General features: G+C 70.7%; 105 protein-coding genes (2 of these 105 cut by a window edge). 54 read left to right on the top strand and 51 right to left on the bottom strand.

What is annotated here, in order from left to right; genetic code table 11:
• The 5 genes from ACFCVM_RS17675 to ACFCVM_RS17695 form a co-directional block, all read right to left on the bottom strand.
• On the bottom strand, positions 1-936 hold the beginning of the coding sequence (locus ACFCVM_RS17675) for an MMPL family transporter (protein WP_375838038.1). Its footprint begins 1920 nt before the window's first position; the window shows 936 of its 2856 coding nt (coding positions 1-936); the start codon lies at positions 934-936; the stop codon falls past the left edge of the window.
• Positions 937-1091: 155 nt separating this feature from the next.
• Positions 1092-2306: an NEW3 domain-containing protein gene (locus tag ACFCVM_RS17680; protein WP_375838039.1), complete on the bottom strand. Its 1215-nt coding sequence runs from the start codon at positions 2304-2306 to the stop codon at positions 1092-1094.
• A 22-nt stretch (positions 2307-2328) separates the two neighbouring features.
• Positions 2329-3792 (bottom strand): Gfo/Idh/MocA family protein, encoded by a 1464-nt coding sequence (locus ACFCVM_RS17685; protein WP_375838040.1) that lies wholly within the window; start codon positions 3790-3792, stop codon positions 2329-2331.
• A 301-nt stretch (positions 3793-4093) separates the two neighbouring features.
• Positions 4094-4552, bottom strand: coding sequence for a Fe-S cluster assembly sulfur transfer protein SufU (sufU, locus tag ACFCVM_RS17690; RefSeq protein ID WP_375838041.1), 459 nt, complete (start codon positions 4550-4552; stop codon positions 4094-4096).
• Entirely contained in the window at positions 4549-5844 is a 1296-nt protein-coding gene (locus ACFCVM_RS17695; RefSeq protein ID WP_375838042.1) for a SufS family cysteine desulfurase, read from the bottom strand. Before ACFCVM_RS17695 ends, sufU begins: the two co-directional genes overlap by 4 nt.
• A 145-nt stretch (positions 5845-5989) precedes the next feature.
• Here ACFCVM_RS17695 and ACFCVM_RS17700 point away from each other — a divergent pair, with 145 nt between their 5' ends.
• The 3 genes from ACFCVM_RS17700 to ACFCVM_RS17710 all read left to right on the top strand — a co-directional run bounded on the left by ACFCVM_RS17700 (position 5990) and on the right by ACFCVM_RS17710 (position 8122).
• Positions 5990-6505, top strand: a complete 516-nt coding sequence (locus tag ACFCVM_RS17700; protein ID WP_375838043.1) for a MarR family winged helix-turn-helix transcriptional regulator — start codon at positions 5990-5992, stop codon at positions 6503-6505.
• Positions 6506-6556: 51 nt separating this feature from the next.
• A complete protein-coding gene (locus ACFCVM_RS17705) occupies positions 6557-7045 on the top strand; it encodes a GNAT family N-acetyltransferase (RefSeq protein ID WP_375838044.1) in 489 nt (162 codons plus the stop codon).
• A 63-nt stretch (positions 7046-7108) separates the two neighbouring features.
• Positions 7109-8122 (top strand): lysostaphin resistance A-like protein, encoded by a 1014-nt coding sequence (locus tag ACFCVM_RS17710; protein ID WP_375838045.1) that lies wholly within the window; start codon positions 7109-7111, stop codon positions 8120-8122.
• A gap of 3 nt (positions 8123-8125) precedes the next feature.
• On the opposite strand, the gene ACFCVM_RS17715 is transcribed toward ACFCVM_RS17710, so the two are convergent.
• Positions 8126-9052 (bottom strand): hypothetical protein, encoded by a 927-nt coding sequence (locus ACFCVM_RS17715; RefSeq protein WP_375838046.1) that lies wholly within the window; start codon positions 9050-9052, stop codon positions 8126-8128.
• Positions 9053-9136: 84 nt separating this feature from the next.
• Here ACFCVM_RS17715 and ACFCVM_RS17720 point away from each other — a divergent pair, with 84 nt between their 5' ends.
• Positions 9137-10549 carry a hypothetical protein gene (locus ACFCVM_RS17720; RefSeq protein WP_375838047.1) on the top strand — a complete coding sequence of 471 codons (1413 nt, stop codon included), beginning with the start codon at positions 9137-9139 and terminating at the stop codon, positions 10547-10549.
• On the opposite strand, the gene ACFCVM_RS17725 is transcribed toward ACFCVM_RS17720, so the two are convergent.
• From ACFCVM_RS17725 to ACFCVM_RS17745, 5 genes are read right to left on the bottom strand one after another with little or no spacing between them, the layout of a single operon-like run.
• Positions 10528-10824 carry a Dabb family protein gene (locus tag ACFCVM_RS17725; RefSeq protein ID WP_375838048.1) on the bottom strand — a complete coding sequence of 99 codons (297 nt, stop codon included), beginning with the start codon at positions 10822-10824 and terminating at the stop codon, positions 10528-10530. The two genes, ACFCVM_RS17720 and ACFCVM_RS17725, sit on opposite strands and share 22 nt — an antisense overlap.
• Positions 10821-11012, bottom strand: coding sequence for a hypothetical protein (locus tag ACFCVM_RS17730; RefSeq protein ID WP_375838049.1), 192 nt, complete (start codon positions 11010-11012; stop codon positions 10821-10823). Before ACFCVM_RS17730 ends, ACFCVM_RS17725 begins: the two co-directional genes overlap by 4 nt.
• Positions 11005-12345 (bottom strand): NtaA/DmoA family FMN-dependent monooxygenase, encoded by a 1341-nt coding sequence (locus ACFCVM_RS17735; protein ID WP_375838050.1) that lies wholly within the window; start codon positions 12343-12345, stop codon positions 11005-11007. The genes ACFCVM_RS17730 and ACFCVM_RS17735 overlap by 8 nt, the downstream gene beginning before the upstream one ends.
• Positions 12342-13670 (bottom strand): LLM class flavin-dependent oxidoreductase, encoded by a 1329-nt coding sequence (locus ACFCVM_RS17740; protein ID WP_375838051.1) that lies wholly within the window; start codon positions 13668-13670, stop codon positions 12342-12344. The genes ACFCVM_RS17735 and ACFCVM_RS17740 overlap by 4 nt, the downstream gene beginning before the upstream one ends.
• Complete coding sequence (locus tag ACFCVM_RS17745) at positions 13667-14686, bottom strand: LLM class flavin-dependent oxidoreductase (RefSeq protein WP_375838052.1); 1020 nt, start codon at positions 14684-14686, stop codon at positions 13667-13669. Before ACFCVM_RS17745 ends, ACFCVM_RS17740 begins: the two co-directional genes overlap by 4 nt.
• Positions 14687-14981: 295 nt before the next feature.
• Between ACFCVM_RS17745 and ACFCVM_RS17750 the strand changes: the two genes are divergently transcribed.
• The 7 genes from ACFCVM_RS17750 (at position 14982) to ACFCVM_RS17780 (ending at position 23708) form a co-directional block, all read left to right on the top strand.
• Complete coding sequence (locus ACFCVM_RS17750; protein WP_375838053.1) at positions 14982-15773, top strand: DUF427 domain-containing protein; 792 nt, start codon at positions 14982-14984, stop codon at positions 15771-15773.
• A 38-nt stretch (positions 15774-15811) separates the two neighbouring features.
• Complete coding sequence (locus tag ACFCVM_RS17755; protein WP_375838054.1) at positions 15812-17344, top strand: ABC transporter substrate-binding protein; 1533 nt, start codon at positions 15812-15814, stop codon at positions 17342-17344.
• Between the two features lies 1 nt (position 17345).
• A complete protein-coding gene (locus tag ACFCVM_RS17760; protein ID WP_375838055.1) occupies positions 17346-18395 on the top strand; it encodes an ABC transporter permease in 1050 nt (349 codons plus the stop codon).
• Positions 18395-19273, top strand: coding sequence for an ABC transporter permease (locus tag ACFCVM_RS17765; protein ID WP_375838056.1), 879 nt, complete (start codon positions 18395-18397; stop codon positions 19271-19273). Before ACFCVM_RS17760 ends, ACFCVM_RS17765 begins: the two co-directional genes overlap by 1 nt.
• A complete protein-coding gene (locus ACFCVM_RS17770) occupies positions 19270-20943 on the top strand; it encodes an ATP-binding cassette domain-containing protein (protein WP_375838057.1) in 1674 nt (557 codons plus the stop codon). The genes ACFCVM_RS17765 and ACFCVM_RS17770 overlap by 4 nt, the downstream gene beginning before the upstream one ends.
• Before the next feature lie 105 nt (positions 20944-21048).
• Entirely contained in the window at positions 21049-22389 is a 1341-nt protein-coding gene (locus ACFCVM_RS17775; protein WP_375838058.1) for an O-acetylhomoserine aminocarboxypropyltransferase/cysteine synthase family protein, read from the top strand.
• The gene (locus ACFCVM_RS17780) at positions 22386-23708 is read left to right on the top strand and encodes an LLM class flavin-dependent oxidoreductase (RefSeq protein ID WP_375838059.1); all 1323 of its coding nucleotides are present in this window, start codon (positions 22386-22388) and stop codon (positions 23706-23708) included. The genes ACFCVM_RS17775 and ACFCVM_RS17780 overlap by 4 nt, the downstream gene beginning before the upstream one ends.
• A gap of 94 nt (positions 23709-23802) precedes the next feature.
• Here ACFCVM_RS17780 and msuE read toward each other — a convergent pair whose 3' ends face one another.
• From msuE to ACFCVM_RS17800, 4 genes are all read right to left on the bottom strand, one after another.
• Positions 23803-24390, bottom strand: coding sequence for an FMN reductase (msuE, locus tag ACFCVM_RS17785; RefSeq protein WP_375838060.1), 588 nt, complete (start codon positions 24388-24390; stop codon positions 23803-23805).
• A 156-nt stretch (positions 24391-24546) separates the two neighbouring features.
• Positions 24547-25644, bottom strand: a complete 1098-nt coding sequence (locus tag ACFCVM_RS17790; protein ID WP_375838061.1) for a DNA glycosylase AlkZ-like family protein — start codon at positions 25642-25644, stop codon at positions 24547-24549.
• 32 nt (positions 25645-25676) lie between these two features.
• Complete coding sequence (locus tag ACFCVM_RS17795; RefSeq protein WP_375838062.1) at positions 25677-27032, bottom strand: FAD-binding oxidoreductase; 1356 nt, start codon at positions 27030-27032, stop codon at positions 25677-25679.
• A gap of 46 nt (positions 27033-27078) precedes the next feature.
• Positions 27079-27636: a TetR/AcrR family transcriptional regulator gene (locus ACFCVM_RS17800; protein ID WP_375838063.1), complete on the bottom strand. Its 558-nt coding sequence runs from the start codon at positions 27634-27636 to the stop codon at positions 27079-27081.
• Between the two features lie 119 nt (positions 27637-27755).
• Between ACFCVM_RS17800 and ACFCVM_RS17805 the strand changes: the two genes are divergently transcribed.
• On the top strand, positions 27756-30359 hold the full coding sequence (locus tag ACFCVM_RS17805) for an MMPL family transporter (protein ID WP_375838064.1): 2604 nt from the start codon (positions 27756-27758) through the stop codon (positions 30357-30359).
• Here ACFCVM_RS17805 and ACFCVM_RS17810 read toward each other — a convergent pair.
• Together ACFCVM_RS17810 and ACFCVM_RS17815 are read right to left on the bottom strand one after the other, a co-directional pair.
• Positions 30337-30912 carry a GNAT family N-acetyltransferase gene (locus ACFCVM_RS17810; protein WP_375838065.1) on the bottom strand — a complete coding sequence of 192 codons (576 nt, stop codon included), beginning with the start codon at positions 30910-30912 and terminating at the stop codon, positions 30337-30339. The two genes, ACFCVM_RS17805 and ACFCVM_RS17810, sit on opposite strands and share 23 nt — an antisense overlap.
• A 76-nt stretch (positions 30913-30988) precedes the next feature.
• Positions 30989-31501 carry a GNAT family N-acetyltransferase gene (locus ACFCVM_RS17815; RefSeq protein WP_375838066.1) on the bottom strand — a complete coding sequence of 171 codons (513 nt, stop codon included), beginning with the start codon at positions 31499-31501 and terminating at the stop codon, positions 30989-30991.
• 117 nt (positions 31502-31618) lie between these two features.
• Here ACFCVM_RS17815 and ACFCVM_RS17820 point away from each other — a divergent pair, with 117 nt between their 5' ends.
• The 3 genes from ACFCVM_RS17820 to ACFCVM_RS17830 are packed head-to-tail and all read left to right on the top strand — an operon-like array spanning position 31619 to position 33241.
• On the top strand, positions 31619-32017 hold the full coding sequence (locus tag ACFCVM_RS17820; protein WP_375838067.1) for an ArsR/SmtB family transcription factor: 399 nt from the start codon (positions 31619-31621) through the stop codon (positions 32015-32017).
• The gene (locus tag ACFCVM_RS17825; protein WP_375838068.1) at positions 32014-32460 is read left to right on the top strand and encodes an SRPBCC domain-containing protein; all 447 of its coding nucleotides are present in this window, start codon (positions 32014-32016) and stop codon (positions 32458-32460) included. Before ACFCVM_RS17820 ends, ACFCVM_RS17825 begins: the two co-directional genes overlap by 4 nt.
• Positions 32447-33241, top strand: coding sequence for an SDR family NAD(P)-dependent oxidoreductase (locus ACFCVM_RS17830; protein WP_375838069.1), 795 nt, complete (start codon positions 32447-32449; stop codon positions 33239-33241). Before ACFCVM_RS17825 ends, ACFCVM_RS17830 begins: the two co-directional genes overlap by 14 nt.
• Before the next feature lie 12 nt (positions 33242-33253).
• On the opposite strand, the gene ACFCVM_RS17835 is transcribed toward ACFCVM_RS17830, so the two are convergent.
• The 4 genes from ACFCVM_RS17835 to ACFCVM_RS17850 all read right to left on the bottom strand — a co-directional run bounded on the left by ACFCVM_RS17835 (position 33254) and on the right by ACFCVM_RS17850 (position 35882).
• Positions 33254-34129, bottom strand: a complete 876-nt coding sequence (locus ACFCVM_RS17835; protein ID WP_375838070.1) for a lysostaphin resistance A-like protein — start codon at positions 34127-34129, stop codon at positions 33254-33256.
• Positions 34130-34239: 110 nt separating this feature from the next.
• Complete coding sequence (locus ACFCVM_RS17840; protein WP_375838071.1) at positions 34240-34611, bottom strand: hypothetical protein; 372 nt, start codon at positions 34609-34611, stop codon at positions 34240-34242.
• A gap of 9 nt (positions 34612-34620) precedes the next feature.
• On the bottom strand, positions 34621-35067 hold the full coding sequence (locus ACFCVM_RS17845; RefSeq protein ID WP_375838072.1) for a DUF4345 domain-containing protein: 447 nt from the start codon (positions 35065-35067) through the stop codon (positions 34621-34623).
• Positions 35064-35882 (bottom strand): SDR family oxidoreductase, encoded by an 819-nt coding sequence (locus tag ACFCVM_RS17850; protein ID WP_375838073.1) that lies wholly within the window; start codon positions 35880-35882, stop codon positions 35064-35066. The genes ACFCVM_RS17845 and ACFCVM_RS17850 overlap by 4 nt, the downstream gene beginning before the upstream one ends.
• A 140-nt stretch (positions 35883-36022) precedes the next feature.
• Between ACFCVM_RS17850 and ACFCVM_RS17855 the strand changes: the two genes are divergently transcribed.
• Positions 36023-37015, top strand: coding sequence for a cupin domain-containing protein (locus ACFCVM_RS17855; protein ID WP_375838074.1), 993 nt, complete (start codon positions 36023-36025; stop codon positions 37013-37015).
• Positions 37016-37018: 3 nt separating this feature from the next.
• Here the strand turns inward: ACFCVM_RS17855 and ACFCVM_RS17860 are convergent, their stop codons facing one another.
• Positions 37019-37717: a TetR/AcrR family transcriptional regulator gene (locus tag ACFCVM_RS17860; RefSeq protein WP_375838075.1), complete on the bottom strand. Its 699-nt coding sequence runs from the start codon at positions 37715-37717 to the stop codon at positions 37019-37021.
• A gap of 189 nt (positions 37718-37906) precedes the next feature.
• Here ACFCVM_RS17860 and ACFCVM_RS17865 point away from each other — a divergent pair, with 189 nt between their 5' ends.
• Genes ACFCVM_RS17865 through ACFCVM_RS17890 form a run of 6 tightly spaced genes read left to right on the top strand, consistent with a single transcriptional unit; the run spans position 37907 to position 46130 of the window.
• Positions 37907-39565 (top strand): amidohydrolase, encoded by a 1659-nt coding sequence (locus ACFCVM_RS17865; RefSeq protein WP_375838076.1) that lies wholly within the window; start codon positions 37907-37909, stop codon positions 39563-39565.
• Between the two features lie 15 nt (positions 39566-39580).
• Complete coding sequence (locus ACFCVM_RS17870) at positions 39581-41239, top strand: ABC transporter substrate-binding protein (RefSeq protein ID WP_375838077.1); 1659 nt, start codon at positions 39581-39583, stop codon at positions 41237-41239.
• Between the two features lie 48 nt (positions 41240-41287).
• Entirely contained in the window at positions 41288-42244 is a 957-nt protein-coding gene (locus ACFCVM_RS17875) for an ABC transporter permease (protein WP_375838078.1), read from the top strand.
• Positions 42241-43101, top strand: a complete 861-nt coding sequence (locus tag ACFCVM_RS17880) for an ABC transporter permease (protein WP_375838079.1) — start codon at positions 42241-42243, stop codon at positions 43099-43101. The genes ACFCVM_RS17875 and ACFCVM_RS17880 overlap by 4 nt, the downstream gene beginning before the upstream one ends.
• Entirely contained in the window at positions 43098-44819 is a 1722-nt protein-coding gene (locus tag ACFCVM_RS17885; RefSeq protein ID WP_375838080.1) for a dipeptide ABC transporter ATP-binding protein, read from the top strand. The genes ACFCVM_RS17880 and ACFCVM_RS17885 overlap by 4 nt, the downstream gene beginning before the upstream one ends.
• Positions 44820-44864: 45 nt before the next feature.
• Positions 44865-46130, top strand: coding sequence for a flavin-dependent oxidoreductase (locus ACFCVM_RS17890; protein ID WP_375838081.1), 1266 nt, complete (start codon positions 44865-44867; stop codon positions 46128-46130).
• Between the two features lie 9 nt (positions 46131-46139).
• Here the strand turns inward: ACFCVM_RS17890 and ACFCVM_RS17895 are convergent, their stop codons facing one another.
• The 5 genes from ACFCVM_RS17895 to ACFCVM_RS17915 all read right to left on the bottom strand — a co-directional run bounded on the left by ACFCVM_RS17895 (position 46140) and on the right by ACFCVM_RS17915 (position 53145).
• Positions 46140-46781: a GntR family transcriptional regulator gene (locus tag ACFCVM_RS17895; RefSeq protein WP_375838082.1), complete on the bottom strand. Its 642-nt coding sequence runs from the start codon at positions 46779-46781 to the stop codon at positions 46140-46142.
• A 56-nt stretch (positions 46782-46837) separates the two neighbouring features.
• Positions 46838-47716, bottom strand: a complete 879-nt coding sequence (locus ACFCVM_RS17900) for a cytochrome c biogenesis CcdA family protein (protein WP_375838083.1) — start codon at positions 47714-47716, stop codon at positions 46838-46840.
• Positions 47713-48480 (bottom strand): DsbA family protein, encoded by a 768-nt coding sequence (locus tag ACFCVM_RS17905; protein WP_375838084.1) that lies wholly within the window; start codon positions 48478-48480, stop codon positions 47713-47715. Before ACFCVM_RS17905 ends, ACFCVM_RS17900 begins: the two co-directional genes overlap by 4 nt.
• 38 nt (positions 48481-48518) lie before the next feature.
• Positions 48519-49793, bottom strand: coding sequence for a diaminobutyrate--2-oxoglutarate transaminase (gene ectB / locus ACFCVM_RS17910; protein WP_375838085.1), 1275 nt, complete (start codon positions 49791-49793; stop codon positions 48519-48521).
• A 142-nt stretch (positions 49794-49935) separates the two neighbouring features.
• Entirely contained in the window at positions 49936-53145 is a 3210-nt protein-coding gene (locus tag ACFCVM_RS17915; RefSeq protein WP_375838086.1) for a putative Ig domain-containing protein, read from the bottom strand.
• Positions 53146-53303: 158 nt separating this feature from the next.
• Here ACFCVM_RS17915 and ACFCVM_RS17920 point away from each other — a divergent pair, with 158 nt between their 5' ends.
• Positions 53304-54425 carry an ROK family protein gene (locus tag ACFCVM_RS17920; protein WP_375838087.1) on the top strand — a complete coding sequence of 374 codons (1122 nt, stop codon included), beginning with the start codon at positions 53304-53306 and terminating at the stop codon, positions 54423-54425.
• A gap of 4 nt (positions 54426-54429) precedes the next feature.
• Here the strand turns inward: ACFCVM_RS17920 and ACFCVM_RS17925 are convergent, their stop codons facing one another.
• Both ACFCVM_RS17925 and ACFCVM_RS17930 read right to left on the bottom strand, forming a co-directional pair.
• Positions 54430-54939 carry a hypothetical protein gene (locus tag ACFCVM_RS17925; RefSeq protein WP_375838088.1) on the bottom strand — a complete coding sequence of 170 codons (510 nt, stop codon included), beginning with the start codon at positions 54937-54939 and terminating at the stop codon, positions 54430-54432.
• A gap of 110 nt (positions 54940-55049) precedes the next feature.
• Positions 55050-56102 (bottom strand): LacI family DNA-binding transcriptional regulator, encoded by a 1053-nt coding sequence (locus ACFCVM_RS17930; RefSeq protein WP_375838089.1) that lies wholly within the window; start codon positions 56100-56102, stop codon positions 55050-55052.
• Positions 56103-56262: 160 nt separating this feature from the next.
• On the opposite strand from ACFCVM_RS17930, the gene ACFCVM_RS17935 reads away from it, so the two are divergent.
• The 6 genes from ACFCVM_RS17935 to ACFCVM_RS17960 all read left to right on the top strand — a co-directional run bounded on the left by ACFCVM_RS17935 (position 56263) and on the right by ACFCVM_RS17960 (position 62622).
• On the top strand, positions 56263-57906 hold the full coding sequence (locus ACFCVM_RS17935; protein ID WP_375838090.1) for an ABC transporter substrate-binding protein: 1644 nt from the start codon (positions 56263-56265) through the stop codon (positions 57904-57906).
• Positions 57907-57934: 28 nt separating this feature from the next.
• The gene (locus ACFCVM_RS17940; protein WP_375838091.1) at positions 57935-58882 is read left to right on the top strand and encodes an ABC transporter permease; all 948 of its coding nucleotides are present in this window, start codon (positions 57935-57937) and stop codon (positions 58880-58882) included.
• The gene (locus ACFCVM_RS17945; protein WP_375838092.1) at positions 58879-59814 is read left to right on the top strand and encodes an ABC transporter permease; all 936 of its coding nucleotides are present in this window, start codon (positions 58879-58881) and stop codon (positions 59812-59814) included. Before ACFCVM_RS17940 ends, ACFCVM_RS17945 begins: the two co-directional genes overlap by 4 nt.
• Positions 59814-60644, top strand: a complete 831-nt coding sequence (locus ACFCVM_RS17950) for an ABC transporter ATP-binding protein (RefSeq protein WP_375838093.1) — start codon at positions 59814-59816, stop codon at positions 60642-60644. Before ACFCVM_RS17945 ends, ACFCVM_RS17950 begins: the two co-directional genes overlap by 1 nt.
• A complete protein-coding gene (locus ACFCVM_RS17955) occupies positions 60641-61468 on the top strand; it encodes an ABC transporter ATP-binding protein (RefSeq protein WP_375838094.1) in 828 nt (275 codons plus the stop codon). Before ACFCVM_RS17950 ends, ACFCVM_RS17955 begins: the two co-directional genes overlap by 4 nt.
• Positions 61469-61530: 62 nt before the next feature.
• A complete protein-coding gene (locus tag ACFCVM_RS17960; RefSeq protein ID WP_375838095.1) occupies positions 61531-62622 on the top strand; it encodes a C45 family autoproteolytic acyltransferase/hydolase in 1092 nt (363 codons plus the stop codon).
• Between the two features lie 7 nt (positions 62623-62629).
• On the opposite strand, the gene ACFCVM_RS17965 is transcribed toward ACFCVM_RS17960, so the two are convergent.
• Both ACFCVM_RS17965 and ACFCVM_RS17970 read right to left on the bottom strand, forming a co-directional pair.
• The gene (locus ACFCVM_RS17965) at positions 62630-63097 is read right to left on the bottom strand and encodes a VOC family protein (protein ID WP_375838096.1); all 468 of its coding nucleotides are present in this window, start codon (positions 63095-63097) and stop codon (positions 62630-62632) included.
• Positions 63098-63174: 77 nt separating this feature from the next.
• Positions 63175-63627, bottom strand: coding sequence for an Lrp/AsnC family transcriptional regulator (locus ACFCVM_RS17970; RefSeq protein ID WP_375838097.1), 453 nt, complete (start codon positions 63625-63627; stop codon positions 63175-63177).
• 102 nt (positions 63628-63729) lie between these two features.
• Here ACFCVM_RS17970 and ACFCVM_RS17975 point away from each other — a divergent pair, with 102 nt between their 5' ends.
• Positions 63730-64362 (top strand): LysE family translocator, encoded by a 633-nt coding sequence (locus ACFCVM_RS17975; RefSeq protein WP_375838098.1) that lies wholly within the window; start codon positions 63730-63732, stop codon positions 64360-64362.
• Positions 64363-64383: 21 nt separating this feature from the next.
• Here the strand turns inward: ACFCVM_RS17975 and ACFCVM_RS17980 are convergent, their stop codons facing one another.
• Positions 64384-65418, bottom strand: a complete 1035-nt coding sequence (locus tag ACFCVM_RS17980) for an NADPH:quinone reductase (protein WP_375838099.1) — start codon at positions 65416-65418, stop codon at positions 64384-64386.
• A gap of 87 nt (positions 65419-65505) precedes the next feature.
• Here ACFCVM_RS17980 and ACFCVM_RS17985 point away from each other — a divergent pair, with 87 nt between their 5' ends.
• Entirely contained in the window at positions 65506-66057 is a 552-nt protein-coding gene (locus tag ACFCVM_RS17985; RefSeq protein ID WP_375838100.1) for an AAA family ATPase, read from the top strand.
• Positions 66058-66061: 4 nt separating this feature from the next.
• Here the strand turns inward: ACFCVM_RS17985 and ACFCVM_RS17990 are convergent, their stop codons facing one another.
• Positions 66062-67327, bottom strand: a complete 1266-nt coding sequence (locus ACFCVM_RS17990; RefSeq protein ID WP_375838101.1) for a hypothetical protein — start codon at positions 67325-67327, stop codon at positions 66062-66064.
• Between the two features lie 241 nt (positions 67328-67568).
• Between ACFCVM_RS17990 and ACFCVM_RS17995 the strand changes: the two genes are divergently transcribed.
• On the top strand, positions 67569-69161 hold the full coding sequence (locus ACFCVM_RS17995) for an ABC-F family ATP-binding cassette domain-containing protein (RefSeq protein ID WP_375838102.1): 1593 nt from the start codon (positions 67569-67571) through the stop codon (positions 69159-69161).
• Positions 69162-69195: 34 nt separating this feature from the next.
• On the opposite strand, the gene ACFCVM_RS18000 is transcribed toward ACFCVM_RS17995, so the two are convergent.
• On the bottom strand, positions 69196-69885 hold the full coding sequence (locus tag ACFCVM_RS18000) for a TetR/AcrR family transcriptional regulator (RefSeq protein WP_375838103.1): 690 nt from the start codon (positions 69883-69885) through the stop codon (positions 69196-69198).
• Between the two features lie 101 nt (positions 69886-69986).
• Here ACFCVM_RS18000 and ACFCVM_RS18005 point away from each other — a divergent pair, with 101 nt between their 5' ends.
• Positions 69987-71042: an NAD(P)-dependent alcohol dehydrogenase gene (locus ACFCVM_RS18005; protein WP_375838104.1), complete on the top strand. Its 1056-nt coding sequence runs from the start codon at positions 69987-69989 to the stop codon at positions 71040-71042.
• 22 nt (positions 71043-71064) lie between these two features.
• On the opposite strand, the gene ACFCVM_RS18010 is transcribed toward ACFCVM_RS18005, so the two are convergent.
• The 3 genes from ACFCVM_RS18010 to ACFCVM_RS18020 are packed head-to-tail and all read right to left on the bottom strand — an operon-like array spanning position 71065 to position 76024.
• Positions 71065-73956: an FAD-binding and (Fe-S)-binding domain-containing protein gene (locus ACFCVM_RS18010; RefSeq protein WP_375838105.1), complete on the bottom strand. Its 2892-nt coding sequence runs from the start codon at positions 73954-73956 to the stop codon at positions 71065-71067.
• Positions 73953-75122 carry a sugar MFS transporter gene (locus ACFCVM_RS18015; protein WP_375838106.1) on the bottom strand — a complete coding sequence of 390 codons (1170 nt, stop codon included), beginning with the start codon at positions 75120-75122 and terminating at the stop codon, positions 73953-73955. The genes ACFCVM_RS18010 and ACFCVM_RS18015 overlap by 4 nt, the downstream gene beginning before the upstream one ends.
• Positions 75119-76024, bottom strand: coding sequence for a MurR/RpiR family transcriptional regulator (locus tag ACFCVM_RS18020; protein ID WP_375838107.1), 906 nt, complete (start codon positions 76022-76024; stop codon positions 75119-75121). The genes ACFCVM_RS18015 and ACFCVM_RS18020 overlap by 4 nt, the downstream gene beginning before the upstream one ends.
• A gap of 192 nt (positions 76025-76216) precedes the next feature.
• Between ACFCVM_RS18020 and ACFCVM_RS18025 the strand changes: the two genes are divergently transcribed.
• The 8 genes from ACFCVM_RS18025 to ACFCVM_RS18060 all read left to right on the top strand — a co-directional run bounded on the left by ACFCVM_RS18025 (position 76217) and on the right by ACFCVM_RS18060 (position 85042).
• Positions 76217-77767 carry an ABC transporter substrate-binding protein gene (locus ACFCVM_RS18025; protein ID WP_375838108.1) on the top strand — a complete coding sequence of 517 codons (1551 nt, stop codon included), beginning with the start codon at positions 76217-76219 and terminating at the stop codon, positions 77765-77767.
• A 63-nt stretch (positions 77768-77830) separates the two neighbouring features.
• Positions 77831-78802: an ABC transporter permease gene (locus tag ACFCVM_RS18030; RefSeq protein ID WP_375838109.1), complete on the top strand. Its 972-nt coding sequence runs from the start codon at positions 77831-77833 to the stop codon at positions 78800-78802.
• Complete coding sequence (locus ACFCVM_RS18035; protein WP_375838110.1) at positions 78799-79686, top strand: ABC transporter permease; 888 nt, start codon at positions 78799-78801, stop codon at positions 79684-79686. Before ACFCVM_RS18030 ends, ACFCVM_RS18035 begins: the two co-directional genes overlap by 4 nt.
• Entirely contained in the window at positions 79683-80594 is a 912-nt protein-coding gene (murQ, locus tag ACFCVM_RS18040; RefSeq protein ID WP_375838111.1) for an N-acetylmuramic acid 6-phosphate etherase, read from the top strand. The genes ACFCVM_RS18035 and murQ overlap by 4 nt, the downstream gene beginning before the upstream one ends.
• Positions 80591-81760 (top strand): anhydro-N-acetylmuramic acid kinase, encoded by a 1170-nt coding sequence (locus ACFCVM_RS18045; RefSeq protein ID WP_375838112.1) that lies wholly within the window; start codon positions 80591-80593, stop codon positions 81758-81760. The genes murQ and ACFCVM_RS18045 overlap by 4 nt, the downstream gene beginning before the upstream one ends.
• A 9-nt stretch (positions 81761-81769) precedes the next feature.
• Positions 81770-82267 carry a GNAT family N-acetyltransferase gene (locus tag ACFCVM_RS18050; RefSeq protein ID WP_375838113.1) on the top strand — a complete coding sequence of 166 codons (498 nt, stop codon included), beginning with the start codon at positions 81770-81772 and terminating at the stop codon, positions 82265-82267.
• A 37-nt stretch (positions 82268-82304) separates the two neighbouring features.
• Positions 82305-83402, top strand: coding sequence for a serine hydrolase domain-containing protein (locus ACFCVM_RS18055; protein WP_375838114.1), 1098 nt, complete (start codon positions 82305-82307; stop codon positions 83400-83402).
• An 8-nt stretch (positions 83403-83410) separates the two neighbouring features.
• A complete protein-coding gene (locus tag ACFCVM_RS18060; RefSeq protein WP_375838115.1) occupies positions 83411-85042 on the top strand; it encodes an ABC transporter ATP-binding protein in 1632 nt (543 codons plus the stop codon).
• 31 nt (positions 85043-85073) lie between these two features.
• Here ACFCVM_RS18060 and ACFCVM_RS18065 read toward each other — a convergent pair whose 3' ends face one another.
• Positions 85074-85691: a hypothetical protein gene (locus ACFCVM_RS18065; RefSeq protein ID WP_375838116.1), complete on the bottom strand. Its 618-nt coding sequence runs from the start codon at positions 85689-85691 to the stop codon at positions 85074-85076.
• Positions 85692-85804: 113 nt separating this feature from the next.
• Here ACFCVM_RS18065 and ACFCVM_RS18070 point away from each other — a divergent pair, with 113 nt between their 5' ends.
• The gene (locus tag ACFCVM_RS18070) at positions 85805-87175 is read left to right on the top strand and encodes an NAD(P)/FAD-dependent oxidoreductase (protein WP_375838117.1); all 1371 of its coding nucleotides are present in this window, start codon (positions 85805-85807) and stop codon (positions 87173-87175) included.
• Positions 87176-87191: 16 nt separating this feature from the next.
• On the opposite strand, the gene ACFCVM_RS18075 is transcribed toward ACFCVM_RS18070, so the two are convergent.
• Entirely contained in the window at positions 87192-87596 is a 405-nt protein-coding gene (locus ACFCVM_RS18075) for a DUF6855 family protein (protein ID WP_375838118.1), read from the bottom strand.
• A 187-nt stretch (positions 87597-87783) separates the two neighbouring features.
• Here ACFCVM_RS18075 and ACFCVM_RS18080 point away from each other — a divergent pair, with 187 nt between their 5' ends.
• Positions 87784-88011 (top strand): hypothetical protein, encoded by a 228-nt coding sequence (locus tag ACFCVM_RS18080; protein ID WP_375838119.1) that lies wholly within the window; start codon positions 87784-87786, stop codon positions 88009-88011.
• A gap of 47 nt (positions 88012-88058) precedes the next feature.
• On the top strand, positions 88059-88379 hold the full coding sequence (locus ACFCVM_RS18085; protein ID WP_375838120.1) for a hypothetical protein: 321 nt from the start codon (positions 88059-88061) through the stop codon (positions 88377-88379).
• A 21-nt stretch (positions 88380-88400) separates the two neighbouring features.
• Here ACFCVM_RS18085 and ACFCVM_RS18090 read toward each other — a convergent pair whose 3' ends face one another.
• Together ACFCVM_RS18090 and ACFCVM_RS18095 are read right to left on the bottom strand one after the other, a co-directional pair.
• The gene (locus ACFCVM_RS18090; RefSeq protein WP_375838121.1) at positions 88401-89930 is read right to left on the bottom strand and encodes a multicopper oxidase family protein; all 1530 of its coding nucleotides are present in this window, start codon (positions 89928-89930) and stop codon (positions 88401-88403) included.
• Positions 89914-90414 carry a hypothetical protein gene (locus ACFCVM_RS18095; protein WP_375838122.1) on the bottom strand — a complete coding sequence of 167 codons (501 nt, stop codon included), beginning with the start codon at positions 90412-90414 and terminating at the stop codon, positions 89914-89916. Before ACFCVM_RS18095 ends, ACFCVM_RS18090 begins: the two co-directional genes overlap by 17 nt.
• 197 nt (positions 90415-90611) lie before the next feature.
• Between ACFCVM_RS18095 and ACFCVM_RS18100 the strand changes: the two genes are divergently transcribed.
• Together ACFCVM_RS18100 and ACFCVM_RS18105 are read left to right on the top strand one after the other, a co-directional pair.
• Positions 90612-92747: a sensor histidine kinase gene (locus tag ACFCVM_RS18100; RefSeq protein WP_375838123.1), complete on the top strand. Its 2136-nt coding sequence runs from the start codon at positions 90612-90614 to the stop codon at positions 92745-92747.
• Complete coding sequence (locus ACFCVM_RS18105) at positions 92740-93441, top strand: response regulator (protein WP_375838124.1); 702 nt, start codon at positions 92740-92742, stop codon at positions 93439-93441. The genes ACFCVM_RS18100 and ACFCVM_RS18105 overlap by 8 nt, the downstream gene beginning before the upstream one ends.
• A 31-nt stretch (positions 93442-93472) precedes the next feature.
• Here ACFCVM_RS18105 and ACFCVM_RS18110 read toward each other — a convergent pair whose 3' ends face one another.
• On the bottom strand, positions 93473-94738 hold the full coding sequence (locus ACFCVM_RS18110; protein WP_375838125.1) for a glycosyltransferase: 1266 nt from the start codon (positions 94736-94738) through the stop codon (positions 93473-93475).
• 140 nt (positions 94739-94878) lie between these two features.
• Here ACFCVM_RS18110 and ACFCVM_RS18115 point away from each other — a divergent pair, with 140 nt between their 5' ends.
• Together ACFCVM_RS18115 and ACFCVM_RS18120 are read left to right on the top strand one after the other, a co-directional pair.
• Complete coding sequence (locus ACFCVM_RS18115; RefSeq protein ID WP_375838126.1) at positions 94879-95361, top strand: dehydrogenase; 483 nt, start codon at positions 94879-94881, stop codon at positions 95359-95361.
• 65 nt (positions 95362-95426) lie between these two features.
• The gene (locus tag ACFCVM_RS18120; protein ID WP_375838127.1) at positions 95427-97865 is read left to right on the top strand and encodes an HAD-IC family P-type ATPase; all 2439 of its coding nucleotides are present in this window, start codon (positions 95427-95429) and stop codon (positions 97863-97865) included.
• Here ACFCVM_RS18120 and ACFCVM_RS18125 read toward each other — a convergent pair.
• From ACFCVM_RS18125 to ACFCVM_RS18145, 5 genes are all read right to left on the bottom strand, one after another.
• On the bottom strand, positions 97798-98205 hold the full coding sequence (locus ACFCVM_RS18125; protein ID WP_375838128.1) for a hypothetical protein: 408 nt from the start codon (positions 98203-98205) through the stop codon (positions 97798-97800). The two genes, ACFCVM_RS18120 and ACFCVM_RS18125, sit on opposite strands and share 68 nt — an antisense overlap.
• Positions 98206-98225: 20 nt before the next feature.
• On the bottom strand, positions 98226-98636 hold the full coding sequence (locus ACFCVM_RS18130; RefSeq protein ID WP_375838129.1) for a hypothetical protein: 411 nt from the start codon (positions 98634-98636) through the stop codon (positions 98226-98228).
• A gap of 62 nt (positions 98637-98698) precedes the next feature.
• Positions 98699-99007 (bottom strand): hypothetical protein, encoded by a 309-nt coding sequence (locus ACFCVM_RS18135; protein ID WP_375838130.1) that lies wholly within the window; start codon positions 99005-99007, stop codon positions 98699-98701.
• A complete protein-coding gene (locus ACFCVM_RS18140) occupies positions 99004-99660 on the bottom strand; it encodes a CatA-like O-acetyltransferase (protein WP_375838131.1) in 657 nt (218 codons plus the stop codon). The genes ACFCVM_RS18135 and ACFCVM_RS18140 overlap by 4 nt, the downstream gene beginning before the upstream one ends.
• A gap of 53 nt (positions 99661-99713) precedes the next feature.
• A complete protein-coding gene (locus tag ACFCVM_RS18145) occupies positions 99714-100469 on the bottom strand; it encodes a MarR family transcriptional regulator (protein ID WP_375838132.1) in 756 nt (251 codons plus the stop codon).
• 208 nt (positions 100470-100677) lie between these two features.
• Between ACFCVM_RS18145 and ACFCVM_RS18150 the strand changes: the two genes are divergently transcribed.
• On the top strand, positions 100678-101349 hold the full coding sequence (locus tag ACFCVM_RS18150; RefSeq protein ID WP_375838133.1) for a DUF4097 family beta strand repeat-containing protein: 672 nt from the start codon (positions 100678-100680) through the stop codon (positions 101347-101349).
• 80 nt (positions 101350-101429) lie between these two features.
• Here the strand turns inward: ACFCVM_RS18150 and ACFCVM_RS18155 are convergent, their stop codons facing one another.
• The gene (locus ACFCVM_RS18155; RefSeq protein WP_375838134.1) at positions 101430-101852 is read right to left on the bottom strand and encodes an acyl-CoA thioesterase; all 423 of its coding nucleotides are present in this window, start codon (positions 101850-101852) and stop codon (positions 101430-101432) included.
• 118 nt (positions 101853-101970) lie between these two features.
• Here ACFCVM_RS18155 and ACFCVM_RS18160 point away from each other — a divergent pair, with 118 nt between their 5' ends.
• The 4 genes from ACFCVM_RS18160 (at position 101971) to ACFCVM_RS18175 (ending at position 105494) form a co-directional block, all read left to right on the top strand.
• Positions 101971-103041, top strand: a complete 1071-nt coding sequence (locus ACFCVM_RS18160) for a winged helix DNA-binding domain-containing protein (RefSeq protein ID WP_375838135.1) — start codon at positions 101971-101973, stop codon at positions 103039-103041.
• A gap of 42 nt (positions 103042-103083) precedes the next feature.
• A complete protein-coding gene (locus ACFCVM_RS18165) occupies positions 103084-103962 on the top strand; it encodes an alpha/beta fold hydrolase (protein ID WP_375838136.1) in 879 nt (292 codons plus the stop codon).
• Between the two features lie 32 nt (positions 103963-103994).
• Positions 103995-104528 carry a dihydrofolate reductase family protein gene (locus tag ACFCVM_RS18170; RefSeq protein ID WP_375838137.1) on the top strand — a complete coding sequence of 178 codons (534 nt, stop codon included), beginning with the start codon at positions 103995-103997 and terminating at the stop codon, positions 104526-104528.
• Positions 104529-104597: 69 nt separating this feature from the next.
• A complete protein-coding gene (locus ACFCVM_RS18175; protein WP_375838138.1) occupies positions 104598-105494 on the top strand; it encodes a TerC family protein in 897 nt (298 codons plus the stop codon).
• 4 nt (positions 105495-105498) lie between these two features.
• Here ACFCVM_RS18175 and ACFCVM_RS18180 read toward each other — a convergent pair whose 3' ends face one another.
• The 3 genes from ACFCVM_RS18180 to ACFCVM_RS18190 form a co-directional block, all read right to left on the bottom strand.
• Positions 105499-106674 (bottom strand): low temperature requirement protein A, encoded by a 1176-nt coding sequence (locus ACFCVM_RS18180; protein WP_375838139.1) that lies wholly within the window; start codon positions 106672-106674, stop codon positions 105499-105501.
• A 19-nt stretch (positions 106675-106693) separates the two neighbouring features.
• On the bottom strand, positions 106694-107266 hold the full coding sequence (locus ACFCVM_RS18185) for a dienelactone hydrolase family protein (protein WP_375838140.1): 573 nt from the start codon (positions 107264-107266) through the stop codon (positions 106694-106696).
• Between the two features lie 141 nt (positions 107267-107407).
• Positions 107408-109768 (bottom strand): beta-N-acetylglucosaminidase domain-containing protein, encoded by a 2361-nt coding sequence (locus ACFCVM_RS18190; RefSeq protein WP_375838141.1) that lies wholly within the window; start codon positions 109766-109768, stop codon positions 107408-107410.
• Between the two features lie 184 nt (positions 109769-109952).
• On the opposite strand from ACFCVM_RS18190, the gene ACFCVM_RS18195 reads away from it, so the two are divergent.
• A protein-coding gene (locus ACFCVM_RS18195) for an ROK family transcriptional regulator (RefSeq protein WP_375838142.1) crosses the window boundary here: on the top strand, positions 109953-111100 show its 5' portion. The gene runs 49 nt beyond the window's last position; only the first 1148 of its 1197 coding nucleotides appear in the window; its start codon is at positions 109953-109955; the stop codon falls past the right edge of the window.

A 111100-nucleotide genomic window follows, 5' to 3' on the forward strand; every position in this document is an offset into this window, starting at 1 on the left:
GGCTGCCACGCCCATCATCGTGAGGAAGGGGATGCCGGCGACCGCGAGGCCGAGCAGCGCGATGATCACCGTGATCGCCGCGAACACGACGGCGGAGCCCGCGGTCGCGACCGCGCGGGCGGCCGACTCGGCCGGGTCGTGCCCCTGCTTCAACTGGTCCTGGTGCCGGGAGATGATGAAGAGGGCGTAGTCGATGCCCACCGCGAGCCCGAGCATGAGGGCGAGGAGCGGGGTCGTCGACGTGATCGTCAGGAATCCGGTGCCGATGAACACGATCGCGAGCGACGCGCCGGCGCCGAGGAGCGCGGTGATGAGCGGCAGCCCGGCGGCCGCGAACGAGGCGAAGGTCACGAGCAGCACGACGAAGGCGATCGCGATGCCGATGAGCTCGGTGACGCTGATGCCGGTCGAGCTCTGCGAGAACAACTGGCCGCCGACGGCGACCTGGGAGCCGCCGGGGAGGGCGGCCTCGAGTGCCGCCCCCTCGGCCTGCAGTGCGTCGGCGGTCGAGGGGAGCACCGAGGTCGTGCCGACGGAGAGCTGGATCGGCACGAGCACTGCGGAGCCGTCGGCGCTGACGTTCGCGCTCGTCGCCGACGAGTAGGGCGAGGCCGCCGACGACACCTGCGGGATGGCGGCGAGCTCGGTGACGGCACTCTCCACGGCGGCCTCGAAATCGGCGTCGGTGACGTCGCCGCCCTCGGGCGCCACCGCGACGAGCTGCGCCGAGCTGCCGCTCACCTGGGGGAAGGTGCGGGCGAGCGCGTCGAGCGCCTCCTGGGACTCGGTGCCGGGGATGCGGTAGGTGTTGTCGGTGCCGACGCCGAGGAGGGCCGCGCCGGTGAACAGCACGGCGAGCACGATCAGCCAGAGCGCGAGGACCAGGCCCCGAGCCCCGTAGGCCCACCGACCGAGTGCGTAGAGCGCTGAGGACACCTGCGGATCGATTCCCTGCGGTCGCCGAGGAATCCTCAGGACGACTCGTGCTCCTCAACCTAGGGGGTGGCCCGCGACGGGCGCAAGCGACGCACGAACGGTTCGCGCCCGGCCGGCGGGTGCCGGTCGGGCGCGAACGGTTCAGCAAGAACGGGTCAGGGAGCGACCGCGATCGAGAAGATGTGCATCGAGCCGTTGGTCGGCAGTACGACGAAGTCGACCGTCTTGCCGGCAGTCAGCGGCACCGAGTGCGCGAACATGCGGTACTGGTAGGCGGCATCGCCGTATCCGCTCGGCCGGTTCCGGCCGTTCGTCGAGACGGCGAGTTCGGCGCCGTGCGCATTCTCGTCGTGGAACGACCAGTTCGGGAATCCGATCGCTCCCGAGCTCGTGGTGCCATCGGTGTAGAAGACGGTCGCCGTGCCGGTCGCACTGGTGCTGGAACCGGAGCCGAGGAAGACGAGGCGTTGCCCCTGCCCGCCGATGCGGAGCGCCTGCCCGGCAGCGGTGACGTTGTCGGCGGTTCCCGGCTGGGAGGCGGGCATCAGCAGCGTGGCACCGAGGGCCTCGATCGCCGCGCCCGGGCCGGCTCCGACCGCCGCGAGCTGCTCCGCCGAGAACGTATTGCCCTCGTTGTCGAAGCTTCCCGCCGTCGGCTGCGACGCGGTCGTGATGGCGACGCTGTTGAACAGGGCAGCGAGCGAATCCGTGGGCGGCGTGGTCGGCATCGCTCGCACTCCGGTCGCGCTGCCCGCTCCGTCGCCGCCCTTGTAGCTGACGGTCGCGGTGAAGACGCGGAGGGCGAACCCGGGGCGCTTCTCGGGGACGCGCACCTGGAAGGTCGCGGTCTGGTCGCGACCCGACTTGATCGCGTCGAGCTTCTGGCTCGACGGCACGACCTGCCAGCCGACCGGTCCGGCGAAGGAGACGACGACCGAACTCATCTTCGCCGCCGAGTCGTTCGACACGGTGACCTCGACCGTTGCGATCGCCGGGCCGTCGAGCCCGATCTCGGGGACGGCGACGGTGATCTCGGGTGCCGGCTCGGCCGGGTCGGATGCCTCGGGCGCGGCGTGGGGCGCCTTCGACGACTCCGGTGCGGGTGCCGTGGTCTCGGGCGCTGGTGCCTCGGGTGCCGGCGCCTCGCTGTCGGGCGCGCCACCCTCGGGCGCCTCGGAAGCCGGGGCATCCGTCGCCGGAGCCTCGGTCCCGGGAGCCTCGGTCCCGGGAGCCTCGGTGGACGCAGGCGACTGCGACGTGGCGGGCGACTCCTCGGCGAATGCGCCGTATGCGGCCGAAGTCGACCAGGTGGACGCGGCGAGCACGAACACGCCGGCGATCGCGGCCTTGCGAAGGAACTTCATGGACATGGTTTTCCTCTCAGCTGATCGGTCAGACGACGGCGGGCATGGCGGATCGTACGGAGTCGAGCCCGAGGCGCAGCTTCTTCCACTCGCCGCGCGTGAAGTCGGGCACCTCGACGGGCTTGCCGCCCTTCGCGAGCGACTTCACGCTGAGCGGCACGGGCGCGCACCAGGCGGCGGAGTCGTAGACGTCGATGTCGGGCACGAGGCCGGCGCGCATCTGCTGCACGATGCGCCACTGCAGGATGTAGTCCATGCCGCCGTGGCCGCCACCGGCGGCCGGACCTTCGAGGTCCTTCCAGAGCCAGTGGTCGAACTCCGTGCGCATCGCGCTCGCGCCGCGCCAGGTGTCACCGCCGTGGTACGGCTCCGCGTAGATGCGCGCGCCTGTCGAATCGGCGCCGACGTAGTCCTCGAAGATGCCGCGGCTGCCCTCGAGCGTGTTGATGCGGCTGTACGGGCGGGGCTGGCTCACGTTGTGCTCGGCGCGGATCGTGCGGCCGTTCGCCGTCGTGATCATGCACGTGACGAGGTCGCCGTTGATGTACTCCTCCTTCCACGAGCGGTGGTCGCGCGGCACGAAGCGCTCGCGGTAGTCGGCGAGCCCCCGCGCCGCCGTGGCCGTCGCCGTCAGCGTGTCGAGGCGGTCGCCCCGGTTGATGTCCATGGCCGCGGCGATGGGTGCGAGCCCGTGCATGGGGTAGAAGCTCGCGGTGCTGCGGGTGTGCCAGAGACGGCGCCAGTCATCGGTGTAGTAGCCGTCGGCGAACAGCAGGGAGCGGAGGTCGTGCAGGTAGCCGCCATGGCCGCTCGTCACGTCGCCGAAGACGCCCTCGTGCGCCATCTTGAGCATCGCCAGCTCGTTGCGTCCGTACGAGCAGTTCTCGGCGAGGAACAGGTGCTTGCGCGTGCGCTCCGAGGTGTCGACGAGGTCCCAGAGCTCGTCGAGCTCGGTCGCGATCGGCAGCTCGATCGCCGCATGGGCTCCGGCGAGCAGGGCCGCCTTGCCGTGCGCGTGATGGAACTCCCACGGCGTCGCGATGTAGACCAGGTCGAGCTCTTCGGTGTCGAGCATCTTCTGGAACGACTCGTCGCCGCCGCCGTATTCGCGCGGACGCGCCTTGCCCTTGGCGGCGACCCGATCGGCGGCTCGCTTCGCCCGGTCGGCCCTGATGTCGCACACCGCCGTGACGGCGGTGCCGGGCACGTCGACCCAGCCGTCGAGCATGCCCATGCCACGGTTGCCGAGGCCGATGAGGCCGATCTTGACGACGTCGACGGCTTCGAACGGCTGGTCGGCCATCGACGTGGCGCCGCCCTTGCGGGAGGGGATGATCGCCGCATTGGCGACGGATGGAACGACGGCGGTGACGGCGACGCCGGCGAGGATTCCGCCGAGGAGGTTTCGCCGGCTGAAGCCGAATGCCCCCGAGTCCCGATCAGCGGTGATCGGTTCCTCGGTAGGGCGAGGGATGGTGAGAAAACGCGTCATGACACTCTCCAGGTCGGTCAGGGAATGCTCGGTGATGCTCGGTATCCCATACCCTGCTGGCCTGATCGTGACGTGTCAAGAGTTGATTGAAGATTGGTGTTTTCAATCACAACTGATCAGAGTGACTGCTCGCGGCGGGAGAATGTCGCGGCACGCTACTGAGCGGATGCCGTGTAGCGGCGCGCGGAAATCACCGTTGATCTGCGGGAGAGTCGCTGGAGTCGGCACCGGTCTTCGAGGTGCCCCTGTGAGCGGATCCTGCTCGTTCGCCGTCGACGGTCGTGCCGTGGCGCCGGTCCGATCAGGAGCGCGCGGAGTCGGCGCTCGCCGCGGCGATGCACGCCTCGAGCGCGACCCACGCGAGCATCGCGCACTTCACCCGCATGACGTACTTCGAGACGCCGTGGAAGGCGATCGCGTCGCCGAGCAGCTCTTCATCGGCCTCGCCGGAGCCCTGCGAGCGCATCATCGTGCGGAATCCGTCGATGAGTTCGCGCACCCGGACGAGGTCGGCACCGGCCGCGAGCTCGGTGAGCGCGGAGGCCGAGGCCATCGAGATGCTGCAGCCGTCGCCGGTCCAGCCGATCGCTTCGAGCACGGTACCGGATGCGTCGAGGCGGATGCCCATCGTGATCTCGTCGCCGCACGTGGGGTTCAGCTCGTGGTGCGTCGCGTGCGGCTCGGCGAGTTCGCCGTCACCGAGGCGGCGACGCGAGTGGTCGAGGATGAGCTCCTGATACAGACCCGACAGATCGCTCATGCGTCGACCCCGAAGAAGCCGCGCACGTCGGCGAGCGCCGCAGCGAAGCGATGCACCTCATCGGCCGTCGTGTAGACGTAGGCGCTCGCCCGGGTGGTGGCGCGCAGTCCGAGCCGGCGGTGCAGCGGCTGGGCGCAGTGGTGGCCGACGCGCACGGCGATGCCCTGCGAGTCGAGGAACTGGCCGACGTCATGTGCGTGCACGCCGGGCACGTCGACGCTCGCGAGCGCCGCGCGCGGACTGCCCGGGGGAGGGCCGACGAGCCGCACGCCCGCGACTCGGGAGGTCTCCTCGACGAGGAGCTCGGCGAGCGCCGTCTCGTGGGCATGCACGTTCTGCATGCCGAGCCCTTCGAGGTAGCGAACGGCCTCGGCGAGGGCGACGGCCTGCGAGACCGGTTGCGTGCCGGCCTCGAAACGCTGGGGGGCGGGCAGGAACGACGCCGACTCCATCGTCACCATGGTGATCGTCGATCCGCCGGTGCGGGCGGGCGGCAGGGCGTCGAGCAGGTGCTCCCTGCCGTACAGCACGCCGATGCCGGTCGGGCCGAGCATCTTGTGGGCCGAGAAGGCCGCGAAGTCGACGCCGAGTTCGGCGAAGTCGACGGGCCGGTGCGGCACCGACTGGCAGGCGTCGAGCATGACGAGCGCGCCGTGGCGGTGGGCGAGTTCGACGACCTCCGCTGCGGGAGCGAGGAACCCGGTGACGTTCGACACGTGCCCGAATGCGACGAGCCGGGTACGGGGGCCGATGACGGTTGCCGCGTCGTCGACCGACCACGTGCCGTCGTCGTTCACGGGGATCCAGCGCAGCGTCGCGCCGGTCTTGGCCGCGAGGCGCTGCCACGGGATGAGGTCGGCGTGATGCTCAGCCTCGGTCACGACGATCTCGTCGCCCGACCCGAGCCGGAAGATCTCGGCGTCGGGTCCGCCGAGGCCGGCCGCGGCATCCGCCATGCCGAGGGCGACCATGTTGATCGCGTCGGTCGCGTTCGACGCCCACACGATCTCGCGACTGCCGGCGCCGACGAAGCGGGCGACCGTCTCGCGCGCCGATTCGAACGCGGTCGTCGAAGTGCCGACGAGGGTCGACGCGCCGCGGTGCACGGCGGCGTTCGCGTGCTCGAGGAAGGCGCGCTCGGCGTCGAGCACCGCGAGCGGCCGCTGCGCGGTCGCGCCGGAGTCGAGATAGGCGAGCGGATGCCCGTTCAGCTCCTGGTCGAGGTACGGGAAGTCGCGACGGAGGCCCGTCGGCAGCAGACCGTCGATGGTCGTCGTTCGATCGAGGGTCACTGTTCCTCCCAGCGGCCGGCGCGGGTGCGACTCGGCACCCTTCCAGTCTGACGCAGTTTCGATCGGTGATCGCCGTGAGACGGTGATCCGTCATCTGCCGAGGTCGAAATGTGCTCGACGTGCCATGTCGGGATACCGTTTCGGTATGCCACGGAGCGTGAGTGAGCGCGGCGACCGCGACGACGAGGTCGACCTGCTGATCGATGCCTGGTCGCATCGTCTGCCCGGCGTCGACCTCACCCCCCTCGACGTCATGTCGCGTCTGCGTCGCGTGGCGAACCGCCTCGGACGACTGCGGGCGGGGGCCTTCAGCGGCGCGGGGCTCGCGGTCTGGGAGTTCGACGTGCTGGCCGCACTCCGCCGCGAGGAGCCGCCGCACGAATTCAGCCCGGCGCAGCTCATCGAGGCGACCATGATCGGCAGCGCGGCCATGACGAACCGGCTCGACAACCTCACGCGCCGCGGCCTCGTCGAACGCCGGCCGAACCCGCGCGACGGCCGGAGCGTGCTCGTGCGACTCACCGACGAGGGCGCGACGCGCGTCGACGCCGCGATGCGCACTCTCGCCGAGCGCGAGGCCGAGGAGCTCCGCGGTCTCAGTCGCGAGGAGCAGGCGACCCTCGCCGCCCTCCTGCGGCGACTCGCGCAGGACGCGGAGTGACGGCAGCGGATGCCGCGGCATCCGCCCGCGCTCATGTGAGAGGTTGAGTGCATGCAGTTCGCGACCTTCGAAGCCGACGGATCCACGTTCGCACTCCGACGCGCCCGGCGAGTCGACCTCGCGGGGCTCGTCGCGCTGATCGCTGCCGACTCGCTCCGCGCTGCCGAGGAGACGCCCACGGGTGGTGGGCTCGAGCCCTACGAGCGCGCCTTCGAGGCGATCGACGCCGATGCAGCCCAGACGTTGACGGTGCTCGAGTCCGCCGACGGGCGAGTGGTCGGCACCATGCAGCTCTCGTCGATCCCGGGGCTCGCGCGGCGCGGGGCGACGCGCATGCAGATCGAGGCCGTACGCGTCTCGCGGGAGCTGCGCGGCCTGGGGCTCGGTTCGGCGATGATCGAGTGGGCGGTCGGCCACGCGCGCGACCAGGGCGCGGCGCTCGTGCAGCTGACCTCCGATGCGCGCCGCGTCGATGCGCACCGCTTCTACGAGCGACTCGGCTTCGAGGCATCCCACGTGGGGTTCAAGCTCTTCCTCTGACGGGTCCTGAACTCCGTCGCACGGGGGATCCGCGAGCCGATCGCCGTCGGTAGCGTCGATGTCGTGAGCGACGAACGTGCCGACCCGACCACCTCGACGACGTCCGACCCTGCGGTGCCCGCGGTGCCGCGCGAAACGCGCATCGACGCGACCCGCGTGCCGTGGGCGGCGGTCGTCGTCTTCGCGATCGTCTCGTGCGGGCTCGCCTGGGCCGTCGCCGCCCCGCTCTGGATGCGCGGTCTCGGCATGACCGACCCGCTCCTGCCGGTGATCGCCGCAGCCATGATGCTCACCCCCGCGATCGCGACGATCGCGGCGCTGCTCGTGGAGCGCGGCCAGCGCGGGCGGCGCGGCGCACGCGGCATCCTGCGCGATCTCGGCATGTGGCCGCTCCGGCCCTTCGGCCGCACGCTCGGAATGTCGGCGGCCGCCATCGTCGTGCTGCCGCTGCTCATCGCGGCGGGGCTGCTCGTCGTCGGCCTGCTCGGCCTCGCCCGCTTCGACCTGGTCGGCTTCTCGGGATTCGCCGAACAGCTCGACTCCCTGCTCCCTCCCGGCACGCCGGCGCCGCCGATCCTGCTGCTCGTGACCGTGCAGTTCGTGATGATCCCCATCGGCGCGATCATCAACGCACCGTTCGCATTCGGCGAGGAGGTCGGATGGCGCGGGTGGCTGCTGCCCGCGCTGCGGCCGCTCGGCGACTGGCCCGCGCTCCTCGTCTCCGGCGCGTTCTGGGGCTTCTGGCACTCGCCGCTGATCCTGCTCGGCTACAACTTCGGGCTCACCGACCTCACGGGCGTGCTGCTCATGATCTTCGCCTGCATGCTGCTCGGCGTGCTGCTCGGCTGGACCCGACTGCGCACGGGCTCGGTGTGGCCGGCGGTCTTCGGACACGGTGCGTTCAATGCTGCGGCCGGGCTCGGGGGACTCGTCATCGCGGCCGGTTCCCCGGTGCCGGCGGCGTGGATCGCCGGGCCGCTCGGGCTCGTCACGTGCGCGGTCTTCGCCGTGGTCATCGCAGTGCTCGTGTCCGCGGGCCAGTTCCGACGTGCGCGCCTCGACGCGCGCCTCGGCTGACGGCTACTCGACGTCGTACCAGCGCAGCACGCGAAGTGCTCGCAGCGTGTTCCACCGGCTCGGCTCACCCTCCGGGGCGTCGACCTCGAAGTGCACCCGGCCGTTCCACGGCGTGGCAGCGAGCCAGCGGCCGTCGGCGCCGCGTTGCGCGGTGACGAGCTCGATCGCGTCGGCGAGCCGGGGATCGGGCGCGTCGCCGGACCCGCGGAAGTAGTCGAGCGAGCGGAGCACGTCGTAGACCCAGTACGGCGGGAATCGGAACTCCGCATAGCGGGGGAGGACGATCTCCCCGGTCGTCCGTCGCCGGTACAGGCTGCGTTCCAGCAGGTACTCCTCGCCACGTCGACGGGATTCCGTGATCTCGGGCGGCGCATCGGGCACGGCCTGCTCGTAGGCGAGCAACCCCTCGAGCACGCAGAGCGTCGAGTCGAATGAGGAGCGCCCCGACTCCTCGCGCGGTTCGCAGTTCCAGCCGCCGTCGTCGAGCTGCTCGCCCAGCAAGCGGTCGATGATGCGGTCGCTGCCGGCTCCGAGCTCTCCGAAGTAGACGGCGAGTGCGAGCACGCCGCCGTTGACGCACTCCTCGACCTCGCCATGGAAGTAGGGGAGGTCCCCCCATTCCCTCCAGAAGACGCCGTCGCGAACCCGGGCGATCGCCGAACGGGTCTGCGGGGCATCCGGTTCGATGCCGAGGCGGCGCAGCAGGTGGAGCGTCCAGGTGGTGCTCCTCCGGTCGCCGTCGATGCCGTACTCGTCGCCGCCCCAGTAGCCGTCATCGGCCTGCAGGGCGAGCAGCCCGGCGCCCCAGCCTTCGGCGGCGATACGAGCGCGCTCGCGGTCGATCTCGTCGGGCGGTGCATCGAGCAGGTCGCGCATCACCTGCCAGCGGATCGACGGATCGGAGTCGAGCAGCCACTCTGTGACATCCATCCGCCCATGTTCGCGAATCCGCCGCGTGAGCGCCAGCCCCGATCACCCTGGCGGCGCCGTTGCGAAAGGGGTAACGTCCTCCGCATGGCAACCGGGGGGCGCCAGAACAGACCGACTGTCCGAGCACGATGGGCGGCCCGCTGCGTCGTCGCGGGGGTCATCGCGCTCGCGGCGGCCGTCGGCACCGCCTCCGCCGCCCATGCCGCGCCGTCGATCGTGATCGACTTCGACGCTCCGGGCTACGTGGTCGGGCCGGGCAGCCCGGCCGGCCAGAACGGCTGGCTCTCGACGGGCACCAACTTCGATTTCGCGCTCGTCGAGGACGCGACGTTTCCCGACTCGGGGCTCGACGGCGGGCGCAGCCTGCGGGTGTCGAACGCCGTGATCCCGGGCACGAGCTTCGTCCGCAGCCCCGCGGTCGACAGCGCCGGCGAGCCGGGTGTGCCGGGTGCCCTCGGCAACACCTTCTCAGCCGAATTCACCGTCGCGTCGTCGACCGGCGCGACCCAGGACGGGCTGATGCTCGAGGTCGTACTCGGCGCCGCGTCGCGGTACGGCGGCGTGGTGCACCTTCGGCAGACCGCCGCGGGCCTCGAGATCGGGAGTTACTGGGTGCCTCCCGAAGCGACGAGCACCGCGAACTCGAGCTGGCGGTCGGAGGTGTTCGCGACCGTCGACTCGAGCGTGCCGCACCGCATCGGCGTCGAAGCCGTCTTCCTCGCCGGTGAGAGCGATGTGCTCGACATCTTCGTCGACGGCGTGCTGGTCTCCGGATGCTCCGGACTGACGACGTGGGAGTACTTCCACGCGCTGAGCGGCGGTTCGACCACCGCGACGGTGAGCGACCTCTCGTTCCGGCTCACGACGAGCGCGCCGACCGGCACCGGCACGGGGTTCGCGGCGGGACTCCCGCCGGCCCCTGCGACCCTCGGACAGGGATTCCTCTTCGCCGACATCGGGTACGGCACGAGCGACACCGAGCTTCCCGGGCCCGACGGCGGAGACGTGCCGGCTCCGACCGAACCCGCCGCGGCTCCCGACTTCCCCCTCACCGTCGACCCGTCGAGCCTCGGCGGCCCCGGGCAGGTGACCGTCGCCTCGAGCGGCTTCCGGCCCGGGGAGTTCGTCGCCGCCACCCTCTTCCCCGAGGCCACGGCCGCTGGGTGGCTGCAAGCCGACCTGTCGGGCGACGTGACGGGCAGCGTCTCCGTTCCCGACGGCACCTCCACCGGGACGCATCAGGTGCAGCTCACCGGGGCGGTGAGCCGTTGCACGGCGCTCGGCGCATTCGAGTTGCTCGCGCCGGCACCGCCGTCGACACCGGCCTCGCCAGCAGGGCCGGCCCTCGCTGCGAGCGGGTTCGCACCGTCGCCCGCCCTCGCCGTCTCCGGTGTCGTGCTGCTCGCGGGCGCCGGCATCCTCATGGCGGCATCGGCGCGAAGCGGACGTCGCGATCGCCGTCGACCGAGCGCCGTTCAGCCGCCGAGCGGCACGTAGTCGAGCTCGAGGAAGTCCTCGACCTCCGGCACCCAGCGATCACGCACGAACGCGACATGCACCGGGTGCTCGTTGTACTGGTCGTAGGCGGTCTGGTCGGCGAACTCCATCGAGAAGCCGAAGGCGTACGCGTTCTTCCGGCTCACCTGCCGGAGCTGTTCGAAGCGTTCGACGCCGGGGATTCCCGCCAGCGCGAGTGCCGCATCGAGGAACGAGTGCTCGTCGGCCGAGCCGGACGGATGGCGCAGCCGGAAGGCGACCGTGTGTCGGATCATGTGCTCACTGTAGGGCCGCCCGACTCGTGCACGGGGGCGGAAGCCGGCGTCTCACCGCTCTGGCGGTTCCGGTCGGGCGCCGCGGCATCCTCTCGCGGCCGTTCGCGCCCTGCTGCGAGGCCCTCGCGCACGATGCGGTAGGCGCGGGGGCCGTGGGCGCGGGCGTACCAGTGCAGCAGGTCAGACATGGGTCTCTCCGATCGGTGCGGCGACGCGGGGTCGCTCGAGACCGAACCGCTCGCGGAGCGTGCGCTCCTCGTAGGCGGTTCGAGTGAGGCCGCGCCGCTGGAGCTCGGGTACGACGAGGTCGACGAAGCGGTGGATGCCGCTCGGCAGGGTGAGGAACTGCACGATGAAGCCGTCGGCGGCGCCGCCGCGGAAGCGCGATTCCATCTCGTCGGCGACGTCCTCCGGGGTGCCGACGACCGTCTGCTCGCGGAACGCACGCGCGTAGAGCTCGCGTGCCGTCACCCGGTCGGCGGCGAGCGACCACTCGGCCAGCCGGTTCGGCGACTGCGACTCGTTCGAGGTGTCGGTGTCGGGCCGGTACGCGAACGGCTCATCGGCCGAACGCCCGGTGAGGTCCTGGCCCACCGTGTGCGAGACGTCTTCGACGATGAGGGTGTCGGGTGTCGAGGCGAGCAGCTCCTCGGCGAGGTCCTCGGCCTCCGCGCGCGACGACGCCACGACCGGGCGGATCGACGGGAGGATCGCGAACCGCTCGGGGTCGCGGCCGTGGCCGGCGACACGCGCCTTCAAGCCCTCGTAGAAGGCCTGCGCCGCTTCGATCGGCTGCCAGCGGGCGAAGACGGCATCGGCGGTGGCTGCGGCGAGGTCTTGCCCTGCGGGCGAGCCACCGGCCTGGAACTGCACGGGATGCCCCTGCGGCGGGCGCGTGATGTTGAGCGGCCCCCGCACCGTGAAGAACTCGCCCCGGTGATCGGTCGTCGTGAGCTTGGAGGCATCCGCGAACCGGCCGGAGGCCTTGTCGGCGAGGATCGCGTCGTCGGCCCAGCTGTCCCAGAGCCGCTCGACGACGCGCACGAACTCGGCGCCGCGCTCGTACCGGCGGGAATGGTCGAGGTGCGCGTCGCCGCCGAAGTTGCGGGCCTCCTCGTCGTAGCGGGAGGTGACGAGGTTCCATCCGGCCCGGCCGCCGCTCAGGTGATCGAGCGAGGCGAGCGCACGAGCCACGTGGTACGGCTCGTTGTACGTCGTCGACACGGTCGCGGCGAGGCCGATGCGCCGCGTGTGCGCGACGAGCGCCGAGAGCAGCGTGAGCGGCTCGGGTCGCACCTGGCTGTAGTGGTCGATGCCCGATGGGTAGCGGTCCCAGAGGTAGAGCCCATCGGCGAGGAAGATCGTGTCGAACACGCCGCGCTCGGCCGTGCGCGCGAAGTCCGCATAGAAGTCGGGGTCGAGGTGGCGCTCGGGTTCGGCCGACGGATGCCGCCAACCGGTGACGTGCGCCCCGCCCGGGTGGAACAGGAACGCGCCGAGCAAGAGGTGTCGACGAGTCATGCGACGTACCGCCCTTCGGGTCGGGCGAGACCGAGGTGCTCGCGGAGGGTGTCGCCCGTGTACTCGGCCGGGTGGATGCCGGCATCCGTCAGCCGCGGGATGACGTCGGCGACGAAGTCGTCGATCGTGTCGGGCAGGGTCGGGAACATGAGGATGAAGCCGTCGGCGGCCCGTTGCTCGTACCGCTCCACGATCCATTCGGTGATGGAGTCGGCCGTACCCAGTCGGAAGCGTCGCCGCAGCAGCTCGGTGGTGAGCTCGCGCAGCGTGTACGGCCGCTCGGCGAGGAGCGAGGCGATCCACGCGTACACGGACTGCGACTGGTTGAACCCGGCGACGTCGAAGTCGAACTCGAACCGTTCGTCGGGGTCGCGCTCGCCGAGGTCGGCGCCGAGCTGATGGGAGAGCAGGTCGAGCGAGACCCGGTCGGGGGTGAGGGACGCGAGCTCGCGGAACTTCTCCTCGGCATCGGCAGCGGTGCGCCCGATGATCGGCGACAACGCGGGCAGCACGAGGAGCTCGTCGGCGCCTCGGCCGGCCCGTCTCGCGCGGAGCTTGTAGTCGGCGTAGAGACGCCTGGCGCCCTGGAGGTCGTCGGGGCTGAGGGTGAACACGGCCTCGGCGGTGCGGCCCGCGAGCGCGCGCCCGGCTTCGGAGGCGCCGGCCTGGAAGAGCGGCGGATGCCCCTGCGGGGGCCGCGGCACATTGAGCGGACCGCGCACCGAGAGGAATTCGCCCGCATGCTCGAGCACGTGCAGCTTCGCGCGGTCGGCGAAGAGGCCGCTCTCGCGGTCGAAGCGGAACGCGTCGTCGTCCCAGCTGTCCCAGAGGCCGGTCACGACGTCGACGAACTCCTCGCCCCTGCGGTACCGCACCGGGTGGTCGAGGTTCGACGCGCGCCCGAAGTTGCGCGCCTCCTCGTCGCTCGCGCTCGTGACGAGGTTCCATGCCGCCCGGCCCCGGCTCAGGTGATCCAGCGAGGCGAGCTTCCGGGCCACGTGGTACGGCTCGTTGTACGTCGTCGACACGGTCGCGGCGAGGCCGATCTTCTTCGTGACCTGCGACAGCGCCGAGAGCAGGGTGAACGGCTCGAGCCGCACATTGACCCCGTGATCGATGCCGGAGACGAACCGGTCCCACACGTACAGCTCGTCGGCGACGAAGACGGTCGCGAAGCGTCCGGCCTCCGCGGTCCGCGCGAACCGCGTGTAGTAGTCGAGGTCGAGGAACTCGCTCGGTCGCGCGGCGGGGCTGCGCCAGCTCGTGACGTGTTCGCCGCCGGGGTAGAAGAACCCCGCGCCGAGGGCGAGTGGCCGGCGGGTCACGCGAGCACCTCCGCTCGCGCACCTGCTCGCACCCAGCCGAGCGCGGGTGCGACCTCGGTGACGAACGACTCGAGTGCGTCGTGCCGGGCGGTGAACGAGGAGTAGAGCAGTTCGACCTGCACCTGCAGCTGCGTCGCGAGCGGGAAGGCCGGCTGGCTCGCGATCGACTCGACGAGGTCGGCGGGGGCGCCGTAGTGGATGTTCAGCGAGGCCGCCTTCTCCGCGAGCGTCGTCGCGGGCGGGAGGAAGCCCTCACCCCAGGCCCACTTGCGCAGGATGCCCGCCTCCGCCTCGCGGAGTCCCGTCTCGCGGTCCTTGGCCGGGTAGATGAGCGTCGACAGTCCGATGCGAGGAGCGGCACCGTCGGGCAATGCCTCGACATACGCCGCCGCAGTCACCTCTGCCGGAATCGTCTGCGTCGTTCCGATCAGCACGCCGTGCCCGGCGCGGGCGGCGAGGCGGGCGCTGCGATCGGTGAGCGTCGCCTCCCAGATCCGATCCCCGAGCGAGCTCCGCGGCGGGAACAGGGTGTCGCCGTTCCCGTTGAGCGTTGCACCGCGCAATGCGCCTTCGAGTGCTCCGAGGTCGCGGCGGTAGACGGAGCGCTGTTCCTCGGCGTCATCGGCGATCGTGCGTCCGAAGGCTTCGGCGAGTCCCGGCATCCCCCCGCCGTTGGCGACGCCGAGTTCGACCCGGCCGCCGCTCAGCACGTCGAGCACCGCCGCGTCCTCCGCCACTCGAACGACGCTCTCGAGCGGCAGCGTCACGGCCGCGGTGCCGAGCCGAAGCGTCTCGGTTCGCGCAGCGAGGGCGCCGAGGAACACGAACGGCGACGGCAGTCCGCCGGCGCGTCGACCGTCGGAGCTCTGCAGGTGGAACTGCCGCACCCACGCGGAGGCGAATCCGAGGCGCTCGGCGTGCGTGAAGAGATCGAGGAACTCCTCGTAGGCGCCGCCCTCGGCGTCGTCCTCTTCCGCGAAGTGCGCGAACACGCCGAGCTGTAGTCCGTCTGTCATGAGTCCTCCGGGTGCTGGCCCGCCATCGGGGTGGTCGAGGCGGGATGGGACGAAACGCTAACCCCGCGGATGCCGCATCCGGCATGCATGACCGCAGATGACCGAGACGCGAAACACCCGGTAACGCGCCCGCGAAACACGACGTCACTGTGTGTCGAAATGCGTGGTCATCAGGCGTCTTCATGAACGTCGCTCGATGAGTGCGCGCTAGCGTCGCCACCGCTGCGACCGAGAACCGGCCGTCGCGAGACCGCCGATCGCTCGACCATCGATCGCACGACCTGAAGGGCACGGAATGACCGACACCATCACCGAACAGCTCGTTCGTCGCTTCGCCGAACCGCCCACCATCTGGAGCTACGAGCCGAGCGCCCGATGGGTGCGGGGCTTCCTCGACGACACCCCGATCGTCGACAGCCGCGAGCAGATCCTCGTCTGGGAGCCGCGACACAAGGTGCCCGAGTACGGCTTCCCCATCGCCGACGTGCGAACGGACCTGCTCATCCCATCGGATGCCGCGGCCGAGGCCCCCGCGTACTACCGACCGCGTCGCCCGGTACGCCAGTGGTTCGACCTCCGCGTCGGCGACCGAACCGTCACCCATGCGGCCTGGCAGTGGGACCTGCCCGAGCTCGAAGGCCACCTCGGCGTCAGCTGGTTCCCCGGGGTGCTCGATCGGTGGCTCGAGGAGGACGAGGTGGTGTTCGCCCACCCGCGCGACCCGCACAACCGCGTCGACGCGCTGCCGAGCAGCAGGCACGTCGTAGTGCGCCACGGCGGCGTGGTGCTCGCCGAGAGCACCTCGCCCGTCGTCGTCTACGAGACCGGGCTGCCGCCCCGGTACTACCTGCCGCGAGACGACGTGCGATTCGAGCTGCTCGCGCCCTCCGCCACCTGGAGCGAATGCCCGTACAAGGGGTACGCGACCGACTACTGGAGCACGCCGCATCCGGAGCCCATCGCCGACATCGCCTGGTCGTACCCCGAGCCGTCCATTCCCGCCATCGCCGGCCTCGTGGCGTTCTACAGCGAGCGCCTCGAGGTCACCGTCGACGGGCAGCGGATCACCCCGCCGCCCGCCGGCTGAGACGCCACCCGCACCCCACCACGAAGAGGAGAGTCCCCATGAACCACCGCCGGAATCGATTGCGACGCACACTGCTCGCCGCCGCCACCGCTGCACTCGTCGCGCCGCTCGCGGCGTGCGCCAGCACCGGTGCGACCGACGCGGGAGGCGCCGACGCGATCTACCGCATCCCGATCAGCGACCCCGGCGCCGAGATCGATCCGCTCACGGTCGCCGACTACAACGGCATGCTCATCGCGGGCCTCGCCTCGGAAGGCCTCATCAGCCTCGATGCAGAAGGCGAACTCGTGCCCCGGCTCGCCACCGCGTGGGAGGCATCGGCCGACGGCCTCACCTGGACCGTCGATCTGCGCGAGGGCGCCGTCTTCAACGACGGCGAGCCCGTCGTCGCCGAGGACGTCGTCTCGACCTTCGAGACCATCACCGCCGACGACAGCGTCTCACCCGGCAAGAGCAGCTTCGACGGCCTTCTCGACACCGTGACCGCGGTCGACGACGGCACCGTGGCCTTCGGCCTCGTGCGGCCCTTCTCCGACTTCCCGCGACTCCTGACCGGGGCGAACACGAGCATCCTGCCCGCCGGATACACGCCGGGCGACTGGCTCGAGAATCCGGTCGGCGCCGGGCAGTTCCTCCTCGAGGACTACACCGTCGGCGAGGCGGCGACGTTCGTGAAGAATCCCGACTACTGGAACGCCGACGAGATCCTGGTCGACGGCGTCGAACTGAAGGTCTACGCCGACGAACAGGCGAAGACCCTCGCCTTCCAGGCGGGTGAGCTCGACCGCATCAACGTCACGAGCGACGTCCTCGCCTCGGTCGACGCCTCGAAGTTCGACACGATCAGCTCGGGGTACAACAAGTTCGACGGCATCTTCCTCAATCAGGAGGCCGCGCCGTTCGACGACCCGTCGGTGCGCGAAGCCCTCGCATGGGCCATCGACCGCGCCGCCCTCGTCGACGACGTCTACAGCGGCAACGCGGATGTCGCGAACGACGTGCTGTACTTCCCGGACTACCCGGTCCAGCCCGCGGGCGTCGAGCAGCGCGAGCAGGACCTCGACGAGGTCGCGGAGCTGCTCGACGGCCGCACCGTGCAGTTCGCCATCACGACCGACAACCAGCTCTTCGGCGAGGTACTGCAGCAGCAGCTCAACGCCGTCGACGGCTTCGACGTCGAACTCGACCTGCTCACCTCCGAGCAGTACTACGCCGACGGCGAGGACTCGCCGTGGCTGAACGCCCCTCTCACGGTGACGAACTGGGCCGTTCGCAGCCCGTCGCAGTACATCGGCCTGATCTTCGCCGACGGCGCAGCGTGGAACGCATCGCACTACGCGAACCCCGCCATCGAAGCGGCATCCGCTGCGTTCGATGCGAGCACCGACGAGGCCGAGCGTCAAGCGAGGGTCGACGAGATCGCGGGGATCCAGTGGAGCGATCTCGCGGTGATCGTGCCGACCTTCTCGAAGGCCCAGGTGCTGCAGAACCCGCGCGTGCACGGCGACTTCGCCGGTGCGCTCGACTTCTACACCGGGTTCTCGTTCGCCGGCATCTCCATCGGCGACTGACATGACCACGACCTCCGGTCCGCGCACCGACCCCGACTCCGCCACTGGGCGGTCGCCGTGGCGCGGGCCGGAGTCCGTGGCTGCTCGGCGGAACGGCATCCCCTCCCTGATCGGGCGACGCCTGATCCAGATCCCGGCGGTGCTGCTCGCCGTCTCGCTGCTCGTCTTCTGGCTCGTGCAGGTGGTGCCCGGGGACCCCGGACGCAACGCGCTCGGACCGTACGCCACGGCCGAGCAGGTGCAGCTCTGGAATGCCCGGCACGGCGTCGACGGCTCGCTGCCCGAACGCTATCTCGGTTGGCTCGCGGGGTTCGCGACCGGTCAGTGGGGAGACAGCCTCGTCTACTCGCAGCCCGTGGTCGAACTCATCCTGCCCCGGCTCGTGAATTCGATGCTCCTCGGAGCGCTCGCGTTCGCCCTGCTCGTGCCGGCCGCGCTCGCCCTCGGCGGCCTGCAGGCCTACCGCGAGGGCACGCGCACCGATCGGGCGCTCACGACGGCGCTGATGTCGCTCGCCGCCGTGCCGGAGTTCGTCATCGGCGTGCTGCTCCTCATCCTCTTCTCCGTCGTGCTCGCATGGGTCCCGGTGCAGTCGGCAGCAGATGCGGGCGCCGATCCGCTGCTCCGTCTGCGGGCCATGATCCTGCCGGCCGTGACCCTCGCCGTCGGCTACCTCGCGGTCATCGCGCGCATGGTGCGCACCGGGGTCATCGAGACACTCGGGGCCCAGTACCACCGCACCGCGGTGCTGAAGGGCCTCACGCGCGGGCAGGTGCTGCGTCGCCATGTGGCGAGGAACGCCCTCATCCCGACGATCTCGTTGCTCGGCATCTACCTCGGCACCCTCCTCGGCGGCAGTGCGATCGTCGAGACGCTCTTCGGCTATCCGGGTCTCGGCGCACTGCTCGTGACGGCGACCGAGAAGAAGGACGTCCTCCTCCTCGAAGCGGGGGTCATGGTCACCGGTGCGGTCTCGCTCATCGCGCTGCTCGTCACCGACCTGGCATTCGTCATCGTCGACCCCCGTATCCGGTTCGAGAAGGCCGAGTGATGGCGACCGCACCCCTGACCGCACCCGTGCAGCCACCTGCACCTGCTCATGCACCCGATCGCATGCGCACCGGCGCTGCGCTGCGCCTGCTGCGCCGACCGACGTTCGTGGCGAGCGTCGCGGTCGTGGTCTTCTGGATCGTCGCCGCCGTCGGGTGGCGCTGGTTCGGCCTCGACCCGTTCGCCGACACGGGCCAGCGACTCGCCGCACCGACCGCGGGTCATCCGTTCGGCACCGACCGCATCGGACGCGACGTGTTCGCGCGCGTCATGGCCGGCGCCGAACCGGCGCTCGCCGTCGGGCCGGCGGGCACCGTGCTGGCCACGGTGCTCGGCAGCACGCTCGGCCTCATCGCCGGATACTTCCGCGGCTGGACCGACACGCTGCTCATGCGCGTGTTCGACGTGTTCCTCGCGCTGCCGGCCCTCATCTTCCTGCTCGTGATCGTCGGCGCTTTCGGCAGCAGCCCCGCCGTGCTCGCGTTCGCCGTCGGGCTGCTGTTCGCCCCGGGCATCGCCCGCATCGTCCGCGCAGGCACCCTCGCCGAGATGGGCAGGCCCTACGTGGCGAGCGCTCGGCTGCAACGGGAATCGCACGTGCGCATCATCCTCACCGAGCTCGTGCCGAACCTGCTGCCGCTCATCGTCGTGCAGGCGACGCTGAGCCTCGGGTCGGCGATCTTCATCTCCTCGTCGCTCTCCTTCCTCGGCCTCGCCGCCGCACCGCCGTCGCCCGACTGGGGCCTCGCGATCAACGAGAACCGCAGCTACCTGCAGGGCGCCTGGTGGACCATCGTGTTCCCCGCATTCGCGATCGCGAGCCTCGTGATCGCCGTCAACCTGATCGCCGACCACCTGAAGGAGGTGTTCCGCCGATGACCCGCGCACTCGTGCACGTCGACGGACTCGAGGTGCGATTCGCCGGCCCCCGACACGATCGCAGGGTCGTCGACGACGTGGGCTTCGAGATCGGCCCGCACGAATCGTTCGGGCTCGTGGGGGAGTCGGGCTCGGGCAAGAGCACCATCGCACTCGCGCTCACCGGGCACCTTCCGGTATCGGCCTCGATCTCCGCCCGTCGGCTCAGGGTCGCGGGCAGCGAGGTGCTCGACCTCGACGCCGCGGCCCTGCGCAGCTATCGCGCGACTCGTGTCAGCGTCGTGTACCAGGAGCCGGGGCTCGCCTTGAACCCGACCACGCCCGTCGGCGAGCAGGTCGCCGAGGTCTTGCGCATCGGCGGCGCCCGCCGCGGCCTCGCGCGGCGTGCAGCCGTCGACGCGCTCGCCGAGGCGAGCCTCGCCGACCCCGTGCGCATCGCCCGCAGCTACCCGCACGAGCTCTCGGGCGGCCAGCAGCAGCGCGTCGTCATCGCGATGGCACTCGCCGTCAGGCCCGAGCTGCTGATCCTCGACGAGCCGACGACCGGGCTCGACAGCAACGTCGAGGCCGAGATCCTCGAACTCGTCGACCGCCTCCAGCGCGAGCTCGGGTTCGCGACTCTCCTGATCAGTCACGACCTTCCGCTCGTCGCGGCGCACTGCGATCGCGTCGGGGTGCTCCGCGAGGGGCGGCTCGTCGAGACGACGACGGCCGACGCGCTCGTCACGGCGCCGCGCCACCCGTACTCGAAGGCGCTGATCGCGGCCGTGCCCGATTTCGATCGCCCGACGCGTGCGGTCTCCGATCGCCAGGGGCCCGTCGCGCCGGGTCGTGCGACGGTCTCGGTGACCGATCGCCCGAGGCGCGAGGCGACGCACGCTTCGGAACCCGGTGGCCCGCTCCTCACGGCCGAGGGCGTCGGCAAGCGATACGGGGCACGCGTCGCGCTCGAGGGCATCGACCTGACGATCGGCCGGGGCGAGGTCCTCGGCGTCGTGGGGGAGTCGGGCAGCGGGAAGAGCACGCTCGGCCGCGCGATCGCCGGCCTGACCCGGTTCGACGGGCGCATCGACCTGCACGCGGGCAAAGCCGGCGCGCCCGTGCAGATGGTCTTCCAGCACCCCGACGGGTCGCTGAACCCGCGCCGCTCGGTGCGCCAGACGCTGAGCCGATCGATCAGGCTCCTCGCCGGCGAGACGGATGCATCGACGCTCGCCGAATCCGTCGGCCTGCCGCGCGATGCGCTCGACAGGCTGCCGCACGAGCTCTCGGGCGGGCAGAAGCAGCGCGTGGCGATCGCGAGGGCGTTCGCCGGCCCGGTGCCGCTCGTCGTGTGCGACGAGCCGACGTCCGCGCTCGACGTGTCGGTGCAGGCGCGCATCCTCGACCTGTTCGTCGAGCTGCAGGAACGCACGGGCGTCTCCTACCTGTTCATCTCGCACGATCTCGCGGTGGTCCGGCAACTCGCCGATTCCGTCGCGGTGCTCCGCCACGGGCGGCTCGTCGACCACGGCAGCGCCTCGCACATCTTCTCGGGCGGAGGCCACGAGTACACGGCGTCACTCGTCGACGCCGCGCGACGCCTGCGCCATCGACGTCGCGGTGCAGCGGCATCGGCGCGGGGGCCGGGCGGACCGCCGCAGGTGCCCGTCGAGACCTCCGTCGCCTGACCGTTCATGACCCGTCGTGACGGCCGGTGACGGCCGGTGACAGCCGGTGACGGCGAGCGTCGAAGCACGATTCCGTATCCGATCCAGCTGAATGAGGATGATCCCATGCCATACCCCGCACCCCACGATGAGACGGGTTTCGCGACCCGGCAGGTCCACGCCGGCGAGCACGCCGACACCACCTTCGGGGCGCGCATCACGCCCATCTACCTGAGTGCCGGGTTCCGCTTCGACGACTTCGCCCAGGCGCGCGATCGGTTCAGCGGCGACGACCAGGGATTCGTGTACACGCGTGCCGGCAATCCGACGAACGCCGCCCTCGAGCGCAAGCTCGCCGAGATCGAGCGCGGCCGCGACGCCGTGGTGGTCGCGAGCGGACAGGCGGCGTTGACCGTCGCCGTGCTCGCCGTCGCCAGGGCCGGCGACCACGTGCTGTCGGCGCAGAGCATCTACTCGGGCACACGCAGCCTCTTCACCCAGGGATTCGGTCGGTTCGGCATCGAGGTCGAGTTCGTCGACGACGCCCGAGACCTCGAGGAGTGGCGCCGGCGCATCCGGCCGAACACCCGCGCGGTCTATGCCGAGTCCATCGCGAATCCCACGAACGACGTCGTCGACCTCGATGGCCTCGCGAGCGTCGCCCAGGCCGCCGGCGTGCCGTTCATCGTCGACAACACACTCGCGACGCCCTATCTCATGCGGCCCATCGAGCACGGCGCCGACATCGTGGTGCACTCGGCGAGCAAGTTCCTCTCGGGCCATGGCGCAGCGCTCGGCGGGGTGATCGTCGACGCCGGCACCTTCGACTGGTCGGCGGATCCCGCTTCGTTCCCGCACCTCAATGAGCCGGACACGGGCCTGCAGGGCGCCAGCTACCTCGAGGCCCACGGCACCGGCGCGTACACAGCCTACGTCCGCGGAGTGACCGCTGCGCTCCTCGGCCCGGTGCTCTCGCCGTTCAACGCGTTCCTCATCCAGCAGGGCATCGAGACGCTGTCGCTGCGGGTGCAACGCCAATCGGCCAGCGCCGCCGCGATCGCCGCGTGGCTGGAGGACCAGCCCGAGGTGCTGACGGTGAACTACGCGGGCCTCGCCTCGAGCTCATCGCACGATCTCGCGCGCCGCTATCTTCCGCGAGGGCAGGGCGCGGTGCTCTCGTTCGTGCTCGCGGGCGGCGAGGCATCCGCTCAGCGCTTCTTCGACCGGGTCGAGCTGTTCAGCCGCATGAGCCACATCGGCGACACGCGTTCGCTGATCCTGCATCCTGCGACGACGACGCACGCGCACCTCGACGCCGAGACCCGGGCGAAGGGGCGCATCTCCGCGGGCCTGCTGCGCCTCTCGATCGGGCTCGAGGAGCCTGACGACCTCATCCGCGACCTCGAACGCGGCCTCGCGCCGCTCCGGACCGCGTATTCCGCTGTGCACGAAAGGACCATCCCATGACCCGCCCCCAGCATTTCGGCTGGTTCTTCTCCCGCGGCTTCGGGCCGCAGGGGTGGGGCCACCCCTCCTACGAGTGGAACTACCGCTGGACGGAGCCGCAGCTCTACCAGCAGTCGGTGCGCGAGCTCGAGCAGGCCGGCCTCGACCTCGTCATCATCGAAGACGCGCTGTCGATCGGCACGCCCGAGACGATCGACCTTCGGGTCCGGCAGGCCTACGGTGGCCCGAAGCACGATCCGGTCGCCCTCACGCCGTACCTCCTCGCCGCGACCTCGAAGATCGGAGTCGTCCCGACGGTGAACGCCGGCGGTCACCCGCCCTACCTCGCGGCGCGCCACTTCGCATCGCTGCACCACCTGAGCGGCCACCGGGTCGGCATCAACGTGGTCACCGACGTCGGCAGCACCCGCCACTTCCAGGTGCCGACCGTCACGCACGACGAGGCGTACGACCGGGCGAGCGAGTGGCTGACCGCCGTGCGCGGGCTCTGGCACAGCTGGGAGGACGGTGCGCTCATCGAGGATGCCGCGACCGGCCGGTTCGCCGACGGGTCGAAGATCCCGCCGTGGCGGTTCGAGGGCGAGTACTTCGATGTGACCGGGCCGCTCAACGCGCTCCCGTTCACCGACGGCGACCCGGCGATCGTCTCGCCGGGCGGCTCGCCGAAGGGTCTCGCCTTCGCGGGCACCCATTCCGATGTGCAGCTCGCCTACGCGCCGCTCGACCTCGATGTCGTGCGCGCGTACCGCCGGAAGATCATCGACGCGGCGCTCGCACACGGCCGCGCCGCGAACGCGGTGAAGACGCTCTTCGTCTTCAAGCCCGAGATCGTCTCGAGCGACGAGGAGGTCGACCGCGTCGTGCGGGCGTCGCTCGATCCGAGCGACGCCGTGATCGCCGCCATCCTCGAGGGCCAGTCGAGCGACCTCGAGACCGACCTCTCGACGCAGCCGCTCGACCGGCCCCTCGACACCTCGATCTTCGGCGAGCACGTCTCGCAGGGCACCATCAAGGGGCTCCTGGGCAAGACGGCGCCGTCGTTCGCAGATGCCACGCTGCGCGAGCTGCTCGTGGCGAAGGCCCGCAAGGGGCGCATCAGCGATCACGCCGGATTCGTGGGAACAGCCGATCAGGTCGCCGACTTCATCGAGGAGTTCGGCGAGGAGGCCGACAACGACGGCTTCATCTTCTCGGGCGATCTGCACCCGGTCACCGTGCACCGCTACCTCGACGAGCTCGTGCCCATCCTGCGCCGCCGCGGGGTGCTCCGCAACGAGTACGGCGGCGGGGGCATACAGGGAAACCTGCACGACTTCTGAGTCGTCCGCCGCCGGGCCGATGCGCGCCGGCGGCTCGAAGGATGCCGCTGCGCCGATGCCCGCCCGATACGTCGAGCGGGCATCGGCGCAGTCGTCACCACGTCGCGACGTACTCCGAGACGGAATCGGGCAGGCTGCTGCGCACGATGGGCACGCCGCGCTGCACCGCTTGATCGATCCGTGCACGAAGCGCGTCGGAGGCGACGCGGTAGTCGACGAAGTCGGCGTCGCTCGCGTAGACCCCGATCGGCAGGGTGAGCGCCTGGAAGAAGGAGAAGAGCGGCCGGAACTGGTGCTCGAGGATGAGGGCGTGCCGGTCGCTGCCGCCCGTTGCGGCGAGCTGCACGGGCTTGTCGATGAGCGCGTACTGGCCGACGAAGTCGAAGACGTGCTTGAACAGGCCGGTGAAGCTCGCGCGATACACCGGACTGGCCACGATCAGCAGTGTCGCCGATTCGATGCGGCGGATCGCCTCGTCGGCGACCGGGCTGAGCTCGTCGCGGGTGAGCGCGCCAGAGAACTCGCGCCCGATCTCGCTGAGCTCGATGAGGTGCGTCTCGACCGGCACGTGGCCGTCGAGCGCGGCCGTGAAGGCGTCGAGGATCTCTTGGGTCAGCACCGTGGTCTTCGACGGCGCGTGCAGGCTGCCGGAGACGGCAACGATCGAAACTGGAGCGGTCATGCAACGACGGTAAGGACCTCGGCCTCCATCCACGACCCCTCCTGACCCATGGGGTAAGACGGCGCAACGCGGCGCCACATCGAAGATCCCCGGGCATGACTGTCGCCGCCGATCGGTGCTTCGACCGACGACTTGAGCTCGTCGCAGGCTGATCGATCAGGCCGCGACGACCTCGAGCGCAAGCCATTCGGCGAGGCTCGCGACCTCGTCGTCGACGGCGCGGCGGATGTCGCGGCTGAACGGCACGTCTTCATGCACCGCGTGCACCGTGAGCGTGCCGGTCTTGCGGTCGCCCTTCGCGTCGAGCTTGCCGACGAGACGATCGCCGTGCAGGATCGGCAGCGCGAAGTAGCCCCAGCGGCGCTTCGCGGCCGGCTTGTACATCTCGAGCACGTACTCGAAGTCGAAGAGCTGCTGGGCGCGAACACGGTCGTAGGTGAGCCGGTCGAACGGCGAGAGCAGCGCGGTTCGACCGGTGAACGGCTGGCCGAGTGCCTCGGGGTCGACCCGCCACACGCCCGGGACGCCGTCGACGACGGCGGGTTCGCCGGCCTGGCCGACGTCGACCGGTTCGAGCGGCATCTTCGTCGACTTCTCGCGGGCGATGCCGAGCGCCGCCAGACGACGCTCGTTGCGTCGTCGCAGTGCGTCGTCGGCCGGGATGATCGGAGCCGCGAGCAGCTCGGCGGGGTAGACCCGGTCGGCAGGTGCCCAGAGCCGCTCGCGCCCCCGTCTGGCGGCGATCGCGACCTCGCCGCGCAGCGTGAGGAGCTCGAGCATCCGACCGACGTTCTGATTGTGGGTCCACCCGCTCGACTGCCACGCCACCACGCTCGTGTCGGGGAGATCGCGGGAGAGCAGCGGCTGTGGGGATTCGGAGAGACGACTCAGGATGTCCCGGCGGAACGATTCGTTCTGTTCGAGCCACTCCACCGACCGCTGCCACGTCGGCCAGGCCGCCATGTCGGCACGGTGCAGCGCGAGGTCTTCGATCGGGCGGATGAGGGCGTCGACCTCGAAGAGCGTGCGGTCGTCCTCGAGTGCGCGCACGAGGGCGTCGGGCCGGTAGGCAGCGCCGAGGCGGCTCCACGCGACGAGATCGGCGTTCGGTGCGATCGCCGCGGTCGGGTCGACCTGCAGCAGTGTGAGCCGCCGCACGACGTCGAGCAGCCCGGTGGGTCGTGAGGCGTCGAGCAGCTGCGCGCGAATCGCGATGCGTCGCGCCTCGGTGCGATCGAGGCGGTGCGGCTCCATGCGCTCACCCGTTCGTCGCTCGGCAGCACCCATCAACCGAGGGGGCGGTTGCTGCGGATGACGCCGCCGGGGTCGACGCGCTGCTTCACGGCGGCGAGGCGGTCGAGCACGTCGCGATCGTAGGCGTCGGCGAGCGTCGCCCCCGAGCTGAGGAAGGTGGGCAGCGTCGCGCCACCCGGATACCTCGCGGCGAGGTCGCGCATCGGCGCGAAGGCGGTGTCGACGTCGAGCGAGGGATCGAACAGCAGCACGCCGCAGCTCATCAGGGCATCGGCCTGCGTCGCCCCGACCGCGGCGAACTCTGCGCCGAGCTCGTCGGCGATCGCGCCGCCCATCGCGCGGATGCTGCAGCGCATGAGGCCACGCGCGGCGCCGCGCACGAACGCGTCGACGAAATCGTGCGCGAAGGCGTCGTCGAGCCCATCGAGGGCCACACCGTAGTCGGCCGACGGCATCGGGTCGACGGGCTCCGCGGCGACGGCGGCGAGCGAGCCGATCGTGAAGCTCGTGAGCGTGTCGGAGATGGGTTCGGCGACGGCGACGATGCGATCGGCGAACGCGCGGCCGGTCGCCTCGTCGCCGACGTGCACCAGCGCGACCGTCGCCACCGTTCGGCCGCGCAGGTGGGGCGGCGCCTGCGGTGCGTCGGGGAAGTGCATCATGCCGACGTCGAGCCCGAGCTCGGGCTCGTCGCGAGCGAGCTCGAAGGCGGCGGTGACGACCGCCTCTGCGACCTCGGCGGGGAACATCAGGCCGCCGCCGAAGATCGCGTCGCCGGGATAGAGGGCGAGCTCGATCTCGGTGACGATGCCGAACAACCCGCCGCCACCGCGGAGGGCCCACATGAGCTCGGCGTCGTCGGCGTCGCTCACGCGGTGCACCGTGCCTGCTGCATCGACGAGCTCGACCGAGATGATCGATCGGGCGGTGATGCCGTAGCGGCGGCTGAACATCGACTGACCGCCGGCGATGGCGAGCGCGACGACGTTGACCTCGGGGTTGGAGCCCGCGAGCGCCACGAGCCCGGTGCCGTCGAGGCGTTCGAGCGCGCGGCCCCAGTTGACGCCGGCGCCGGCGCGCAGCACCCTGGCCTGCTCGTCGACGGCGAGCATGTCGAAACGGGTGGGCCGGACGAGCACGACGCCGCTCAGGTCGCCGTTCGCACCGTGGCCATTCGGCTGCACGGTGACGCCGAGGCCGGTCGCGGCCGCGGTGCGGAGGATCGCCTGCAGGTCGGCGACATCCGCCGGCTCCGCGATCGCCGCGGGGCGCTGGTCGACGCTGAGGTTCCATGGGGTCCGCGCCGTCTCGTAGGCGTCGTCGTCGGGAAGCACGAGCGTACCGGTGAGTTCGGAGCGAAGCGCGAGGAGTTCGGATGCGGAGGTCATCGCAGTCCTTTCGTCGGGGTCAACCTAGCGGAGACCGCCGACGGCGTCACGCCCAGTCGGCTCCCGGGCCGAGCAGCGCACGCCAGATCCATGCGGCGCCGACCTCGACCGGCGGGCGCGGATCGCGCATGAGCCAGGCCTCGACGACGCCGAGCGCGGAGCCCGTGATTCCCGCCGCGATGATGTCGAGCGGCAGCCCGTCATACGCCTCGGAGGCCGCCGAGACGAAACCCGCGCGCACGATCGCGTCGATGCGGGCGCGCAGTCGGGCGAGCACGGCGGCCGAGCCGGTCGGTCCGAAGACGGAGCGGTAGAGCTCGGCGTGATCGTCGACATGGCGGAGGAAGACGACGAGCGCCTGCGGCGGACCGCTCGGCGGCTCGTAGCTGCTCGGCAGGGTCGCGGCCGCGGCCTCCGCGGCCGCGTCGAGGGCGTCGGCCAGCAGCGTCTCCTTGTCGGAGTAGTGCTGGTAGAAGCTGCTGCGATTCACGCCGGCCCGCGTCGCGATCTCGGCGACGGTCACCTCGTCGAGCGGTCGTTCGCGGGCGAGCTCGAGCAGGGCGTCCTGCAGGCGCCGCCGCGTTCGCTCCACCCTGACGTCCATAGTGGGATTCTGTCAGTTCAGGATGCCGCCTCGCGGTGAGATCTCCGACAGATGTCGGTTATCCTCGAGTTGGCTCGATGAAGCGCCGACCTGTCACCTCACGAAGGGCGCCTCGGCTCATGGCTGAACTCCTGTACCGCATCGGTCGATTCTCCGTACGGCGAGCATGGCTCGTGCTCGTCGGATGGCTCGGCGTGCTCGCGCTCGCCGGCGGCGCCTTCCTCGCCTTCGGAGGCACCCTCACGCAGAGCATGAGCATCCCCGGCACCGAGACCGAGCGTGTCACCGAGCAGCTCGATGCCCGGCTCGACGGGCTCGGCGGCGCGACCGGCACCGTCGTCTTCCAGACCGACGACGGCGAGGCGCTGAGCGACGCGCAGCGCGAGGAGATCTCCGCGCTGCTCGCCGACATCGCCGACATCGACGGCGTCTCGGGCGTCGTGGACCCGTTCGCCGCGGCATCCGCTCGCGACGACCAGGCCGCGCAGCTCGCCGACGGCACCGCGCAGATCGACGCGGGTCGCGCCGAGCTCGAGGCGGGGGAGACCCAGCTCGATGCCGCGCGCACCCAGCTCGAAGCGGGGCAGGCGCAGCTCGACGCGGCGATCGAGCAGGCGAAGGCCGCGGGAGCGTACGAGCAGGCCGCAGCCCAGTTCGACGCGCAGCAGGCGCAGCTCGACGCGGGCGCCGCGGAGCTCGAAGCCCAGCAGGCGCAGCTCGACGCCGGCGCAGCGAAGCTCGACGCCTCGGCCGCAGAACTCGAGGACGGCACGCGGCTGATGGACGCCGCCGCCGAGATCCGCACGGTCTCCACCGACGAGAGCACCGCGATCGGCGCCGTCATGTTCGAGGACGACCTCTTCTCGTTGCCGAGCGAGCTCAAGGCCGAGGTCGCCGGCGAGCTCGACGGCGCCGACATCGACGGCGTGAACGTCGACTACTCCTCGGAGATCGCCGCGTCGATCGACGGGCTCATCGGCATCGGCGAGATCGTCGGCGTGCTGATCGCGGCCCTCGTGCTCATCATCGTGTTCCGCGCGCTCCTGCCGGCGACCCTGCCGATCGTCTCGTCGTTCATCGGCGTGGGCATCGGTGTCGCCGGGTCGCTCGCCTTCTCGGGCGTCGTCGACATGTCGTCGGTGACGCCCGTGCTCGGCGTCATGCTCGGCCTCGCGGTCGGCATCGACTACGCACTCTTCATCATCAACCGGCACCGACGGCAGGTGCTCGCCGGCATGGAGCTGCACGAGTCGATCGGGCTCGCCAACGGCACCGCGGGCAACGCCGTCGTCTTCGCCGGCTCGACCGTGCTCGTCGCACTGCTCGCGCTGAACATCACCGGCATTCCGTTCCTCGGCGTCATGGGCACCGTCGGTGCCGTCTGCGTGCTCATCGCCGTGCTCATCGCGGTCACGCTCACCCCGGCGCTCCTCGGACTGATCGGCGTGCGCGTGCTCTCGAAGCGCGCCCGGGCCGAGATCGGCCACGAGTCGCACGCCGCGCCGAAGCTCGTCGCCATGCCGACCTGGCGGGCGATCGTGACCGCGGTCGTCTCGATCGTGGTGCTCCTCGTCATCGCCATCCCGGCGCTCTCGATGCGACTCGGCCTGCCCGACGGGGCATCCGAATCGCCCGATGCCACGACCTACCAGGCCTACACCGCGGTCTCCGATGCGTTCGGAGCCGGCCAGAACGGGCCGCTGCTCGTGACCGCGACGCTGCCCGAGGGCGTCGCCGAAGACGAGGTCGTGGCGACGCAGGCCGATCTCGCCGAGTGGCTCATGGGCGTCGACGACGTCGTCGCGGTCGCGCCGGCGGGCGTCTCCGACGAGCGCGACTTCTTCGCCTTCCAGGTGGTGCCGAGCGACGGGCCGTCGAGCGAGTCGACCGAGGCGCTCGTGCACGAGCTGCGCGGCCAGTCGCCGATCGACGGCGATGAGGCATCCGCCGCGGGCCTCGACGGCGTCGAGCTCGGCGTCGCGGGTGGAGCGAGCGGCAACATCGACATCTCTGCGAAGCTCGCCGGGGTGCTGCCGCTCTACCTCGCGGTCGTCGTGGGGCTCTCGCTCATCATCCTGATCCTCGTGTTCCGCTCGATCCTCGTGCCGCTCATCGCGACCGCCGGCTTCGTGCTCTCGCTGTTCGCGGCGTTCGGCGCCACGGTCGCGATCTTCCAGTGGGGATGGTTCGGCGAGGTCTTCGGCGTGCACAACCCGGGGCCCGTGCTGAACTTCGCGCCGATCATCGTCATGGGCGTGCTCTTCGGCCTCGCGATGGACTACCAGCTGTTCCTCGTGTCGGGCATGCGCGAGGCCTACGTGCACGGCACACCCGCGCGACTCGCGGTCGTCGCGGGCCTGCGCGGAGGGCGCGCCGTGGTCACGGCGGCGGCGATCATCATGGCGGCGGTCTTCGGCGGCTTCGTCTTCTCGCACCTGACGATGGTGCGCCCGCTCGGCTTCGGCCTCGCGATCGGCGTGCTGTTCGACGCGTTCGTCGTGCGCATGCTGCTGACGCCCGCGATCATGCACCTGCTCGGCCCGGCCGCCTGGTGGCTGCCGAAGTGGCTCGACCGGCTGCTGCCCGATGTCGACGTCGAGGGCGCAGCGCTCGAGCGGAGCCACCCGGTGCACGGCGAGGCGGCGACCGGTGAGGCGGCGACGGCGGATGCCTCGACCGACGAGGCCGGCTCGGCCGACGTCAGCGCAGGTCGAGGCGCATGAGCACCCTCGGGAACCCGCCCACGACGGACTCGGTGTCGGCCGCCTTCGTGAAGCCGGCTCGCTCGAACAGTGCTCGGGTGCCGACGTAGGCCATGGTCAGGTCGACCTTCTCACCCTGGTTGTCGACGGGGTAGCCCTCGATCGCCGGAGCGCCGTGCTCGCGGGCGAAGTCGACCGCACCGGCGAGCAGGTGATGGCTGATGCCGCTCTTGCGGTGCCCGGGCCGCACGCGGATGCACCATACCGACCAGACATCGAGCTCGTCGACGTGCGGGATCTTGCGGTTCTTCGCGAAGCTCGTGTCGGCGCGGGGATGCACCGCCGCCCAGCCGACGACCTCGTCGCCGTCGTACGCGAGCACGCCGGGCGGCGGGTCGAGTGCGCAGAGCTCGCGCACGCGCTCGGCTCGCTCGGGCCCGCGCAGCGCGACGTTCTCCTTCGACGAGAGCAGCCGGTAGCTCAGGCAGAAGCACACGTTCGACGCGGGGTTCTTCGGCCCGACGACCGCAGCCACGTCATCGAACTCGGTCGCGGGGCGCACCTCGATCGGCATGACTCCAGACTGCCAGACACCGCGGACACGGTCGGCGGTCGGCGGTCACCGGTGTCGTCACGTGCGATCGCCGCGCTCACCGCAGCTCGAGCACGCTCCAGACGATCTCGCCCCGGTCGTCGGTCGTCGAGTGGTCGCGTCGGAAGCCGAGCTTCTCGAGCACACGGAACGACGGCGTGTTCCACGTTCGCACGGTCGACCAGAGCCGCTCGCGGCCGGTCGCGCGCGCCGCGGCGACGACGGCGACCGCCGCCTCCGTGGCGTATCCCATGCCGTGCGCGCTCCGCAGCAGCTCGTACGCGATCTCGGGCTCGTCGATGGTCGAGCGGCCGACGACGAGCCCGCAGTATCCGAGGAACCCGCCGTCACCGGCGCCCTCGTCATGGCGACGGAGCGTCAGCAGGTGGATGCCGCGCCCCGGCGCGCTCTCGCGTGCACCGCGGATCTCCTCCCTCGCCTCGGCGAGGGTCGGCATCGCATCGCCCCGCTCGCCGACGAGCAGTCGGTACCCCGCGGCATCCGGCTCCTCCCAGAGTCGAAGCGTCAGGCGCTCGGTGCGCAGGTCGAAGGGCATCGGTTCGTACGGCATCGATTCACCCTGTCATCGGCACGCGACGCGGGCAACCCTTCGGCCGCCGTGGGGAGGAGGCGGTCACTCCGAGCGCAGCCCTTGACGCGCGCAGGCAGCGGGCATATATTCACCCGCATGGGTGAATATCAGCTCGATACCGTGCTCGCCGCGGTCGCCGATCCCACGAGGCGTGCGATCCTCGATCGCCTCCTCGTCTCCGACGCGCGCGTCACCGAACTCGCGAGCGCCTTCCCGATCTCGCTGAACTCCACGAGCAAGCACATCAAGGTGCTGGAACGCGCCGAGCTCGTGCAGCGGCACGTGCGCGGCCGCGACCACGTGCTGTCGCTCCGCGCCGAGGCGCTCGGGGATGCGGTCGCGTGGATGACGCAGTACCGCGACTTCTGGGAGCAGCGCCTCGCGGCACTCGAGGCATTCGTGCTCGCCGACGACCTCGAGACCGACGACGGGGCGGATGCCGCGCGGGCACCGACCTCTTCCGGCGGCGCCGCCGCGGGCGGAGCAGGGCGATGACGGCCGTCGTCACGGTCAGCCGGCGCATCGCGGCATCCGCCGACCGTCTCTTCGACGCCTGGCTCGACCCGAAGAGCCTCGCCGTGTGGATGCGCCGCGACGGCAGTGCGCCGTCGGGTGCGGTCGCCGACCGCCGGGTCGGCGGGGCGTTCGCGATCACCATGAACGACCCGGGCGGCTCCTTCGTGCACGCCGGCAACTACACCGTGATCGACCGGCCGCACCGGCTCGAGTTCACGTGGCGCTCGATCGCCACGCACCAGGTCGACTCGCTCGTGCGCGTCACCTTCACGCCCGACGGCGACGCGACCGTCGTGGAGGTGCGCCACGAGCGCCTGCCCGACGCGGAGGCCGTGCAGCGGCACACCGAGGGGTGGACGGAGATCATCGACCGGTTCGCCCGAACGCTCGCAGAGAACGGAGAAGCACATGCTGCTCGATGACAAGGTGGCCGTGATCCACGGCGGGGGCGGTTCCATCGGAGCGGCGACCGCGCGGGTCTTCGCACGAGAGGGTGCCCGGCTGTTCCTCGCCGGGCGCAGCCTGCCACGGCTCGAAGCGGCGGCGGCCGAGGCGCGCGAGCTCGGGGCATCCGTCGACATCGCCGTCGTCGACGCGATGGACCAGGCCGCCGTCGACCGGCACGTCGACGAGGTCGCGGATGCCGCGGGGCGCATCGACATCGCCCTGAACGCCGTGGGCTTCGACCACGTGCAGGGCCTGCCGATCGCCGAGACCTCGCTCACCGACTACCTGCACCCGATCACCGGCTACCTGCAGACGAACTTCGTCACGGCGAAGGCGGTCTCGCGGCCGATGCTCGCGCAGGGCGGCGGCGTGATCCTCACGATCTCGACGCCCGGCGCGCGCCTCTCGGGCCGGGGCCTCATCGGCAACGCCGCGCAGAGCGCCGGGCTCGAGGGCTTCTCGCGGGCGCTCGCGGGCGAGCTCGGCCCCGCCGGCGTGCGGGTCGTCTGCGTGCGCCCCCACGCGATGGCCGACGCCTACGACACCTCGTACACCGGGGAGATGTTCGGCCGCATCGCGGCGGCGGGAGGCATCGGCCGCGACGAGTGGCTCGAGGGCCTCGCCGGCACGACGCTGCTCGGCCGGTTGCCGTCGCTCGCAGAGGTCGCGGAGTACCTCGCGTTCGCGGCATCCGATCGGGCGCGCTCGATGACCGGCGTGATCTCGAACCTCACGGCCGGGGCGCTCGTCGACTGAGCGACGAGCGCCTCAGGCCCGAGGCGGGCTGTCGAGAACGGGCGCCGCGGTCAGCCCCGGCACCTCGGTGTTCGCTCGGCCGCGGATGAAGATGAGCGAGATGAGGGCGAAGGCCGCCATCAGCAGCGTCGCCGGCGTCACGAAGGCGAGGAGCGGGCTCTGCGCGCCGGCTGCGGCCGTGTCGATGCCGCCCGTGGCGAGGAACGTCGTCGGGTCGGTGATCGCGTGCAGGAGGATCGGCCAGATCAGGTTTCCCGTGACGCGGAGCGTCAGGTACATCATGATGCCGAACGCGAAGGTGTAGCCCATGGTCGTGAGCACCGTGACGATCGGCTGACCCGAGAGCAGGTTGCTCGAGTGCAGCACGGCGAAGATGAGCGACGAGAGCACGGCGACGACCCATTCGTTGTACCCGTGCTTGCGCAGCAGCGTCACGGCGAGTCCGCGCGTGAGGAGCTCTTCGGAGAGTCCGACGAAGATGCCGACGAGGAAGGTCACGGCGATCACGCCGCCGCTGTACTGGCTGTAGTCGGTGCCGAAGAGTCGGAGCAGCACGGGGATGAGCACGATCGCCGGCGCGATCCACATCCACCAGCTGCCGCGCACGGGCTGCCGGGTGAAGAGCGGCTTCGGGAGCCAGCCGAGCGACCACGAGAACGCGAGCAGGATGACCGAGCCGATGATGACCGGCAGGCCGACCGCGAGGAAGACGCTGAGCGCGTCGCCGAACAGGTTCCCGAAGTCGATCGCGTCGCGGCCGACGTTGTCGACGAGCCACCCGATGCCGAGGTAGACCGCCAGGTAGGCGACGGCGAGCCCGGCGGCTTTCCACCAGCCGCCGCGGTTCCAGAACGCCTGCCAGCGGGAGTCGGATGCGTGGTCGGTCATTGGTGTTCTCCTCGCGGGGCAAGTGCGGCGTGTGTGCGCTCGTCGAAACGCTATCGCCCCCCTCCGGTCGGGAGGCGCAGCGACGCCGTGTCGACACGGCGTCGCTGCGCCTACCCGAGGGCGATGAGCAGGCTCAGCACGGCGAGCACCGTGACGACTGGGGTCATCGTGTACCGCTCGGGCTTGCTGCGCGAGATCGCGTTCGTCGCGATGCCGAGCACGAAGTAGCCGAACACGACCCACATGCCGACGGTCGAGACCACGTCGGAGACGACGTCGATCGCTCCCGCGCGATCGAGCGCGAGCGCCGCGATGACCGCGTAGATCACGATCGCGGCCGCGCTGCCGATGCGCAGCCGGGCGGGCAGCACCCGATGCTGCCCTCCCCACGCGAAGTGCCCGAATGGAGCCCCGAGCGCGAGCGCGAGCTGGAACAGCGCGAGCACGGCGAGGATCACGCAGAGGGCGATGGCGGCGGGCATGCGCCGAGCCTAACCACTTCCCCTCGAGGGAACAGGCGATGTTCGGCCGGGCGCATCGGTGGAGGCATCCCGCCGCTGGAGGAGCAGCACCGAGGCGCATCCGATGCCGAGAACGAGCTCGACCGCTCCCGCGACCGCGGTGGAGGTCGACGGGGCGCCGTCGACCGCCCATGACAGCAGGCGTCCGCCGGCATAGCCGAGCAGCACGACCGCGCCGATCGTCGCGCCCGCTGTCGTGAGGCGCGGTCGGAACGCGGAGGTCCCGACGACCGAGCCGAGCAGCAGGAGCGCGAACCCGGCGGCGCGGAGTTCGCTCATCAGCTGGACGTCCCCGTCGAGCGCGATGCCGTACTCGGCGTAGAACCAGGTGGTGGCGAAGCCCGCCCCCAGGCCGATGCCGACGAGCACGATGCCGGCCGCGAGGAGGACGAGCCGCGCCGACCAGCGAGGCGTCATGATCGCGCCTCGGCAGTTGCGGCGGCATCCTTCAGCACCGAACGCACCTCGCGCGGCGACCGGCCGATCGCCGCGGCCACGCCGTCCGTGGGGAGCACGTTGCGGCCGTCGAAGGTCTCACGGCACAGTTCGGTGAGCATCGTCGCGACGGCCTCGCCCTCCTCGGCGGCGACCGCGGCGTGGAAGTCGTCGAAGCCCATCGGCACGTAGGCGATCTCGCGTCCCGTGGTCTCGGACAGGATCGTCGCGACCTCGGCGAAGGTCAGCGATTCGGGTCCGGTCACCTCGTGCACGCGGCCCTCATGCCCCGTGCCCGTGAGTGCCTCGTGGGCGACGGCCGCCACGTCGTCGACATCGACGAACGGCTCCCGCACATCTCCGGCGGGAAGCGCCAGCACGCCGGTGAGGGCCGCGTCGCTCAGCATGCCCTCGGTGAAGTTCTGCGCGAACCAGCTCGCACGCACGATCGTCGCCGGCACCTTCGATGCGAGCAGGATGTCCTCGCAGCGCCGCGCACCGTCTTCTCCGCGACCCGAGAGCAGCACGATGCGCTGCACCCCGGCCTCGTCCGCGAGCTCGGCGAGACGGGTGATCGCGGCCTCGGAGCCCGGTGCCGCGAGGTCGGGGACGTACGCGGCATACAGTCGATCGACGCCCTGCAACGCCGCGGCCCAGTCCTCCGGGCGCTCCCAGTCGAACGCCGGACTCGTGCCGCGGGCGAGCCGGCGCACGGTGCGGCCTCCAGCTTCGAGGAGGTCGGCGACTCGGCGGCCGGTCTTGCCGGTGGCGCCGATGACGGCGAAGTTCGTAGTCATGATGGTGTCCTTTCGGTGGAGTGCTGATGCATCCAGCTTCGATGCCTCGCTCCGGACGCACAATCACTCAGACGCCGAATCATTGTGCCGATCGTCCAGAAGTCAGGATCCTCGGCAGACCGGCATGGCACGCTGGATGCATGGTCAACCCGCGCCACCCGGTCACCGGCGATTCGCTGGGCGACGGTCTGCAACTGCTCCGATTCACCGGCGCCCTCTACTGCCGCGCCGAGCTCACGGCACCGTGGGGTGTGGGGTTCCCCGAGCTCGCAGGATTCATGATGCTTCCGGTCGTGCTCGCGGGCCGATGCGTGCTCGAGATCGACGGTGAGCAGCATGAGCTCGAAGCGGGCAGTGCAGCGCTCATCACTCGCGGAGCGTCGCATCGACTGCTCAGCGCGGCGGATGCACCGAGCACGCCGCTGTTCGACATCCCCGTCGAGCAGGTGAGCGACACCTACGAGCACATGCGCATCGGCGGCGGGGGTGATCGCACCCTGATCGCGTACGCCGCGATGCAGGTCGACGGTCCGCTCTCCGCTCGAATGATCGAGGAGCTCCCGGCCCTCATCCGGGTCGACTCCTGGGATGACGGCGAGGCGGGGGCGTTCCAGACCGTGCTGCGCCTGCTCGCGCGGGAGGCGGAGAGCATCCAGCCGGGCGGTGAGGCGGTCATGACGAGCCTCGCCGACGTGCTCGTCGTGCAGGTGCTGCGCTCGTGGCTGCGCAACTCCGCTCCATCGGCCACCGGATGGCTCGCCGCCCTCCGCGACCCGCACGTCGGGCGCGCACTCGGCCGCATGCACGCCCGCATCGACCACGACTGGAGCCTGGTCGAGCTCGCCCGCGAGGCGAACATGTCACGGTCGGCATTCGCCGAGCGGTTCAGCGCCCTGCTGGGCGAACCTCCGATGCGCTACCTCGCAGGCTGGCGCCTCCAGCAGGCGTACGCGGAACTCACGGGCACGACCGACCCGATCGCGTCGATCTCGAGCCGGGTCGGCTACTCCTCGGAGGCCTCGTTCGGACGAGCGTTCAAGCGCCACCATGGTTCGACGCCGGGGGCGGTACGGCGCGAGGGGCCGAGATTCGGCATCGCATCGCTTCGCCCGGCGCCCGCCGCGCGGAGTTGAGGGCTACTCCGCGTTCCGCGCCACCGTCAGCTCGGCCGACTGGATGACGGCCTCGACACCGAGCAGGAAGAGCTCCTCGTCCTTCAGGTCGGCGAGCTCGCTGTTGAACGCGGTGATCAGGGGGAACCGGCGCGGGTCGGCGAGGATCGGGCCGTCGAACCACGGCCCGGGTTCTGGGCCGTCGCCGCGCTCGGCGCGTCCGCGTGCGATGCCGGCAGCGCTCGAGAGCACGTGCGAGGCGAGGAGCGCGTAGTGCCGCACGACGTCGTCGCCCGTGAGGCCTGCCTCGGCGAACGCCTCGAGCATGATCTCGATCGCCTCGAGCTCACCGGGTCCGTGAGTGGTGAGCACGATCGCCTCGGCGCCGATGGCCGGGTGGGCCGAGTACTGCGTCAACGTGGAGCGGGAGAGCTGCCGGAGCCGCTCGCGCCAGTCGGACTTCTCGGCGGTGACGGAGGACACGCTGCGCAGCGTCAGTTCGTCGAGGAGCGCCTCCATGAGTTGCTCCTTGCTGCGGAAGTGACGGTAGATCGCCGTCGGGTCGGCACCGAGTTGCGTGCCGAGCTCGCGAACGGAGATCGTCGTCGTCGCAGAGGTCGCGGCGAGTTCCAGGCCCGCGGCCACGATCGATTCGCGGTCGAGGCGAGCCCGGCCGGTCGACGCGCGCGCGGCACCGCCGCGGTTGGTACCTGTCGCTGTCAAATCGCCCTCTTCATCCTCGAAGTTCGAAGTCCATCGTGCCACGCTCCGGCCTCCGTTCGGACCTGAGCCGCGCTCGATGACGCCAGCATAACGAATGCGATCACAATGTTGTCAACACAGTTGACAGCGGTGCTGGAGCGTCGCTAACGTCACCTTCACCAACCCGTTCGACGAGGAAGCGAGGGCGACGTGTCCGCTGCCGATGTGCTGTTCACCGGAGCGGCCGTGTTCACAGGAACCGGCCAACCGATTCAGGGTCACGTCGTGGCCGTCACCGGCGATCGCATCACGGCGGTCGTTCCCGAGGCCGCCGCGCAGGCGCTCATCGGCGAGGGAACGCAGGTCATCCGACTCGACGGGGCACTGCTGAGCCCCGGCTTCCAGGACGCGCACGTGCACCCGATCGGAGCCGGCGTCGAGCTGCTCATGTGCAACCTCACCGAGTCGGAGAGCGCCGAAGAGGCCGTCGCGACGGTGAAGGCCTACGCCGACGCCAACCCCGACGAGGCGTGGATCCTCGGCGGCGGGTGGTCGATGGACCAGTACCCGGGCGGCGCGCCGGTGCGCGCCCTGCTCGACGCGGTCGTGCCCGACCGACCCGTGCTGCTCTCGAGCCGCGACCACCACAGCGCATGGGCGAACACCGCGGCGATCACGCTCGCCGGTCTCGACGCGTCGACCCCCGACCCGGTCGACGGTCGCATCGAGCGCGAGGCCGACGGCTTCCCGGCCGGCACCTTCCACGAGGGCGCCGAACACCTCTTCGAGAGCGTCCGACCCGTCCTCAGCGCCGACTTCGCCTACGCCGGCCTGCTGCGCGCACAGGACGAGCTCGTCGCGCTCGGCATCACCGGGTGGCAGGACGCCATGGTGGGCTCGCTCTCGGGCGTCGACGACATCGACGGCGTGTATCGCCGTGCCGTCGCCGAGGGCACGCTCCGCGTGCACGTGGTCGGCGCCCAGTGGTGGGAGCGCGACGGCGGCATCGAGCAGGCCGAGCAGATGGTCGCTCGTCGCGATGAGCTCGTCGAGGCCGGCACGATCGCTCACTACTCGCTCGGCACGACCAAGATCATGGTCGACGGGGTCGCTGAGAACCAGACTGCCGCGATGCTCACGCCCTACCGCGACAGCCACGGTCACGACACCGACAACAGCGGGCTCTCCTTCGTCGACCCCGCCTTCCTGAAGCAGGTCGTCACCGAGCTCGACGCCGCCGGCATGCAGGTGCACTTCCACGCCCTGGGCGACCGTGCCGTGCGCGAGGCGCTCGACGCGATCGAGGCGGCGCGCGCGGCCAACGGCCCGACCGACGGCCGGCACCACCTCGCGCACCTGCAGATCGTCGAGGAGTCCGAGACCGCGCGTTTCGCACCGCTCGACGCGATCGCGAACCTGCAAGCGCTCTGGGCGACTCACGAGGACCAGATCGACGAGCTGACCCTGCCGTTCCTCCAGGACGGCGCCGAGGCCCGCCAGTACCCGTTCGGCGACCTCGTCCGCAACGGTGCCCGCCTCGCGGCGGGCAGCGACTGGCCGGTGTCGAGCGCCGACCCGATGGACGCGATTCACATCGCCGTCAACCGCATCGCGCCCGGTCTCGACGCCGAACCCCTCGGCGGCGAGCACCAGCGCCTCGACCTCGCCACGGCGATGGCGGCGTACACCTCGGGCACCGCCTACGTGAACCACCGCGACCACGACACCGGCTACATCCGCGAGGGATATCTCGCGAACCTCGTCGTGCTCGAACCGAACCCCTTCAGCCTCCCCAAGGAGGAGATCCACCGCGCGACGGTGACCTCCACCTGGATCGAGGGCACGTCCGCCTTCACCCGCACTGCCTGACAACGAGGAGCCACCATGTCCCCAACACCTGCCATGCCATCGCGGCGGAGCCGACGTCGTGCAACGACGATCGTCGCCGCCGGACTCGGAGCCGCCCTGGCCATGACCGGCTGCAGCGCCGCCGAGCCCGAGAAGGCCCAGCCCGCCGAGTGGGAGTACACCACGCAGACCGATGCGCCGTCGGGCGACATCGACTCGTTCACGTGGGCGAACTACGCGGAGCCCTACTCGCTCGACTACGCGTACGCGTTCGACTACGCCGACAACATGGTGCTCGCGAACGTCTGCGAATCCCTGCTTCGACTGAACCCCGACTACACGCTCTCGCCGGGACTGGCCGAGTCCTTCTCGCAGCCGACGCCCGAGACCTGGGTCTATGAGATCCGCGACGGCGTCACCTTCCACGACGGCACGCCCCTCACCGCGGCCGATGTGGTCGCTTCGATGAGCCGACACCTCGACCCGGCCGTCGGCTCCTCGTGGTACACGAACTACCAGAACGTCGCCTCGATCGAGCAGACCGGTGACCGCCAGGTCACGGTCACGATGACCGGCCCCGATTCGCAGTTCAACCTCGGCATGGGCGGTTCCGCCGGTGTCATCGAGTCGGCCGCCACGCTCGCCGAGAAGGGCGCCGATTACGGCAACTCGACCGGCGGCGTGAACTGCACCGGTCCGTTCAGCTTCGGCGAGTGGAAGTCGGGCGAGTCCATCACCCTCGAGCGCTACGACGGCTACTGGGATCCCGAGCTCACGGCTCGCTCGGGTGAGGTGGAGTTCCTCTTCATGAACGACGCCAATGCGCGCACCAACGCCCTGAAGTCGGGCGAGGTCGACGGCGGTTGGATGATTCCCGCGGATGCGGTGCCGCAGCTCCGCGACTCCGACAAGGGCGACATGCTGTTCGGCCTGAACACCGCGGTCTCCAACCTCGTCATCTCGAATCTCGACGGCCCGCTCGGCGACGTGCGCGTGCGCCAGGCCCTGCTCATGGCCATCGACCGCCAGGGCATCATCGACGCAGCGCTCAAGGGCTACGGCACCCAGACCGATGTCTTCACGACCGAATCGGTCTGGGTCGGTGCCAGCGACACGGCGATGACGAGTGCGTTCACCGATGTCGACCAGTACCCCTACGACATCGAAGCCGCCAAGAAGCTCGTCGAAGAGGCAGGTGCAACGGGCGCCGAGCTCACGTACGTGACCGCGCCGCTCGGCAGCGACTTCAACGTCTACGCCCAGGCCACGGCGGCCGCCGCCGAGCAGATCGGGCTGAAGGTCACGATCGAGACGGTCACCCCCAACGCATACACCGCGCTGTTCTCCGACCCGAGCGCCCGTGAAGGCGTCGACCTCTTCTACACGGCGTGGTACCTCTCGAGCCCCGACCCGCTCGAGATGTACAGCGTGCTGCGCACCGGCGAGTTCAGCAACTACGGCGGATGGTCCGACCCGGAGTTCGATGCGATCGTCAACGAGGCCATCGCGATCGAAGACCCGGCGCAGCGCTCGGAGAAGACTGCGGAGGCGCAGCAGATCGCGAACGCCGAGCTCCCGTGGCTGCCGCTGTTCGAGGGACCCACGACCCTGTTCCTGGGCGAGCGCATCACCGGCGTGGCGCCCTCGGTCGCCTACCTGTACTACCCCTGGGCAGCAACCATTGGCGCACGCTAGCACCGGTGGGCCCAGCCCGATCCACCTCGGCGGAGCGGCGGTCTCTCGATGACCACGCTCCGCCGGGTGGCGGGCAAGCTCGGCGGCCTGCTCCTCACGCTCTTCCTCGCATCACTGCTCGTCTTCTTCTCCCGCTTCCTCGTGCCAGGCGACCCCGTCAGCTTCCTGCTGCGCGGCCGGAAGCCCAGCCCTGAGGCCGTCGCGCTCGTGACGGCCCAGTACGGGCTCGACCTCCCGCCCTGGCAGCAGTACCTCAACTGGCTGACCGGCGTGCTGCAGGGCGACTTCGGTCGTTCCCTGCAGTACCGGCAGGATGTCTCGCAGGTGATCGGCGACCGCCTGCCGGTGACCCTCGGCCTCGTCGTCATGGCCGGCACGATGATCGCGATCGTCGGCCTCACCTCCGGCATCATCGCGTCGCTGAACCGCGGCAAGGTGCTCGACCGGGCCGTGCTCATCGGTCTCACCGTGCTCGGCGCCATCCCGTCGTTCGTCGGCTCCATCGTGCTGATCGCGATCTTCGCGGTGCAGCTCGGCTGGTTCCCGTCGTTCGGCTCGGGCGAGGGGTTCCTCGACACGATCTATCACCTCGTGCTGCCGTCGATCGCGCTCGCGATCGTGTTCGTCGTGCTCGTCGGCAAGGTCACCCGCTCCTCGATGGTCGAGCAGCTCGGCCGTGAGCACGTCGAGGTCGCCACGAGCCGCGGTCTCAAGCGGGGCACGGTCATCCGTCGGCATGTCTTCCGCAACTCGATCGGCCCGATCCTCACCGTCAGCGGCGTACTCGTGGCCGGCCTCCTCGTTGCGAGCTCGATCGTCGAGGCGGCGTTCGGCCTCGCCGGCATCGGCTCGCTCCTCGTCGCATCGGTCGACCGTCTCGACTTCCCGGTCGTGCAGGCGATCGTGCTGCTCATCGTCACGGCGTTCGTCGTCGTGAACGCCATCATCGACGTCCTCGAACCGTGGATCGACCCCCGAGCCGCTGCAGGAGCTGGTGCCCGATGACGACTCCCACCCTCGCCATGAAGGTGCTGCGAGCCCCGCGGGTGCGTCGCTCGAGCACCACGTTCCTCGTCAGCGCCGTGTTCCTCGGCGCAGTCACGCTCGCCGCGATCTTCGCGCCGTTCATCGCCCCCTACGCCCCCAACCAGGTCGACCTGCTCAACGTCCAGGCGGGCCCGAGTCCGGCCCACTGGCTCGGCACCGACGCGCTCGGCCGAGACACCCTGAGCCGGATGATCTACGGTGCGCGCACCGCGCTGCTGGCGCCGCTGCTCGTCGTGGTCTTCTCGACGGTCGTCGGCATCCTGCTCGGACTCCTCGCCGGATGGCGGGGCGGCTGGATCGACTCGGTGCTCGGTCGCATCTTCGACGTGATCTTCGCGTTCCCCGCGCTGCTCATCGCGATCATGGCGGTCGCGCTGTTCGGCAAGGGCCTCGTCGCCCCGGTCATCGCGATGAGCATCGCCTACGCCCCCTTCGTGGCGCGCCTCACGCGCTCGCTCGTGGCCTCGGAGCGCTCACGCCCGTACGTGTCGGCGTACCGGGTGCAGGGATTCGGCGGTGCGTTCATCGCGCTGCGCCGAGTGCTGCCCAACGTCATGCCGATCGTCGGGGCCCAGTCGACACTGAACTTCGGCTACGTGCTCGCCGAGCTCGCCGCCCTCTCGTTCCTCGGCCTCGGCGTCCAGGCGCCGACCGCCGATTGGGGCGCGATGGTGAACGAGGCGCAAGCCGGCCTCATCGGCGGCTACTTCCTTCCGGCGCTCGTGCCCGCGGTCGCGATCGTGCTCGTCGTCGTCGCGGTCAACGTGATCGGCGAAGAACTCTCGGACCGCATCGGAGGCGAGATCCCCGCATGACACTCCTCGACATCGCAGAGCTCACGCTCGACCTGCCGAACGGCAGGCGACTGCTCGACGGCATCAGCCTCACGGTCGCCGAAGGCGAGACCGTCGGCCTCGTCGGCGAGTCGGGCTCGGGCAAATCGCTCACGGCCCGCTCCGTGCTCGGCCTGCTGCCGAGCCGCGCGACGATGGGCGGATCGGTGCAGCTGCTCGATCAGTCGGTGCTCGACGCGAGCAAGAAGGATCTGCTCGAGCTGCGGCGCACCCGGGCATCGATGATCTTCCAGGACCCGAGGGCCGGCATCAATCCCATGCGCACGGTCGGCGACCACCTCACCGAGACGATGCGACTCTGCGATGGCCGCTCGGCCGCGGAGGCGAAGGCGGTCGCGATCTCGCTCATGGAGGCGGTGCGCCTGCCGCGCCCCGAGGAGCACTTCCACCAGTATCCGCACGAGCTCTCGGGCGGAATGCTGCAGCGCGTCATGATCGCCGGTGCGCTGACGAGCTCGCCGCGACTGCTCATCTGCGACGAACCGACGACCGCGCTCGACGTCACGACGCAGGCCGAGATCATCGGGGTGCTCGCCGAACAGCGAGCGAGCCGCGGCATGGGCATGCTCTTCATCACCCACGACCTGAACCTCGCGGCCGCGATCTGCGATCGCGTCTACGTCATGAGCGCGGGCCGGGTCGAGGAGCAGGGCGATGCCCGTCAGGTGTTCCGCAACCCGCAGGCGGCCTACACGAAGCGACTCGTCGCGGCCACGCCCACGATCATCGTCGCGCGCAATTCCGCCGCGACGGTCGATCCGGGCACGGATGCCGCTGCGATGACGACTTCGGCGGCGATCGGTGCGGCGGCGGCGACGGGCGAGGCATCCGATTCGGCTTCGGCCGAGCCGATGCTCTCGGCGAGCGGCATCTCGAAGACGTACGTGCGCCGGGGCAAGGAGCCGGTGCACGCCGTCATCGACGCCTCGATCGAGATCCCGCGCGGCGGTGCCCTCGGCGTGGTCGGCGAATCGGGCTCGGGCAAGTCGACCTTCGCCCGCATGATCGTGGGGCTCGAACAGGCGGATGCCGGCGACATCCGCATCGCCGGACGCGAGCGCACCTCAGTGCCGAGCTCGCGCGTCGAACGGCTCGAGCACGCCCGCTCGGTGCAGATGGTCTTCCAGGACCCGTACCTGTCGCTCGACCCGCGCATCACCGCCGGCAAGGCGATCGAGGACGCGATGCGACTGCACCGCCGCCTCAGCACGACCGACGCTCGGGCACGTGTCATCGACCTGCTCGAGCAGGTCGGACTCGGCGACGTGCACGCCCAGGCGCGACCGCGCACGCTCTCGGGCGGGCAACGGCAGCGCGTCGCGATCGCCAGGGCCCTCGCGATCGAACCCGACGTGCTCGTCATGGACGAGGCGACGAGCGCGCTCGACGTGTCGGTGCAGGCGCAGGTGCTCTCCCTCGTCGAGGAGATCCGTCGCGAGCGCGGCCTCACGGTGCTGTTCATCAGCCACGACCTCGCGGTCGTGCGCCGCCTCTGCGACGAGACGGTGGTCATGAAGACCGGCGCGATCGTCGAGCGCGGCCGCACGGTCGAGTTGCTCGGAGATCCGCAGCATCCGTACACGCGGCTGCTCATCGACTCGGTGCCGCGACCCGAGTGGAACCTCGAGGCCGTGACCGCCGAGGCGAGCGAGCTCGAGGACCCCGTGTCGCAGAACTGAGCGCGCCCGAGCCCTGCACCGAACCATCGACTGGAGAACCACACCATGAACGTCCTCATCGCGGGAGCCGGCATCGGCGGCCTGACGACGGCTCTCTCGCTGCATGCAGCAGGCATCGACGACGTGACCCTGTACGAATCGGTATCCGAGATCCGGCCGCTCGGCGTCGGCATCAACCTGCTGCCGCACGCCGTGCGCGAGCTCACCGAGCTCGGCCTCGGCGACGAGCTCGCAGCGCTCGGCGTGGCCACGAGCACGCTGTCGTACTTCAACCGCCACGGTCAGCAGATCTGGACCGAGCCGCGCGGGCGTGCCGCCGGCTACGACTGGTCGCAGTACTCCGTGCACCGGGGGCGCCTGCAGCTCCTGCTGCGCGACGCCGTGCTCGAGCGTCTCGGCGCCGATGCTATTCGCCTCGGCAGCCCGGTCGGCGACGCCCGCAGCGAGGGTGCGCGCTCGAGCGTCGCGATCGTCGGCGGCCCGGATGCCGGCACGCGGGTCGCGGCCGACGTCGTGATCGGCGCCGACGGTATCCACAGCGCATTGCGCCGCCAGCACTATCCAGACGAGGGTGCGCCGGTGTGGAACGGGTTGATCCTCTGGCGCGGCACGGCACGCGTGCGACCGTACCTCGACGGGCTCACGATGATCATGGCGGGCGACGCGATGCAGAAGTTCGTGGCCTACCCGCTGTCGGCGGTCGGTGACGACGGGCTGCAGACGGTGAACTTCATCGCCGAGTACCGCTCCGACGACCCCGAGCCGGGCGCGAGCGACTGGAACCGCGGCGCCGACCCGAGCGCCGTGCTCGGTCGCTTCGCCGACTGGGACTTCGGCTGGCTCGACGTGCCCGCCGTCATCGGCGCCGCCGACGAGATCCTCGAGTACCCGATGGTCGACCGCGATCCGATTCCGGCCTGGACCTTCGGTTCGCAGACCCTGCTCGGCGACGCTGCGCATGCGATGTACCCGATCGGCTCGAACGGCGCGTCGCAGGCGATCATCGATGCCCGCACGCTCGCGTTCCAGCTCGGCACGATCGACTCCGTCGAGGTGGCGCTCGGCGCCTACGAGTCGGAGCGTCGCCCCCGCACCACGGCGATCACACTCAGCAACCGGTCGATGGGGCCGGAACAGGTCATGCAGCTGGCCTACGAGCGGGCGCCCGGCGGCTTCGGCGACATCGAGCTCGTCGTGCCGTACGCCGAACGCGCCGAGATCGCGAACCGGTACAAGGAGGCGGCGGGCTTCGTGCCCGAGCTGCTGAACCGGCGCGCGAGCCTCACGGTGCCGGTGCGGGGCGACGACTGACGCTACCGCTCAGATCGGGCCCAGTTCGGGTCCGTGCGTCTCCATCAAGTGGGTGCGCAGGGCCTCGGCGAAGCCCGCCGGATCGTCGTCGCGCAGTCGTTCGACGAGGGCGCGGTGCTCGTCGATGACCTGGTCGGGCCGCTCGAAGAGCGAGTCCCGGTGCGCGCTCAGCAGCAGGCGCTGCCTCGCGGTGAGCCGGTCGCCGATCTCGGCGAGGGTGCGATTGCCACCCGCCTCCACGAACGAGCGGTGGAACGCGATGGTCAGCGTCACGAATCCATCGAGGTCGCGCGCCGCGAGGGCGGCGCGCTGCGCCTCGAGGCCGGGCTCGAGTCGGTCGGCGAGCGCCCGTCTGGCAGCCGTGGTCGCGCGTTGCACACCGGCGGCCTCGAGGATCAACCGCGCGTCGGCGAGGTCGGCGATCTCCCGGTCGCTGAGCGAGCGGACGAGCGCCCCGCGCTTCGGGTAGATCGTGATCCAACCCTCGTCCTGCAGACGCATGAGGGCGGCCCGAACGGGCGTGCGGCTCATGCCGAGCTGCGCGGCGAGCTCGTTCTCGCTGAGCATGGTGTCCGGCCGATGCGTGCCGTCGAGGATGGCGGCGCGGATCGCGGCGCGGGCGCGCTCAGCTGCGCTGTCGACGGTCGGCATCCCACCATCATGGCGCTGCGGCGGCCCCGGTGCATCCGGGGTCGGTGTCGCGACCGTCACGAGCGGTCGCCTTCGCCGGCGCCGACGGATGACTCGGGGGAGCCGGTGGCCGAGGCATCCGCTCGCCGTGCCGTCGCCGTGCGCCACCGATGGATGCCCCATGCGCACGCCAGCGCCGCGACGGCGATGCCGGCGAAGACGAGGTCGGGCACGCCTGCCGTGCGCTCGAGCACCCAGCTCTCGAGCGCGAACTGCTGCGAGGCGCCGAGCACGCCGCCGAGCGAGGCGGTGCCCTCCGTCACGATGAGCAGCACGCCGATGCCGATGCCGAGGAGGCCCCCGACGATCTGGGTCCAGGTGTTGGTCCAGCGGCCGATGCGCACCGTGCGCGGGCGCAGCATGCCGCGGAGCCGCGGCGACCGGGACCATGCGACGGCCAGCACGAAGAGCGGCACGGTCATGCCGAGTGCGAAGACGGCGAGCACGATACCGCCGTAGAGCGGCTGTCCGCCGAGCGCGGCGAGGGCGAGCACCGAGCCGAGCAGCGGGCCCGCGCACACCCCGGCCAGTCCGTAGACGGTGCCGAGCAGGTAGACGGATGCCACGCCGGTGCCCTCGGCCGCACCGCTGCGGGTGAATGCGGGCAGTGGGATGCCGACGAGTTGCACCGCGCCGAGCACGATGATCACGATCGCGGCCACCGTCACGAGCGTCGTGCGGTTCGTGCTGACGAACGCGCCGACGGTGCCGGCGAGCACGCCGATCGGCACGAGGGTCGTGATGAGGCCGAGGTAGAACACCCCGGTTCGGGCGATGAGCCGGCTCGGGCTCGTGAACGCGTAGGCGAAGAACGCCGGCAGCAGCATCACCGAACACGGGCTCAGCAGGGTCAGGACGCCGCCGACGAGGGCGCCCGCGAGCCCGAGGTCGATCACTCGCCTGCCGCGGCCAGCTGCTCGTCGAGGAGGGCCCGGAAGTTCTCGATCGGCTGCGCGCCGGCGATCGCCTGGTCGCCGGCGACGAAGAACGGCACGCTCGTGACGCCGAGCTTCTGGGCGGTGTCGGTGCTCGCGAGCACGGCGTCGCGGAGATCGGCGCGGTCGAGGTCCTGTTCGAACTTCGCGAGGTCGGGCACGCCCGCGGTGGCGGCGAAGCCGATGAGCTTCTCGCGGGGCATGTCGGGGTGGCCCTTCTCGGGCGCGGCCGCGAAGACGGCCTCGAGGTACTCGGGGAACCTGCCCTGCTCGCCCGCTGCGCGGGCCGCGACGGCGGCATCGACCGACTCCTCGCCGAAGAACGCGACATCCCGGAACTCGTAGCGCACGAGGCCCTTCTCGACGTACTCCTCGAAGATCGTCGGCAGCGTCTGGTTCGTCACGACCGCGCAGTAGGGGCAGCGGAAGTCGGCCCACTCGACGAGCACCACGGGGGCGTCGACGTCGCCGATCGCGAGCGGGTCGTCGGGGTCGCGGGTCGCGATCTCGGAGCCCGCGCCGGAACCCGAGCCCGAGGCATCCGCTGCCGGTGTCTGCGTGGCGTCGGCGGTCGCGGCCTGCTCGGTGCCGGGCACCGACTGCGCGATCACGACGACGAGCAGGAACGCCGTGACCGCGCCGAGCACGACGTTCAGGATGCGCGCGGAGCGGAGCTTGCGCGCGAGCGGGTGGACGGGCTTCGGTGCAGGGGAGTTCGTGGACATCGCGGCCTAGGATACATGTTGAATCCTAGGCCGGGCTGTCAGGCCGAGAGCACCGCGTCGAGGCTCTCGCGCACGATCGCGAGACCGCGACGCAGCTCGTCGTCGGTGATCGTGAGCGCCGGCAGGAACTTCAGCACCTCGTCGAAGGCGCCCGAGGTCTCGATGACGAGGCCCCGCGTGAACGCCTCCTTCGAGATGCGGCCGGCGAGCGTGCGGTCGGCGTCGCACGCGAGGCCGTACATGAGGCCGCGGCCGCGCGGCACGAGACCGAGCTCGGGGTGCTCGGCGGCGATGGCGTCGAGTTCCGCGCGCAGCAGCGCCGACTTCGCGGCCACGGCATCGGTGAACTCCGTGTCGGCCCAGTACGTCTCGAGCGCGACGCGCGCCGAGATGAAGGCGAGGTTGTTGCCGCGGAACGTGCCGGTGTGGGCGCCCGGCTTCCACACGTCGACCTCGGGGCGCAGCAGCACGAGCGACATCGGCAGGCCAGAGCCCGAGATTGACTTCGAGACGGTCACGATGTCGGGCACGATGCCGGCGGCCTCGAAGGCGAAGAACGTGCCGGTGCGGCCGACGCCCGCCTGGATCTCGTCGAGGATCAGCAGGATGCCGCGCTCGGCGGTCAGCGCGCGGAGTCGCTGCAGCCACGGCACGCTCGCGACATTGATGCCGCCCTCGCCCTGCACCGCCTCGACGATGACGGCGGCGGGCAGGTCGAGTCCCGATCCGGGGTCGTCGAGCATCTTCTCGAGCAGGTCGAGCGTGTCGACGTCGGCGCCGAGGTAGCCGTCGTAGGGCAGGCGTGCGACGTTGTCGAGCGACTGCCCGGCGGCCTCGCGGTAGTGGTGGTTGCCGGTCGCCGCGAGGGCGCCGAGGCTCAGGCCGTGGAACGCGTTCGTGAAGGCGACGACCGTCGACCGGCCGGTGGCCTGGCGCGCGACCTTCAGCGCGGCCTCGACCGCGTTCGCGCCGGTCGGGCCGGTGAACTGCAGCTTGTGGTCGAGCCCGCGCGGCTCGAGCACGAGGCGCTCGAACGCCTCGATGAATGCGCGCTTGGCCGAGGTCGCCATGTCGAGCCCGTGGATGATGCCGTCGCGTTCGAGGTACTCGATGAGGGCGCGGGTGAACGCGGGGTTGTTGTGCCCGTAGTTCAGCACGCCGGCTCCGGCGAAGAAGTCGAGGTACTCGCGGCCGTCGGCGTCGACGAGGGTCGAGCCGCTCGCACGGTCGAAGACCGTGGGGAATGCGCGGACGTATCCGCGGACCTCCGACTCGCGGCGGTCGAAGACGTCGAGGTTCGCGGCGTCGCTCATGGCGGCATGCTCCTTCTGCAGGTCGGTGACGGTGCTTCGAGCCTAGATCGTCCGGCTGGGCGCTCCGTGCGACGGCAGCGCGACAGAAGGGCGGGCCGACCGGAGACCGGTCGGCCCGCCCTCGTGCGGGGTCGGCGGCGCCTCAGCCGATCGCGACCGAGAACACGCGCATCGAACCGTTCGCCGGCAGGGTGATCGTGTAGACGTCCTTGGCGGGGTCGAGCTCGACCGAGTCGTAGAAGACGCGGTAGTGGTACCCGTGGTTCGCGGGGCCCGACGGGGTGTTGCGGTAGCGCGACGACACCACGGCGTCCTCAGCCACTTCGCCCGCCCAGTTGTTGAACGACACCTCGAACGGCTGGGTCGATCCGTCGCGGTACGTGATCGTTCCAGTGCCGACCTGCGGGCCGACCGCGCTGCCGAGCAGGCCGAGCTTCGTGCCGTCGCCGCCCACCTCGAACGTGGCGGTGCCGGCGACGCTGTTCGGCTCGCCGACCGCCGACGGCCAGGTGAACGACAGCCCGTCGTGCTCGAATGCCGAGCCGGCGACGAGGCCGGCGGCCGCGAGCGCCTGCGCCGAGTAGCTGTTGCCCGAGCCGTCGAAGTTGGCCGTGCGTGGTGCAGCGTCGTCGGAGATCGAGACCCGGTTGTACGCTGCGGCGATGTCCGCGAGCGGCAGCTCGATCTTCGCCGTGCGGGTCAGCTCGTTGTCCTTCGAGCCCGGGTGGTCGAACAGCACCCGCGTCGACACTGAGACCGTGCGCGCTGCGCCCTCCTGCTCGGTGAGCTGCAGCTCGACGGTGACGCTCTCTCCGGCGTCGAGCTTCCTGACCTTCTCGAGCTCGGGCGAGATCGCCCAGCCGTCTCCGGCGGAGGCCTCGATGCGCACGTTCTTCATCGCGTGCGTCCCCGCGTTCTTCACGGTCACGGTGACCGGGGCGCTCGGCTCGAGCGGCATGTCGAGCTGGACGTCCGCTCGGGGCGTGAACGGTCGAACCTGCAGCTTGAACTCCTTCGAGGAGTCCGCGATGCCGGCGCTGCCGTGCGCGGTCACGGTGAAGCGGCTCGAACCGGGCTTCTCGGCGATCCCGATGATGCCGCCGGTGTCGGCGTTCAGCTCGAGACCCATCGGGAGCGAGCCCGCGGTGACCTCGTAGCGGATGGTCGCCGGCGAGTTGGACTCGACGACCTGTCCGTAGAGCGTGCCCGCCTCGGCGTCGGCCAGGGACTCGGTGACGATCGCCGGCTCGGGGACCGAGACCGACTGCGGTTCGCCGATCGGAGCGCCCGAGGCATCCAACTGCTGCAGCGACCAGGCCCGGTCGGCCGACACCATGGTGAGGTGCCAGTTCGTCGAGCGGTCGCGGAGCGCCTCACGCTGCTCGGCCGTGAAGGCGCCGAGGTTGCGCGCGGTCTCCCACTGCTTGATCGCGTCGAGCACGAGTGCTGTCTGGGCGCCGCCGTTGGCGAGGCTCGAGACCGAGGTCTGGAGTCCGGTGCCGGCGTCGAGGCCGGCCGCGCGAGCGAGCTTGCCCTCGATGCTCAGCAGGCTCTCATTGCCGGCGAGGTGGATCCAGCCCATCATCGGCGGGAGGTAGTTCGCGTTGTAGAACGCGTTGTTGAGGAAGACCTGGTCCATGCTCGTCGAGGCGACTTCGCCCCAGCTCGCGCGCGACAGGCCGTCCCAGGCGTTCGAGGTCATGCGGCTCGTCTCGGAGATGAAGCCGTCGTGGTCGTCGACCTGCGCGTATGTGCCGTTGACCATGCGTGCGATGCCGTAGCCGCCGTAGCCGGCCTGCGAGGCCGACTCGAGGCCGTCGAACGACATCGCGCGGATGCCGGTGCCGTTCCACATGTCGGCGAAGCGCTTCGAGATGTCATCGATGATTCCGAGGTCGCCGAGGGCGCCGCCGTACTGGTTCTGCAGCAGTCGGGCTGCCGTCGCGCCCGACTCGTGGGCGACGGCGGCCGAACCCCAGCGGCCGCGCGTGAGGCCGGTCACCTCCCACTCCTCGCCGACCTGCCGGAACGAGGTGTAGTCGATGAACTCGTCGCCGATGCGGAGCTTGCTGCCCAGCGCGCCGGCGGCGAGCAGTGTCTCGTCGTCGAGGTAGAGCACCCGGTCGCCCGCGGCGAGCGGGCGGGTGAGTTCGGCCCGGGCGCCGAGCGCGAGGCGGTCGTCGGCCGGGCGCGGCTGAACGTAGGCGTCGTTCGCCGCGACGAAGTCCGACAGGGTGTGCACGCCGATCTTGACACCGAGTTCATCGGCGCGGTCGACGAAGTCGGCGACCGCGGCGTCGCTGCCGCCCAGTGAGGAGTCGAACTCGTAGTGGCCGGTGGCCTTCCACGGGCCGGCGGCATTCGGCAGCGAGTAGAGGTACTCGAGGCCCGCGGCGCCGGCGTACTTCGCGGCGGAGTCGAGCGTCGAGGTGCGCAGGTCGCTGAGCACGAGGAACGACTGCGACGTCGCCTGGGCGACCTTCTGCCACTGGCCGTCGATCGTCGGGTACGGCAGGGATTCGCCCTTCGAGATGGTCGACAGCACGGTGGGCACCATCGACGGCGTGCTGCCGAAGACCGCGATCTTCGACCCCACGACGGTCGAGTCGGGCAGCGGTCCGACCGGGATCCGGTAGCCGTTCGGCTGGGCGCGCAGGCGCTCCGACGAGTAGTCGAACGAGAACGCTCGCAGCGCGGTGCCCCAGGGAGCAACCCCGGCGACGCTCCACTCCTCGAGCGGGGCGACCTCGAGGTCGGACGGGTTCGAGCTCATCTCGCCCTGCCACCCGATCTCGCGGTACTCCTGCGGCCATCCGCCCTCGGTGGCGTCGTTCAGCGGTCGCACGCCGATCGCGAAGTCGTCGTCGCGCACGACGCCGACCGTCTCGCCGACGGTCTCCGTGATCGAGGTGGGCAGCGGGCCCCACAGGAGCGACTCGACGTCGGTGCCCTCGGGCGCGCGGACGTCGACCACCTCGAGCGTGGTGTAGCTCGCCGAGGCGTCGATCGCGACCTCGATCTCGTAGCCGGCCGAGTCGTCGGAGAAGACGAGCGTGCCACCCTCCTGCGTCACGTCGGTCGGAACCTCCTGCACGCCGTCGATGACGAGGCTCACGAGGGGCGCCCGCTTGTCGGCGGCGAGGTGGTTCTCGCCGAGGCGCTGATCGACGAGGCTCGTGACGGTGCCGGCGGCGTCGAGGCCGATCGACAGTGCACCTGCGGTGACGGTGACGCCGTCGGGCGAGGTCGGAGCCGCAGCCTCGGCGGAGGACGCCGAGCTCAGAGCTCCGGTGGTCGCCACGGCGACGACCGATGCGATGGTCAGCGCTTGGAGCGCTGCATGTCTCTTCATTGAAACTCCCCGGGGAAGATACTTGGACAGGACTGTCGACGGCGACACGACCGTGTTCGCCGTATCCGGATTAATTATTCAGCTAGCATTAATAATTAACGCTCGGAGTCAAGCAGCTCGGCAGATGCCTGTCAATCCCCGACCGACGAGGAAGATCGATGAGTGCAGGGACCAACCCGCTCGTGAAGCGCCAGAACGCCGTGGCGGTGCTCCGCCGGCTGCGCGGCGTCGAGTCGAGGAGCTTCACCGAGCTCAGCGAGTCGACGCGCCTGTCGCGACCGACGGTCGAAGACGCCGTCGCGGAGCTGATCTCCGATGGCCTCGTGGTCGCGATCGCGCCCGAACCGGTCTCCAACCGCCCGGTCGGTCGACCGGCGAAGCGGTTCGCGTTCCGTGCGGAGGCCGGGCTCGTCGTCGCCTGCGAACTCGGCGTTCACGAACTGCGACTGATGCTCGCCGACCTCGACGGGGTGGTGCTGGCCCGCAGCGAGCACGGCATCGACGCCGAACTGCCCGCCACGGGTCGCCTCGAGGCCATGACCACGGCGGTCTCCGCGTTGCTCGCGGAGCACGACCGGACACCGGCGGAGGTCTGGGCGATCGCCGTCTCGACGACGGGCATCGTCGATGCGAACGGCACTGTCGTGCGGAGCTCCCGCCTCGCCGACTGGGCAGGCACCGACATCGCGGGCGCATTCGAGCGGATGGCTCCGCATGCCGCCGTCGCGGTCGGCAACGACGCCCGGTGCGCTGCACTCGCCGAGCACTGGCTCGGCGCGGGAACCGGCCTCGACGCGTCGGTCACGGTGCTCGCGGGCACGACGATGGCCGCGGCGATCACGATCGACGGCAAGCCCTACCTCGGGCGGCACGGGGCCTCGGGCGAGATCGGCGGGCTTCCGGAACTCGGCTGGCCGCGCGCAGCAGCCGCCCTGCGGGAGTTCGCGAACGCCGGCGGCGTGCTCGACGGAGACGAGGACGAGCGCAGCGGCGCCGCGCTCGCCGAGTTCATCGAGCACTTCGCACTGGGCCTCATCACGCTGGTGACAGTGCTCGACACCCCGCGGCTGATCATCGCGGGAGAGCTCGCAGGGGTGGGCGACCGCCTCATCCACCCGCTCCAGGCGCGCCTCGACGCAGCATGCCTCTTCCCGGTCGAGGTCGTGGCCTCGACGCTCGGCACCGATGTCAGCGTGCTCGGCGCGCTCCGGCTCGCGCTGAACGACGTCGACGCCTGGCTCTTCGACGCCGAGCGGGAGCGGCGGTCGGTCGCGTCCTGACGGCTCAGCCCTGCTGCATCGGGGAGATGTCGATGTCGACGGCGCCGAACGTGAACGGGATGGGGAAGTACCCGCCGCCGTCCCATTGATCGAGCGGGATCATCCAGAACGAGACGTGCGTGATCACGAGCCAGGTCGCCGTGACCGCGACGATCACGAGGGCCGCTCGGTCGAGCGTGCGGAGGGCGGCGGCCTCGGTCGCCGAGGACTTCAGTACCCGGGTGATCGCGACGAGAACGATCACGGCGATCGCAAGGAAGACGATGCCGCTCGGTTGCAGTGTGACGTTGATGCAGTTCGGAGCGACGTCGGTCGGCTGGCCGCCGGCGTCGATGAAACCGCCGCCGCCCGTCACTCCGCCGGGGCATCCGCCCTTCGAGGCGTTGCCGAGCACACTGTAGGCGAGGCCGGTGCCGAGCGCGCAGAACAGCAGGCTGCGGGTACGGCGGAGGATCGCCGCGCCGGGCAGCACGGACTGCGCGGCGCTGTGCGGTCGGTCGAGGGTCTCGGGCATGGGACTCCTGTCATCGGGTGCCTGTCATGCTGGCAGCGGCGGCGATGCGGGCGCAAGGGTCGGCACCTGAGACATCCGTGCCCGGAAGCCGGCGGGCCCGGGCGGTGTGCTCAGGCGTTCGCGAGTTCGGCGTCGCCTCGACGCCGTGACGTCGACTCGCGGACCACGAGTTCGCTGGCCGGGTCGAGGTTCGACCAGGCGACGGGCTCGCCCTCGAGGATGCGGATCAAGGCGTCGACGGCGAGTCGTGCCGTTTCGACTGGCCGGAGGTCGAGCGCGGTGATCGTCGGAGTCGACGTCCGGTTCATCACCGCATCGGAACCGGCGACGACGACGAGATCTTCGGGAACATCGAGGCCGAGTTCGCGGGCGCCTGCGACGAATCCGGCTGCATGTCGACCGGTCAGGCAGTACACGCCGTCGGGTGGGGCCTCGCCCGACAGGAGTTCGTGCGCGACCATGCGCCCGCCTTCCACGCCGAGCGTCTCGTCGATCGAGCGGTGGATCGCCTCGACTCCGTGCCGGGCGGTCCATCGCTCGTAGCCGTCTCGCGCGAATACGTTCCAGGCGTTCTCGTCGGTGCCGGTCACGAGTGCGATCCGCCGCGCGCCCGCATCGCGAAGATGGTCGAGCACGAGGGCCGTCTCGCGCTCGGTCTGCTGCACGAACGCGGGGAAGGCATCGGGTCGCGCCGGGTCGACGCCGATCGCCACGAACGGGATCCGCTTGCGATCGAGCAAGGTGAGCGCGGGGTCGTTCCGGATCGGGGCCTCGACGAGACATCCGTCGGCGGCGAGCGAGGACGGCGGGGCTCCCGGCTTCGACGGGTCCGTGATGAGCATGAGCGAGTATCCGTGGTCCATCGCGGCCAGGGCGGCGGAACCGGCGAATCGAAGGAAGTAGTCGACGCCTTCGGGCATCGCCGTGTCCAGCGACTCGAGCGGGCGGATGAGCAGCGAGATCACTCCGAGCTTCGATTGGCGCAGCCCCCGTGCGACAGCGTTCGGCTCGTAGCCGAGTTCATCGGCGACTCGCTTGACCCGCGCGATCGTGGCTTCGCCGATCGTGCCCTTGCCGTTGAGCGCATTCGAGACCGTCGTCCGCGAGACTCCGGCGCGCTCGGCGACGTCGTTGATCGTTGGTCGCGCGGCTTCGAGGGACATCGGGCAAGCGTAGCAACCGATCCATGTCGATCGCGAACAGTTTCCTGGAAGAGGAATCGATTCAGAGAATCGATTTACAAGAATCGATTCATCAGCTATCGTCGCCGTAGCTCATCGCCCGCTCGGCGAGGGATTCAACGAAGAAGCTCAGGAGGACACAGTGAAAACCGGAACGACGAGAGCATCGATCGCGGTCATCGCGGTCGCGAGCCTGGCGCTCGCAGGCTGCACGGCGGATCGGGGCAGTGGCTCCGCAACGACACTGGACGACGGCGAGCTCCTGCAAGTCACACCCGCTGCGACTGGCGAGATCGACACGGTCAAGTGGAACTCGACGTACGGCGAGCTCGCCACGCTCGACCCGGTCAAGGCGTTCAACTACCCCGAGAACACGATCATCTCGAACCTCTGCGAGTCGCTGTTCCAGATGCAGCCCGACTTCTCAGTCGAGCCGAACCTCGCCGAGAGCTTCGAGGTTCTCGACGACAGCACTCGCTATGTCTTCCGAATCCGCGACGACGTCACGTTCTGGGACGGCACTCCGATGACCGCCGACGACGTCGCCTACAGCCTGAACCGGCATCTCGACCCCGCCGAGGGCAGCTACCTCGCGTCGAGCTTCGCCGATGTCACCGGCATCGAGAAGACGGGCGAGTGGGAAGTGACGCTCACGCTGTCCGAGCCGAACACCATCCTCGACGAGGAACTCTCGACGAACCTCGGCGCCGTTGTACAGCAGAAGCAGCGCGAGGCCGCCGGAGAGAACTACGGCAATCCCGAGGCCGGTGTCATGTGCACGGGACCGTTCCAGGTCGGCGAGTGGAAGCAGGGCCAGTCGATCTCGCTCGATCGCTACGACGGGTACTGGAACACGGGCAAGCGCGCCAAGGCGAAGGAGGTCGAGATCGGATTCGTGGTCGACCCCACCGCCATCGCGACGGGCCTGTCGACCGGAGAGATCCAGGGCTCGTACGACGTACCGCTGCCTGCGCTCGGCCAGCTCTCCTCGAGCAGCACCGGGGCGATGTCCTACGGACAGGGCATGCAGATCATGGCCATCATCTCGACCGGCAACGGCACATTCGGCGACCCTGCCGTGCGGCGCGCGCTCACGCGAGCGACCGACCGTCAGGCCATCGCGGACACCGTCTACGAGGGCACAGGAACCCCGTCGCGCTCGATCGTGCCGCAGGGGCCGTGGAACCGTTACCCCGATGTCGCCGAGCAGCGCGACGCCGAGCTGCCCGACCTGAGCCACGACCTCGACGCCGCGAAGGCCGAGCTGGAGTCCGCGACCGTCGACCTCTCGCAGCCGATCAAGATCGCCTACCCGAGCGAGCGAGCGTTCTACGCCGACATCCTCAACGAGATGGCGAACGGGGCGAAGGAGCTGGGCCTCACCCTCGAGCCGACCGGAGTGCCGAGTGCGCAGTTCGGCGCGTTCTTCTCCGACCCGGAGGCGCGCAAGGGCTACGACGGCTTCGTCACCACGAACTACCTGAGCAGCCCGTCACCGCTCGCCCACCTCGACAATGTCGCCTACACGGGAAGCCAGCAGAACTACTCCGGCTTCTCCGACCCGGCGATCGACGCCGCGATCGACGCCGCCTACGCCGAGAGCGACCCCGAGAAGCGGGCCGAGCTCACGGTCGAGGCCGAGGCGCTCGTCATGCAGCAGCAGCCCTGGGTGCCGATCAACGACCTCGCGGTGCGGCTCTACCTCGACAAGTCGGTGACCGGCGTTCCCGCCTCCTTCATCTACCTGTACTACCCCTGGGCGGCCGACCTCGGCTCGGCCGAGTAGTCGGGGTGCGCACGGGAAGGGATCGTCCATGATCTACGTACTGAAACGCGTCGTCGCGCTGGCGCTGGTACTGCTCGTCTCCAGCTTCATCGTGTTCAGCGGCATGTACCTCGCTCCGGGCAGCCCAGAGCAGTTCCTCGTGCAGGGCCGAACGGTGACCCCGGAGGTGCTCGAGGTCATCCGGGCGCAATACGGTCTGGATGATCCCTTCCTCGTGCGCTATTGGAACTGGCTGATCGATGTGCTCCACGGAGACTTCGGCAGGTCGCTCGTCACTCAGCAGGACGTCTCGACCCTCGTCGAGTCGCGCCTGCCGACGACCCTCTTCCTCGCCACGTATGCCGCGATCCTGATCGTGTTCGTCGGCGTCGGCCTCGGCGTACTCGCGGCGACGCGCTCAGGTGCCTTCGAGAAGATCGTGGTGTTCGGGTCGAACCTCGGGTTCGCCGTGCCGACGTTCTTCGCGGCACTCGTGCTGATGGCCGTGTTCGGATCGAATCTCGGCTGGTTTCCGGTCTCGGGATCGGGAGAGGGGTTCACAGACCGCATCTGGCACCTGACACTGCCGGCGATCGCCTTGGCGTTCCCCGCCATCGCGGTCGTGGCGAGGATCACCCGCACCGCCGTGCGGGAGGAACAAGGTTCGGAACACGTGGTCATGGCGATCGCGCGCGGCGTGCCGAAGCGCATCGTGCTCGGTCGGCACACGCTCCGCAATTCGCTGCTGCCGGTGACCACCGTGCTCGGCACCAACATCGCCGGCCTGTTGGCGAGCGCTTTCGTGATCGAGTACGCATTCACTCTCGACGGCATCGGGTCGCTGCTCGTGAACTCGGTGCAGAAGAAGGACTTCGCGGTCGTGCAGGCGATCGCGCTCATCATGGTGCTCGCGTTCGGCCTCATCAATCTCATCGTCGACCTGCTCTATGCGGTCATCGATCCGCGCGTGCGCTTGGCGAAGAAGGTGTCGGCATGACGAGACAGCAGACCAGCATGGAGCCGCCGACGAACACCGTCAGCCAGGACACCGTCTCGGTGCAGGCGGTGCGCCGGCAGCGCCTCGACGGCCCGGTGTCGGGCTGGAACCGTTTGCGACGGCGCCTCGGGACGCTCGGCCTCGTCTGCGTCGGGCTGCTCGCGGTCGTCCTGCTCACGACGATCTTCGCGCCCGCCATCGCACCCTATGACCCGTATGCGGGCTCGGTCATCGACCGGCACCTCCCGCCGAGCCCCGAGCACTGGTTCGGCACCGACCAGTCGGGTCGCGACATCTTCTCGCGCATCGTCTGGGGCGCGCGCACGAGCCTCATCGGACCGACGATCGTCGTACTCGTCGCCGCCGCCGCCGCTGTGACGCTCGCGCTCACGGCGGTGTGGTTCGGCGGCCGCGTCGACGCGTTCATCGGACGCGTCCTCGACATCCTCTTCGCGTTCCCGAACATGTTGCTCGCGATCCTCGCGGTCGCGATCTTCGGTCCCTCGCTCCTGACCGCCTCGATCGCGCTCGCGATCGGCTTCACGCCGTACTCGGCCCGGGTCATCCGCTCGGTCGCCTTGCGAGAACGGAACCTGCCCTACGTCTCCTCGGCGCAGCTGCAGGGCATCTCGGGCTTCCTCATCACAGTGCGCCACATCCTGCCGAACGTGCGCACGCAGATCTTCACGGGCATGACGATCAACTTCGGCTACGCGATGATCGACCTCGCCGCACTCTCCTTCCTCGGGCTCGGCGTGCAGCCGCCGACGCCCGACTGGGGTCTCATGGTCTCGAACGGGCAGGCCTCGCTCATGCAGGGGTACTGGGAGCAGAGCGTCTTCGCAGGCCTCGCGATCGTGATCACCGTGGCCGCACTCGGCTACGTCGGCGAGCAGCTCGGCGGACGCCGCGCTGCGGGAAGGACCCGCTGATGCTGAACGTCGAAGGGCTGACGCTCGCCGTCACCGATCCCGACACGGGCCAGGAGACTGAGATCCTGCGCGGGAACTCGTTCTCGCTCGGCCAGGGCGAAGCGCTCGGTCTCGTCGGCGAGTCGGGCTCGGGCAAGTCGATGACGCTGAAGTGCATCCTCGGCATCGAGCCGCCCGGCTCGAAGGTCGGCGGCTCGATCGAACTCGGAGGAACCGACCTGCTCGCCGCGAGCGGCGAGAAGCTGCGGAAGATCCGTGCGAACGAACTCGCCCTCATCGCGCAGAACCCCCACGGTGCGCTCAATCCGGTGCTCCACGTCGAGCGGTTCCTTCTCGAGGGAATGGCGGATGCGAGGGGCATCCCCAAGGCCGAAGCGAAGGCGCGCGCCGCCGGGCTGCTGCGGCAGGTGGGCATCACCGACCCCGATCGGGTGCTGCGTTCCTACCCGCACCAGCTGTCGGGCGGCATGCTGCAGCGTGTCGTGATCGCCGGCGCCATCTCGGGCGAACCCCGACTGCTGCTCGCCGACGAGCCCACCACGGCACTCGACGTCACGACGCAGGCCGAGGTCGTCGCGATCCTCGACGAGAAGCGACGCGAGCACGGTCTCTCGATGATCTTCGTCTCCCATGACCTCGACCTCGCAGCCGCGATCTGCGACCGGCTCGCGGTCGTGAAGGACGGTGCGATCCTCGAGATCGGAACTCCCGAGGAGATCCGTGATCGGCCGAAGACCGACTACACGCGAGCGTTGATGGCCGCGAGGCCGCTCCTGCACCCGGAGGGGCGTGCGACCGTATTGCCGAACGGAACGGAGACCGACGTATGAGCGCAGATCTCATCCTCGAAGCGGTGGGCCTCCGCCGCACCTTCCACCTCAATCGCCGGTCGGGGGTCACCGCGCTCGACGACGTCTCGTGCGGGGTGCGCAGGGGCACGTGCCTCGCCGTCGTCGGCGAGTCGGGGTCGGGCAAGTCGACGCTCGCCCGTGTGATCGTCGGGCTCGAGTCCGCCGATGCCGGCGAGGTCCGCATCGACGGCGCCGAGGTCAGGCCCACCACGTCGAGATCGCGCCTGCGAGCCCGCGCCAAGCTCGTGCAGATGGTGTTCCAGGACCCGCAGGGCTCGCTGAACCGATCGCTCCCGGTGGCAGCCACCATCGACGAGATGCTGCGCGTTCACCGGCCCGACCTCGACCGCGCCGGCCGCCGGGCGCGCGTGCTCGACCTGTTCGCTGAAGTCGGCCTCACCGAGCGCCACGCCGATGCGAAGCCCTCGGCGCTCTCAGGCGGACAGAAGCAGCGGGTGGCGATCGCGCGGGCACTCGCGGCCGAACCCGAGATCATGGTGCTCGACGAGGCAGTCTCTGCACTCGACGTCTCGGTACAGGCGCAGGTGCTCGACCTGCTCGATCGCCTTCGCGGTGAGAAGGGCCTCACCTACCTGTTCATCACGCACGACCTCTCCGTGGTGCGCGCCGTCGCCGACGACGTCATCGTCATGCGTCGCGGGCGCATCGTCGAGCGCGGAACGGTCGACGAGATCCTCGACCGCCCCTCGCATCCGTACACCAGGCTTCTGCTCGAGTGCGCGCCCCGGCCGGGCTGGGTGCCGCGCCGTGGGGTCATCGAAGAGCTCGCCCAGCAGATCTGAAACCCGGCCGACGGGCGTACCCCTCGTGCCGCCGAACCACGCACATCCGAAGGAACGATCCATTGCACAGCATCACCGACCGCCTGCACGTCATCGCGAACGGCAGCGACCCACTCGAACGCGGTCGTGAGCGGGGTCTGCAGCTCAGCGCAGCCCTGCCCGCAGGACTGCGGACCTATCTCGAGCTCTTCGCGAAGTACGAGCTCGATGAGGCCGAAGTGCGCGAGCTCGCGATGCGCTGCGCCGACGCCGTCGCCGGATGGCGCCCGGAACGCCTCGCCGAGATGGACGGCATCGCCGCAGGCGCGGGCGTCGAGCCGTGGCACGTCTATGCGCTGAACGCCCGCACCGAGATCCTGTCGCAGGGGGTGGGCGCGGCTCCGGGCGAATGCTCGACCATCGGCCGTCGGGTGGAGCTCGGAGACGGCACCGTGCGCACCTTCGGGTTGCAGACCTGGGACTGGCATCACCAGCTCGACGGCGAATGGCACACCCACGAGACGCGTGGCGGCCGCTACGACTTCGCCGGCCTCACCGAGCACGGGATGCTCGGCAAGATCGGCGTGAACAGTGCCGGCCTCGCGCTGCACTTCAACATCCTCGGGCACCGCACCGACGGCGCCGGTGGTGTGCCGGTGCACGTGATGTCGGCGACCGTGCTCGAGGAGGCGGCTTCGGTGGAGGAGGCGGTCGAGCTCGTGCGCGACGCGCCCCGCAGCGCCTCGAGCTCGTTCACCCTGCTCGACACCGAGCGCGTCGTCACGACCGACATCACGCCGATCGGGGTGTTCGTGGTCGAACCCGTCGACGGCGTGGTGGTGCGCACCAACCATTTCCTGAGCCACGAGGCCCGGGCCGATGAGAAGACCGAGATCTACCAGCCCGACTCCAGCGAGCGCTACGACCTCATCGCGAGCCGTCTCGCCGACTATCCCGAGCCGCGCACCGATGACGAGCTGCTCGCGTTCCTCTACTCCGACCCGGGGCAGCCGCAGCTGTGCCACCGCCCCGACCTGACGCTGCCCTTCGGCGAGCGCTGGGCGACCCTGGCGACCGTGCAGCTCGATCCGGCTTCGCGCACGGCCCGCATCGCGAACGGCTCGCCGATCGACGCACGAGCGAGCGACTGGCGGACCCTCGTCGCTTCGCGGTGATCTCGCGTCAGGCGTTCTCGAGTTCGGCGATCACGACCTTCTTCTGCCGCATCATCACCTGGATCTGCTCGGGGCGCCGGGTCAGTTCGCCCATGTTCGCCGGGATGACCTGCCAGCTGACGCCGAAGCGGTCCTTGCACCAGCCGCACTGCTCGGACTCGGGCACGTGCGAGAGCTTCGACCAGAAGTAGTCGATCTCGGCCTGGTCTGCGCAGGAGACGATGAAGGAGATCGACTCGTTGAACTCGAAGAGCGGGCCGCCGTCGAGGCAGACGAAGTCGACGCCGTTCAGGCTGAACTGTCCGTTCAGCACCTTGCCCGACATGCCCGCGAAGTGCTCGTCGAGCGATTCGTCGGGATACTCGTCGATGCGCGTGATGCGCGAGTTCGGAAAGACCTCGACGTAGTAGTCCATCGCCTCGCGCGCCTGGTCGTCGAACCACAGGCACGGCTGGATGGGTGAGAGCTCGGCCATCGGGAACCTCCTCGTTCGGGCGATCGCTTCGACGGCCACGGTACGCCGAGCCGCCGACGGCGTCGAGGGCGCACAGCTCAGATCGGCAGCGGCCGGTCGTCGACGATCGTCTTCATGACGAGGGTGGACTCGACCCGGCGCACGCCCGGCAGGGCGGAGAGCCGTTCGTCCCACAGGCGCTGGTACGCGGGGAGGTCGGGCACGGCAACACGCAGCAGGTAGTCGGGATCACCGAAGAGCCGGAGCGCCTGGATCACCTCGGGGATCTCGGCCACGGCGGCGTCGAAGGCGGGGATCGTGGCCCGATTCGCCTGGTCCATCGTCACGAACACGAGCGCGCCGAAGCCCAGCCCGACGACCTCGGGATCGATGACGGCGCGGTAGCCCGAGATGGCTCCGGATGCCTCGAGCGCGTGGAGCCGGCGGTGGGTCGGCGACATGCTCAACTGCACCTTGGCGGCGAGGTCGGTGAGGCTCAGCCGGCCGTCCTGCTGCAGTTCGGCAAGGATTCTCCGATCGATGGCATCCATGGGGTGGATTCTTCCACGAAATGCCGCGTTCAGGGATGAATAGGGCGGCGGCTGCTCGCGCCATTCGCCTACATTCGTCGTGACCGTCGAAGGGAGGACATCGTGAACATCCAATTGCTGCTCGCCTGCTGGGCGATGATGACGTTCATGGTGCTCGTGCCCGGCCCCGACTGGGCGTACGTCATCGCCTCCGGCCTGCGCGACCGCAGCATCCTGCCGGCACTCGGCGGAATCCTCATCGGCTACCTCGCCGCGGTGGTCGCGGTCGCGGTCGGCGTCGGCGCAGCGGTGGCGGCGATGCCGTGGGTGCTCGTCGGCCTCACGTTCATGGCTGCGGGGTACCTGCTGTATCTCGGCGTTCGCGTGCTGATCGAGCCGCCCGCGGCGGTCGCGGGGGCGGCAGCACGGGGTTCCGACACGCGGCCGTGGCTCCGTGTCGTGCAGGGTGCGGGCGTCAGCGGCCTGAACCCGAAGGGCCTGCTCGTGCTCGTCGTGCTGCTGCCGCAGTTCACGGATGCCGCCGGCGCCTGGCCGATCCCGGTGCAGCTCGCGGTGCTCGGCCTCATCTTCGTCGGCAGCTGCGCCCTCGTCTACTCCGCGGTCGGCATGGGGGCGAAGACCGTGCTGCGCGCACGGCCGTCGGCCATGCGCCTCGTCTCCCGCATCTCGGGCGCTGCGATGGTCGTGCTCGCCGTGGTGCTCGTCGTCGAGCAGTTGTCGCACCTGCTCGGCTGACGCCGCTCGCCAAGGGGAGGATCAGGCGATGTCAGGGTCGACGTCGATGAGCACCTTGCCGACGGTGCCCGCCTCGACGGCGTCGTGCGCCTCGGCCGTGCGCTCGAGCGGGAAGCGGGTGATCGGCAGACCGGCGCTCTCGCCGACGGGCAGCGCGCCGTCGACGAGTGCACGGCCGATGTCCGCGGCGGCAGCCGAGAGCGCGTCCTGGCCGACGGTGTAGAGCAGCAGGAACTGGTAGCGCACGTTGAGCGCGAAGTGGCGGCGCACGTCGAGCGTCATCTCGGCGCCGCCGTCGGTCGCGTACACGGCGATCGACCCGTGGTTCGCGATGACGCTCGCGTTGAGCCCGGCATTGCGGGCGGGTGACACCTCGACGATCTGGTCGACACCGTGCGGGGCGATGGTGCGGATCGCGGCCGCGGCGTCGTCGGTGCGGTAGTTCACGACGTGGTGGGCTCCGGCCGCGGTCGCGAGAGCGGCCTTCTCGGGGGAGCTGACCGTCGTGATGACCGTGGCTCCCGACCAGCGGGCGAGCTGGATGGCCGCGTGCCCGACGGCGCCGGCGCCACCGGCGACGAGCACCGTGCGGCCGTCGAGCGCGCCGGGGCCGAGTCGGGACGGACCCGCCTCGGCGACGGTGAGCGCGCGGTGCGCCGTCATGGCGGGCACGCCGAGGGAGGCGCCGAGGTCGAAGCTCGCGGCATCCGGCAGGGGCACCACGTGCTCGGCGGAGAGCACCGCGAACTGCTGCGCTGTGCCGGTCGGTCGTTCGTGCGCAGCGAGATAGGCCCAGACCCGGTCGCCGACCGCGAACCCGGCCACGCCGCGGCCGACGGCGTCGACGACGCCGGCGCCGTCCTGGTTCGGCACGACCTCCGCGAACGGCGTCGCTCCGCCCGGCCGTGAACCGGCCCTCGCCTTCCAGTCGGTCGGGTTGACGCCCGACACGGCGATGCGCACACGCACTTCACCATCGCCCGGTTCGGGCATCTCCCGCTCGACGAGGTGCAGCACGGACGAGTCCCCGGTCTTGGCGTACGCGATCGCTCTCATGCAGTGGGCAACGCGGCGGGCGCCGAGAACCTTCCGATCCCGTCCCGTGATCGAGGCAGCGCGGGGTCGTGCCCCTAGAATCCGGGCATGCGCATCGTCGTCTCGGGCACCCACGCCAGCGGCAAGACCACGCTCATCGATGACCTGCTCGCGGTGCACGGCGAGTACGAGCGGTGGGGCGATCCGTTCGAGTTCGTCGACGACGCGCTCGACGAGCCCGATGCCTCGACGTTCTTCGAACAGCTGGTCTCGAGCGCACGGAGGCTGGCGGCGACGGATGCCACGGGGCATCCGGTCATGGCCGAGCGCGGGCCGATCGACTTCCTCGCCTACCTCGCCGCGCTCGTCGAGCTGCGACGCGGCGGCCGCTCGGAGGCGCTGCTCGATCGCGGATTCGGAATCGCGGCGACGGCGATGCGGCACGTCGACCTGCTCGTGGTGCTGCCGCTCGCGCACCGCGACGCGATCAGCATCGGCGACGACGAGGACCCCGAGCTGCGCGAGGCGATGAACGACGCGCTGCTCGAGCTGTGCGACGACCCCGACCTGGTCGGCGAAGGGACTCGGGTCATCGAGGTGAGCGGCGACCGAGCCGCCCGGTTGGCGATGGTCGAGGCCGCGCTCGCCGAGTACGGCTGAGCGGTCACGACGTCCGTTGCACGAGTTGCTCGGCATAGCGGTGCTGCCTGATGACCGTGCCGGCGAGATCGTACTTCAGCCAGCTCCCGAGCTCGGTGAAGAAGCTGTGCGAGAACCAGGCGTCGGGGTTGGCCCAGTGCAGCACGACCGGGTGGTGCGGAAGCCTGTTCTGATCGAATCGCTGCGAACTCCCGTTGACGAGACCGTCGGCGAGCACGACGTGGTCGAGCCGGGTCCGCATCACGACGGTGCGGCCCACGTGCGCTCGGATCGCCTCCCACTGCTCGTCCGGCCGCGGCAGGGCGGGGGTGTGCATGAGCACGAGCATGCGGATGCGCTCGCCATTCGCCGCCGCGGTCAGTGCGACGTTGCCGCCGTGGCTGTGGGCGAAGACGGTGTCGAACGGGGGGAGGGCGAGCGCGTTCCTCCAGATCGGCAGCTCGGCCGAGCCGACGTCTCGGGCGAACTGCGAGTACTCGCCGCTCCAGGTGTAGTAGTCGCTCTCGTCATAGAGGTTCGGGGTCGAGACGTCGCGGATGTGGTTGTGCAGCGGCTCACCCGGCGCATACCAGGGGTCCGCGGTGACCTGGGCCCACGTGCCGTGGATGGCGAGGCTCACCTCTGCGGCGGCGAAGGCCGTCGGAGCCCCACCGCTCGTCGGTGAGCGCGTCGGCTGCACCGGTTCCGACCCGCCGCCGTCGCTTCGGCGCAACGCGGTGTTCGCGATCGCGGCCACGTGCTCGTCGGCCGAGGTGGTCGCCCCCGCGAGCACCTCGTCGGCCGCGTCCAGCGCGCCGCTGCTGAACGCACGGAGCGCGGTCGCGGCGGCGACGCGCACGAGCTCGTGCTCGCTGCCGCGCGCGTGATTCAGCAGGGCGAGCAGCGACGGCACCGAGTGCGTCAGCTCGACGTTGTGCCAGAGCGCGAGTTCGTCGTCGGCTCGAGGCGGCGCCCCGCCCTGCCAGTCGCGGGCGTCGGATGCCCCGTGGTCCTGCAGTGCAAAGCGAGTGAGCCGGTCGAGGTTCGACTGGTCGCTCCAGAGCAGGTCGCCTTCGGTCGCCGGAACCACGAACGGCACGCCGAGCGTCTCGGCGTCATCGCGCACATCGGCGGTCTGCTCCCGCGATCCGAAGGCCGCGGTGCCCATCGAGAGGAAGTGGCCGGCCCGGCTGCTGACGGCGCCCGGGGAATCGCTCTCGAACGCCGCGGCGCCGAAGACGGGCGCGAATCGTTCGTCGGGTGCAGGTCGCGGTGGTTGCGCGTCGCCCATGGTTCCTCCCGCCGACGCCGGCTTCGGCCTCCCGCCGACGGCGTCCCGACGGCTCGATTGCGAGTCTGCTCCTCGCATCGACGGCGCACCACCCCGGCGGCACCCCCAGATCGGGCGCCGGATCCATTCGGGGCCGAATGCGCCGCGGCCACCGTTCGCGCAGGCGGCGTCGGTAGAGTTGGCCGCGGCTCGAGGCATCCGTCTCGCCGAATCTCTCCGCCTCTTCACCGCAAGGACCTCCGTGAGCCTGATCCGCCTGAACGACGTCAGCATCGAGTTCGACGGGCGACCCGTGCTGAAGGAGGCCTTCCTGAAGCTCAAGCAGGGCGACCGGGTCGGGCTCATCGGCAAGAACGGCACCGGCAAGACGAGCCTGCTCGAGGTCGTGCTCGGGCGGCGCGAACCGGGCGGCGGCACCCGCGACGTCACGCTCGGCACCACGATCGGGTACTTCTCGCAGTTCTCCGAACTCGACGGCGAGCAGAGCATCCAGCAGATCCTGAGCGGGCACTTCGCGCAGGTGCACGAGACGCAGGCCCGCCTCGACGAGATCGGCATGGCGCTGGCCGAACCGATGGCGGATGACGCGATGACCCGGCTGCTCACCGAGCAGGGCGAGCTCTTCGAGCGCATGGACCACATCGGCGGCTGGACCTACGAGACCACGATCGACACGGTGCTCACCCGCCTCGGCTTCGACGAGGAGCGCCGCGCCCTGGCCGTCGGGCGATTGTCGGGCGGATGGCGCAACCGCGCCGCCCTCGCCCAGATCCTCGTGCAGTCGCCCGACGTGCTGCTGCTCGACGAGCCGACGAACTTCCTCGACCTCGACGGCGTGAAGTGGATCGAGAACTGGCTCTCGTCGTTCGCTGGCGCCGTGCTCGTCGTGTCGCACGACCGCCAGTTCCTCGACGGGGTCGTCACCCGCATCATCGAGCTCGAGAACTACCGCCTGCAGGAGTACGAGGGCGACTATTCGGCCTACGTGCACGCGAAGCAGTCGCGGCTGAAGATGCTCGAGAAGCAGTTCGCGCACGAAGAGGAGCTGCTCGCGTACGAGCAGGCCGCATCGGCCGCACGACGCGAGGCCGCCCGCAACCCGTCGAACGCGGTCGCACGCCGGCTCGCCGACATCAAGAAGCGGCAGGCGCCGCGCCCGATCGACCAGATCATCACGGGCATCTACGAGGGGCTGCGGGTCTCGAACGACCTGCTCACCGTGACGGGGCTGACGAAGGGCTTCGGCGGTGCGCCGCTGTTCGAGGGCCTCTCGTTCGACTTGCGCCGGGGCGACCGGGTCGCCGTGCTCGGCTCGAACGGCTCGGGCAAGTCGACGCTGCTCGACGTGCTGACCGGCGAGACGGAGGCCGACTTCGGCTCGGTGCGCTGGGCGAAGGGCGCCAGGTACGTCTCGTACAACCGGGTCTACGCCGAGCTCGACCTGGAGGACACCGTCGGCCATGCGGTGAACGCCTACCCCGACTCGCTCGCGTTCACCGCGACGAAGAAGAGCGTGAACCGGTTCCTCGCGATGCTGCAGTTCTCGGAGGCCGACCTGAAGCAGAAGATCGGCACGCTCTCGGGCGGGCAGCGCGCACGGGTCGCGATCGCGCAGTGCCTGCTCTCGGGGGCCGCGGTGATCGTGCTCGACGAGCCGACGAACCACCTCGACATCACCTCGACGCAGGTCATGGAGCGGGCGCTGACCCACTTCCCGGGCGCGGTCATCGTGGTCAGCCACGACCGGTTCTTCGTCGACAAGCTCGCCGACCGGCTGCTCGTCTTCGACGGCACGCCTCGCGTGCTCGAGACGGCGGCGACCGGGGCGCTCTGAGCTCTGTCGTTCCGAGAGCGAGCGCTGCAAGCGGTCAGGCGGTCTGCGCGGCACGGCGCCGCTCGAGCCCCTCGAGCAGCAGGTCGAGCCCGAACTCGAACTCCGTCTGGTCGTCGCACCAGCCGAGCGTCGACTCGGGATCGTCGTGCACCACGTCGGCGAGCATCGCCGCGAGATGCGGCGCGAGCATGGCGAGCTGTTCGAGCTCACGCGGCGCAGGGGCCGCCCCGTCGTCGCTGAGCTCCTGCACATAGCCGTACATCCGGCTGCCGATCGCGTGCAACGAGTGGTGGATGAGGTCGTGCGACATTCCGCCGGCGCGCATGATGCCGACGACGCCGTCGACGTGGCGCATCGCGTTGGGTCCGGATGCGCCGCGCGCGTTCATGACGTTCGGCAGCCACGGATGCCGCAGCAGCACGCGCCTCGCACCGAGGATGCGTTCGCGGAGTGCCGACGCCCAGCTCGCGGCATCCGTCGCCGGGGGAGGCGCGGACCCGCCGACCTCGCGCTCGATCTCGGCGAAGACGACCTCGACGAGTCCGTCGAGGATCGCGTCCTTGTTCGGCAGGTGGTAGTAGATCGACATCGCCTCGACGCCGAGCTGCTCGGCGAGCGCGCGCATCGTGAGCGCCTCGATGCCGTCGCGGTCGGCCACCAGGAGCGCGGCCTGCAGCACGCTCTCGCGAGTCAACTGGGGACGTGCGACGGACCGTTGCGGCATGCCCTCACCTTACAACGTCAGGCAATTGTCCTCGGGGACTGGACGCCGCGTCGTCGGCGGCGTATCTTACGCCGTAAGTCTTACAACGTAAGGGAGCCCACATGTCCACCGAATCACTCCAGCCGGCGGCATCCGCCACCGTCACGACGATGCGTGCCGCCGTCGCAGCGCGCTTCGGAGGTCCAGAGGTCGTGCAGGTCGCCGAGGTGCCGAGGCCCGAGCCGGGGCCCGGGGAACTCCTCGTGCGCGTGCACGCGTCGACCGTGAGCATCGCCGACCACCGAGTGCGGAGCCGCGACGTGCCGCGCGGACTCGGGCTCGCCGTCGGGCCGGTCATCGGCGTGTTCCGCCCCAGGAAGCCCGTGCTCGGCATGGAGGCCGCCGGGGTCGTCGAACGCATCGGCGATGGCGTCACCCGATTCGCGCCCGGCGACGAGGTCATCGTGATGCGCGGTGCGCGCATGGGCTGCCACGCGGAGTTCGTCGTCATCGACGCCGAGGGCGACGTCGCGCCGAAGCCGGCGAACCTCTCGTTCGACGAGGCCGCCGCAATCGTGTTCGGCGGTCACACCGCCCTGCGCTACCTCGACGTGGTCGCGATCGGGCCTGGCAGCCGAGTGCTCGTGAACGGCGCCTCGGGGGCGGTGGGCACGGCGGTCGTGCAGCTCGCGTCGGCCCTGGGCGCGCACGTGACCGCGGTGACGAGCGGGCGGAACGCCGAACTCGTGCGCTCCCTCGGCGCGCGCGAGGTCGTCGACTACACGCGTGGAGACTTCGCGGCGGTCGGCCGGTCGGACGATCGCACCGGCGGTCGGCCCGACGGCCCGCGCTACGACGTGATCGTGGAGTGCGTCGGCAACGCGCCGTTCGGCCGCGTCGCCCACCTGCTCCGTCCGGGCGGGGCGCTTCTGCTCGTCATCGCCGACCTGTTCGGCATGCTGCTCTCCGGAGTGCAGGCGCGCCGGAGCGGCCTCGTGGTCGACCACCGCGGCGCCGCCATGGGCCGGACGGGCATGGAACGGCTCGCGGCGCTCGCCGAATCCGGCGCACTGCGGCCGGTCATCGACCGCACCTTCGATCTCGACGAGATCGTCGAGGCCCACCGCTACGTCGACACCGGGCGCAAGCGGGGGAGCGTGGTGCTCCGCATCGGCTGAAGCAGCGGGTACGGCCTCCGCCTCAGCGGGTCGCGCGTTCGAGCAGCTCGAGGATGTGCACGTACGGCTCTCCCGTCGCGCGCGTCATGCCGATCTCGCACGTGCGGTTGCACGAGGCGTGCGCGTCGAAGTCGCGTTCGGCGAGTTCCGCCGCCTCGGCCGCGGTCGCCGACGCCGTCAGCTCGGGGTGCAGCATGCCGCGGTCGCCCGCGAAGGCGCAGCAGCCCCACGCATCCGGAACCACCGCGTCGACGGCCACCGCGCTCGCGAGCTGTCGCAAGTGGTCGTTCGAACCGAGCCGCGTGCTCGAGCAGGTCGGGTGCAGCGCGAGCGAGTCGAGGCGCTCGCCGACGTCGAGGGCCGGCAGCAGTCGCTCGGCCGCGAAGTCGACGGCGTCGACGATGCGGAGCGAGACGGGAGCGCCGTCGAGCTCCCCGACGTTCTCGAGCGCGTGCACGAGGCCCTCGGTGCACGAGGAGTTGTCGCAGACGATCGGCAGGCGCCCGCCGTCGGAGGCGGCGAGCAGCGCGCGCACGGTCCTCTCGATCGCGGTGGCGTAGCCGGCCGCCAGGCCCTTCGACTTCCACGGCGTGCCGCAGCAGAGCCCGTCGATGCCGTCGGGAGTGACGAGTTCGACTCCGGCGCGCTCGCAGAGCAGGCGGAACGCGGATGCCGCGCCGATGCCGTCACCCTCGGGCCCGAACATCGAGCCGACGCACGCCGAGAAGAAGACCACGTCGCCGGTGGCCGCCGAGGCGTGGGCGCGCTTGGCCCCGCCGCGCGGCAGGTCGGCCGTCCACTGCGGCACGACGTCGCTGCCGAGCACTGCGCGTCCGGCCGCGCTCGCCGCGGTGGCGATCGGCGGCACGGCCTTCGCGGCGCTGAGGGCGAGGGCGGCACCCCGCGTCACCGGCCCCCAGGCCTTCGCGAGCCCCGCGGCGATCGTGCGGGTGGGGGCGTTCGCCTCCTGCTCGCGCAGGCGCCGCACGAGGTCGCCCGTGTTGATCATCACGGGGCACGCGGTCTGGCACATGCCGTCGGCGGCGCACGTCTCGACCGAGGCGTAGTCCTCGGCGGCGGCGAGGCGGGCGTCGAGGGCGGTGTCGCCGGCAGCCCGCGCCGCGGCCCGCGCCCTGCGCACCGCGATGCGCTGGCGCGGGGTGATCGTGACGTCCTTGCTCGGGCAGACCGGCTCGCAGTAGCCGCACTCGACGCAGCGGTCGACCTCTGTCTCGACTTCGGGCGTGAGCTTCAGGTGCTCGAGGTGGGCGGTCGGCGAGTCGGTGAGCAGCACGCCGGGGTTCAGCACGCCCGCGGGGTCGCAGAGCGCCTTGACCTCGCGCATGACGGCGTAGAGCTCGGCGCCGAACTGTCGCTCGACGAAGGGCGCCATGATCCGGCCGGTGCCGTGCTCGGCCTTCAGGGTTCCCCCTGCGCCGAGCACGAGGTCGACGAGCTCCTCGGTGAAGCGCTCCTGTCGGAGGATCGCGTCGGCTGCGGTGAAGTCCTCGGTGAGGAGGAAGTGGATGTTGCCGTCCTTCGCGTGCCCGAAGATGACCGCGTCGGCGTAGCCGTGGCGATCGAAGAGGGTCTGGAGCGCCGCGCACGTCGCGGCCAGCTGCTCGACGGGCACGGCGATGTCCTCGAGCAGCGCGGTGGTGCCCGGCCGCCGCGCACCGGCGATCGCCGCGTAGAGGCCCTTGCGGAAGTGCCAGAGGCGGGCGCGCTCCTTCGGATCGCGGGTGACGTCGAGCGCGGGCGCGGCGGCGGCGGCGAGGGCGGCACCGGCGAGGGCGAGCTGCGCGGCGAGGTCGTCGTCGTCGCGGCCGTGGTACTCCACGAGGAGGGCGGCGTGCCCGTCGATCACGACGTCGTCGATGATGCCGGATGCCGCGGGGTCGGCCTGGATCACGCGGAGCGACGCGGCATCCATCAGCTCGAGGGTGGCGGCGCCCGTCTCGACGAGCACCGGGAGGATGCCGGTGGCCGCGTCGAGCGTCGGGAAGACGACGAGCGCCGTCGCGATGCACGACGCGATCGGCACGGTGTCGAAGACCGCCTCGGCGACGAAGCCGAGCGTGCCCTCGCTGCCGACCATGAGGTGCGCGAGGATCTCGACCGGTTCGGCGAAGTCGAGGAAGGAGTTCAGGCCGTAGCCCATCGTGTTCTTGCCGCGGTACTGCCGCTCGATCTCGGTGCGCAGGTCGGGCCTGCCCTGCACGAGGTCGCGGAGCCGCGCGAGTCCGGCGTGCAGCGCGGGCTCTGCGAAAGCGAGCCGCTGGTCGGCATCGGGCAGCGAGGTGTCGACGATCGTGCCGCTCGGCAGCGCGAAGGTGAGCGAGGCGAGCGTGCGGTAGCTGTTGTGGTGCGTGCCGCAGGCCATGCCGCTCGAGTTGTTCGCGATCACGCCGCCGATCGTCGCGGCGATCTCGCTGGCCGGGTCGGGACCGAGCTTCCGGCCGTGACGGAGGAGTCGTGCGTTGACCTGCCGCACCGTCGCGCCGGGCTGCACGCGGACGCGGTCGCCGCCGGACTCGGGCTGGATGCGGCGGAATGCGGTGCGCGTGTCGAGCAGGATGCCCTCGGTCGAGGCCTGGCCCGACAGGCTCGTGCCACCCGAGCGCACCGTGACCCCGAGCCCGGCCTCTGCCGCGAAGCGGAGCACCGCGGCGACCTGCTCGAGGTCGCGCGGCGTGACGACCGCCGAGGGGGTCAGCAGCACGTGCGAGGCGTCGACGCCCGCGACGATGCGATCGAACTCGGCGACCGAGACATCCGAGGCGGTCGAGCCGCGCTCCGGGGCCGCCGAACCGGAAGCCGGGGCCGTCGAGCCGAGCACCCGCTCGAGCTCGGCGGCGAGACGGGTGTCGCCGGGGTCGACGGCGGAGCGGTGGGCGGTGGCTGACACGGTCATGCGATGCGGCTTCCTGTGACTGCTGGGATTGCGGTGCGCACGCGGATCGCCGAGAGGGCGGCGACCACGAGGCAGATGACGGCGGTCGCAACGAAGGTCGCGGGGGCGGTGGGATCGTCGGTGAGGAACAGGATCGCGGCGGGCACGAAGCTGCCGCCGGCGGCGCCGCAGGCCACGAGCACCCCGGTCGCCTGCGCGGCTTCGTCGTCGTCGAGGCGGTCGAGCGCGAGCCCCACCGTGAGCGCGTAGGTCGGGGCGAGGGCGACGACGGCGACGGCGATCGCGACGAGTCCGAAGGCGGGAGCCGTCGGGGTGACCACGGCGGCGACGCCGAGCACCACCGCTGCGGTGAGCATGCCGCCGAGCAGCGCCCGCCGGGTCGAGACGCCGCTGCGCAGCATGGCCGAGGAGACGAACCGGCCGACGGCCATGAGTCCCCAGAACACCGAGGTGCCGATCGCCGCCGCCGCGGGGTCGACCCGGAGCAGTTCGGCGGGGATCACGGCCGACCACCCGGCGAACACGGTCTCGACGCCGACGTAGAGGGGGAGTGCGACTGCGAGCGGCAGGAGCGCCAGCACGCTCGCACGACGGAGGCCGCGCCGGCGCCCCCGCTCTCTGCGCACGGGTGCTGCGGTGCCGCGAGCGCCGGCGAACAGCGCGACGGCCGCGGCGGACTGCGCGACGGCGACCACGAGGAGCACGAGCGAGGGTCGTTCGATGCCGGCGGCGAGCGCGACGAGGAGCGGCGTGAGTGCCGCGGTGACCGCGACCGTCGCCGTGAGCGCGGTGAGGATGGCGGCGGTCGACGAGGTCGAGGCGGCCTTCGAGGCGACGCTCGCGGATGCTTCGGTGAACCCGAACCCGAGGCCGGCGAGGGCGGCGAAGGCGACGAACGCCGGGGCGGTGTCGGCGAGGGCGCCGCCGCAGAGCGCGACGGCCTGCACGAGGCATCCGATCGCCGCGAGGTGCAGCGCACGCACGCGACGCAGCACGAGTCCCGAGGCGAGCACGCCGACGAGCAGGCCGCCGAAGAGGGCCGGGATGGCCGAGACGACGGATGCCCCGACGCTCTGCTCGACCAACGGGAGCACGGCGGGGATGGCCGCCGCGGTTGCGCCCATGCCGGCGAACGCGGCGGAGAGCCCTCGGATCGCCGGGGTCACGGGCGGCGCGCGCGGAGGTGGTGCACCGCTGCGTAGGTGTTGCGGATCGCCTCCATCGACTGGTCGTAGCTCGCCTGCGCGACGCCGATGAAGACGCAGTCGACGACCATGAGCTGCGCGATGCGGCTGCCGAGTGCACCTGAGCGGAACCCGGTCTCGCGGGCGGCGGTGGTCAGCACGATGTCGGCCTGCTCGGCGAGCGGGGCGTGGTCGTGATTGGTGATCGCGATCGTCGTGGCGCCCGCGGCGCGGGCGATCGCGAGGTACTCGATGGTGTCGACGGTGCCGCCGCTGTGTGAGACCGCGATCGCGACGGCACCGGGGCGGAGCGTCGCCGCCGAGGTCCATGCTGCGTGCGGGTCCGACCAGTTGAGTGCGGTGCGGCCGATGCGCGTGAGCTTCTGCTGCAGGTCGAGTCCGACGAACGAGCTCGCGCCGACGCCGAAGATGTCGACGCGGGCAGACGCGCCCACCGCGTCGACCGCGGCCTGCAGGGCGCCGATGTCGAGCACCTTCGCCGTGTCGGCGATCGAGAGCGTCTCGGCCATCGAGACCTTCGCCACGATGTCGTCGAGCGTGTCATCGCGGTCGATGTCGCCCGAGATCTCGGGAAGGCCGGCCGTCTCGAACGTCTCGCGTGCGACGTCGCGGAGCACGTCCATGCGGAGGTCCTTGAAGTGCTCGTATCCCATGCGCTTGCAGAAGCGCACGACCGAGGTCGTCGAGGTGTCGCAGCGCGCCGCGAGCTCGGCGATCGACAGCTCGGCGATCACCGCGGGCTCCGACACGAACAGCGAGGCGATGCGCTGCTCGCTCGGGCGCAGTTCGGGCAGGATCGCGCGGATGCGCACGAGCACGGGGCGCTGGCCGGGCTCATCGGCCCTGGGCTCGTGAGTGGGCATCAGCTCTCCTCGTCGACGACACTCGATGCCCCAACGGGGGCGGTGCTGACAACAATAGAAGAAATTTTGTTACACGCCTAGCTGATGTGATGTACTTTTGTGACCTACCGAGATCATCGATGCTCTTCGAGCCGGCGCACACAGCGCAGTACCACCCGGACGAGGCAGCACCTAGCCCTGAGGAGTTCCCCCATGAACGGAGGCAACCGCGGTGCACGCGGCGCCCTCGCAGCCGTCGGCCTGGCAGCGGCCGTCGCCCTGACGATCACCGGCTGCAGCTCGGCCAAGCCCGCCCCCACCGAGGCGGGTGCAGCAGGCGGCTCGCTCGTCGTCGGCGTCACGAGCGACCCCGACACGCTGTTCCCCTGGAAGGCCACGCAGTTCCAGGCCGTCAACGTGCTGCAGAACCTGTACGGCACCCTCACCGAGTTCGACGCCGACCTGAACGTCGTGCCCGGGCTCGCCGAGTCGTGGGAGGCGTCGGAGGACGGCCTGACCGTGACCTTCAAGCTCCGCGAGGGCGTGACCTTCGCCGACGGGTCGACGTTCGGCTCCGAAGACGTGAAGTTCTCGCTCGAGGCCATCCAGGCCGAGGCGACCGCAGCCGTCTCGCGCACCTCGCTCGCGTCGGTCGCCGGCATCGAGGCGCCCGACGAGCAGACCGTCGTGCTCACGCTGACCGCACCCGACGCCGCCCTGCCGGCGAACCTCGCCGTCATCAACATGGCGATGCTCTCGTCCGACGACACCGAGGCCGAGCTGAACACCACGCCGAACGGCACCGGGCCCTTCGTGCTCGAGGACCGCAAGGCCAGCCAGTCGCTGACCCTCGCCAAGAACGACGCCTACTGGGGCGACGCCGCCAAGCTCGACACGGTCGAGTTCCGCGTCATCCCCGACGAGTCCTCGATCGTCTCGGCGATGCAGTCGGGCAACGTGCAGCTCGCGGTGTTCGACGACCCGCTCGTCGCGCAGACCGCCGAGAGCGGCACCGTCTCGATCGAGAAGACCCCGCAGCTCAGCTACCACGCGCTGCAGCTGAACGCCCGTCGCGGCGACCTCGCCGACGTCAACGTGCGCCTCGCGATCCAGTGCGCCGTCGACCGTCAGGAGGTGCTCGACACCGCCGCCCTCAGCGAGGGCGAGGTGACCGGCCCGATCACGTCGCCGGCCTACCGCTCCGACGCCGACGCCCGCCCCTGCCCCGAGCGCGACCTCGACAAGGCCGCCGACTACCTCGACAAGGCCGGCAAGTCCGACGGCGTGACGATCAAGACGATCGTCTCGCAGGGCGAGTACGCCACGAGCGTCAACGAGGCGCAGAACCTCAAGGCGCAGCTCGCCGAGGCGAACATCACCCTCGAGCTCGAGGTGCTCGAGTCGGGCGCCTTCGTCGACCGCTGGATCGCCGCCGACTTCGACGCCGCGGTCGCCCTCAACGGCGGTCGCCCCGACCCCGACGGCATGTACGGTCGCTACTTCACGAGCACGGGCAACCTGAACCAGGTCGCCGGGTACAGCTCGCCCGAGCTCGACGCGCTGTTCGCCGAGGGCAAGCAGAGCTCCGACCCCGATGAGCGCAAGGACATCTACGCGCAGATCTCGGAGAACCTCGAAGACAACGCCGCGTGGATCTGGCTCTTCACGAGCTACTCGTACACGGCAGCCGCATCCGAGGTGCAGGGCTTCACGCCCATGGCCAACGGGTCGCTGCAGTACCTCCGCACCACGACGGTCAACTAAGACCCCGAACGGCGCGGCGCCCCACACATGCGCCGCGCCGTTCGGCTCAACCCACGGAAGACCATGCTTCGACGACTCTTCAGGAACCCGGTGCTCCGGCGCATCCTCGCCGCACTGGCGACGCTGCTCGGCGTGGCCGTGTTCGTCTTCATCATGTTGCGGGCGATCCCCGGCAACCAGATCACGGCGGGCCTCGGAACCGAGGCCGCGGCACTCACCCCGGCCCAGCAACAGCAGCTCGAGGCGTACTACGGCCTCGACCAGCCGCTCATCGTGCAGTTCTTCAGCTGGCTCGGCAACATCTTCACCGGCAACCTCGGCTTCTCGGCCCGCGCGCAGCAGAGCGTGCTCGAGCTGACGGCGCAGTCGCTGCCGGTCACCATCGAGCTGGCGATCTTCTCGATCGTGCTCGCGCTCCTCATCGGCATCCCGCTCGGCATGCTGTCGGCGTCGAAGCCCGACTCGCCCCGCGACGCCTTCGGCCAGGTCGTCGGCCTCGCCGGCCTCTCGATCCCCGCCTTCCTGCTCGCGACGACGCTGCTCGCAGTGCTCGCGTCGAGCCTTGGGTTCAACCCGAACGGCGAGGGCTACGCCTACTTCCTCGACAACCCGTGGCTGAACCTGCAGCAGATGCTGCTGCCGTCGATCGTGCTCGGATTCGGCATCGCCGCTCCGATCATGCGCACGACGCGCACCGCGGTGCTCGAGATCCGGTCGAACGACTTCATCCGCACGGCGAAGGCCAAGGGGGTGCCGCCCCGCCGCCTCCAGGCCAAGCACGTGCTCGGCAACGCGCTCGTTCCGATCGTCACGATGACCGGCCTGCAGTTCGGCTACCTGCTCGGCGGCGCCGTCGTCGTCGAGCAGATCTTCTCGCTGCCGGGCATCGGCCGCCAGGTGCTGCTCGGCATCCAGCAGAAGGAGTACGCGCTCGTGCAGAGCACCGTGCTGATCATCGCGCTCTCGTTCGTGATCGTGAACCTGCTGACCGATGTGCTCTACCGCATGATCGACCCGAGGGTGCGTGCCGCATGACCGACATCACTCAGACCGCGACCCTCGCTCCCGGCGGCGGACGGACCATGGAGCGCGTTCGCCTCCTCCTCCGCAGCCGGAGCGGCCTCGTCGGCCTCATCATCGTCGTCGTGCTGGGCTTGCTCAGCCTGCTCTCGGCGTTCGGCCTGCTGCCCTACGATCCGATCGCCCAGGATCCGCCGGCCAGACTCCAGCCGCCGTCGGCCGAGCACTGGTTCGGCACCGACCAGTTCGGCCGCGACGTGTTCTCCCGGGTCGCAGCTGGTGTCACCAACTCGGCGCTCATCTCGCTCGTCGCGGTGGCGTTCGCCACGCTCGTCGGCACCTTCTGCGGTCTCGTCGCTGGGTTCTACCGCGGCGTCTCCGACGGCGTGATCTCGGGCGTGACGAACGTGCTGTTCGCGTTCCCCCCGCTGCTCCTCGCGCTGTCGCTCGCCTCGGTGTTCGATCGCAACTGGTTCACGATCGCCGTGGCCATCGCGATCGTGTACGTGCCGATCTTCATCCGCGTGACCCGCGGACCGGTGCTCTCGCTCCGCGAGATCGAGTACGTGAAGGCCGCCACGAGCACGGGGCAGAGCCGCTCGATGGTGATGTTCCGCCACGTGCTGCCCAACATCACCTCGATCATCATCGTGCAGGTGACGCTGTCGCTCTCGTGGGCGGTGCTGACCGAGGCCTCCCTGAGCTTCCTCGGCCTCGGCACCCCGCCGCCGGCCCCCTCGCTCGGCTCCATGATCTTCGAGGCGCGCACCCTCATCGGCATCGCGCCGTGGACCATGATCGCGCCCGGCGCGGTCGTCGTCCTCCTCGTCGTCGGACTGAACCTCCTCGGAGACGGCCTCCGCGACGCACTCGACCCCAGAAACAGAGGAAAGAAATGAGCACGCTCGACGACGACCTGGCGAACCTCGCCACCGAGGCGAGCAACCCGCGCTACGCGGAGCTCGACCGCATGAGCGTCGCGGAGATCGCCGCGGCCATGAACGAGGCCGATGCCACGGTGCCCGGCGCCGTCAATCGCGCCCTGCCGCAGATCGTTCCGGCGATCGAGGCCGCGAGCGAGCGGATGTCGCGTGGCGGGCGCCTCGTCTACGTCGGCGCGGGCACCCCCGGCCGCATCGCCGTGGTCGACGCCTCGGAGTGCCCGCCGACGTTCAGCACGCCGCCCGAGCTGGTCTTCGCGATCATGGCCGGCGGCGCCTCCGCCATCGTCACCCCGACCGAGGGCGCCGAAGACGATGCGGACGCCGGGGCCGCCGCGGTCGACGCGGCGAACATCGGGCCGCTCGACACGGTGATCGGCATCGCCTCGAGCGGTCGCACCCCGTACGTCATCGCGGCCATCGAGCGGGCTCGCGGGCTCGGGGCCCTCACGGTCGGCCTCTCGTGCAACGTCGACACGGCACTGAGCGCCGCGGCCGAGTTCCCCATCGAGGTGGCCGTCGGCCCCGAGGTGCTGACGGGCTCGACGCGGCTGAAGGCCGGCACGGCGCAGAAGCTCGTGCTCAACATGTTCTCGACGATCGTGATGGTGCGGCAGGGCAAGACCTACGGCAGCTTCATGGTCGACCTGAAGCCCACGAACCACAAGCTCCGCGACCGCGCGGTGCGCATGGTGGCCGAGATCGCCGGCGTGACGCGCGAGCAGGCTGAGTCGACCCTCGAGGGCAACGACTACGACGTGAAGTCCTCGGTGCTCGTGCTCGCCCGCGGCCTCTCGCAGGCCGAGGCCGAGTCGCGCCTGGCAGCGGCCGGCGGCCGGCTCCGACCCGCGATGGACGGTGCATGATGCGCGTCCTCGGAATGATCTCCGGCACCTCGCACGACGGCATCGACGTCGCCGTCGTCGAGTTCACCGAGCGCGACGGCGTGCTCTCGGGGCGAGTGCTCCATGACGCGACGACGTCGTACGCACCCGCGCTGCGAGAGCGGCTGATCGCCGCGCTGCCGCCCGCGCAGACGACGCTCGCCGAGATCTGCGAGCTCGACACGCTCATCGGCCAGGCGTTCGCCGATGCCGCCCTCGCCGCGAGCGACGCCGTCGGCGGGGTCGACGCGGTCACCTCGCACGGCCAGACCGTCTACCACTGGGTCGACGGCGCGCACGCGCTCGGCACGCTCCAGATCGGCCAGCCGGCGTGGATCGCCGAACTCCTCGGAGTGCCAGTGGTCTCCGACGTGCGCATCCGCGACATCGTCGCCGGCGGCCACGGCGCCCCGCTCGTCTCCTTCCTCGACGAGCTGCTGCTCCGCGGCCGCTCGGGCGTCTCGGCCGCGCTGAACCTCGGCGGCATCTCGAACATGACCGTCGTGGGCGAGGGATCGCTCGTCGCCTACGACATCGGCCCGTCGAACGCGCTCGTCGACGCGGTCGTCGTCGACGAGGGCCTGAACGACCTCGGCTACGACGACGACGCCCGCATCGCGTCGGGCGGCACCGTCGACGAGGAGCTCCTCGCGCTGCTCCTCGCCGACCCGTACTATGCGCTGACCGCCCCGAAGAGCACGGGCAAGGAGCACTTCCACCTCGCCTACGTGCGCGACGCCGAGGCCCGCCTCGGCCGTTCGATCGAGGTCGCCGACCTCGTGCGCACGCTCACCGAGCTCACGGTGCAGACGGTCGCCCGCGACGTGCGGGCGGCCGGCATCGGCTTCCTCGCGGCCTCGGGCGGCGGATGCCGCAATCCGCTGATCCTCGACGGACTCCGCGCAGCACTCCCCGAGGTCGAGGTGGTCCTCGCCGACGAACTCGGTGCGCCCGCCGACAGCAAGGAGGCCATCGCCTTCGCGCTCATCGGCTGGTGCACGCTGCACGGCATCCCGGCGACGGTTCCCGGCGGCACGGGTGCCCGCGCCCCGCGCATCCTCGGCACGATCGCGCCGGGTGACGGCCCGCTCATGCTGCCGCAGCCGGTCGACGGCCTGCGCTCGCTCGTGCTCGAGGCGGGTCGCTGAGCCGTGCCCGTGACGCTTCGAACCGCGACGAGCGACGACCGCGACGCGATCGTCGCCGTGTTCCTCGCCTGCTGGCGTGAGAGCTACGTCGGCGTGCTGCCGGCCACCGCGATCGAGGCGATGACCGACGACCGGGCGCAGGCGCTCTGGCGCCGGGTGCTCGCGTCGACCGAGGGCACGGTGCTCGTCGCCGAGCACGACGGCCTCGTGCAGGGCGTCACGCGGTTCGCGCCCGAGCCGGAGGGCGACGGCGGCGCGGTGCACTCGCTCTACGTGTCGCCCGACGCCCGGGGCCTCGGCCTCGGCACGCGCCTGCTCGACGCCGCATATGCAACGCTCATCGACGGCGGTGCCGCGTCGGTCGCACTCTGGGTCTTCGCGGCGAACGCGCCGTCGATCGCGTTCTACCGGGGCCGCGGCTGGCTGCCCGACGGTGGAGCGCGCACGCAAGCCGAGTTCGGCGAGCCGGAGCTGAGGCTCCGCCGTGGTGGACGGAGTCCGGAATGATCCGGCTCGCCGAACTCCGGATGAACGAGACGGCCGCATGAGCGCGCCCGAGAACCTGGTCGCCCTCGCCGAGGCCATCGTCGCGCCGGGTGCCGCAGCCCCCGCGGGCTGCGTGATCGGCATCGATCTCGCGGGCGAACGGCACGTGGCCGCCGCCGGTCTCGCCGCACCCGAGCAGCCGACCGCCGCCCCGATGCACCGCGGCACCGTGCACGACCTCGCCTCGGTGAGCAAGGTCGTCGGCACGACCACGGCGCTGCATCGCCTGGCGTCGATGGGCCTGCTCGACTTCGACGACCTCGTCACGCGCTTCGTGCCGAGCTTCGGCGGCGACGCCGGCACGACGGTCCGCGACCTCCTGCAGCACCGAGCGGGGCTCTGGGAATGGCAGCCGCTCTACCTCGCTCCGGGAGACGATCCGCTCGCGACGATCGACGCCCTGCCGTTGCGCTACCCGCCGAGCAGCGGGCGGCACTACTCCGACCTCGGATTCATGCACCTCGGCCGGGTCGTCGAAGCGGTCGCCGGCATGCCGCTCGACACGGCCGTGCGCGACCTCGTCGCCCGCCCGATCGGTCTTGGCTCGCTCGGCTACGGGCCGGTCGAGGGCGACGTGGCCACGAGCTCGAACGGCGACGATGCCGAACGCCGGATGGTCGCCACGGGGCATCCGTACCCCGTCTCGTGGAGTGATGCGGGCTTCGCCTGGCGCACCGCGCCCGTCAGCGGCGAGGCGAACGACGGTAACTGCTTCCACGCGTTCGGCGGCGTCGCCGGGCACGCGGGGCTCTTCGGCTCCATCGACGACGTGCTCGACGTCGCTGCGGCGCTCAGCCGCGCCGACGAACGCCCCGAGCTCTGGAACCACGAGGTCACGGCCGACGTCGTCGCGGCCGGGCCCGACGCCGAGCAGGCGCTCGGCTGGCGGCGCCGCGAACTCATCGTGCAGGGCGAGCGGATGCCGCTGCTCTGGCACCCCGGATTCACCGGCTGCGCCGTCGGCTTCGTGCCGGGGCGCGGCATCGCCGTGGCCTTCGCGAGCAACCGCCTGCTCGCGGCCGAGCCGGCGCCCACCGAACTCAACTGGCAGCGCGTGCTCGATGCGCTCGCCTCGACCCTCAGCACACAGGAGTGAACGCGACCATGACCACGAATGAACCGGTGCTCCGCATCAGCGGCCTCTCGATCGCCTTCCGCTCGGGCGGGGAGCTCATCACGGCGGTCGACGACGTCTCGATCGACGTCGCAGCCGGCGAGACCGTCGCGATCGTCGGCGAGTCGGGCTCGGGCAAATCGACCACGGCCGCCGCCATCAACCGGCTGCTGCCCGAGAACGGCGTCATCACCGCTGGCAGCATCCGCTTCGAGGGGCGGGAGATCACGGAACTCGGCGAGAACGAGCTCGTGAAGCTCCGTGGCGCGGGCATCGGCCTCGTGCCGCAGGACCCGATGTCGAACCTCAACCCCCTCATGCGGGTCGGCGAGCAGATCGGCGAGGCCCTCGAGGTGCACGGCTACGGCACCGGTGACGCCGTGCGCGCACGCGTCGTGGAGCTGCTCGACCTCGTCGGCATCCCCGACCCCGAGCAGCGCTCGCGCCAGTACCCGCACGAGTTCTCGGGCGGCATGCGCCAGCGTGCCCTCATCGCCATGGGGCTCGCGTGCCAGCCGCGCCTGCTCATCGCCGACGAGCCGACCTCGGCCCTCGACGTGACGGTGCAGCGCCGCATCCTCGATCAGCTCGACAAGCTCACCGGCGAGATGGGCACCGCGGTCTTCCTCATCACCCACGACCTCGCGCTCGCCGCCGAGCGCGCCGATCGCATCGTCGTGATGTTCCGCGGCCGCATCGTCGAGACCGGCACCTCGCGGGAGGTGCTCGAGAACCCGCAGCACGAGTACACGAAGCAGCTGCTCGCCGCTGCCCCGAGCCTCGCCTCGCGCCGCGAACCGCTGCCGATCCGCGGCGGCGACGTCGACGCGCGCCCGCTCGTCGAGGTGACCGACCTGCGCAAGGAGTTCCACCTGCGCTCGCCGAAAGCGGGGGAGCCCACGACGTTCACCGCCGTGGACGGCGTGAGCTTCACGATCCCGCGCGGCAAGACCGTCTCGATCGTGGGGGAGTCGGGATCGGGCAAGTCCACGACCGCGAACCTCGTGCTGGGGCTCGAGCAGATCACCTCGGGTCGCATCGCCTTCGACGGCACCGACCTCACCGCCCTGAAGCGCCGCGAGCTCTTCGCGTTCCGGCGCCGGGTGCAGCCCGTCTTCCAGAACCCGTACGCCTCGCTCGACCCGCGCTACACGGTCGAGGAATCGATCGCCGAGCCGCTCAAGGTGCACCGCATCGGCAACGCGGCCGGCCGCCGCAAGCGGGTCGCCGAGCTGCTCGAGCAGGTCGCCCTGCCGGTCGCGATGTCCTCGCGCCTGCCGCACGAGCTCTCGGGCGGCCAGCGCCAGCGAGTCGCGATCGCCCGTGCCCTCGCCCTCGAGCCCGAGCTCGTCGTGCTCGACGAGGCGGTGTCGGCGCTCGACGTGCTCGTGCAGGCGCAGATCCTCGAGCTGCTCGCGGGCCTCCAGGCCCGGCTCGGCCTCAGCTACCTCTTCATCAGCCACGACCTCGCGGTCGTGCGCATGATCTCCGACGAGGTGCACGTGATGCAGCGCGGCCGCATCGTCGAGAGCGGCACGCCCGAGCAGATCTTCGACGACCCGCAGGACCCGTACACGCGGGAACTGCTCGCAGCGATCCCGGGGGCCGCGCTGGCCTCGTGAGCCGGGTCGGGCCGAACGGCGGCGTCCGCGACTACGCCGTCGCCTCGTGCTTCCCGTCGAACACGAGCGTGCGCAGCAGCACCTCGAGCGAGGCCTGCACGCGTGCATCCGTCCACGACGCCGGGTCCTCGACGGCCTTGACCTCGTAACCGCGGCAGTACAGGTACAGGATGTCGGCGATGTGCGCCGCCGTCTCGAGATCGACCGATTCGCCGCCGACCTCGACGTGCCCGGCGCCGTCGAGGAACTTCTCGTAGGTGGCATCCGTCACCCGGCGCACGAGCTCGTAGGCGCGCTGGTTGGCGCCGCGCACATCGGCGATGACCTCGATCCAGAGGCTGCGCAGCACGTTCTCCTCCGGGGAGGAACTGCACATCCACCGGGTGAGGGCGGCGAGGCGCTCGACGCCGACGAGCTCGCCGAGGTGCTCGCTGCGACTCGCGTTCCACTGCGTTCGGGCGTGGTCGAGGGCGTTCGCCATGAGGTGGGCGCGTGAGGGCACGAAATTCGTGATGTAGGCGGTCGAACGGCCGAGGCGGTCGGCGACGGCGCGCAGGGTCACGGCGCGGGTGCCGCGCTCGCGGGCGACGTCGACGGTCGCGCGGGCGATGTCGGCGAGGCGTTCGTCGGTGTCGACGTCGATCGGCACTGGCCCTCCCTCTCTCGGTTGACAGCCTGCCAGCTTCGGCGCTACGTTTCAAAACATTGTTGTAAAACACGCCGACATCTCGGCCGCCTGGACTTCACCGGAGAGGAACACGCATGACCGCGAACGGCGGAGTCTCGTTCTGGCTGCAACAGCTCGGCCTGCCGACACCGCGCCCTGCGCTCCCCGGCGACCTCGATGTCGACGTCGCGATCGTCGGCGCCGGCTACACCGGCCTCTGGACGGCGTACTACCTGAAGCGCGACCAGCCCGACCTACGCGTCGCCGTGCTCGAGCGGCGGTTCGCCGGCTACGGAGCATCGGGCAGGAACGGCGGATGGCTCACCAACTCGGTCACCGGCGGCCGCGAGCAGTACGTCAAGACGCACGGCCGTGACGCTGCCATCGCGCAGCAGCTCGCACTCAACGCGACGGTCGACGAGGTCATCGCCGTCGCAGCCGCAGAGGGCATCGACGCCGACCTGCACAAGGGCGGCGAACTCGTCGTTGCGTACACGCCGGCGCAGCTCGCTCGGCTGACGTCCGTCGTGGCCGCCGAGCGGTCGTGGCCCGCGACCGACGTCGAACTCCTCGACGCGACGCAGGCGACCGCGCGCGTGAACGTCGCGGGCACCCTCGGCGGTCTCTGGCACCCGCACTGCGCACGCCTGCACCCCGCGAAGCTCGCCCTCGGCCTCGCTGCAGCGGTCGAACGCCTCGGCGTGACGATCTACGAGGGCACGACGGTCACCGAGATCCGAGCGGGCGAGGCGCGCACCGACCACGGCACCGTGCGCGCCGCCCACGTGCTGCGCGCCACAGAGGGGTTCACGCCCGATCTGCGCGGCGAGCACCGCACCTGGCTGCCGATGAACTCGTCGCTCATCGTGACCGAGCCGCTCGCGGCATCCGTGTGGGACGAGATCGGCTGGAGCGGCCGCGACACCCTCGGGGACATGGCTCACGTCTACATGTACGCCCAGCGCACGGCCGATGACCGCATCGCGTTCGGCGGCCGCGGCGTGCCCTACCGCTACGGCTCGCGCGTCGACCACGACGGCCGCACTCAGCAGGCCACGATCGAGAGCCTCGGCGCGCTGCTCGCGCGCTTCTTCCCATCGGCGGCGGATGCCGCGATCGACCACGCCTGGTCGGGAGTGCTCGGCGTGCCCCGCGACTGGGCGGCCACGGTGGGCCACGACCGCGCCACCGGGCTCGGCTGGGCGGGCGGCTACGTCGGCACCGGCGTGACCGCGACGAACCTCGCGGGGCGGACGCTCCGCGACCTCGTGCTCGGCCGCGACACCGAGCTCACGCGGTTGCCCTGGGTCGGGCACCGCGCCCGCAAATGGGAGGTCGAACCGCTCCGCTGGCTCGCGGTGCAGGCCATCTACGGGGCGTACCACGCCGCCGACCGCGCCGAACTGCGCGGGCGTGCGACCACCTCGCCGATCGCCCACGTCGCCGACCTCGTCGCGGGCCGCTGACCCGACGGAGCGTCGTTCAGACCGCGCGGACGCGGTTGCTGCGCTTCTCGTGCGTGAGCTCGGCCAGGCCGAGCGCCTCGAGCAGCGGCGGCAGGTACATCCCGAAGCGACCCCGGTATCCCTTGCGGAGCCCGTACCAGCCGCCGACCGGGTTCGCCTCGTCGCGGCCCCACGCCTCGACGGTGCCGGGCTGCGCCGGCTTCTGCTCGTCGGCAGCACCGAGGTCGACCCAGTCGCCCTGTTCGAGCAGCCATGCATGCAGGTCGTCGATGGCACGCAGCCGGTACTTGAGCGTCGTCGAGCCGACCTGGCACACCAGCACGGGCGGGTCCGCAGCCTCGTCGCGGTACATCGTGTAGGCGCTCGTGCCGGGCGCGGTGGTCAGCTGCCACGGGTCGTCGATGGTTCCGGTGCCGGTCATGGCGGTCTCCGTTCGAACGGTCGTACGCGGCCGATGCTACGCCGTTCCCGGCGCGGGGGGCCGATCGGGGCTAGCCCTGAGCCCGTGCACGTCGGCGGGGCGTAGTCGTCGCCGACGAACGACGCGCCCGCGATGAACGCACCGGGCCGCAGATCGAGACGAAGCGAGACGCTCGGGGGAGCAGGACATGACTGAGTCGACTGGAGCAACCGCGGGGGCCGGCGTGCAGGGAGACCGCATCGAGGCCGGCCCGCCGTTCACGAACCTCGACGACGATCTCGTCACGATCTCGATGCCGCGGTTCGCCTCGACCGACGCGACCCCGCCCGCCCGCCCGAGGCGGCGCTGGCTCGGGGTGCTCGTCACGCTCGGCGCGCTCGCCGTCGGCGTCGTCATCGGCCGGGCGCTCCGCTAGCGCCCACACGCGCCGCGTATCCCGCGGCACGACGCGGAGGGCAGATCGTGTTCACCATTCGCAGGTTCGAGGACATCCTCTTCGACTTCAACGAGCCCGGGGGCACGAGCCACCTGCTGCCGGGGCGGCCGCTCGAGCAATCGCGCCGGTTCGAGCGCGAGCGGGACGCCGGCGCGGCGGTCTGGCTCACGGCGGTCAACGGCGCGTTCGTCAACGGCGGATCGCTCGGCGACCGCCCGCTCGGGCAGATCCGCGCGTCGGTCGGCATCCGCGACGCCACCGTCGTCTGCCGGGTGCGCCTCACCGACCGGAACATGGACGATGCGATCAGGTTCCAGGTGCGGTGCACCGTGATGATCTTCGGCTGAGCGACCGAGCCGCCGGCGCCGTCACTCGGGGTGGTTGCCCGCGTCGCCGTTGATCGTGAACGGCGTCGTGACGCCGTCGTACATGACGTGCGCGACGAGACCGTCGACCGCATGGGGGAGCGTGTGGCAGTGGTCGCTCCAGATGCCCGGGTTGTCGGCGACGAACGCGATGTCGTACGACTCGCCGGGGTGCACGTCGAGCGAGTCGACGACCCAGGGGCTGCCCGCTGCCGCGACGCCGTCGCGCGAGAGCACGACGACGTGGTGGCCGTGCAGGTGCATCGGGTGCACGTCGCCCGAGTCGTTGCGCAGGTGCATCACGACGACGTCGCCCTCGCTCACCTCGAACATCGGCACGTCGGGGAACATGCGGCCGTTGATCGTCCAGAAGTTGCCGGGGCGCCCGTCGATGATGCCGAAGCGGCGGGCGATGACGTAGTCGTACGAGCGGTCGGGAGCGGATGCGTCGAACGAGAGCGGCATCGGGCTGCCGTAGGCGAGCAGGTCGAGCGTCGTCGAGGGCTGGCGCGGGTCGGGCGGTGCGGATGCCTCGGGGTCGCCGATCACGACGCTGCGAGCGCCGCCGACCCGGAGTCGCACCGCGTCACCCTCGGCCGGTGCCTGCACCGCGACATCCGCTCGCCCGCCGGCCGGGACGAGCACGCGTCGGTCCTCGACCGCGGGCGGATCGTTCACTTCGTGACCGTCGATCGCGACGACGCGGAACGGCGTCGCCGCCCAGACGGCGGCCGTGCCCTGATCGGTGTTGATCACGCGGACCCGCACGGTCGAGCCGGGCTCGGCCGCCACCCGCGAATCCCCGACCCGGCCGTTGAGCGTGTGCTGGCCGCCGTAGACGTGCAGCAGTGCGGTGAACTCCGCGGCCACGTCGTCGCCCGACGATCCGGATGCCGCGGCGGGCTCGATCACGATCGCGCCGAGCAGGCCGCGTTCGACCTGCACGTGCGACGCCTGGTGCGAGTGGTACCAGTAGGTGCCGGCATCCGTCGCCTCGAAGCGGTACACGTGGCGACCGCCGATCGGCACGGCGTCCTGCGTGATGCCCGCAACGCCGTCGGCCGCGTTCGGCACGTCGATGCCGTGCCAGTGCAGCGTCGCACCGTCGGTCACCGACTCGTTCACGAACTCGACCTCGACGAGGTCGCCCTGCCGGGCGCGGATCTCGGGCCCCGGCGACATGCCGTTCACCGTGTAGCCCTCGATCGAACGACCTCCGGGCACGTCGACGGTGCCCGCACGGGCGACGAGTTCGACGCGCACGTCGGCCGGGCGGTCGGGGTCCTCGGTGAGCGAGGTCACGCTGACCTCGTCAGTCGCATTCCCCGCTCCGGATGTCCCCGTCGCCCCCGGCCCGCTTCCCGCGTGGCCGCTGTGGCCGTCGACGCCGCCGCTGCCGGCATGTCCGCCCATCGTCATGACCGAGTACTCCCCGAGCAGCGTGGAGCTCCAGGCGAGTGCGCCCGCGCCGAGTGCGGCCGTGACCGCGACGCCGACGACGGCGCACCGGAAGAGCTCACGCCGAGACGGCATTCGAGGTCGCCTCCTCGGTGTCGGTCGTTGCTGCGTCACGATCGGCGCCGGCGGCTCGCTGCCGCGGCATCTGTCGGACCCGCATCGCCGCGATGGCCGCGGCCGCCACGATGGCGAGCGCGTTCGCGCCGTGGATGAGTCCCAGATAGGGCATGTCGGTCAGCGAGAATCCGAGTACGACCTGCAGTACGAGGAGGCCGAGCACGAGCGCCGCCCAGAGGCGCGCGCCCTTTGCCCGGACGAAGAACGAGACGATCAGCAGTGCGATCGCCACGAGCGGCAGCATCAGGCCGCCGATCGCGTGGATCCAGAAGCCGAGCTCGCCGGTGCCGCCGGCCCCGCCGCTCTCGAGCAGCGCCTTGTCGACGACGTCGCCGTTCGACACGCGATTGAGCACGCCGCCGAACGCGAATGCGATGGCCGCTGCCTGCACGACGACGCCCGCGGCGATCGTCCAGGCCAGGCCCGAGTAGATCCTGCGCATGATGTCCTCCCTGTTCGTGCGGGCCGTCGGTCGCGGCATCCGCTCGCCTCTCACGTTCTCGAAGCCGCAGTCTCGCCGGAACGCGGATGACCCGACACCGCATGGCAGCCCGCCGCACAGCGGGTGGGGGTCAGCTGCTAAGGGTGCTCGGGGCAGGCCCTCTCCCGCAGGGCGCCCGACAGGAGGACGATGGAATCGTGGTTCGCAGGTGGGTGTGCCTCGCGACGCTCGGCCCCATCGGGGTCGCGGCGCTGGTGTACCTCGTCGTCGTTCGCGGTTTCGTCGAGGGCGACGCCGATCACGGCCTCGCCTGGCCGTTGCTCGGGGGACTGCCGCTCTTCGTGCTCGGCATGTGGCTGCTCACGGTGTCGTCGTCGCGCACCGCGGTGCTCGTCGCCCTCTCGGCGACGGCCCTGCTCGTCGGCTCGGCGTACGAGACCTTCATGCAGCGCAACACCGAGCTCATGGTCGAGCCGTGGTTCCCGCTCTTCAACGTGATCAGCCTCACCGCCGATGCTGCTGCGACCTCGGCGCTGCTGATCGTGTTCGCGACGTTCCCGACCGGGGTCGTCGAGCATCGGTGGCAGCGCGTCGCCGTGGCATTCCTCTGGACCCCCCTGCTTGCAGGGCCGTTGACGCTGCTCACGACACCCCACGTGGTGATGTCGCAGTACATCGGCATCAGCGGCGATGCGATCGCGAACCCGTTCGTCGTGCCGTGGCTCGAATGGGCGGCGCCCGCGGTCGAGGTGCTGGTGGTGCAGGCGTGGCCGGCCGCTGCCCTGGGACTCACGGTGCTCGGCTCCCGCGCGATCTTCGGCACGCCCGAGGTGCGCGCCCGCACACGGGTGATGGCGCTGACGGTCGGCGCATCCATGCTGGCCTTCGTGCTCTGGACCGTCTTCCCGGGGCTCCCGGGGGTCGAACTGCTCGTCTACGGCTCGCTCCTCGCGCTGCCCGTCGCGGCGGTGCACGGCATCTTCCGCTCCGGCGCGTTCGACATCGCTCCCGATGATCGAGGGCGCATGGTGGCACGCTCGTCGAACCTGCTCATCACGGTCCTGTACGCAGCGGGTGTGGCGATGCCGGCGATCCTGCTCTCGAGACAGCTCAGGGTCGTGCCCGCCGTGCTCATCACGACGATCGTCGCCGTGCTGCTCCTGCCGGTGCGCACGTGGATGCAGCGCTGGATCCACCGCGCGCTCTTCGGCGATCGGGAGCGGCAGCTGACGATGCTCAGCGAGCTCGGCGCACAGCTCGAGCACGCCGGCGAGCCGCGCGAACTGCTGAACCGGCTCGCCGAGGCCGTGCGCGACGGGCTCGACGCGTCGTGGGTGCGCATCCGCGTCGCGTCGACGGATGGCGCGCTCGCCGCGGTGCCCATGGGTGTCGCGGGAGATGCGGCAGACGGCGCCGCCGGCGGCCGGCCCGACCCCGAGCCCGAGCCGGCGGAGTCGTGCGAGCTGCTGCACGGCGACGAGACGCTCGGCCGCATCGAACTCGGGCCGCGGCACCGGGGCGACTACACCGACGCCGAGCGCACGATGCTGCGCACGGTCGCGGGCCAGGCCGCGGCATCCGTCGCCAACGTGCTGCTGACCGCGCAGCTCGCCGCGCAGCTCGATGAGCTGACGGCCTCGCGTGAACGGCTCGTCGCCGTGCAGGATGACGAGCGCCGCCGCCTCGAGCGCGACCTGCACGACGGCATCCAGCAGGACGTCGTGGCCCAGATCGCCGGGCTCCGCCTCGCCCGCAACCGGCTGCAGCGCGGCGAACTCACCGCGGCGGAGCTCGAGGAGCTGCAGGACCAGGCCCGTGAGACCCTCACCGACCTGCGCGAACTGGCCCGGGGCATCCACCCGCCCGTGCTGAGCGACAACGGACTCGTGGCCGCCGTCGAATCGGGCGTCGCCCGGTTCCCGATTCCGCTGACGGTCGAGGCGAACGAGCGGCTCCGCGCCGAGCGGTTCCCCGACGACGTCGAGACGACCGCCTACTACGTCGTGCGCGAGGCACTCGCGAACACCGCCAAGCACGCCAACGCGACGCACGCCTCGGTCGGGCTCGCGCGCAGCGACGGGCACCTGCGCATCGCGATCAGCGACGACGGATGCGGCATCGGCCCGGCCGCCTCTGACCCCTCGATCGCGGGTTCGGGGCGCGCATCGGTCTCGCACGGCGGGCTCGCGAACATCCGGGATCGGGTCGCCGCGCTGCGGGGCACGGTGCACGTCTCGCCCAACGAGCCGTCGGGCACGGTCGTGCTCGTGGAGCTGCCGCTCGACGGCGTCGGCCCCGCGGCATCCGCTCGTGAGGAGGCGCCGGTTGGATGACCCGGGCGTGCTGCGCGTCGTGATCGCCGAGGACAACTACCTCGTGCGCGAGGGCGTGCGACGCCTGCTCGAGGACTCGGGCGAGGTCGATGTCGTCGCCTCGGTCGGCAACGGCACCGAACTGCTCGACGCCGTTCGCCGGCTCGCGCCCCACGCGGTGCTCACTGACATCCGCATGCCGCCCGGCCATCACATGGAGGGCATCGAGGCCGCGCACGCGATTCGCGCCTCCTCGCCCGAGACGGGGGTGGTCGTGCTCTCGCAGCACGCCGACGAGAGTTATGCGCTCGCGCTATTCGCCGACGGTTCGGCGGGGCTCGGGTATCTGCTGAAGGACCGCATCGGCGACCTCGAAGACCTCGTGCACGCGCTCCACGAGGTGCGTGTCGGGGGTTCGGTGATCGACCCGCAGATCGTCGACACGCTCGTGCGACGCCGCAGCGCAGCCGGGGCGTCGAGCCCGCTCGCGACGCTGTCGCCGCGCGAACTCGAGGTGCTCCGCGAGATGGCAGCGGGCAAGACGAACGCGGGCATCGAACAGGCGCTCTTCCTGTCGACCTCGACGGTCGAGAAGCACGTGAACGCGATCTTCACGAAGCTGCGGCTGCCGGAGACGGGCGTGCATCGCCGTGTCGCTGCGGTGCTCGCCTTCCTGAAGGACGACACCGGCGACGCGGCGTCGGGCGCGCGCTGAGCGGCGCGCCCTGCGGCGCTCGCGATCTGACCTACCCGTGAGTCTCGTCTCGCACGAGGGGAACACCCTCGAGTTCGTCGAGCAGGGCTGGGCCAGCGGCATCCTGCGCCACCTGCTCGCCGAGCCGCGCGGCAGCCCTGCGGTAGCGGTCGTCGCCCAGCACCGAGGCGACGGCCCGGCCGATCTTGCGCGACGGCGAGCGGCGCGAGATCGCGACCCCGGCCCCGCGCTCCGTGACGCGTACGGCGTTGTCGGCCTGGTCGCGGCCGTGATGCAGGATCACGAGCGGCAGTCCGGCGGCGAGCGTCTTGATGACCGTGCCGTGGCCGCCGTGGGTCACGAGGAGGCTCGCGTGCCGCATGACCTCGCGATGCGGGGCGGATGCCACGACCGCCACGTTCGCGGGGGCGCTGATCGCACTCGGCTCGACGGCCGGCCCGGTGGTCACGACCCCGCGCACGGGGAGGCCGCCGAGCGCGTCGGTGATGCGCTGCAGGCAGTCAACGTGGTTCTGGAACGTCGACGACATCGCGACGAGCACGAGCGGGTCGTCGCCTGAGGGCGGGGTCCACGGCGCGTCGGCGGCCCAGCTCGGGTCGTCGAGGATCGGCCCGACATAGCGCGCATTGGCGGGCAGCTCTGCGGGGAAGTCGAACGCCGCGGAGGTGAGCACGAGCTGCCGGCGCGCGTGCTGCATCTGGTTCCACATCGTCGCGACTGGTTCGACGCCGTGGTCGGTGCGCACGGCGTTGAGGGGTGCCAGCGCGAAGCGGTCGAAGAGCCGCCGGCCCGCGGCTCCGAAGGCCCGGTCGCGGAGCGCCCCCATCGCCCCGCGCCCGGGGGCGAGCCCGACGCCGAACGGCGGCATGCCCTTCGCCGGCAGCGCGTACGTGTTCGGGATCAGCAGGTCGAACGGCACGCCGCGCGACTCGGCCGCGATCATGGCCCCGACCGCGAACGAGGAGACCACGACGAGGTCGGGCCGGAGCTCGTCGATCGCCGCGATCGTGTCGGCGGCCTGCACCGGCGCCGGGCCGATGATCATCTGGTCGGCCATCCCGCGCGCGATCCCCGGCGGGGTGCGGATCGCCCAGTCGTCGAAGGGCGCCGTCACTCGCCCGGTCGTCGGGCGGAACCTCGCACCGGCCGTGACCGCCGGGGCCTCCAACGGGTCGTCCGCGAGTACCGTGACCTGGTGGCCCCGTTCGGCCAGTCGCCGCGCCACGCCGATCTCGGGTGGAACCGTGCCACCGGCATCGGTCAGCACGAACAGGTAGGTGCGCATGGCGCCGCTCATGCACGGCAGGCTACGCCCGACCCGGGCTCCGCGGCATCCGTGCTGGCGCTGAATCCCGCTCGCCGGATGCCCGCCGCCCACTCGGCTCGCACTCGTCGGCGATCGGCGCGACAATGGGAGGCGGACCGAAGGGGAACGGCATGGCTGAGCTGGGTACAGAGTCGACGACGGATGCATCGGCGGCGGCCCCGACCCCCGACGCGGCGCCTGCGCCCCATGGCCCCGGGCACCACGCGCTCGGCTGCCCCGAGTGCTTCGAGGAGCTGCAGCGAAACCAGGACTGGTGGAAGGCGCGCCCCGAGGGCGCCCGACTCGTCGGCCTCGTCGTCGCTCGCGACGACATGCCCTCGGTGGTCGAGCAGCGGAACGACCTCGCCGACTTCGGCGTCGCGATCCTCGACTTCAAGCACCCTGCGGCGGAGGCGCCCGAGACGTGGGAGCAGCGGCTGGCCCGCCTGTTCGGCACGTTGCGCGCCGGCGACGTGCTCGTCGTGGCGAACGAGCGCGCGCTCGGCCGCGATCGCGACGAGGTCACGCGCACGATCCGCACCCTCGCCCGGCACAACCTCGTGGTGAAGGTGCTGAGCCACGGCGCCCCGCACCTGGAGGATGCGCGCGCCTGACGCGCCCGCCGACGCTCCGGGTGACCGACCTGCGGCTGCCGTCTGATCGCCGATAGTCTCCCGACATGAGTGCGACCGACGTCGAGACCCCTGCCGGCCTCACGAGCGCCGAGGTCGCCGCCCGTGTCGCCGACGGCAGGTCGAACGCGTTCAGCCAGCAGTCGAGCCGGAGCGTCTCGAGCATCATCCGCGCGAACGTGCTCACGCTGTTCAACGGCATCATCGCGGCCTGCTTCCTCGTGCTGCTCCTGCTCGGCCGCTGGCAGGACGCGCTGTTCGGCATCAGCGCCATCGCGAACACGGTCATCGGCTCGGTGCAGGAGTTCCGGGCGAAGGCCGCGCTCGACAAGCTGGCGCTGCTGCACGCGCCACGGGCACGGGTGCGTCGCGACGGCGCCGCCCTCGAGGTGGCCGTCTCCGACGTCGTGCTCGACGACGTGCTCGTGCTGCGGGCGGGCGACCAGGTGCCGGCAGACGCCCGCGTCGCGACATCCGCTCACCTGCAGCTCGACGAGTCGATGCTCACGGGCGAGTCCGACGCGGTCGACAAGGTGCCGGGCGACGAGGTGCTCTCGGGCTCGGTGGTCATGGCGGGCGAAGGGGAGGCGATCGTCGTGCGCGTCGGCGCCGACTCGTTCGCGAACAAGCTGGCAGCAGAGGCGAAGAAGTTCTCGCTCGTCGCGAGCGAGCTCCGCTCCTCGATCGACAAGGTGCTGCGCGTCGTGAGCTGGATCGTCGGGCCGATCGCGCTGCTCGTGTTCAACGCCCAGATGTTCGTGTTCGGCGGGTGGGAGCAGGCGATCGCGTCGGGCGACTGGCGGCAGGCCGCGGTCAACACGATCGCCTCGCTCGTCGCCATGATCCCGCTCGGCCTCGTGCTCATGACGAGCATCGCGTTCGCGGTCGGCGCCGTGAAGCTCGCCCGCCAGCAGGTGCTCGTGCAGGAGCTCGCCGCCGTCGAGGGCCTCGCCCGCGTCGACCTCATCTGCCTCGACAAGACGGGCACGCTCACCGAGGGCAGCATCGTGTTCGACGCCGAGCACCCGCTCGGGCCGGGCGCCGGCGACCGGGTGCGGAGCGAAGCCGCCGATGCCCGTGCCGACGGATGGCGCAGCGTGCTCGCCTGGTACGGCAGCGAGCCCGATGCGAATGCCACGGCGAAGTGCCTCGCCGAGCCGTACTCCGACGTGCCGTCGGCGGATCCGTCGGCGCGCATCCCGTTCTCGTCGGCCCGCAAGTGGAGCGCGGTCGCCTTCGCGTCGGGCACGGATGTCGCGGGCAGCTGGGTGCTCGGCGGACCCGAGATGGTCTTCCCCGACAACCGGCTCGCCGGCGACTCGCGCGAGCTCGCGGCATCCGGTCTGCGCACCCTCGTGCTCGCCCGCAGCGACGAGCCGATCGACGAGGCGACGGAGGCGCTGCCCGCCGGCCTCGAACCCGTCGCGCTCCTGACCTTCCGCGAGCGCATCCGGCCCGATGCCGCCGAGACGCTCGCCTACTTCGCCGAGCAGGGCGTGGACGTGCGCATCATCTCGGGCGACAATCCCGCGACGGTCGCGGCGATCGCCCGCAGCGTTGGGCTCGAGGCGGCAGACGGCTTCGACGCCCGGCAGCTGCCCGTCGAGCAGGCCGAGCTCGCGGCCGTGCTGGCGCAGCACCTGGTCTTCGGGCGCGTCACGCCCGACCAGAAGAAGGCGATCGTGATCGCGCTGAAGCAGGCCGGGCACACCGTGGCGATGACCGGCGACGGCGTCAACGACGCGCTCGCCATCAAGGAGGCCGACATCGGCATCGCGATGGAGTCGGGTTCACCGGCGACCAAGGCCGTGGCGCGCATCGTGCTGCTCGACGGGAAGTTCTCGCACCTGCCGCGCGTGGTCGCCGAGGGCCGCCAGGTGATCGCGAACATCGAACGCGTCTCGATGCTGTTCCTCACCAAGACCGTCTACGCCACCGGGCTCGCGCTGCTCTTCGGGGTGTTCGTGCTCGCGTTCCCGTTCCTGCCGCGACAGCTCTCGGTGATCGACGGCCTCACGATCGGGATTCCCGCGTTCTTCCTCGCGCTCATGCCGAATGCGCGCCGCTACGTGCCCGGGTTCCTGCGGCGGTCGCTGACCTTCGCGGTCCCCGCGGGCGCGGTCGTCGCGATCGCGCTGTTCGTCTACAGCTGGGCGGCGACGCAGGCGGGCATCGGCGAGGAGGAACTGCGCACCGGCTCGACCCTGCTGCTCACGATCATCGGACTGTGGGTGCTCATCGTGCTGTCACGGCCGATCGACGGGTGGAAGATCCTCATCATCGGGGCGATGATGGTCGGCCTGATCCTCGTGTACTCGGTGCCGCTCGTCACGGAGTTCCTGATGTTCGTCGACCCGTCGGCGGTGACCTCGGCGCTCGTGCTCGCCGTGTCGGTGGTGAGCATCGGCGCGATCGAGGTCATCCGGTTCGTGCACCGGCGGTACGTGCGAAGAACCGCGCAGTTCGACCCGTCCACAACACCGTGATCGCGGCGGCCGCGAGTGCGAGGTCGAAGACGACGAACCAGAGCCCGGGCGACGCGAGCAGGATGATCACGTCGAGCGCGATGGTGATGCCGAGCAGCACGGTGACGAGCACGCGGGCGTCGAGCCGTGCACGGGTGAGGCCCGACGCGATCGAGATCACGAAGAGCCCGAGCAGCACCGTGCAGGCACCGATGATCGTGGCGACCACGCGTTCGCCGTCCTCCACGTCGGGGAGGTAGCGGGCGAACATGAGGGCGATGCCGGCGAACACCTCGACGAAGCCGTTGAGGTACCCGAGCACGACGGCGGCGACGAGCTCGGGCGGCGGCCTGTCGGTCATACCGGCGACCCTAGCCGACGTCAGGCCGAGCCGTCTCGCGGCCAGGAGCGGTCGACGAGCAGTCGGATGCCTGCGCGCGCGAGCATCAGCACGATGATGAGCAGCGTGACGGAGAAGAACCCGCCGAGCTGCACCGCGTCGCCGAACACGAGGTCGGTGAGCCACAGGATGACGAACTTGCTGCCGGCGCCGAGCACGAACAGGAGCGCGGCGTTCAGCGTCTTGCCCGCCGGCGTGCGCGCGGCACGGACCCGGTCGAGGATTCGCGTCTTCAGCACGGCGATGACCTCGAGCGCGAGCTTGAACAGCACGGCGGTCAGGAGCGACACGAGGAACGACTCCGTGATGACGCTCGGCAGGAACTGGGTGAACAGCCCGAGCACCACGAGGTAGACGAACACGTCGACGAGATCGACGGCGCGGATTCGCACGCTGGCTCCCTCGGTCGACACGGTCGGGTGTGCCGGGCGTCGGCCGCGACAGTCTTCGCAGGCTACACCCGCACGCGGATCCGGCCGCGGAGGAACGGCAGGGCCGGTGCCCGGTACACGAGGGCCGGAGCATGGCGCGGCTCGAGCGCGATCTCGGCGCGCCCGAAGCGCCACACGCGGTTGAACAGGTACACGCCGATCACCGCGGTCTCGTCGGCCGGCAGCTGCCAGGTGCCGCTGCCCCATTGCGCGGGCTGGCCCAGGCCGCCGATCACGAGCGTCGGCCGCACGCGGCCGTACAGGGCGAACCAGGGCTTGTGCAGGGTCAGCTCGATGCGGCGGGTGGGCGTCGAGGGGTCAGCGGATGTCACGCGCCCACCCAGCTCGCATCGCCCATGAGCGCTTCGAGGTCGCCCAGCAATCGCGCCGTGTGGAACCCGTCGGCGGACGCGTGATGGATCTGCACGGCGATCGGCAGCAGCGTGCGGCCGTCGCGCTCGACGTACCGTCCGAGCGTGAAGATCGGCAACAGGTGGCCCGTGCCGCCGTCGATCTGCAGCGTGAACCCGGTGAAGCTCGTCCACGGCAGGCTCGACACGTCGAACACGTTCGGCGGCAGCGCACCCTGCGGGAACATCGTGCTTGCGCTCGCCGCGGTGGCGAGCAGCTCGGCGGCGCGCTCGTGGAAGCGGCCGAAGTCGGGGTCGTAGGGCGCCCAGACCGCGGCGAACGTCTCGCGCTCGGCATTGAACACCGTGAACGCGGGGTGCACGACGGGCCAGCTCGCCGCCGCTCCGGCGTCGGTCACCGCCATGCGGAACTCGCGATACCGGTTCACGACGGTGGCGATCGCCCAGATCTGCGCGATGTAGGTCTTGCGCGACGAGGCGCGAAGCGCGGCCGCGAACCCCGTCACGTCGATCTCGACGGTGATGGCGTAGGTGCACGGCACGCGGTCGCGGTAGTGCTCGAACGCCTCGCGCCGCGGCCAGGTGTCGAGGTCGATCGGGTCGGGGCTGGTCATCCCTCGATCGTCGCATGCCTCGGTCTCGCGCGACGCGCGCACCGCGACATCCGTCAGCGTTCGTCGGCGACGTTCGTGTTGAGGATGTCCCGTGCCTGCTCGGCGGCACGGGCGATGCTCTCGGCGACGAAGTCCACGAAGCGCGCCATGTTCTGGAGCCGATTGCCGGCCGGCGTGTCGCGCCCGAAGACGTTGACGCCGCGCCGGGCGGCATCGGCGAGCTCGGCGTTGGAGCGCGCCGCGGCGATCATCGACTGGTACCAGGCGTCGTTGTCGGCGGAGTAGCGCTCGCGGCGGCCGGCCTCGACTTCCCGGCGCACGAGCCCCACGTTCTCGAGCAGCGCGACCGCCTTGGAGACCGACGCGGGGCTGACCCTGAGGCGCTGCACGAGCTCCGACGCCGTCAGGCTGCCGGCGTCGGAGGTGTACAGGCACGTCAGCACCGAGGCCGCCATGCGAGGGAGGCCCGACTGCATGAGGATCGTGATGAACGCCTCCTCGTACTCGTGCACCGCGTCGGCATCGCGCCCGTGTGCCGGCGCGGGCGGCTGCTCGCCGCGTGGCGTCGTCGGCTTTCGCTGGTGCGTGCGGCGCTCCGTGGCCCGCTGCGCGAGATCGGCTCGGTAGGCGGCGGGGCCGCCGTTGCGCATCACCTCGCGCGTGATCGTCGAGGTGGGGCGATCGAGGCGCCTCGCGATCTCCGCGTAGGCGAGGTCGTCGGCCAGGCCGATCGAGATCTGCTGGCGTTCGTGCTGGGTGAGCCTGCCTCCCGGCATCTCGGCCTCCTTCGTCGACGGTCGGGTCGCCACCAGTATGACCTTCGTTCCACAGTCATTGCAACGATGGAAGGTGCAGTCATTGCGTTAGATCTTGGGCGGTTGCAACGATTAACCAAATTTGATCTGGTATTTTCCATTCTCAATGCAATTCAATTGTTGTGCGATTTGTGAACGCAACGTAGCGTTACCGACATCGGAAACACCAACTGAACGCAACACCGACTGAAGAGGAATCATCATGCTGCAGAAGTTCGACACCCCCGCCCCCATCGCCGCAGTGCTCGACATCTCGGCGGGCCGCGTGCAGGTCATCGCCGCAGACCGGGCCGACACCGCGGTCGAGGTGCGCCCCGCCAACGCTTCGAAGAGCCGCGACGTGAAGATGGCCGAGGAGACGACGGTCGACTATCGCGACGGCGTGCTGCGCATCGCGACGCCCGCCGGCAACCAGATCCTCGGCCCGTCGGGATCGGTCGAGGTCACGGTGCAACTGCCCGCCGGATCCCGCGTCGAGGCGAAGGCGGCCGCGGCCGAGTTCCGCGGCGTCGGACGCCTCGGCGACGTCGTGTTCGCCGGCGCCAATGGCACGGTCAAGATCGACGAGGCCGAGAGCGTGCAGCTCTCCGCCCTCGCCGGCGATGTCGTGGTCGGCCGCCTCAACGGCCCTGCGGAGATCAGCACCCAGAAGGGCGACATCCGCATCGCCGAGGCCGTGCGCGGCTCGGTCGTGCTCAGCGCGCAGGCCGGCAACCTGTCGGTCGGCGTCGTGCCGGGGGCATCCGCCACGCTCGACGCAGGCACCACCTACGGTCGTGTGCAGAACTCGCTGAGCAACTCCAAGGGTGCCGACGCCGAACTCGCCATCACGGCGACGACCGCGTACGGCGACATCGAGGCGCGGAGCCTCTGAGCCTCCTCCGCTGCTGACGACCAGCCTCCGGCACCCTGCAACGGGTGCCGGCGGCTTCGTCGTTCTGCCCTGAGCGAGCGTCAGTCGCCGGGCTCGAAGAAGAGCGCCTGGAGCTCGTCGGGCCAGTCCGTGGCCCGCCGTGTGCGGGCGTCGACGTGGGCCACGACCATGAGGCACGTCGAGACCGTCGTGCCCGCGGCATCCGTCATCGTGCACTCGATCATGGCGTCGGGGCCATGGAACTCGCGCACGAACGAGGTGATCGAGACCTCCTGGTCGGCGGTCGCCGGCCTGATGAAGTCGATCTCCATGCGCCGCACCCACGTCATGAAGCCGAGCGATCCGAGGGTGGGCAGATCCCAGCCGGCGTATCTCGCCAGTCCTTCCATGCGGTGGTCGGTGAAGTACCTGGCGTAGTTGCCGGTGCTCACGTGCTGGAACGGATCGAGCTCCGAGAAGGCGATGCGGTGGGTGGTCTCGTAGACGACCGGTGTTCTCGTCATCTGGCCCTCCCCAGAGCTCGTGGGCGCATCGCGGCACAGGCTACGCCGATGCGGCGCACGCGGCCACCACGGCGAGTTCCGCCTGCCGTCGGCATTCGCTGCGCCGTACGCTGCAGGGGTGATCACCGACCGTGACATCGCCCGATGGCGACTGCACTCCCAACTGCTCGCCGCGCCCGTCGCGAACGCCGAAGACGTGGTGCGCACCCTGACCGCGGTGCAGGCCGAGAACGCGTCGCAGTCGGCATGGGCCGTCGCGACGCGCACCTCCTCGCCGCGGCAGGGCGATCTGGCCGACGCGCTCGCCGACGGACGCGTGCTGCGCATCCACGTGCTGCGTTCGACCTGGCACTACGTGCACGCCGATGACGCGCTCTGGCTGCAGGAACTCACCGCGCCGCGCGTGCTGCCGATCTTCGGGCAGCAGTTGCAGCCGCTCGCTGGCCGGCTGGGCTCGCTCGGCGATGCCATCGAGGCGATGCTCGCCGAGGCGCCCGATCGCACGCGGGGCGATCTCGCCGACGGACTCGCCGAACGCGGCGAGCAGCTGACGGGCCAGCAGCTCATGCTCCTGCTCGGCCTGCTCGAGGTGCAGAGCATCGTGTGCAGCGGTGCCCCGCGCGACGGCGAGCACACGTACGCGCGTTTCGCCGATCGGGTGGCCAGTCCGCGTCGTCTCGAGCGCGACGAGGCGCTCGCCGAGCTCGCCCTCCGCTACTTCACCTCGCACGGCCCGGCCACCGATCGCGACCTCGCGTATTGGGCCACCCTCACCGTGACCGACGTGCGCCGCGGCATCGCGGCGGCCGGCAGCCGGCTCGACTCGTTCGAGCACGAAGGCCGCACGTTCTGGCACCTGCCCGGCGAAGCCCCGGCGACCGCAGCGCTCGCGGGTCACCTCCTGCAGGTGCTCGACGAGATGTACCGCGGCTACCAGGACTCACGCTGGGCGATCGACGCCGACGGCGTCGTGCCGAGGGCGCGCGAGACGGCGATCGGCATGGCGCTCGTCGACGCGCAGCTCGTCGCCGGCATGAAGCGCACCGTGACGGCGAAGGCGGTGACCTTCGCGGTGCACCCGCATCGCACGCTGTCGAAGCGCGAGGTCGGGGCCATCGACGATGCCGCGGCGCGGTACGGCGAGTTCCTCGGGCTCGAGGCGAAGGTGCAGCTCCGCGACGGTGCCTGATCCGGCCGGTCCGCCCCGTGGCGAAACCAGCTCGAGTCGAGCATGCTGGAACCCATGGAGCGAACGGATGCCTCGCGCCGGGCATTGCGGGTCGCACGCCCCGATGGGGCGGTGATCGCGGCCGAGGTGCTCGGGTCGATGGAGCATCCGCTCGTGCTGCTCGTGGCAGGAGCCGAGTCGTCGATGGACTGGTGGCGGCCCGAGCTCGGCGAACTGATCGCCGGCCGCGGGTTCCGTGTGGCGCGCTACGACCAGCGCGGCGTGGGAGCGACGACACTCGGCCCGCCCGGCACGCGCCGCGACGGGCTCTCGGTCGCCGTCGACGATGCGCTCGCCGTGCTCGATGCCGCCGGCGCCGGAGCCGCGCGATGGGTGGGCTTCTCGGCGGGTGGATGGGTCGCCCAGCTCGCGGCGCTCGACCACCCCGATCGGGTTCTCGCGCTCACCCTGGTGTCGACCAGCCCGACGATGTTCGAGGCCGACCCCGACCTGCCGGGAGCGACCGCCCGCATGCAGGAGGTCTGGGCGAATCCGCTGCCCGAACCTGACTGGAACGACCCCGACGCAGTGGTCGAGCACCTCGTCGAGGTCGACCGCGACTACGCCGGCGACGAGTTCGACGAGGCGCACGATCGCGCGATCTGGACGGATACGGTGCGCCGGTCGCCCGACATGCACCGCGATGAGGGCGGCGCCGATCAAGTCGACCCCGCGCCCCGCTGGCGAGAGCGGCTCAGCGAGATCGCGGTACCGACGACCGTGGTGCACGGCACGGCCGACCCGGTGTTCCCGCTCGGCAACGGCGAGGCGCTCGCGCGCGAGATCGCGGGGGCGCGGATCGTGCGGCTCCCCGGCGGAGGGCACGAGCTGCCGCCCTCCGCGTGGGGCGCCGTGGTCGAGGCGGTCGCGTCGGAGCCGTGACATCCGGCCCTCGAAGGCGCACGCTGGAGTGCATGGGAACAGTGACGATCTCCTTCGAAATGACCCTCGACGGTGCGTTCGACCAGATGGAGCAGTGGTTCGACGAGAACGACCCCGACCTGGTGTGCCACTCTGACGAACTCGTCTTCGGCGCCGACGCGGTGCTGCTCGGGCGTGAGAGCTACGAGTTCTTCCGCGAGTACTGGCCGGCGCAGACCGACGACCGCGGCTTCGCCGCGCACTACAACGCGCTGCCGAAGTACGTCGCCTCGACGACGCTGACCGGCCCGCTCGACTGGAACTCGACGCTCATCGAGGGTGACGTGGCCGAGGCCGTGCGGCGCCTGCGCGACCGGTACGACTCGATCATCTCGCACGGCTACGGGCAGTTGGCGGCCACCCTCATGGACGCCGGGCTCGTCGACGAGGTGCACGCGGGCATCCACCCGTTCATCGTCGGCAATGCCGAGGATCGCCTGCGCACGCCGCATCCGGTCGGGCTGCGACTGCTCGACGTGCAGGGCTCCGAGTCGGGCACGATCTTCGCGAGGTACGCGCCCGCGTAGCGACGACGCGGGCCCAGCGGCGCCGGGAGGCCGGAGGCGTCCGTTCGGCCCGCCCTCTAGCATGAGCGGGTGGACTTCTCCTTCGCCTTCACCCCCGACCTCATCGCCGTCTTCGTGACGCTGTTCGTGCTCGAGGTCGTGCTCGGCGTCGACAACGTCATCTTCATCTCGATCCTCGCGTCGAAGCTCCCGAAAGAGCAGCAGGCCCGGGCCCGCAACCTCGGCCTCACGCTCGCCATGGTGATCCGCGTCGTGCTCGTGTTCTTCGCGGGGTGGATCATCACGCTGAAGGAGGACGTGGTCGTCTGGTTCGGCATGGGCTTCTCGATCAAGGACTTCATCCTCATCGCGGGCGGCCTGTTCCTCGTCTACAAGGCCGTCACCGAGATCCACCACAAACTCGAGGGCGCCGAAGAGGAGCACGGCGGCGCGGCGCCGAAGCGCATCACCTTCAGCTCGGTGCTCCTGCAGATCCTCGCGCTCGACATCGTGTTCTCGCTCGACTCGGTCATCACGGCCGTCGGCATGACCGAGAACCTCGTCGTCATCGTCACGGTCGTCGTGCTCTCGTTCGGCATCATGCTCTTCGCGTCGCGCTTCATCTTCGCGTTCGTCAACCAGCACCCGACGGTGAAGATGCTCGCGCTGTCGTTCCTGCTGCTCATCGGCGTGTTCCTCATCGCCGAGGGCTTCGGCGTGCACATCGACAAGGCCCTCATCTACGCGCCGATGGCGTTCGCGATCCTCGTCGAGGCGCTGAACCTCGTCGCCTCCGCGCGCAAGGCCAAGCGCGAACAGCGCCGCCAGGAGGCGGTGCAGCTGCGCCCGCAGTACCCCGACGTCGACGAGTCGGTCGCGGTGTCGGCCGCGCTGTCGAGGGGCGAGGGCGCGGGCTCGGTCGGCCTGTCGAGCCGGCCGGTCGAGGGCGAGTCGGATGCCGCGGAGGAGCGCGCCGGACTCGGGTGACGGGTCATCGGGCGTCGGCGCGGAGCTTGCGCCGATTGGTGATCTCGGACGTCGCGACGATGACGACGAGCACGATCACCGCACCGGCGATCGCGAGCGCAGCATCGATCACCGCGGTCGCCAGCGCGAGTGCCATCGTCAGCAGTAGGGCGGGGATCGCCCAGCCGAGCACGGCCCGGAGTGGTCGGCCGAAGCGCAGCGAGATGACCGCGTTCGTCGCGTAGAAGATCGCGATGCCCCCGCAGAGGGCGATCGCCGATGCCTGGGGGAGCGGTTCATCGGGGTGCTGGATCGCGCTGTCGAGCGCACCCGAGATCGCGGTCACCCCGACGACGATGAGGAACGGCAGGAACGCGACGGTGTCCCGGATCGCCCGGTAGTCGCCGGCCGCGCGCAGCGCTTCGAGCCCGACGCGCATCGCGTCGGTGCCGTACATGAAGAACGACCACGCGAGCAGCGAGATCACGCCGAGCCCGAGCATGCCCACGACGCCCGAGGGGAGGCTCCAGCTCTCGTTGAGGGCGCCGACGGTCGAGAGCACCGATTCGCCGAGCACGATGACGACGAGGAGCCCGAACCGCTCGGCGAGATGCTCGGTGTTCATGCGCGGCAGCACCCGTGCCGCCCAACTGCTGCTCGAGGTGACGAGCAGCGTCACCTCGACGACGATGCTGAGCCCCCAGAGCGCGAACATCCATGGACTCGGCAGCCAGATCGAGACGAACCAGAGCACCGCCGTTGCGCCGTTGTAGACGAGCAGACGGGTGCGTGACGCCGCTCCGATGCTCCATGACTGCGCCACCCAGAGGCCGAGCAGCACGAGCCGGAGCGCCGCGTTGCCGGCGGCGAACAGCCACGCCCGTTCGCCCGTCGCCTCGGGGGCGGCCACGGCGATGGCTCCCACCGCGAACATCGCGGCGAGCATCACGAGGGCGAGCTGCCGACGGCTGAGCCACGGCATCACGTTCACGGTGAAGGTCAGGTTGACCCACGACCACCACACCGAGGCGAAGAGCACGGCGAACAGCAGCAGGCCCGCGGCCGATGGATGCTCATGCAGCGGGTGCGCGAGTTGCCCGACGAGTGCCACGAAGATGAGGTCGAAGAACAGCTCCATCCAGTGCGCCCGAGACGGGTCGCGGTCGGTGGCCGCGAACCGCTCGGATGCCTCGGTGCTCATAGAGCCCCCCGTTGCCGGTTCAGACGCGCGCGAGGAACTCGAGCACGCGCTGGGTCAGGAGCCGGGTCGCTGCCGCGTCGTAGCTCGGCAGGCTGGAGTCGGCGAAGTAGTGCTGGTCGCCGGGGTAGAGGAAGAGCTCGGCGTCGTCGGTCGAGGCGACGAGCTCGCGGGCCGCGTCGACGTCGCCCTCGTCGATGAAGATCGGGTCGGCGTCGGCGCCGTGGATCTGCACGGGCTCGTCGGCCGGCCAGGAGCCGAACTCATCGACCGGCAGGCACGAGTAGAAGAACAGGGCGCCGCGCGCGCCGGCGCGGGTCTGCGCGAGCTTCTGCGCGGGCACGACGCCGAGCGAGAAGCCGCCGTAGACGAGCTCGTTCGGCAGCTCCTCGGCTGCCCGCTCGCCGCGCGCCATGATCTCGTCCCATCCGACCTCGCGCGCGTATGCGACGCCTTCGTCGATCGTCGCGAACGTGCGCCCGTCGAAGAGGTCGGGCGTGTGCACCGTATGGCCGGCGTCGCGGAGCTCGTCGGCGAAGTCGTGCAGGCCCTTGGTCGGGCCGAGCGCGTGATGGAAGAGCAGCACTTCTGACATCGATTCCCCGTTCGTCGTGTTCCCGGCCGTTCCGAACGCGAAGTTACTCGCACCCTCCGACGATGTCGACCGTGCAACGGAACGGGTGCCCTCCCGCTCGGTGCGAGCGGGAGGGCACCCGGTGTTGCGACGGATCGAGCATCAGCCTGCCGCGTAGACGCCGATCTCGTAGATCGAGTAGCCCCACGTGGTCTTGCGGTCGATGCCCTGCATGCGCACGTACTGCACCGGCTCGCTCTCGGCGAAGGTGAAGACGTCGAGCGCGCAGGTCGAGTCGTCGACCGTGCGGATCGTCGTCCAGGTCGTGCCGTCGGTCGACGTCTGCAGCTCGTAGGCGTTGGCGCACGCCGACTCCCAGTTGAGCGTGATGCCGCGCACGACCGTCGGCTCGGCGAGCTTCACCTGCACCCACGAGTCGTCGCTGTACCCGGAGGCCCAGCGCGTCGACGGGTTGTCGTCGTTGACCTTCTCGGCGCCGAACTGCGGCACCTCGGTGCTCGATGCGGTCGCCGTGCCGCTCGGCGCGACGTTGACGACATCGCCCGCATCCCACATCGCGAGCGTGAAGCCGATGCGGCCGTGGAAGGCGTCGAGCACGCCGTCGGCGATCCGCACCTTCGCCGCGCCCCACGCGTTGTCGGGCGGGTCGACGACCACTGCCGCGGCCTGCGCGGCCGTGGCCTTCGCCGAGGCGGCCAGGGCGTCGGATGCCGCCTGGTCGCCGTCGATCCGTGCCTGCACCGCGTCGAGGAGCTCGACGGTCGACTGGCCCCACAGGGCGGCAGCGTCGAGCCACGGGCTCGAGTCAGACACGAACGCCGGGTCGGTGGTGCCCGCTCGGATCGCCTCGGGGGCGTCGGCGATGGACTGCGCGTAGCCGCGCAGCTCGGCCACGGCGCCGGCCTTGTCGCCGGCGCTCCAGGTCTCCCAGAACTCCGCGATGCGAGCCGAGAGCTCAGGAGCCTGCGGCTGCCACGGCGCCCCGAAGGTCGGTGCGAGGTGGTTCAGGTCGGCGAAGACGCGGAGCGCAGCAGCCGTCGGGGCATCCGCGTTCGCAAGGTACGCGAGGGCCTGCGTCCGGTTGTGCCCTGCGTCGTACGCCTCGTCGTTCCAGGTGAAGTCGGCGACGCCGAAGATCGCGATCTTGCTGGCCGCGGCCTGGTTCATCGGGTTCGAGACGATGCCTGCGAGGTGCTCGCCGAGGCCGGCCTCGCGCTTGTCGTACGGCGCCATGAGCAGTCGGCCGGAGGTGTTGCCGAAGTCGTTGACCGGGTAGTTGTCCCAGAGGAACGTCGGGCCGCCGAACACGGCGGCGGCCTGCGTCGCCTGTGCGACCGTCACCGACTGCGGCACGACGCCTTCGCCGGTCCACATGACGACGACGTCTTCGTCCATCGTGCGGAGTGCGGTCTTGTAGCCGGAGTCGGCCGTGTTCGAGTACTCGGTCGGCACCATCTGCAGCGGGTGCACGCCGTCGTGCGTCTCGACGAACTCCTTCTGCACGCGGTCGAGGAATGCGGCCTGCGCGACGCCGGCCGTGCGGGCGCTCGGCGCGCCGAACGTCGCGCGGTCGCCGTCGCAGTGCCAGCGACCGTAGTCGATGTCGTCGAGGGGGATGTTGAATGCCCGCACGCCGAGGTCGTACATCTGCTGCAGCTTCGCCACGAGTGCCTGGTAGTCGCCGTCGCTCGAGTAGCAGACGCTGTTTCCGGGCGAGAGCGCGAAGGTGAAGCGCACGTGGTTGTCGGTCGCCGTCGTCACGAGGTCGCCGAGCTCCGCGAGCTTGTCGGCGGGGTAGGGGTCGCGCCAGCGATCGCGGTGGTACGGGTCGTCCTTCGGCGCGTAGATGTAGGTGTTCGCCTTGACGTCGCCGTAGAACTCGAGCTGGTCGAGCCGTTCCTCGTGCGACCACGGCTCACCGTAGAAGCCCTCGATGGTGCCGCGGAGCGGCATCGAGGGGAAGTCGCTGATCGAGGCGCCGGCGATGCGGAACTTGTTCTCGTTCTTCGGCACGAACAGCTGGTCGAAGGTCTTGACGGCGTAGTACTGCCCGGCTGCGTCGACACCGCCGAGCGCGATGTCGCCGTGCGGCCCCTTCGTGGTGGCCGCGCGGATCGCGTAGCCCTCGGCGTGCGACGGAGTCTCCGTGTCGCCGAGTGCGGCATCGATGTCGGCTCTCGAGACGGCGCCGAGCCTGATCGTGAGCTTCGCCTTGCCCGTCGCCTTCGAGCGCTCGTCGATGTGATCGACGCCGTGCTCGCTCAGGGTGTCGCGCAGTTCGGCGAGCGCCGCGGCATCCGTGCCGTCGTCGACGACGATCTCGGCGCGCCCCGGAACGTTGATGTCGGAGCCGGCGCGGGTCATCGACTGGGGCGTCGGGCTCACCGTCGGCAGTGGCCCCGACGGTGGTGCTGCCGACGCCGAGAGCGGCGTGAGCATCCCGGCGAGGGCGACGGCGGAGATTCCCACCGTGGCGAGCGTCTTGCGAATTGACTGCATCATTGCCTCCAACTGTCTCGACGAATCTGTCGTCAACGGCGGCGCCGTGATCCGTTCGGCACTCACTTTGTTGACTGAGTAAACTAAGTAGTCCCGAACATATGGGATCCCAAGTCCGAGCGTCAAGGGGCAAGATGTCTTCGTGCAGGCAGAGGCATCCGCGACCGCCGGCACGAGCGAGGAGACGATGACAGTGAGCACCGCCGACCTGCAGCGCAAGTCCGACCTGCTGCGCAGATTCGCGCGCACCGGCCAGTTCGAGGCGCAGACGGGCATCCGGCGCGAGCACTTGCTCAGGGCACTCGGCCTCATCGCACGGGAGCCCGCACCGGTCACGCGGGCGGTCATCGCACGGCGCACCGGGCTCACCTCGGCGACGGCGTCATCGCTCGTGGCGGAGCTGATCGGGCTCGGTCTCGTCGTCGAGACCGGTCGCGCCGAGAGCACGGGCGGCAAGCGGGCGACCCGGCTCGAGATCCAGAGCGACGCCTACCTCATCGTGGTCGCCGTCGTGCGCACGCGCGCGATCGACACCGCACTCGTCGACCTCGCGGGCAACACCGTCGCGAGCCGGCGGCGAGATGTCACGGGCGGCATGGAGGTCTCGACCGTCGTCGACGCGATTCGCGACCTCACCACGGGATTCGAGCCGCAGGTGCTCGCCGCGTGCGTGCAGGTGCCCGGCGTCACGGCCGACGGGGTCGTCGTCGACAGCGTGCAGCTCGGCTGGCGCAACGTGCCGCTCGCCGACATCCTGGAGGAGGCGATCGGCGCACCGACGTCCGTCGTGAACGACGTCGACGCCGAGGCGCTCACCGAGGCCGTCGACGCCGACGACCGGGCGATTCGACTCGTGGTGCACCTCGGCGAGGGGGTCGGTGCTGCGATCACGAACGGCGGCTCGCTCATGTCGGGGGCGACCGGCCGGGCCGGTGAGATCGGGCACGTTCGCGTGATCTACGAGGGCGAGCGCACGAGGTGCCGATGCGGCCTGTCGGGATGCCTCGAATCGGCCACCTCGATGAGCGCGATGCTCGGCGACTCGTACACTGACGAACTCGACGATCACGACACGAGCCTGCTGGCGTCGACCGCCGAGGCGCGGGAGCGCATGGGTTTCGGCGCCCGGGCGCTCGCACGTGCCCTGCGGATCAGCTCGGCGCTGCTCGACCCCGAGGAGATCGTCATCGCGGGCGCGGCGCCGGCGCTCGGCCCCCACTTCCTGGGCACCCTGCGCGACGAGTACGAGATGTACCCCGCGAAGGGAACGACGCAGGTGCCGATCCGCTACGGCCGCCCCGAACTCAGCCGGTACCTCGGGCCCGCGAGGTTCGC

The sequence above is a fragment of the Agromyces sp. NPDC056389 genome, from assembly GCF_042262385.1.
Classification (GTDB): domain Bacteria; phylum Actinomycetota; class Actinomycetes; order Actinomycetales; family Microbacteriaceae; genus Agromyces.

What these genes read in the sequence shown, in the direction of transcription:
- ACFCVM_RS17680 (WP_375838039.1), bottom strand. Translation starts at nt 2,306, where the DNA reads ATGTCCATGAAGTTCCTTCGCAAGGCCGCGATCGCCGGCGTGTTCGTG.
- ACFCVM_RS17685 (WP_375838040.1), bottom strand. Translation starts at nt 3,792, where the DNA reads ATGACGCGTTTTCTCACCATCCCTCGCCCTACCGAGGAACCGATCACC.
- sufU (WP_375838041.1), bottom strand. Translation starts at nt 4,552, where the DNA reads ATGAGCGATCTGTCGGGTCTGTATCAGGAGCTCATCCTCGACCACTCG.
- ACFCVM_RS17700 (WP_375838043.1), top strand. Translation starts at nt 5,990, where the DNA reads ATGCCACGGAGCGTGAGTGAGCGCGGCGACCGCGACGACGAGGTCGAC.
- ACFCVM_RS17705 (WP_375838044.1), top strand. Translation starts at nt 6,557, where the DNA reads ATGCAGTTCGCGACCTTCGAAGCCGACGGATCCACGTTCGCACTCCGA.
- ACFCVM_RS17715 (WP_375838046.1), bottom strand. Translation starts at nt 9,052, where the DNA reads ATGGATGTCACAGAGTGGCTGCTCGACTCCGATCCGTCGATCCGCTGG.
- ACFCVM_RS17720 (WP_375838047.1), top strand. Translation starts at nt 9,137, where the DNA reads ATGGCAACCGGGGGGCGCCAGAACAGACCGACTGTCCGAGCACGATGG.
- ACFCVM_RS17725 (WP_375838048.1), bottom strand. Translation starts at nt 10,824, where the DNA reads ATGATCCGACACACGGTCGCCTTCCGGCTGCGCCATCCGTCCGGCTCG.
- ACFCVM_RS17730 (WP_375838049.1), bottom strand. Translation starts at nt 11,012, where the DNA reads ATGTCTGACCTGCTGCACTGGTACGCCCGCGCCCACGGCCCCCGCGCC.
- ACFCVM_RS17735 (WP_375838050.1), bottom strand. Translation starts at nt 12,345, where the DNA reads ATGACTCGTCGACACCTCTTGCTCGGCGCGTTCCTGTTCCACCCGGGC.
- ACFCVM_RS17745 (WP_375838052.1), bottom strand. Translation starts at nt 14,686, where the DNA reads ATGACAGACGGACTACAGCTCGGCGTGTTCGCGCACTTCGCGGAAGAG.
- ACFCVM_RS17750 (WP_375838053.1), top strand. Translation starts at nt 14,982, where the DNA reads ATGACCGACACCATCACCGAACAGCTCGTTCGTCGCTTCGCCGAACCG.
- ACFCVM_RS17755 (WP_375838054.1), top strand. Translation starts at nt 15,812, where the DNA reads ATGAACCACCGCCGGAATCGATTGCGACGCACACTGCTCGCCGCCGCC.
- ACFCVM_RS17760 (WP_375838055.1), top strand. Translation starts at nt 17,346, where the DNA reads ATGACCACGACCTCCGGTCCGCGCACCGACCCCGACTCCGCCACTGGG.
- ACFCVM_RS17765 (WP_375838056.1), top strand. Translation starts at nt 18,395, where the DNA reads ATGGCGACCGCACCCCTGACCGCACCCGTGCAGCCACCTGCACCTGCT.
- ACFCVM_RS17770 (WP_375838057.1), top strand. Translation starts at nt 19,270, where the DNA reads ATGACCCGCGCACTCGTGCACGTCGACGGACTCGAGGTGCGATTCGCC.
- ACFCVM_RS17775 (WP_375838058.1), top strand. Translation starts at nt 21,049, where the DNA reads ATGCCATACCCCGCACCCCACGATGAGACGGGTTTCGCGACCCGGCAG.
- ACFCVM_RS17780 (WP_375838059.1), top strand. Translation starts at nt 22,386, where the DNA reads ATGACCCGCCCCCAGCATTTCGGCTGGTTCTTCTCCCGCGGCTTCGGG.
- msuE (WP_375838060.1), bottom strand. Translation starts at nt 24,390, where the DNA reads ATGACCGCTCCAGTTTCGATCGTTGCCGTCTCCGGCAGCCTGCACGCG.
- ACFCVM_RS17790 (WP_375838061.1), bottom strand. Translation starts at nt 25,644, where the DNA reads ATGGAGCCGCACCGCCTCGATCGCACCGAGGCGCGACGCATCGCGATT.
- ACFCVM_RS17795 (WP_375838062.1), bottom strand. Translation starts at nt 27,032, where the DNA reads ATGACCTCCGCATCCGAACTCCTCGCGCTTCGCTCCGAACTCACCGGT.
- ACFCVM_RS17800 (WP_375838063.1), bottom strand. Translation starts at nt 27,636, where the DNA reads ATGGACGTCAGGGTGGAGCGAACGCGGCGGCGCCTGCAGGACGCCCTG.
- ACFCVM_RS17805 (WP_375838064.1), top strand. Translation starts at nt 27,756, where the DNA reads ATGGCTGAACTCCTGTACCGCATCGGTCGATTCTCCGTACGGCGAGCA.
- ACFCVM_RS17810 (WP_375838065.1), bottom strand. Translation starts at nt 30,912, where the DNA reads ATGCCGATCGAGGTGCGCCCCGCGACCGAGTTCGATGACGTGGCTGCG.
- ACFCVM_RS17815 (WP_375838066.1), bottom strand. Translation starts at nt 31,501, where the DNA reads ATGCCGTACGAACCGATGCCCTTCGACCTGCGCACCGAGCGCCTGACG.
- ACFCVM_RS17820 (WP_375838067.1), top strand. Translation starts at nt 31,619, where the DNA reads ATGGGTGAATATCAGCTCGATACCGTGCTCGCCGCGGTCGCCGATCCC.
- ACFCVM_RS17825 (WP_375838068.1), top strand. Translation starts at nt 32,014, where the DNA reads ATGACGGCCGTCGTCACGGTCAGCCGGCGCATCGCGGCATCCGCCGAC.
- ACFCVM_RS17830 (WP_375838069.1), top strand. Translation starts at nt 32,447, where the DNA reads ATGCTGCTCGATGACAAGGTGGCCGTGATCCACGGCGGGGGCGGTTCC.
- ACFCVM_RS17835 (WP_375838070.1), bottom strand. Translation starts at nt 34,129, where the DNA reads ATGACCGACCACGCATCCGACTCCCGCTGGCAGGCGTTCTGGAACCGC.
- ACFCVM_RS17840 (WP_375838071.1), bottom strand. Translation starts at nt 34,611, where the DNA reads ATGCCCGCCGCCATCGCCCTCTGCGTGATCCTCGCCGTGCTCGCGCTG.
- ACFCVM_RS17845 (WP_375838072.1), bottom strand. Translation starts at nt 35,067, where the DNA reads ATGACGCCTCGCTGGTCGGCGCGGCTCGTCCTCCTCGCGGCCGGCATC.
- ACFCVM_RS17850 (WP_375838073.1), bottom strand. Translation starts at nt 35,882, where the DNA reads ATGACTACGAACTTCGCCGTCATCGGCGCCACCGGCAAGACCGGCCGC.
- ACFCVM_RS17855 (WP_375838074.1), top strand. Translation starts at nt 36,023, where the DNA reads ATGGTCAACCCGCGCCACCCGGTCACCGGCGATTCGCTGGGCGACGGT.
- ACFCVM_RS17870 (WP_375838077.1), top strand. Translation starts at nt 39,581, where the DNA reads ATGTCCCCAACACCTGCCATGCCATCGCGGCGGAGCCGACGTCGTGCA.
- ACFCVM_RS17875 (WP_375838078.1), top strand. Translation starts at nt 41,288, where the DNA reads ATGACCACGCTCCGCCGGGTGGCGGGCAAGCTCGGCGGCCTGCTCCTC.
- ACFCVM_RS17880 (WP_375838079.1), top strand. Translation starts at nt 42,241, where the DNA reads ATGACGACTCCCACCCTCGCCATGAAGGTGCTGCGAGCCCCGCGGGTG.
- ACFCVM_RS17885 (WP_375838080.1), top strand. Translation starts at nt 43,098, where the DNA reads ATGACACTCCTCGACATCGCAGAGCTCACGCTCGACCTGCCGAACGGC.
- ACFCVM_RS17890 (WP_375838081.1), top strand. Translation starts at nt 44,865, where the DNA reads ATGAACGTCCTCATCGCGGGAGCCGGCATCGGCGGCCTGACGACGGCT.
- ACFCVM_RS17895 (WP_375838082.1), bottom strand. Translation starts at nt 46,781, where the DNA reads ATGCCGACCGTCGACAGCGCAGCTGAGCGCGCCCGCGCCGCGATCCGC.
- ACFCVM_RS17905 (WP_375838084.1), bottom strand. Translation starts at nt 48,480, where the DNA reads ATGTCCACGAACTCCCCTGCACCGAAGCCCGTCCACCCGCTCGCGCGC.
- ectB (WP_375838085.1), bottom strand. Translation starts at nt 49,793, where the DNA reads ATGAGCGACGCCGCGAACCTCGACGTCTTCGACCGCCGCGAGTCGGAG.
- ACFCVM_RS17915 (WP_375838086.1), bottom strand. Translation starts at nt 53,145, where the DNA reads ATGAAGAGACATGCAGCGCTCCAAGCGCTGACCATCGCATCGGTCGTC.
- ACFCVM_RS17920 (WP_375838087.1), top strand. Translation starts at nt 53,304, where the DNA reads ATGAGTGCAGGGACCAACCCGCTCGTGAAGCGCCAGAACGCCGTGGCG.
- ACFCVM_RS17925 (WP_375838088.1), bottom strand. Translation starts at nt 54,939, where the DNA reads ATGCCCGAGACCCTCGACCGACCGCACAGCGCCGCGCAGTCCGTGCTG.
- ACFCVM_RS17930 (WP_375838089.1), bottom strand. Translation starts at nt 56,102, where the DNA reads ATGTCCCTCGAAGCCGCGCGACCAACGATCAACGACGTCGCCGAGCGC.
- ACFCVM_RS17940 (WP_375838091.1), top strand. Translation starts at nt 57,935, where the DNA reads ATGATCTACGTACTGAAACGCGTCGTCGCGCTGGCGCTGGTACTGCTC.
- ACFCVM_RS17945 (WP_375838092.1), top strand. Translation starts at nt 58,879, where the DNA reads ATGACGAGACAGCAGACCAGCATGGAGCCGCCGACGAACACCGTCAGC.
- ACFCVM_RS17950 (WP_375838093.1), top strand. Translation starts at nt 59,814, where the DNA reads ATGCTGAACGTCGAAGGGCTGACGCTCGCCGTCACCGATCCCGACACG.
- ACFCVM_RS17955 (WP_375838094.1), top strand. Translation starts at nt 60,641, where the DNA reads ATGAGCGCAGATCTCATCCTCGAAGCGGTGGGCCTCCGCCGCACCTTC.
- ACFCVM_RS17965 (WP_375838096.1), bottom strand. Translation starts at nt 63,097, where the DNA reads ATGGCCGAGCTCTCACCCATCCAGCCGTGCCTGTGGTTCGACGACCAG.
- ACFCVM_RS17970 (WP_375838097.1), bottom strand. Translation starts at nt 63,627, where the DNA reads ATGGATGCCATCGATCGGAGAATCCTTGCCGAACTGCAGCAGGACGGC.
- ACFCVM_RS17980 (WP_375838099.1), bottom strand. Translation starts at nt 65,418, where the DNA reads ATGAGAGCGATCGCGTACGCCAAGACCGGGGACTCGTCCGTGCTGCAC.
- ACFCVM_RS17985 (WP_375838100.1), top strand. Translation starts at nt 65,506, where the DNA reads ATGCGCATCGTCGTCTCGGGCACCCACGCCAGCGGCAAGACCACGCTC.
- ACFCVM_RS17990 (WP_375838101.1), bottom strand. Translation starts at nt 67,327, where the DNA reads ATGGGCGACGCGCAACCACCGCGACCTGCACCCGACGAACGATTCGCG.
- ACFCVM_RS18000 (WP_375838103.1), bottom strand. Translation starts at nt 69,885, where the DNA reads ATGCCGCAACGGTCCGTCGCACGTCCCCAGTTGACTCGCGAGAGCGTG.
- ACFCVM_RS18005 (WP_375838104.1), top strand. Translation starts at nt 69,987, where the DNA reads ATGTCCACCGAATCACTCCAGCCGGCGGCATCCGCCACCGTCACGACG.
- ACFCVM_RS18010 (WP_375838105.1), bottom strand. Translation starts at nt 73,956, where the DNA reads ATGACCGTGTCAGCCACCGCCCACCGCTCCGCCGTCGACCCCGGCGAC.
- ACFCVM_RS18020 (WP_375838107.1), bottom strand. Translation starts at nt 76,024, where the DNA reads ATGCCCACTCACGAGCCCAGGGCCGATGAGCCCGGCCAGCGCCCCGTG.
- ACFCVM_RS18025 (WP_375838108.1), top strand. Translation starts at nt 76,217, where the DNA reads ATGAACGGAGGCAACCGCGGTGCACGCGGCGCCCTCGCAGCCGTCGGC.
- ACFCVM_RS18030 (WP_375838109.1), top strand. Translation starts at nt 77,831, where the DNA reads ATGCTTCGACGACTCTTCAGGAACCCGGTGCTCCGGCGCATCCTCGCC.
- ACFCVM_RS18035 (WP_375838110.1), top strand. Translation starts at nt 78,799, where the DNA reads ATGACCGACATCACTCAGACCGCGACCCTCGCTCCCGGCGGCGGACGG.
- murQ (WP_375838111.1), top strand. Translation starts at nt 79,683, where the DNA reads ATGAGCACGCTCGACGACGACCTGGCGAACCTCGCCACCGAGGCGAGC.
- ACFCVM_RS18045 (WP_375838112.1), top strand. Translation starts at nt 80,591, where the DNA reads ATGATGCGCGTCCTCGGAATGATCTCCGGCACCTCGCACGACGGCATC.
- ACFCVM_RS18055 (WP_375838114.1), top strand. Translation starts at nt 82,305, where the DNA reads ATGAGCGCGCCCGAGAACCTGGTCGCCCTCGCCGAGGCCATCGTCGCG.
- ACFCVM_RS18060 (WP_375838115.1), top strand. Translation starts at nt 83,411, where the DNA reads ATGACCACGAATGAACCGGTGCTCCGCATCAGCGGCCTCTCGATCGCC.
- ACFCVM_RS18070 (WP_375838117.1), top strand. Translation starts at nt 85,805, where the DNA reads ATGACCGCGAACGGCGGAGTCTCGTTCTGGCTGCAACAGCTCGGCCTG.
- ACFCVM_RS18075 (WP_375838118.1), bottom strand. Translation starts at nt 87,596, where the DNA reads ATGACCGGCACCGGAACCATCGACGACCCGTGGCAGCTGACCACCGCG.
- ACFCVM_RS18080 (WP_375838119.1), top strand. Translation starts at nt 87,784, where the DNA reads ATGACTGAGTCGACTGGAGCAACCGCGGGGGCCGGCGTGCAGGGAGAC.
- ACFCVM_RS18090 (WP_375838121.1), bottom strand. Translation starts at nt 89,930, where the DNA reads ATGCCGTCTCGGCGTGAGCTCTTCCGGTGCGCCGTCGTCGGCGTCGCG.
- ACFCVM_RS18095 (WP_375838122.1), bottom strand. Translation starts at nt 90,414, where the DNA reads ATGCGCAGGATCTACTCGGGCCTGGCCTGGACGATCGCCGCGGGCGTC.
- ACFCVM_RS18110 (WP_375838125.1), bottom strand. Translation starts at nt 94,738, where the DNA reads ATGAGCGGCGCCATGCGCACCTACCTGTTCGTGCTGACCGATGCCGGT.
- ACFCVM_RS18115 (WP_375838126.1), top strand. Translation starts at nt 94,879, where the DNA reads ATGGCTGAGCTGGGTACAGAGTCGACGACGGATGCATCGGCGGCGGCC.
- ACFCVM_RS18120 (WP_375838127.1), top strand. Translation starts at nt 95,427, where the DNA reads ATGAGTGCGACCGACGTCGAGACCCCTGCCGGCCTCACGAGCGCCGAG.
- ACFCVM_RS18125 (WP_375838128.1), bottom strand. Translation starts at nt 98,205, where the DNA reads ATGACCGACAGGCCGCCGCCCGAGCTCGTCGCCGCCGTCGTGCTCGGG.
- ACFCVM_RS18140 (WP_375838131.1), bottom strand. Translation starts at nt 99,660, where the DNA reads ATGACCAGCCCCGACCCGATCGACCTCGACACCTGGCCGCGGCGCGAG.
- ACFCVM_RS18150 (WP_375838133.1), top strand. Translation starts at nt 100,678, where the DNA reads ATGCTGCAGAAGTTCGACACCCCCGCCCCCATCGCCGCAGTGCTCGAC.
- ACFCVM_RS18155 (WP_375838134.1), bottom strand. Translation starts at nt 101,852, where the DNA reads ATGACGAGAACACCGGTCGTCTACGAGACCACCCACCGCATCGCCTTC.
- ACFCVM_RS18165 (WP_375838136.1), top strand. Translation starts at nt 103,084, where the DNA reads ATGCTGGAACCCATGGAGCGAACGGATGCCTCGCGCCGGGCATTGCGG.
- ACFCVM_RS18170 (WP_375838137.1), top strand. Translation starts at nt 103,995, where the DNA reads ATGGGAACAGTGACGATCTCCTTCGAAATGACCCTCGACGGTGCGTTC.
- ACFCVM_RS18180 (WP_375838139.1), bottom strand. Translation starts at nt 106,674, where the DNA reads ATGAGCACCGAGGCATCCGAGCGGTTCGCGGCCACCGACCGCGACCCG.
- ACFCVM_RS18185 (WP_375838140.1), bottom strand. Translation starts at nt 107,266, where the DNA reads ATGTCAGAAGTGCTGCTCTTCCATCACGCGCTCGGCCCGACCAAGGGC.
- ACFCVM_RS18190 (WP_375838141.1), bottom strand. Translation starts at nt 109,768, where the DNA reads ATGATGCAGTCAATTCGCAAGACGCTCGCCACGGTGGGAATCTCCGCC.